Below are 115,343 nucleotides of genomic sequence, written 5' to 3' on the forward strand. Positions count from 1 at the left end.
ACCTCCAGGTAGCAGTCTATCCCAAGCTCCTTTCGTTGGAAAAGGTCCTGGAGCAATAGCATTAAATCTGATGTTATATTTTGCCCATTCTACGGCTAACGATCGCGTCATTGCCAACACCCCTGCTTTTGCTGTTGCAGAAGGTACAACATAAGCAGAACCTGTCCAAGCATACGTTGTTACTATATTTAATACTGTGGCTTTATCTTGTTTTTCGGCTATCCAATGCTTCCCAAAAGCCAAGGTGCAATTTTTTGTACCCCGCAAAACGATATCGATAATAGTATCAAAAGCATTTGAGGAAAGTCTTTCGGTTGGACTAATAAAATTACCAGCCGCATTATTTAAAAGACCATCAACTTTTCCATATTCATCCAAAGAAGCCTTTAACATGGCCTCTACTTCTTCATAATTTCTTACATCACATTGAACCGGTAAAACCTTTCCTCCCGTTTTTTCTTCCAATTCAACTTTTACAGCTTTCAGCTTATCAATATTTCTAGAGGTAATTACCACGTTGGCTCCTAATTCTAAAAAATAAGTTGTCATCGCTTTTCCTAGTCCACTACCTCCCCCTGTAATTACAATTGTATTCCCTTTTAAGCTTCCCTCTTTAAGCATGGGTTTTTGATATGTATTCATCTTTTTTTTATTTTTTAGTAAAAATATTGAAAATTGCCAAAAATGGCTAGAATTAATCTCTTTATTTTTTTATTAAAAAAACTGTTGCAGAAAACAAAAGGATTTGTATATTTGCGTCCGATTTTAGCAAGGGCTTACAAAAAGCTAACATAACTGATAAGAAGATTTTTAAAGATATAGAAAATGAGTAAAAGAACGTTCCAACCGTCAAAGAGAAAAAGAAAAAATAAGCACGGCTTTAGAGAAAGAATGGCTAGTGTTAACGGAAGAAAAGTTTTAGCACGTAGAAGAGCTAAAGGTAGAAAGAAACTTTCAGTTTCATCAGAAGCTAGTCCGAAAAAATAATGATATTTAATTATAATCATATACAAGGTGTTACTTTTTAAGTAACACCTTTTTTTATATCTTCTTAATAAGTTTTTAAAATTATTCGAGGAATAAAAATAGAATTTTCAAATATTTGTATTCTTAAAAATAAAATAAAATTATAAAATGCCAAAGAATCCAGCCATCAAGTCCGTTTTAATTATAGGTTCAGGTCCCATTATCATTGGTCAAGCCTGTGAGTTTGACTATTCAGGTAGTCAATCTATTCGGTCACTAAAAGAAGAAGGTATAGAAGTTACCTTGATAAATTCAAATCCTGCCACCATAATGACAGATCCTTCTTTGGCGGATAATGTTTATCTAAAACCACTGACTACAAAATCTATTGTAGAAATATTACAAAACCATCCAAACATCGATGCTGTTTTACCAACCATGGGTGGACAAACAGCCTTAAATTTATGTATTGAAGCTCAAGATAAAGGGATCTGGGATGATTTTAATGTAGCCTTAATTGGTGTTGATATTGACGCTATTAATATTACAGAAGACAGAGAGCAGTTTAGAAAATTAATGATTAAGATTGGTATTGGCCAAGCTCCGTCTACCACTGCAACTTCATTTTTAAAAGGAAAGGAAATAGCTCAAGAGTATGGTTTTCCACTTGTAATTCGCCCTTCTTTTACCTTAGGCGGTTTTGGAGCATCAATAGTTTATGATAAAAAAGATTTCGATGAATTATTGAGTCGCGGATTGGAAGCTTCACCTATTCATGAGGTAATCATTGACAAGGCTCTTTTGGGTTGGAAAGAATATGAATTAGAGTTATTAAGAGACAGAAACGATAATGTTGTTATTATCTGTACTATAGAAAATATGGATCCAATGGGAATTCACACTGGTGATTCCATTACAGTTGCTCCTGCCATGACATTATCTGATAAAACGTATCAAAGAATGCGTGATATGGCTATCCATATGATGCGTTCCATTGGTGATTTTGCCGGTGGTTGTAATGTACAATTTGCGGTGAGTCCTGACGAGAAAGAGGATATTATTGCTATTGAAATTAATCCACGTGTATCACGTTCTTCTGCATTGGCATCAAAAGCTACGGGATATCCTATTGCAAAAATTGCTACTAAATTGGCAATTGGTTATCACTTAGATGAATTAGAAAATCAAATTACAAAAACTACATCAGCCTTATTTGAGCCTACTTTAGATTATGTAATTGTAAAAATTCCACGATGGAACTTCGATAAATTTGAAGGTTCTGATAGAACTTTAGGACTCCAAATGAAGTCTGTTGGTGAAGTAATGGGTATTGGAAGGTCTTTCCAAGAAGCTTTACATAAAGCTACACAATCTCTTGAAATTAAGCGTAATGGAATTGGTGCAGATGGTAAGGGAGAAAAAGATTACGATAAAATTGTTGACAAATTAAAAAATCCAAGTTGGGATCGGGTTTTTATTATTTATGATGCTATTCAAATGGGTATGCCATTGAGTAGAATTCACGAAATTACTAAAATAGATATGTGGTTCTTACGTCAATATGAAGAACTACACTTTTTAGAAAAGGAAATATCAACGTATAGCCTAGAATCTTTACCGAAAGACTTATTGTTAGAAGCCAAACAAAAAGGCTATGGTGACCGCCAAATAGCTCACATGATCGATTGTTATGAGAGTGAAGTTTATAATAGACGTAAGGAACTTAACATTAATCGTGTTTATAAATTAGTTGATACCTGTGCTGCCGAATTTAAAGCACAAACCCCTTACTACTACTCTACTTTTGAAAATAATAGTATTGTCAATGGCGTAGCTTCTGCTGAAAATGAATCTGTTGTCACAGATAAAAAGAAAGTGATTGTATTAGGTTCTGGACCTAACCGAATTGGACAAGGTATAGAATTTGATTATTGTTGCGTACATGGTGTTATAGCTGCAAAAGAAGCAGGTTATGAAACCATAATGATTAACTGTAATCCAGAAACGGTTTCAACGGATTTTGATACGGCTGATAAATTGTATTTTGAACCTGTGTTTTGGGAGCATATTTATGATATTATTCAACTTGAAAAACCAGAAGGTGTTATCGTTCAATTGGGTGGACAAACCGCGTTAAAACTTGCTGAAAAATTAGAAAAATACGGAGTAAAAATTATTGGAACCTCTTTTGAAGCCCTAGATTTAGCGGAAGATAGAGGTCGTTTTTCACGATTGTTAGAAGAATTAGAAATTCCTTTCCCTCAATTTGGTACTGCCACAACGGCTGATGAAGCATTGGCTGTAGCCGACGAATTGGATTTCCCAATTTTGGTAAGACCTTCTTATGTATTGGGTGGTCAAGGGATGAAAATTGTTATCAACAAGGAAGAATTAGAAAACCATGTGGTAGATTTATTACATAAAATTCCAAATAATGTATTACTATTAGACCATTATTTAGATGGTGCTATTGAAGCGGAATCTGATTCTATTTGTGATGGTGACGACGTGTATACCATTGGTATTATGGAACATATTGAGCCTTGTGGTGTACACTCAGGTGATTCAAATGCTACATTACCAGCATTTAATATTGGTGAATTTGTAATGCAACAAATAAAAGACCATACTGTAAAAATTGCAAAAGCATTAAAAACGGTAGGGCTTATAAACATTCAATTTGCCATAAAAGACGACATTGTTTATATCATTGAAGCCAATCCAAGAGCTTCTAGAACGGTTCCTTTTATCGCTAAAGCATATGGTGAACCATATGTGAATTATGCAACTAAAGTAATGTTAGGTGATAAAAAAGTGAAGGATTTCACCTTTAATCCGCAGTTGAAAGGTTTTGCCATTAAACAACCAGTGTTCTCGTTTAACAAATTCCCTAATGTGGATAAAAAACTAGGTCCTGAGATGAAATCGACAGGTGAGAGTATCTTATTTATTGATAGCCTTAAAGATGATCAGTTTTATGAGTTGTATTCTAGAAGGAAGATGTATTTGAGTAAGTAATATAATAAACATTGACGGACTTCTAGGAAAATCAAACATTTAACATTGACATCATAACCATGTTCAAAAATCCATTTAAAAAAAATTCAGAAAAGTCGTTAGAAATTAAGCAAGACTGGGCTTCTTACTTTACAAGAGTTGATGATAAGCCTGCAAGTATTCGTTTAAATTTAGGACTTAATGACCTCGCTCCTATTGAAAAATATGAGCACAGAGTTTGGTTTTCTGTTCAACTTTTAGATCCTGATAACAATGGTTTTACTACAAGAGAAGAATTTCCTACAATTTGTAAAATAGAAGATGATATTTCAGAAGCTTTAGAAAAAAAAGGTGCCATTGCCGCAGGTGCATTAAAAACCAATGGTACTTTTGATGTATACTTTTACACTTCAGCAACTATAGACATTGCTGAAATGGCTGCTACAGTTATGCAAAATCATCCCAATTACAGATACGCCACAGATACCAAAGTCGATACCAATTGGAGTGATTATTTTGATTTTCTATACCCTGCAGAATTCGAATATCAAACTATTCTAAATCAAAGAGTACTTACAAATCTTGATAAAGAAGGAGATAATCCTGCTATTGAAAGACCTGTAGATCATTGGTTATACTTCCAAACAGAAGCAGACAGAAATGCATTTATAACCACTATTGAAAAGCTAGGTTATAAAATTTTATCACAAGAAAAAATTGATAGAAACATTAATTCATTTCAATTAAATATTTCTAAAGTAAGCGATGTTAATTGGAATACGATTAATGATAATGTTTGGGAACTTATAACACTCACCAAAGAAAACAATGGTGTTTATGACGGCTGGGGCTGTCCAATTGCAAAATAAATCTATTTTTGAAAGTTTATAATTTCTCCTATTAAAGTCTTTTTGTATTCGCAATTTTTCGAATTAGATTGCGTTTTAGTATAAAAACTAATAGGTTATGACAAAACAAATACTATCCTTACTTTCCTTCTTTTTTATTTTTGTAAACACCGTATCGGCAACAGATTATTTTGTCTCGAACTCAGGTAACAATTCCAACACTGGATTGTCCGAAAGTCAACCGTTTTTAACTATACAACATGCTGCAGATTTGGTCGTAGCAGGCGATGTTGTTTATGTTTTAAATGGCACTTATACAGGTTTCGATGTAAGAGAAAAAAATGGGCAGGCCAATAAATACATTACCTTCAAAGCAAATGGCGACAATGTAATTATCAACAAAAAAGGACCTAAACGAGATGATGGCATTAATGTAGAAAATTGCAATTACATTATTATTGACGGATTCATTGTTAATAATATGACTGGAAATGGAAATGGTATCCGTGTGGTAGTTTCCGACTATTGCATTGTACGGAACAATCGTTGTGATAATAATGCAGAACGTGCTATTTTTACAGGGTTTACTGATGATATACTTATTGAAAACAATATATGTTCAAACTCAATAGATGAGCATGGAATATATGTTTCTAACAGCTCCGATCGACCGATTATCAGATATAATGAATGTTTTGGCAATAACAGTATTGGAATTCATATGAATGGAGATCTTTCAGTGGGTGGTGATGGAATTATAAGTGATCCTCAAATTTATGGTAATATTATACATGATAACAATAAAGCCGCTGGTATCAACATGGATGGCGTTGAAAACCCTATCGTATTCAATAACCTTATTTACAATAATCATAACGCTCAAGGCATTGCTCTTTTTAAGGGAGATGGTGCTATTGTAACCAATGGTGCTAAAATTTATAATAATACTATAATAGTTCCTTCAGACGGCAGATGGGGTATTCTTGTTCAAGCAGGTGCAAATATCAATACAGAAATTTATAACAATATTATTATTAACGAACATGCATGGAGAGGTTGTATTGCTGTTTCATCGACTTTACAGTTTAAAAGTGATTATAATATTCTTAATGATAAAATGAGTAGCAATGGTGATGGCTCATCTATTAGCTTGAGCGGATGGCAAGCTTTAGGTTTTGATACCAATTCATTAATAGCAAATAATTCATCATCAATTTTTGATGCTAAAACCACAAACAATTATGAATTAGCTGCAGGGTCACAAGCCATAGATAATGGTACTACTATGGTGAATTCAGTCGTTACTTATGATATCAATAAAAACGACAGACCAGCAGGTTCAACCTATGATATTGGAGCTTATGAATTTAATGCAACAGCATCAATTGTTGAAAATAATCTTAGTGAGGTTATTGTTTTTCCAAATCCGACTTCGGATTATCTTTCTTTAAAATATGGAAATAACTTAAATGATATTAAATATATTAATATTTACGATGGCGTAGGCAAACGTATAACGTCTTATAATTCGCCCGAAATGATGGATGTAAGAAGTTTGTCACCTGGATTGTATTTTTTAGAATTACAAACCAATACAAATCAAATTCTCAATAAAAAAGTAATCATCTACTAGACTTTTTCTATCTTCGCGACATGCAACAAGAAAAAGCCTTAGCGATATTAAAATCTGGTAAAAATGTGTTTTTAACAGGTTCCGCAGGTACAGGTAAAACGTATGTCCTTAATGAATATATTAAGTATTTACGAGCTCGAAAAGTGCCAGTTGCCGTAACGGCTTCAACAGGAATTGCTGCAACACATATGAATGGTATGACCATTCATTCGTGGTCAGGCATCGGTGTTAAAGAACATCTTACTCAAGGAAATTTGGCAAGTATGAAAGCCAAGAAATACCTTAAAAAGAACTTAGGAAAAGCAGAAATACTCATCATTGATGAAATTTCAATGTTGCATAAGAACCAATTAAATTTAGTAGATCGAGTATTACGGTATTTTAAAGATAATCAAGATCCATTTGGAGGCATTCAAGTGGTGCTCAGTGGTGACTTTTTTCAACTCCCTCCTATTGGTAAATACAATGAAAAAAGTAGAGATAAATTTTCATTTATGTCTGAGGCTTGGGTAAATGCTAATTTTAATGTTTGCTATTTAACGGAACAATACCGTCAAAGTGATTCTAGCCTTAATGATATTTTAAATGAAATTCGCACAGGTAACGTATCACAACAGAACTTACAAATTTTAAAAGAGGCCACCGAGCACACACTAGAAAAGAAAGAAGTACCTACTAAATTATTTACCCACAATACAGATGTAGATAAGATAAATACCGAACATTTAGTTGAGTTAGAAGGTAGAACAAAAACTTTTAAAGCAACAGCTAAAGGAAATATTAAATTAATTGATACCTTAAAGAATTCGGTATTGGCTAGTGAAAATTTACAATTGAAAATTGGTGCTAAAGTGATGTTCGTAAAAAACAATGCTGAAAAAGGATTTGTAAACGGCACCTTAGGTAAAGTAACTGGATTTAATGCAGAAGGACATCCAAAAGTAAAACTATCTGATAAAAGAATTATTACGGTTGAGAAAGAAGATTGGTCAATTCAGGATGATCATAATAAAGTACTGGCTAGCTTCAGTCAATTTCCATTGCGTTTGGCTTGGGCAATCACGGTTCATAAATGTCAAGGAATGACTTTAGATGAAGCTGAAATTGATCTATCTAAAACCTTTGAACGTGGGCAAGGCTATGTGGCTTTATCACGATTAAAAAGAATTGAAAATCTTCAATTAAAAGGTTTCAATGAAATGGCCTTAATGGTTGACCAACTGGCACATAAGGCAGATCTTCGTTTTCAAGAACTTTCAAATGATGCCGATCAAAAATATACTATTGATGAATTAACTAAAATGGCTCCTGCCTTTATTAGAAGTTGTGGCGGAACTACAAATGTTAAGGATATTGACAAGAATAAGAAAAAAATAAAAGAGAAAAAGTCAACAAAACAATCTACTTACGACCTGACTTTATCTTACCTGCAGCAAAAGAAATCTATTGAAGAAATTGCTGAAGAAAGAGGAATGACAGCCGGTACAATTTCTGGTCATGTTATTAGACTTCGAAGTGATTATCCGAAAGAAGATTTAAGTTTTTACAAACCTAAAAAGGCTCTTTTTAATAAAGTAAAAAAAGTGTACGAGCTGCAATCTAATGGCAATGAAATTAGTTCAAAAGTAATTTTTGACGCTTTAAATGGCGAAGTAAGTTATCAGGAAATAAAATTGTGCATCGCATTTTTATAAAGTCATGAGTATTTTAAACTTCTTATTTGGTAAAAAAAAGATTATTATTCATCCTATTATTGGTGAAATAATAAGCGATAGAATTAAAGGAAACAACCAAACTAAAAGCTATACTTGGCTTGGAAGCATAACTTTAAATAATCAACCAGAAAAAACAACCATAATTATGGAAGGCCATGCATCTGGTCCTTTATCAGCTCATTTAAGTTTTATTAGTCAACTAATTGAAAATTGGGAGAATAAATTTCTTCCAATTATAGAGCAGATTATCATAGAAAAAGGAATTGATAAAACTGAAAAGTACTCAAATTGGAAAAATGAATTTTATGTTGGGGCTGTTGTCCCTACAAATTCTAAGAAATCTGAGTTTGAATTAACATTTGAGCCTTTTAATTCTGAAAATAGTAATTTCATTTGCATTGAATTTAAAAATAGTACTATTATTAATGTTCAGACTTTTGAATAATTACATTGCAACCGAACACAATAGCTTACACATTACTCTTTAACAAGATTTTAAACCTTTTTATTCTCTTTTTGTTTAGTTTTGTAGCAAATCAATGAATTTGAAAAAAGTTTTATTTTTACTAGTATTTATCACATCCTTTGCAATGCAAGCTCAGCAAAAACGGATTGAGATATTACATGCTGACACTTCTATTGAAGATGATGAAAGGTACCCAAATGGTACGGTTTTACTGGGTGATGTTTTTATACAGCACGAAGGCTTTACGCTACGAAGTAAAACAGCAGTACACTATAAACTAGAAAATATAATAAGAGCATATGGTAATGTAGTATTAAACCAAGGAGACACCATTACACAAACAAGTGATTATGTGCAGTATAATGGTAAGACTAAAAAAGCAAAATCATGGGGTAAAGTTGTACTGAACAATACCGAAATGACTTTGACTACAGACACGTTAGACTTTGACCGTACAAAGCAGCTATTGTTTTACAAAAGTGGTGCAATCATCAAAGATAGCGTCAACGTTTTGGAAAGTAAAATAGGGAATTACTATCTTAAAACTTCAAAGTTTGAGGCACTTTCTAATGTTGTTCTCACCAATCCTGATTATGTACTTGAATCTGACCATTTAGATTATTATACAAGTAATGGACAAGCTTTTCTATATGGACCTTCAACCATTACTGGAGAAGACAACCATATTTATACTGAAAGTGGATTTTATGACACTCAAAAAAACACCTCTCATTTTACAAAAAACTCAGTATTAACCTACCAAAACAGGTCTATTACTGCTGATAGTTTATATTATGATAGGAATCTAGCATTTGCCTCAGCCACCAACAACATAAAGATGTTAGATACCTTAAACAATGCTGTAATTCGAGGTGATTATGGTGAGTTTTACCAAAAATTAGATTCCGCTTTTGTGATAAACAAAGCCGTTGCTATAACAGAAATTGAGAAAGATTCAATGTATGTCCATGGAGATACCTTACTGGTAACTGGCAAACCAGAAAATAGAATAATAAGGGCGTATAATCGCGTAAAATTCTTCAAAAGTAATTTAAGTGGTAAGTGTGATTCAATTCATTCAAATCAAAAAACGGGACTCACACAAATGTTTAGAAACCCTGTATTGTGGTCACAAGAAAGTCAAATTACTGGAGACACCATTCACTTACTTTCTAATTCCGTAACAGAGCAATTAGATAGTTTAAAAATTTTACGTAATGCCTTTGTGATTCAAAAAGATTCTGCAGGGTATAATCAGATAAAAGGTAGGAATATATTAGGAAAGTTTATTGACAATGATTTAGAAGATGTTAATGTCGTGGGTAATGCGGAAAGCATATTTTATGTTAGAGATGATGAAGACAATCTTAATGGTATAGATAAAAGTACGTGCAGCTATATCAATTTTCAATTAAAAGATAAGAAAATCAGAAACATTACGTATTACGTTAACCCTGAAGGAACTATTTACCCGCCCTCTAAAATACCAAAAAGTGATCGTATTTTTCGTGGTTTTGTTTGGCGTGATACTGAAAGACCACAAAAAATGGAAGATATTTTTATAAAGGATGATGATGATGCTATTGAAGTCAATAAAGAACAACAACCTACGGTAAGTTCGCTAGAATCTATCAAAAAAGGTATTGAGTAATAAGAGTAATCGTATGCAATCAGACTTTACAAAATATCAAGCACAAACGTCTCCACATCCTTTAGCTTTGGAAATATCACACGCCGAAGGATCTTTTGTTTATGATACAAAGGGAAAAGAGTATCTCGATTTTATTGCGGGTGTTTCAGCCAATAGTTTAGGACACAACCATCCTAAAGTAAAAAAAGCTATCATTGATCAGGTTAATGCCTATACACATGTTATGGTTTATGGAGAGTTTGTTCAAAAACCAGCAGTTGAGCTCTGTAAACAATTAGCAGATTTACTTCCTCAATCAGAAGAATGGTCAATCTATTTAACCAATTCTGGTACTGAGGCAACAGAAGGAGCTATAAAATTAGCAAAAAAATTTACAGGTAGAACAGAAATAATAGCCGCCAAAAATGCGTACCATGGTAATACACAAGGTGCTATGAGTGTTTGCGGAAATGAGAATCAAAATAGAGCTTTTAGACCACTAGTTCCTGGTATTAAATTCATCACTTTTAATAATGAAGAGGAACTGAAAAAAATCACTTCTAAAACAGCCGCCGTACTTTTAGAAACCATTCAAGGTGGAGCCGGTTTCATTGTTCCAAAAAATGATTATTTATTAAAAGTCAAAAAACGTTGTGAAGAAGTTGGTGCACTATTAATACTTGATGAAATACAAACAGGTATTGGCAGAACGGGTTCGTTTTTTGGTTTCGAAAATTACAACACCACTCCTGATATTATTATAACAGGCAAAGGTTTAGGTGGAGGCATGCCTATTGGAGCCTTTATTGCTCCTAATAATATGATGTCAATTCTAAAAGAAAATCCCAAATTAGGCCATATTACTACTTTTGGAGGGCATCCAGTTATTGCCGCTTCAGCCTTAGCGACAGTAAAGGAAATAAGTTCATCCAACTTAATGGCCGAGACCTTAGTAAAAGAAAAGTTATTTAGAAAAAGATTACAACATACAGCGGTAAAAGAAATTAGAGGTAAGGGATTGCTTTTAGCTTTAATTGTTGACACTCCAGAAATTGCCTCACAAATAATTTTAAAATCGTTAGAGAAAGGTTTATTACTATTTTGGTTACTTTTTGAAGGGCGTGCTGTTAGAATAACACCTCCTTTAAATATTTCAAATGAGGAAATAGAAAAAGGATGTGAAATATTACTTAATGTAATTAATGAAGTTACAAATGACTAATGCTCGGTAGAAGGAAATCCATTGTCCTTCTCTTCTGAAATTTCATTTTGCTTTACTTCTTCATTACGTTCTTCTAAGGCTTCTTGTTCATTTAATACATCTTCTGCTTCATTTCTTTGTTGTACTTCATCATCAATGTCATCCAAAATAGTTCCAATTTTCTTCTTATCTTTTATCATTGCCCATGTCATTAATAGGCTTGTTGCAATAATTACAAAGAGCAAAATACCCGATTCAAAATTTTCTATCTGACCTTCTTTGGGTATGCTATAAAATAATAATATAGTTATCAATCCACGTGGTGCTATAAACAACTGCGGAAAAATATCTTTACCTATAAATATTCTTAAAACAACGTAACGAATTGCATAAATAGACGCAATAATTAAAAGGCTAATACCAACTACACTTATACTTACTAAAGAAGATAAAACGATAGTAAGCCCAAAAATTACAAAGAAAAATGTGCGGATTACAAATGCCGTTTCTAAGGTAATAATATGTAATTCATGATAAATTTGGTCAATCTTATCCTTTTCTAAAAAGATGGCTGTTTTACCAGGAAAAAATAACTTAACGTTTGCAATAACCAATCCAAAAATCAATATAATTATTAATGAAGACAAATGGAACTTCTTACCAATGGCATAGAGTAAAAGCAATACCGCTATTAATAAAAATAGCTTTGCTTGACTCTTAATTTTTTGAAAAATCAAGATGATACCATAACTGGCCACGAGAGCAATAATAATGGTTAAAACCGTTGTTAATGCAAACTCTCCTGCCCCAACAGCATGTTCCGGATCAAGACCTCCTATCATAAAATAAAACATCATAATTCCCATTATATCTGAGAAGGTACTTTCATATATATGAAATTCTTTCTTCTTATCTCCTAACCCACTTACACTTGGTATAATAATAGCACTAGATAATATGGACAATGGAATTGCGTATAACCAAGCAGAGGTCATTGACATTCCATCAACAGCATAATGCAGTATAAGTGCAGCTACCCATGCTGATGCCACTAAACCAATCAAAGCTATTGCCATTGATTTTAAAATAGGTATTAGTTTCTCTCGTTTCAATTCTAATTCTAAAGCAGCTTCAAGAACAATCATAATTAACCCAATGGTACCTAAAATTTCTAAGGAAGGTCTAAAATCTATTTCTTCTCCAACAAAATAATCCATTGCAAATTTTAATATAACACCCAATACTATGAGCATTAAAACGGAAGGAATATTTGTTTTTTTTGAGAGTCCAGTAAACCAAAAAGATAAAATTATAATTACAGAAGCTCCAATGATTAAATTATAAGAAGATAATATTTCCATGTAGGATTAGTTTCGTTTGATTTAATTCGTTAAAAATACCATTTAAAAATGTATAGTAATATTTTTCATTAATAATAACGGATATAAGTTACAATTTGTTTGAATCCTAATAAAAAAAAATAAATGATTAATTCTTCTAACGCATTAATAGCGTTTCTTAAATGCTAATTTTTATGAATATTTTTAAAAAAAACAGCTTAGATACTGATGATTTCAACTATTTACAAAAATTTTTAAACCAAATGTTAAAACTGTTAAAATGTACTAAAATTTAGTTAAAATGAAAATTAACAGTAACAATTTGTACTTCAAAAAGTCTATTAGGCATAACATAAAAATTAATCCAAAACATATTTATCATGAAAAAATTAAAATTAGTTTCATTATCATTAGCACTACTTATTGGATCTTTATCGTATGCCTCAAATGCTGAACCAGACACCAAATCTGAAATTAGAAATCAAATCATAAGCCTATTAAACAAAACGGAAGTAAACATTGATTCTGATCAATTAGTAGCTAATGTATCTTTTATGCTAAACGAAAAATCAGAACTTGTCATCATTTCTGTGAGATCAAAAAATGATAAAAAAAATAATTATATAATTGATACTTATATTAAAAAACACTTGAACTATAAAAAAGTAAAAGTGAATAACTTAAAAGTTGGTAAAGTTTATGAAATGCCTTTTAAAATGGTAAAATAACAAATAATACATAAAAAAGAGAGACTGCCTTTAAGTTAAAGACAGTCTCTCTTTTTTTTTCAAAACACATTAATTATTCTTCAATTAATTTATCTAATAATTCTCTAATTGAATTACTGTTCCAATTGACAGCTCCATATTCTGACAACGCCACCTTTCCATTTTTATCTAAAATAAAAGTTGTAGGAATGGTTGAAACTTCTAATTGCTTTGGTGCCTGTGACAGTTGATTGTATGTAGGAAAGTTATAATCATTCTTACCATAAAATTTCTCTACTTTCTCTTTAGTATCTGTAGTTACAAATAAAAACACCAATTTTTCATTATAATCTAAATACAGCTTATGTATCATGGGCATTTCTGCAATACAAGGTGGACACCACGTTGCCCAGTAATTTATAAAAACTACTTTGCCTTTTAATGATTCCAAGTTCATATCGTTCGCCGAAACAATTCCTTTGAATTTTAAATCATAAGTATCTACTGTCAATCGCTTATCAATTTGCTCCACAGAAGGTGAAAAAATTAAGGTCTTTACATAGGTAATACCTTGGGTTAGCTTTGCTCTTGTACCCAAACCAAATGGTGTAAAAAGGAAAATAATAAATCCGAAAAATAGAATATTTGAAATTGTTTTTTTGTTTAGTTTCATATTGTATTAGTAGTATAATTATTACAATCTTACAAAAATAAATAAAAAAAAGGTGCAACAAATGTTACACCTTAAATAACTCAAAACACTAAAATCGTTTTATCTATTTACTGTCCCTGATGGGAAAGAAGCACCATTAAAAGTTAAGTCATATGTTGCCGGTGCCGTTTCATTACCTGCAGTACCCAATAAAGGTTTTAATAAAAAGGGTGCCGGTGAGTTATCTGGTGATGGTTCTACAGAAAGCACTACCGTTCTTCCTCTAATATCTAATGGAAATGTAAATCCTGTTGGTGTATTACTAAAAAAATCTTCACCCGGAATTGGAGGGCCTGCATTTTCAATTCCACTGAAAGAAGTTGCACTTCCAGCATTGTCATCTGCTACATCAAACGCCGTAAAGGTACCTGTAGATAAAGGACCTTGACCATCTACGACAACCCAACCTTCGTATTTCCAACCGGCTTCCAATGTAGGTAATGTAAAAGCTGCTGTTGGTGGAGCACCAGGTGTACCAAACCAAATTCCACTTTCATCGTTACCATTATTATCTGCAGATTCATCGGTTGGAGATCTTAAAAAGAATTTCCCAGCTGGTGTATCTGTAGTAAAATCACCAACTGTACCCACTGAAACTGTAGCACTACTTCCTGAAAAATCTCCTACAATTAATTTAGTATCAGAAGGTGTTGCTGCCGCAGTACCTGTTTCTCCTGCAGGTTCTATGCTTAATACAAATCTAGTAGCTGCATCTAATTCAACAGCATCTACAGCAAAATTTTGACCTAATGAAATGTCTGAAAATGTTCCTGTACTTACTGGAGCTCCATCAACTATAATCCATCCTTCATAAACATAATCTGAACCCAATTCTTCCAGACCGGTAACATTGATGGTTAAATTTTTTGTTGAAGGCGAAAAGTTGTTATCTTCATCACATGATGTAAATAGCAGTCCAAAAGCTGTAATAGCTAAAAATAAATTGTTTCTTGTCATAATAAAGTTTTTTTTATGTGTTAGTAATCGTGTTTTTATTAGCATCAAATGAGAGACTAATAATTTGAGTAAAATTTATATGACAAATATAAAAGAGGTATGTTTTATAAAATGTTAGCTAGCTAACACTATGCAACTTTTTTCAGGATACGAATTTCTTTTTTATAAAAATCTAAGATTTTTTCATGTTTTAATTCGTTAAGTATAATATTAAGTGTAGGTCTAGATGTACCAATTAATGAAGCAATATCTTTTTGGGTGTAAGGGTGTTTAATAATCTTATCACCAGTCTTTTCACAATCATATCCATAATCTTCACACAACTCATCTAAAAACTCTAACAGTCTGGTTTTTGTATCTTTAAATAGTAACAATTGAATTCTTCGTTCCAACCTTTTAATACGTAATCCAATGAATTTATAAATTTTAAAGCTTACGGAAACATTATCCCTCATCAATTCATAAAGTGTTTCTTTTGATATCGGGCAAATAGAGGTTGTATTATCTATAGATTGTGCAAATTCATTTCTTTTATCAATTCCTAAAATGGCTTTTTCTCCAAACATTTCCCCCTTCGTCAATATTGCTCTAACAACTTCTTCACCGTCATCATTATATTGACCTATTTTAACTTTACCTTTATTAATCAAATAAATTTTATTGGCAGCATCTTGCTCAAAATAGATATAATCCCTTTTTTTATAAAAACTAAATTTATGGTTTGAAGAATACTCCGAATATTTATGAGGGCATAAAATTTTAAAAAGATTTACATCATCAAAAAACCACATATTAGTGTTCATAGCTATATTGTTTTGGTTGATGATTAAGTCGGGGTGTACTGCTATTTCTTACAAAAGAAAAAAAAGTAGGCTATAAGCCGGATTCTGTAATTCAGTTGAACTGAAATCCTTATCATTTATCTACGTTATACATTACTGCATAACTTTAGCTGTTTACCCCTTGGAATTGGACGCGTACCCTTACCCTTTCGGGACTCCAATATACGTAACATTGCATCTCATAGAGTTTACCTGGTTTCACTACAGCCTAACTGTACTTGCTTTCTGTTGCACTTGTCCTTGGCTTACGCCAGACGGATGTTATCCGCTATGATTCGCTGTGATGTCCGGACTTTCCTATTCCACTATTGGTGAAATCGATAAGGTAGCCTACTTTCTGCAAAAATAGAACTAATAAAAATGTGAATCTATAATTTATGGATAAAAAAAATCCCACTCCTTATTTAAAAGGAGTGAGAAAATTGCTATGAAAAAGAAATATTACTGAACTATTGCTCAGCAATACAAATATATAAACGCCGTCTCTATCGTTTTATTGCAACGTATAAGTAATTAATGATGAAATAAACAAAAACCAACTTAACATACTGAAAAACAATGTGTTGAGAAATGTTAAAAATTTGTTACAAAAAAAAACCCACTCTAAATTAGAGTGGGAAAATTGCTATGAAAAAGAAAAAGTGTTGAATTTTACAATTCAACAGGACAAATATATAAATTTTATTAATAAAAACAGTAAATAATTATCAATAAATGATTAATTCACACTTGTTTTATGAAAACATATCTTTGACCTTTTCAAAAAATGATTTATCTGAATGTGTTGGTATCGGTGCAAAATGCTCATCATCTTTCATTGATTCGAAAAAAGCTTTTTGATCTTTTGACAAATCCTTTGGTGTCCAAACATTTACATGAATTAGTAAGTCACCTTTACCATAACCTTCTAGACTCGGTAAACCTTTACCTCTCAATCTTAATATCTTACCGGACTGTGTACCTGCTTCAATTTTAATTCTGACCTTACCTGTTAAGGTATCAATTTCCATACTTTCACCAAGTACAGCATCAGGAATACTCACATACATATCATAGTGTAAGTTATTACCCTCACGTTTTAACTTATCATGTGGAATTTCTTGAATAACAACCAATAAATCTCCAGATATACTGTTTCCTGGAGCCTCATTACCTTTACCTGATACTTTCAATTGAACGCCATCTACAACTCCAGGTGGAATTTTAATAGAAACACTTTCTTCTTTTTCTATTAAACCTTGAGCATTTGAGCCACTTGGTCTGTGATCTATCATTTGACCAGCACCTTGACATGTTGGACAAGTAGTTGCTGTCTGCATTCTACCTAGTATAGTATTGGTAACTCTAGTAACTTGACCTTGACCATTACATGTACTACAGGTCTTATAAGTAACTCCCTCGGCTTTAACCAAACGCTTTACTTTTACCTTTTTTTCGACACCATTAACAATTTCTTCTAATGTTAATTTGACACGAATTCTAAGATTACTCCCTTTAACTCTAACGCCTCCTCTACTTTGACCACCTCCGCCAAAACCAGAAAATCCGCCGCCGCCGCCGAAAGCACCTCCAAAAATATCTCCAAATTGACTAAAGATATCATCCATGTTCATACCACCACCGCCAAAGCCTCCACCTTGACCACCTTCAAATGCAGAATGTCCAAATTGATCGTAACGTGCTTTTTTATCAGTATTACCTAATATTTCATAAGCTTCTGCTGCTTTTTTAAATTTTTCTTCCGCTGTTTTATCATCAGGATTTTTATCCGGATGATATTTTATAGCCTTCTTTCGATACGCTTTCTTTATCTCTGCAGGAGATGCACTTTTTTCAATTCCTAATATTATATAATAATCTTCCTTCAAAATTTAAAATTTAATTACACTGAAAATAATTTATTGACCGATAACTACTTTTGGATAGCGAATAATTTTATCACCCAACTTATATCCTTTTTCAGTTACGTCAATAACCTTTCCTTTTAATTTTTTTGATGGAGCAGGAATTTGAGTAATAGCTTCATGTATTTCCGCATCAAATTTATCACCTTGCTTCACCTCTACCTTTGTTAATCCCTTTTGCTCTAAAGTTTTTAAAAGTTTTTGATAAATTAATAATACTCCTTTTCGTAACTCTTCAGCCTCCTTATCGTCTTCTGCATGCGTTAATGCACGTTCAAAATCATCTAAAACTGGCAATAAAACAGTCATTAAGTCTTGATTTGCAGTTTTAAATAACTCTACTCTTTCCCTTGAAGTTCTTTTCTTATAATTTTCAAACTCAGCAAATAAGCGTAAATACTTATCTTTTTCCTTTTGAATTAAATCTTCAGTAGTCGGTTCTGCAGTATCATTCACTTCTTCTCCATTAACTTCTGCCTGACCATCTTGAACATTTTCTGTATCTTGAATCTCTTCTTGATTTGTATTTTCTTCTGTACTCATCTCTATGAATATTTAACATTAAAAATTTAGTTTGCAAAAGTACTGCCAATTCCTCTAAAATGCCATAATGTCAGAAGAAAAATTTTAATAGAGAAATATTATCCACATATTTGCTAAAACCATAGTAGAAAACATACTATAATTCAATGGAAAGGATAAAAGCACTTCACTTTTAAACAAAAAAATCCAATTTTACCGAAATAAAATTGGATTTATAATTTTTTGGGATTTTTAAAATTAATCTACTCTTATAATTTTAGCTCCGATAGCTTGCAAACGTTCATCTATACGTTCGTAACCTCTATCGATCTGTTCTATATTATGAATTGTTGAAGTTCCTTTAGCAGAGAGTGCTGCAATAAGTAAGGACACTCCTGCTCTAATATCAGGTGAAGTCATCGTTGTAGCCTGTAAGTCAGATTTAAAATCATGACCAATTACAGTGGCTCTATGTGGGTCACATAAAATAATTTTAGCTCCCATATCTATCAATTTATCAACGAAAAACAAACGACTTTCGAACATTTTTTGATGAATTAATAAACTTCCATTTGCTTGTGTTGCTACAACCAAAATAATACTCAATAAATCTGGCGTAAATCCAGGCCAAGGAGCATCAGATATGGTAAGTATAGAACCATCTATAAAACTCTGTACATTATACCCATTCTTATGTTCTGGTATATGAATATCATCACCTTGACGTTCTACTGTTATTCCTAATTTTCTAAAAACGCTTGGTATAACTCCTAAATCATCCCAACTGACACCTTTAATAGTTAATTCACTTTTTGTCATTGCTGCCAGGCCAATCCAACTTCCAATTTCAATCATATCAGGTAACATTCTGTGTGATGTACCACCTAATTCTTTAACCCCTTCTATATGTAACATATTAGAACCTACACCCGTAATTTTGGCTCCCATTCTATTCAACATTTTACATAATTGCTGTAAATACGGTTCACAAGCGGCATTATAGATCGTCGTTTTTCCTTCGGCCAATACAGCTGCCATGACAATATTTGCTGTACCTGTAACAGAAGCTTCATCTAGTAACATATATGCTCCTTTCAGAGTTTTAGCCTCTACACCATAAAAATGATCTTCTTTATTAAAGCGGAACTTAGCACCTAACTTCATAAAGCCCTCAAAATGCGTATCTAAACGTCTTCTTCCTATTTTATCTCCTCCCGGTTTAGGAATATACCCTTTTCCAAAACGTGCTAACAAAGGCCCCACAATCATAATTGATCCACGTAAACCACTACCATCTACCTTAAACCTTTCTGACTCTAAATATTCTAAATTAACGTCATCTGCCTGAAAAGTATAGGATCCTTGACCATTTTTTTGAATTTTTACACCAAAATTCTCTAATAGATTTATCAGCTTGTTTACATCTACAATATCTGGAATATTTGAAATTACAACTTTTTCTGGTGTTAATAATACTGCACACAAAATTTGTAAGGCTTCATTTTTTGCTCCTTGAGGTGTAATTGAACCTTTTAGTTTATGACCGCCTTCTATTTTAAAAGTCCCCATTATTGATTGTTAGGTTTTTTAGTTGTGGTTATTCTATTTGATTTACTAAGATGATAAATTAATAGGTTGGTATAAACCTTTACCTATCCTTATCTTTTTCTACGATTCTTATTTGAATTATTTTTATGCTTATTCGTAGGTTTATTTGTAGATTTATTTGTAGGCTTTTTCCTTAATAAATTTTTAATTTCAGATAACGTTTCATCTGAAGTACTCAAATTTATCTTTCCATGAGAAAGTTCTGCTAAATGTTTAAATATAACATCATCATCAACAGTATCTTTATTCCAATTAAGAAAGCATTTTTTCATGTGGTTAGCAATCGTAAAAATAAGTGCTTCTTTAAGTTCTCCTTCTTCCCATGTCAATGCAGTATCTATCATAGTCTGAATATTATGACCATAAAACTTATACTTTGATGCTGCTTTCGGATAATCTAACTTATCTGGTTTTGCTGTTAATTCAGCTTGTGACGGAGTTGTATAAGGAGAATCTGCATCCAAATTAAAATCAGACATGATAAAAAGCTGATCCCATAATTTATGTTTAAAATCTGGTACATCTCTTAAATGCGGTTGCAAATTACCCATTACATCAATAATGGCATTCGCCATTTCGTTACGTTTTTCTTTTGTTTCTAGCTTAATACAGTGGTTTACAAGCTTCTGTACATGTCTACCATATTCAGGTATTATCAAATGTTCTCTCGCTGAATTGTATTCTAAATCGTAGTCAATCATAGTAATGTATATGTAGTACCCTAACGGATATTTTTTAAAAGTATTTTTATAGTATGCACAAAGAAACAATTATTTGTTTAAAGCATAGTGTTTTAACCTAAAATTTTAAGTTTGGCAAATTGTAACAGTAATTTTTTACTTCCAACTGAATCAAAGTTTATTTCAGCTTTCTTATTAGAACCAACACCTTCTAAGTTAACAACTTCACCCTTACCGAACTTGGTGTGTTCAACTACATTACCAACGGTAATATTGCTATCAAATAGATTTTGATTAATATTACTTACCTTTTTTAGGTTTTTTGGTGTACTTATATGTATCGTTTCTGGAATTGATTTTTGTTTACCTTTAGGTTTAACTACCTCTCTTTTTACAGGTTTTTTAAAGCGAACTTTATCTTGAGGAACATCACCAAAAATATCTTCATTAATAAATTTATTAATATTTGGAGAAACCTTTGGCGTCATAAAATCGATATACTTATCGTCTATTTCTTCTAAGAATCGGCTTGGTTCACAATCTACTAGTTTACCCCAACGGTATCTTGAATGTGCATATGATAAATAGGCTTGTTTTTCAGCTCTCGTAAGAGCTACATAAAACAAACGACGTTCTTCTTCTAGCTCACTTCGCGTGTTCATACTCATCGCTGAAGGAAACAAGTTTTCTTCCAAACCAACAATATATACATATTGAAACTCTAATCCCTTTGCCATGTGCACGGTCATTAAAGAAACACTATCAACATCCTTGTTTTTTTCATTATCTAAATCAGTAGCTAAGGCCACATCTTCAAGAAAGTAAGCAAGTGAAGTATCCGTTTTTCTTTCTTCTCCGTCTTCTTTTTCCTCGTTTTGCTCGTCAATAAAATCTTTAATTCCGTTTAATAATTCTTGAACGTTTTCAACTTTACTTACAGCTTCTGGAGCTTCATCTTTTTCTAACTCCTTAATTATTTTGGTTTGTTTAACAACAAAATCAGCTACTTCAAACGCATTCTTTGTTTCTGCTTCTATCTGAAAAGTCTTCACCATCGTTACAAAATTATGTAGTTTTAATTTTGTACTTGCATTAATTTTCACATCTACTTTATCTATATTTTCAAGAATTTCAAAAATAGATTTTTTATAATGATTAGCAGCAACACTTAATCTTTCAATAGTAGTTTGCCCTACTCCCCTTGCCGGATAATTAATTACACGTTTTAAGGCTTCTTCATCATTAGGATTTACAATTAAGCGTAAATAAGACAATATGTCTTTTATTTCTTTACGTTGATAAAAGGATAATCCACCAAAAATTCTATAGGTTATATCTTTTTTACGCAAGGCATCTTCAATAGCTCTTGATTGAGAATTGGTTCTATACAAAATAGCAAAGTCTTCATTTTTGAGTTGATGATTCATCTTATTATCAAAAATTGAATTCGCCACAAAACGACCTTCTTCCCCTTCTGAGAGCGTACGCATTATTTTTACTTTTTCCCCCTTATCATTATCTGTCCAAATTTCTTTATCTAATTTGGTTTTATTTTTATCAATAACACTATTAGCAGCTTCTACTATATTACTCGTAGATCTATAATTTTGCTCTAATTTAAAAATCTTAACCTCTTCGTAATCCCTTTGAAAATTTAAAATATTTTGAATATTTGCTCCCCTAAAAGCATAAATACTCTGAGAATCATCTCCAACTACACAAATATTTTGAAACCGATCTGCTAAGGCTCTCACAATTAAATATTGAGAGTGATTGGTATCTTGATACTCATCAACCATTATATACCTAAACCGATCTTGATACTTCGCCAAGACATCAGGAAAACGTGTTAAAAGCTCATTGGTTCTCAACAATAAATCGTCAAAATCCATCGCACCTGCTTTAAAACAACGATCTACATACTGCTGATAAATCTCACCTATTTTAGGTCGATTTGCCATTTTATCTGTCTCTTGTAATTCAGAATTTGCGTAATACGCCTTTACTGTAATAAGACTGTTTTTAAAAGAAGAAATACGGCTCAACACTTGTTTTGACTTATATCTATCCTTGTCTAACTGCATTTCTTTTATAATCGCAGAAATCAACCTAACAGAATCTTGTGTATCGTAAATAGTAAAATTTCTAGGAAAGCCTAATTTATCTGCTTCTGATCGTAAAATTCGAGCAAAAACAGAGTGAAAAGTACCCATCCATAAATTTTTAGCCTCACTATCACCTACCATTTTGGCAATTCTGTTCTTCATTTCACGGGCCGCCTTATTTGTAAAGGTTAATGCCAAAATGCTGAAAGAGTCCACTCCTTGCTTCATAAGATGAGCAATTCTGTATGTCAAAACACGGGTTTTTCCAGAGCCGGCACCCGCTATAATAATCATAGCACCATCTTTTTGCACAACAGCAGCTCGCTGAGCTTCATTTAATTCTTCTAGGTAGTTCGTCACAAAGTGTATTTTTGAGTGCCTCAAAAATACAATTGTAATTGCTTTATAACAATTATATGGAGTTAAAATTATGAATAATGATTTATGTAAAACAATTATTTAAAAATTTAACAAAAAAAAGCGTAACCACAAGATATACTAAATATCTACATACCAAATGGTTACACTTTTTAAAACATAATAAACATATTAAAAAAAAATGCTATCTAATTATCTTGTCTATCTTAAATGCCCATGCATAATTACTTTTGGGGTTATTTCTCAGTTCCTCTGGAATAATTACTTTAAACCCTTTATCTAATTTTTCTAACACTAATCGATGCCTTTCAAATAATCCGCTTTAAACTTTAAATATCGCTTCTGAAAAACATACGCCACATATATTCAATAATTATGTTAAAAAGTTTAATTTCATGATTTACTTAATGTTTAATCTTTCTACTTTTTTGGGCCGTACTCAGCGAGTAAGGCGTGTTTTCTGGGTTACTTGCCCACTCCTTATTGGGTGTATTACCCATACTAAATTTGAGTTCACCTCCTTTTTGCAAATCATCAAATTTTAAAAAACTGTTTTGGTAATCAGCTCCGTTAAGACTCGCTTTTTGAATGTAAAAATTATCCTTACCATTATTTTCTGCTTCAACAATGAACGTATTTCCATTTTCCAGATGCAATGTAGCTTTATCAAATAAAGGGCTACCAACCACATATTCATCGGCTCCAGGAGTTACTGGGTAAAATCCTAAAGCACTAAAAACATACCAAGCAGAAGTCTGACCATTATCTTCGTCTCCACAATACCCATCAGGTGTTGCTGAATACAATGTTGTTAATACTTTCCTTATTTTCTCTTGTGCTTTATAAGATTTGTTAGCGTAATTATAGAGATAAATCATATGTTGTATTGGTTGATTTCCATGTGCATAATTCCCCATATTTACAATTTGCATTTCTCTAATTTCATGGATTGTAAATCCATAATAAGAGGCATCAAAAACTGGAGGCATATTAAAGACCTCGTCTAATTTTTCATCGAACTTATCTTTACCTCCCATCAATTCGATCAATCCATCCACATCATGAAAAACAGACCATGTATAGTGTACACTATTCCCTTCTGTAAATGCATCTCCCCATTTTAGTGGATTAAAGGGGGTTTGAAATTTACCATCTTTATTTTTACCTCGCATCCAAGAAGTTTCTGGATCAAAAAGGTTTTTATAATTCATTGATTTTTTATAATATGTATCTGCAATTTCAGTTTTACCTAACTTTTCAGCCATTTTTGCAATGGTAAAATCTGCATAAGCATATTCTAACGTTCTGGCAGCATTTTCATTAATTCCCACGTCATATGGAACATACCCTAAATCATTATAATAATCTACGCCTGCCCTACCCACAGAATTTACAGGTCGCCCTTCACTAACCGTTGCATTTTTTATCAAAGCCTCCATAAGTAGATCCGTATCTAAATCTTTAGCACCTTTTAAAAAGGCATCCGCAATAATCGGTGCAGAATTTGAACCAATCATACAATCACGATGACCAGGACTAGCCCACTCTGGCAACCATCCTGATTCTTTATACGTATTTTCTAGACCTTGAACTATTTTACTATTTAAATCAGGATACATCATATTAAAGAAAGGAAATACCGCTCTAAAGGTATCCCAAAAACCATTATCAGTAAACATATAACCGGGCAGTACTTCTCCATTGTATGGACTGTAATGTACTACTTCATTAGCTGCATTAAATTCATAAAATTTTCTAGGGAAAAGCAATACGCGATATAGACTTGAGTAAAAAGTCCTAATGTTATCAATATTTTGATCTTCAATTTGAATTCTATTTAGTTCTGTATTCCAAGCCTGTTTTGCTTTTTCTTTAGTCTGCTCAAAACTATCCTTTCCTATTTCCCTATCTAACGTTATTTGAGCTTGCTCTGGACTTATAAAAGAAGATGCCACTTTTACATTGACAGTCTCCCCTTTTTTCGTTTTAAATCCAATAATTGCACCCACGTGCTTCCCTTCACTTTCTGTAACATTCTCCAACAATTTCCAATCATCAGTCCATGTATGATTGATTTCGAAATCTTTATCAAATTCTGCTACAAAATAATTGTGAAAATTTTCAGGAACACCACCACTATTATTTCGACAATACCCAATAATTTTGCGTTCTTTAGGTAATATTTTAACCATAGATCCTTTAAAAAAAGCATCTAACATTATGTATGACTTTTCAGATTCTGGAAATGTAAATTTAAAATGAGCTGCTCTTTCGGTTGGAGAAACTTCAGCGGTTACATCATAATCTGCCAAATACACTTTGTAATGATATGGTTTAACAGTTTCTGCCTTATGCGAAAACCAAGACGCACGTTCATCTTCTTGAAATTTTAAATCGCCTGTAGTTGCCATAAAAGAAAATGCCGCATAATCATTAATCCACGGACTAGGTTGATGCGTCTGCTTTATCCCTCTAATTTTATTTTCATCGTATTTGTAGGTCCACCCATCACCCATTTTAGAGGTCATTGGTGTCCAAAAATTCATTGCCCAAGGTGTCGCTATAGCTGGGTACGTATTACCATTAGATAAACTAAAATCAGAATCAGTACCCATTAGAGGATTTACATAATCAACTAAATCTACAATTTGTTTTGTTTTCGTTTCTATGCTACCATTATCCGTTTCCTTTTTACAAGAAATAATGGTCATAAATAAGGATACTGCTATAATTTTAATTTTCATATTTGATATATAATTTTATCTTATTACTTGCACTTACTACTTAAACCAAAGTCATATTTTAAAAAAGTATAGACTTCTTTGGCTCTTAATCAAATTAATTAAGCTCAAATTTACCACACAAAAATTTCATCGACAAAAATCCAGGAGTCATTTCCTGCACCCTCATGCCATTTTGGTAATACTTTCGGATTTTCAACTATTACTTTAAAAAATCGAGCTTCTGTTTTTGGAATCTTTACGGTGAATTTTTTTCTTTTAGTGATTCTTTCTTTATCTGTTCTAATAATCTTTAACTCACCAGCAGGTTTAAAAACCCCGTTTTTAGTATTAGAAACTAATACTTTTAACTGTGTAGGAAACAATATCCAACTTCCAATATCTTCTAAGCAATTCACAGAAATATTATCCACTTTTTTTACTGCTCCTAAATCAAGAGTAGTATTGACATCATAACCTAAATACCCAGTCCAATTTCCATCTTTAAAAGATAAACCTCCTTCTTTTAAATCGAACAATTTACCCGCATCAGGATACCGCTTTTCAGGCTTATCTTTTATGGTATAATGTGTGATACGATCATTAACTTTAAAATAATCTTTTTGCAACACGTTGCTTGTTAGCCATCCTTTTTTAAATGCTCTCGTCTTTAGCGTTTTCGACTTATTAATAATAATTTGTTCATTAAAAATTGCTGATGTTGAATCTGGATCTTCACCGTTGAGCGTATATCTAACCGTAACATCCTTAAATTTACTCTCAATGGAAAGGGTTATTGTATCAATAAATAAGGTTTTTTCTGGAATAATTGTTGGCTCTTCTAACTGACTCATTTCGACAAAACCTTCTATTAATCCACTATGAATACTCACTTCATGTTCTTTTTCAAGTGTCATTGCCATTTCTTTAGTAACCCCTGTTTGCCAAACATAAATATGATTAGGCTGAATTTCTTTCAATAATTCTTTCAATCCATTATTTGTAACCGCTGTATTAAAAAGGTTTAGGACTTCTAAACTTTTAATACTTTTTATATTTCTTACAACCTCATTCGTCACTTTTGTATTGTCTAATCTGAGCATTTTTAAATGCTGCATTTTTTTAAAAACGCCAGTCATATTATCTGTAATATTTGAATTGCTAAAATCAAGTTCTACGATTTGCTCACTCAATGCAGACAAACTACTCACTTGAGATTTTGTAATGTCTTTACGTAGTGCTTTTACGCTTAGCTCTGGCTCTCCTGGGACCAATTCTAAGACCATGAAGCCTGCCTCGGTTACCTCAGAAATAGCTGACCTGGTTGCTTTGGGAATTACTATTTTATTAAAAACCAAATACTTTTTAAGCAACTTATTTAGTGTGTCATTTTGAGCAATGTTTTCATAATTACCCTCAAATTTCAATCCACTATCTATCCAATGTTTTAGTAACCAAATCTCATCTTTTGTCAATTGCGACTTACCTTCTGGTGGCATATGCTCATCATCAGAAATTGGTAACAATAATTGCTTATATAACAAACTGCCATGTGCATTATTTGCTTCGATAGCAATACCATTTTCTCCCCCTTTTAAAATAACATCTTTAGAAATTAAGGATAGCTCTCCCTTTGTTTTTGTAGGATTATGACATTGAATACATTTATCATCTAAGATCTTAAAAACAACATCATTAAATACTTGTAAACTATCCACCACCTCAATGGTTCGTTCTTTTTTAGCTGGGCCAGCGTATTCAGTTAAAAAATTGTCACCATGAGTTAATACACTACCATAATGACCTGCTATGGTTAAACTAATTAGTGTTATTATAAATACTGGTAACACCATTTTTTTAGCTCCATTACCGTGCTTTAAACTTAAATAAAAAAGTACCGTTGCTAAAATAGCAGTTAAGATTCCTGTATAAAAATGAATGTCTAAAACCTTTTTACCATAACCACCTTCAAGTGATAAAAAATAGCCCAAAATACACGCCAAAATTGCAGAAACTGCTGAAAAACCTAAAGCATACGATATAATTTGATTTGGATAGTTCTTTTTTACACGACCCACAATATCAATTAAAAACGTAAGTAATAAAGCTCCTATAGGTAAATGCAATGCAACGGGATGAAATCTACCAAAAAATAGTAAAATCCTTGGAGCATCTTCATTATTCTGAGCATTAACTACCAATCCACTTAGCAATAAGCAAATTAATATGAGATACTGTTTATGTGTATTTTTTATATTCATCAGTTAAAAATCCATTCGTCCATAAATAACCACGCTTTATTTCCATTACCATCGTGCCAAACGGGAATTTGTTGTACATTTTTTACAGTAATGCTTATGGTGTTTACCATTTGATTTATAGGTATGGTAAAATCCATCATGGCTCTGTCTGTAACCTCAGCCAATGGTTCAAGTTGAAAACTAAATTTTTCTTTATTATTTACAATTACCTCAATTTCAGAGGGTGGAAAAATCCACGAAGCTGGATCACTTAAATATCCAATATCAATACTCTTCAACTCGATATTTTTATCAAAATCAACAGTTGCTTTTGCGATGGTGTCAAAACCAACCCATTGTGAATTACTATATTCTAGCGTTGCTTTTTGTCCATTAATTAAAGTTATATCACCTATTCCTTTATATTTTTCATTAGAATCTGTATGCCATTTAATAGCACTAGCGGAATACCCTTTCTTATATAATTTAACGACAGCGACTTCACTAGCTTTATACGTATTATGAAAAGCTCTAAATTTAAGTTCACATGGTGCACTAATTCTTAGTTCTTTGCTGAATTTATATGATTTCTTTGTAGGGTCAGAACCATCACTAGAGTAAAAAACCTCGGCTCCATCAATATTTCTATCGGTTTTTATGGTAACAAAAGAATCAATTACTGTATTTGAAGCGATAATTCTAGGCTGTACTAGCTGTATATCTTCTCTCTGTAAAAACGATCCTTTAGCTTCTTTATCTTTACAACTAAAGATTAGCATACTTAAAAACAACACAACAATTATTCTCTGCATCATACACGTGTTAATTTTATAGGATAGGTTTGTCCCGAATTCCATTGTGCAACATAAACATTTTCATCTTCGTCTATACAAACATCGTGTGGGTACTGAAACAACCTGATCGTCTGATACAACTCGTTTAATTCATTATTTTTATAGGAAGGTGCAGTTGCTCCGGGACAGGAAACCACTTCGTTTTTTTCGTTCATGATCAACAAAAATCCCGAATCTGCATTTGGAGATTCTTTTGATTTTAATACTGCAAAATAAATTTCCTTTTTATGAATTACAGGTCTACAAATTAATGCTCCGGGAACATTTATAGATTCGATGAATTTACCTTCTAAACTAAAGCGTTTTAAAATGTTCATTTCTCGAGCCGAAATTAACAAACTGGGATTTTTAGCATCTCTATTATCCAAACAAATTCCATGAGCGTTCAAAAATTGTCCATCTTCAGTTCCTTTTCCTCCAAAAGCATTTACAATATCTCCTTTATGGTTGTAATGTGTGATGTATTGATTTCCATAGCCATCTGCCACATAAAAATCTCCATTTTCTAATACTGTCGTTTCTGTAGGCTTATATTCTTCTTTATTTTTATAGTTACCGGTATCAGCAGGATAATCCAATTCAAAAATCACCTTTCCATCTATCGTTGTTTTTATTATTTGATGACGCTCATAATCTGTAATTAATAAGAAATCTTCTCCATTTTCTTTTACCAATGTTAAGCCATGAGCTCCAGGATAATCCGTACCCCAAGTTTCTAATAACTTTCCTGATTTGTCATAAATAATTACATTGTTTTTAGTGTGATTGGTCAATAAAACAATTCTTTCTTTAGAATCTTGCACCATTTCATGACAATCTTGTACTGGCGTTTTCAATGGGTCTAAATTTCCCCATTTCATATTCACTTTATATTGATGTGAATTGTGTCCAATAATTAAATCATCATACTTATCAGCATTAAAAGCACTCGCAAACGTTGGATATGCCATAATACCTAAGGATAGACAAGAGGATTGCTTTAAAAATTTTCTTCGACTTGAGTTGTGGAGCATAAAGTTTAGTTGTTATATTTATATTAAGCCAAAACATCATGCACTACATGCCCCGAAACATCAGTCAATCTATATCTTCTACCTTGATGTTTATGAGTAAATTTTGTATGGTCAACGCCCATTAAATGCATCATTGTTGCTTGTAAGTCATGTACATGCATTGGATCTTTTACAATATTATAGCCAAAATCGTCCGTTTCTCCATAGGTAAATCCTGGTTTTACACCGCCACCTGCCATAAACATGGTAAAACATTTGGGATGATGATCTCTACCGTAATTTGTATCTGTTAATGTTCCTTGACTATAATTTGTACGACCAAATTCGCCTCCCCAAACTACCAACGTATCTTCTAATAAACCACGTTGTTTTAAATCCATTATCAAAGCCGCCGTTGCTTGATCTACATCTTTAGATTGCCCTGCAATTTGCGTTGGTAAATTTTCATGTTGATCCCATCCCATATGATACAATTGCACAAAACGAACATCACGTTCTATCAATCGTCTTGCCAATAAGCAGTTTGCGGCATATGTACCCGGTACAGTTGCATTAGCACCATACATTTGAATAATATGTTCTGGTTCATCGTCAATATTCATGGTTCCAGGAACAGAAGTCTGCATTCTGTATGCCATTTCATATTGTGCAATTCTACTATTTATTTCAGGATCACCAAATTCTTCTTCTTGTTTGTGATTGAGTTCACTAATATGGTCTAACATCTTTCTACGCTCTTGACGCGACATCCCTTCTGGATCTTTTAAATACAATACAGGGTCCTTTCCTGATCTAAACTGAACACCTTGATGTAATGAACTTAAAAAGCCATTACCCCAAAGTCTAGAATATAATGGTTGTGAAAAAGGTCTCCCTGTTCCTCTCGATAATAAGACTGTAAATGTGGGTAAATTATTATTTAAACTACCTAAACCGTAACTAAACCATGAGCCCATACTTGGTCTTCCTGGTTGTTGAGAACCCGTTTGAAAAAATGTAATTGCAGGATCGTGATTTATCGCCTCCGTATGCATTGACTTTACAAAACACAATTCATCAACAATTTTTGAGGTATAAGGCATCAATTCACTTACCCAAGCTCTTGATTCTCCATATTGTTTGAATTTAAAATTACCACCTACTAAAGGGAAATTGGCTTGACCTGATGTCATTCCTGTAAGTCGTTGTCCTTTTCTGACGGAATCTGGTAATTCTTGCCCTCTCATTTTATTTAATAAAGGTTTTGGATCAAACAAATCTAACTGCGATGGACCTCCACTCTGAAACAAATAAATTACACGTTTTGCTTTGGGAGCAAAATGAGGTAAATTCATTCCTGCTAAAGGAGAACCTTCTGCCTCAACAATTGAGGAAAAAGGATCTAATAAAGAAGCTGCAGCTAATCCGCCAATTCCTAATCCTAATTTTTTAAGAAAATGTCTCCTGTTATTATTTAAAAAATGTTTCGAAAGTTCTTCCATATCGTTATGCTTTTACAATAGCTTCATCAAGGTTAAAAACCAAACTTGTTAATACAGATAATCCATATAATTTTTCCGCTTTAATTGATTGATTTACTTCGATTAGCTCATTTATTTTTTGTGCCTCTTTTTCGTTATACTCTTGCTCTGCATTTTTCAAAAATGTCAATAATTTTTCTTTTTCTTCTGTGTCTGGAGTTCTTGAAGTTAATTTTCTAAAAATATGTACTATTCGTTCCTCATCTGTCTTTGCCCCTCCCTCTTTTAACGTATTTAAGGCCATAACTTGAGCTGCTTCTATTAAAACAGGATCGTTTAACATTACTAAAGCCTGTAAAGGTGTACTTGTTTTCTGACGTTCTACAGTACATAAATCACGTCCAGCAGCATCAAAAGTCATCATAGCTGGTGGTGGCACTGTCCGTTTCCAAAATGTGTATAAACTTCTTCTATATTGATTACCACCGCTATCCATAAAGTATTTTGTTAATCCTTGACCTGAAGTTGTTTCTTCCCAAATACCAGGTGGTTGATAGGGTTTCACACTCGGACCTCCTACTTTTTCAACTAACAAACCACTCACGGATAATGCGTTATCTCTAATCATTTCTGCCGTTAGTTTATCTCTAGAATTTCGTGCTAAATATTTGTTATTAGGATCTAATTCTAGTAACTTTTCGTTGGTTTTAGACGTTTGTTGATAGGTATTAGATAGCACCATTCGCTTCATCATTTTTTTCATATCCCACCCCTCTTCTCGAAAAGTAATGGCTAGCCAATCTAGCAATTCAGGATGCGATGGTAATGCTCCCTGATTTCCAAAATCAGCACTACTCGAAACTATTCCTACACCAAATATTTGCTGCCACATTCTATTAACGGCAACTCGAGCTGTAAGACTATTTTCTTCATTAAAGAGCCATTTTGCTAATCCTAATCTATTTCTTTCATATTTCCCTTCAAAAGGAGCCACCATTTCAGGAGCTGCCAATTGCACTTCATCCGTTGGAGCGTCATATGCACCACGATTTAAAATATAAGTTTTTCGTTGTGCTTTATTATCTCGCATAACCATAGGCTTAGCTTCCTTAATACTGTCGGGCATATTAACAAAACTAAGGGCTTCTTCTATTTCTTTTTGAGTAATGGTAATATTAGGTTCAGGAATTTCATCATAACCTATCAATCCCTTTTCATCAACATGATTAAAAAAACCATAAAAGCTATAATACTCTCGTTGTGATATTGGATCATATTTGTGATCATGGCATTGAGCACATTCCATTGTTAATCCCAATAAGGCTTTTGACGTTGTATTCGCTCTATCCAAGACATATTCAACACGATATTCCTCATCAATTACACCACCTTCTTGGGTTATTTTATGATTTCTATTAAAACCTGTTGCTAAAATCTGTTCCAAACTAGCATCAGGTAATAAATCACCAGCCAACTGCCATTCAATAAAATCATTATAAGGTAAATTTCTATTAAAAGCACTAATTACCCAATCTCTCCAAGGCCACATCACACGCTCTAAATCATCTTGATACCCATGAGTATCTGCATATCTAGCAATATCTAACCAATTGGCAGACATACGTTCTCCATAAGCCGTTGAAGCCAACAATTTGTCAACTACTTTTTCATAAGCATCAGCACTATCATCATTTAAAAAACTATCCAACGCATCAATACTTGGTGGTAAACCAGTCAAATCAAATGACACTCGTCTTATTAGTTTTTCTTTACTCGCCTTTTCAGAAGGTTTCAATCCTTTCTGCTCTAGTGTTTTTAAAATGAAATTATCTATTTCATTAGCTACCAATTCTGAATGACTAACCGCAGGTAGATCGCTTTTCACAGGAGGAACAAAGGCCCAATGATCTTTCCAAACCGCACCTTGTTGAATCCATTTGGTCAATACTTTACGTTCGTAATCTGTTAGAGATAGATTTGAGGTTAATGGAGGCATTCTTTTTTCAACATCTGGATTATTGATACGATACACCATTTGACTATTAATGGTGTCACCGGGAATAATGGCATGTCTATCTAATTCCTTACCAATTGCTGCATATGCGTTTTCTTTTATGTCCAACCTAAGTCCCGCTTCTCGTGTGCCTTCGTCTGGACCATGACACAAATAACAACGATCAGATAAAATAGGTTTTACATCAAAAATATAATCTACGTTATCTGGTACCTTCATCTCAGCTGTATCGTAGTTGTTTTCTGAAGTACTACTCAACTTGTTATATCCTTCATTCTTATCTTTTGAAATGTATTTAAAAAGTAATACAAGTAAAAATGGTACCATAAAATAAAGTAACCATTTGGCAGATTTACTCTTGTTCTTTTTAGACATAGCTTTAGAATTTGACAGCAGTTTAGTTATAATTTTGAATATATCACATTTTTTTCGACGAATGTATTGATTTTCACATTTAAAGATATGAAAATTTGATTAAAATGCAGTTCGAAAAATCTTGTCTACCTTACCTTTCTCTCAATAACAATAAAAAGCGTTATTGAATATGTTATTTAGATTATCATTAACTGTGCATATATAAAATACAGGACAGGTTTAACAAATCTTAACCATAATTTAGTCAATATCAAGTTTTATTAATTCATTTAAATTTCAAAATTGAACTACAATTAAAAAAACACAATTCCCTTTTATTCTTAATTTTAAATTACAACATATCAATTGATTATATTATTTTTTAAGGATTTATTAGGATATTTGCTTACTTTTAGCATAAAAATTGCACATTTTAATGTTTAAGAAGTCAAACTACTATTTCCTTTTTTTATTCTTAATCTCTTTTTTGGGGTCAGCACAAAATGCTCAAATAAACAATGCGGAATTGAATAGGCAAGCATACTGTCCATTATCAGAAATTAAAATTGTACCTGTATATACCATAGATAATAAAAAAAGTGTAATAAATACAGTAAATGTAAAAATTACAAGCGGCTATCAAAAAGCACATGACATGTTAAAATTGACTAATGCTTTATTGCATTTGTCAATTTCTACAAATTGGAATGTGGCCGAAGGCAAGTTAATACTAACCAGTAGTAAAGATAAAATATTGACAATAACCGAATGGATATCAGCAGTTAAGGATGTCGCTTACATTAACAACAGTGCTTCGGTTTCAGGTGACCGAACCTTTTCAGTTTTTATAAATAACAACAGTAAGAACACGGTAAATACATATATATTTGTTCCGACGATATCTGAAGTGATTGCAAATGAAAGATGTGGTTCAGGTAGTTTAAAATTATCAGCAAAAGCCACTGGAGATGTTTATTGGTATGATTCCCCTTCATTAGGAATACCAATTTTTAAAGGTGAAAATTTTATAACACCTATGCTAACTACTACTACCACTTATTATGTAGTTGCCGGTTCTGAAGGGTGCTTAGATGGAAAACGAATCCCAATTACCGCAACGGTTTTTAACCTACCTACAGCTCAGAAAAAAACAGCATTAATAAATTGCGATGAAGATGGGAAACCTGACGGTTTAACATTCTTTAATTTAAAAGAAGCTACAGAATATATGACCTTAGGATATGTCGATGATGTTGATATTAGCTACTATATATCAGAAGCCGATGCCATAACTCAAAGGAATGCAATTATTAATCCTGATAATTTCAGTAATGATAAAGCAATTACCGTTTATGCAAGAATAGAAAATAAAGCTCATTGTTATTTTATTGCGGATTTAGTTTTAAATGTTTCTACAACTGCTTTTCCAGAGGGTTATCAACGAGAATTAGTTGGTTGCGATGGAGACATGGTAAATGACGGAATAACTGCTTTTGATTTAACTATGGCAGGAACCGATTTTATGGCACAATTCCCAAAAGAACAAAATTTAGAAGTTTCTTTTTTCAGGAGTTATAATGACGCTTTATTAGAAAACAATAAAATTTTAAATGAAACCAATTATTTTAATAAAACTCCATTTAAAGAAACATTGTATGTTAGGGTTGAAAATAAGGATAATGGAGCATGTTATGGAATAGGGGCTCATTTAGTTTTAACGGTTATGGCAACACCTGAATTTAAAGTAAAACCAACTGCTATTTTATGTTGGGAAGAAGGATCAACTAAATTAGAAACATTTGAAGCCGATGATAATTATCGTTATGAATGGACTAAAGATGGCGTTTTTATCGGAAATACAAGGACTTTAGAAGTTAAAGATGGGGGTGAATATAAAGTAGTAGGTATTTCTACTTACGGTTGTAGATCTATACCACGAACAATCATTGTTAGGGAAGTAAATACTGCCGTACCTTATATGGATGACATTTCAATTAAAGATGGTTATTCAGATAATAATACAATAATCTTAAATGACAAAAACTTAGGATTAGGTGATTACGAATACGCACTAGATTCTTTAAAAGGATCTTATCAACCTAAACCCTTGTTTAAAAACGTCACATCTGGCGTACATACTATTTTTATTAGAGAAAAGCATAATTGCGGCACATCTAGTATTAAAATTTTCGTATTTGAATATCCACAAAGCTTCACACCTAATAATGATGGAATTAATGATTTTTGGAATATTACTGAAGGTCTAGATGATATAGCCCCATATAGTGTTACGATTCTTTCTATTTTTAATTCATCAGGACAATTAGTAACAACTATTAATCCATTTGATATCGGATGGGATGGTACTGATAATAAAGATAAAGCAATGCCAGAAGGGGTATATAGTTTTGCACTTAACCTTATTGATAAAGAAGGTAAAAAACTAGAAAGAAAAGGAAATTTTTATTTAAAGAGAGAATAAATTTTAACAAATAAAGGTCTAATTATTTAGTTTCATTTTTTTAATTTATTCTCTCGTTCAAATTCTATAGTATTTTGTTTAATGATATCAACTGGTTATTCCCAGTCAGGCATTACACTTTTTTCAAATAATAATGACCTTTCACCATCTAAGATGGTTTGAGTATAGATATCTTTTTGAGAAATACCGTCGTTCGAAGTATTTACAAAAATTACCGAAGCTTCATTCGGAGAAAACCGCACATCTAAATCATTAGTTCCAGCTTCTTTATTGTCTAAAGATAAATCGGAAACGGTATCTGTAGTCAGATTATATATAAAAATATGTGAATCTAATTGTCTACCCGATACATTCTCATAACCTGAAATATCACGTGTATATAATAAATTTTGACCATCTACAGATATATTTAACCCTCCAGCTGCACCAGTAACTCCACTAACAATCGTTTTCAAAACGAAACCGCTCATATCAATAGTAATTATTTTTACGCCGTAACCAATTACATTATTTGTTTTTAAGGCTATAAAACTCTCATCAGAACTCCAATCGACTTCTGTTATAAAACTTTCATCAGTGGTTTGATAAACTTGTTGTAAACCGCTACCATCCTTATTGATTACGTATAATTTATCAAAATGAGGGTATAAAAAACGATCTCCATTAGCAGACCAAGCAAAATCTATTTCATTTTGATTATAACCTGCAATTGAAACCGCAGAAGTTACTTTTTTAATGTTTGAACCATCTGGTTGCATTGTAAATAAATGAGATTCAGAATTCACTGTTCTTAAAAAACTAATTAATCCCGCAGCTTGGCTGGTTCTTGGTCTCCAACTATTTTGATCGTTTGTGGTTAGTGCTATTGCTGAAGTACCGTCTTGATTATTTGAATAAATAATATTGTTTTGATTTATAGAGTCTTGTCTAACATAAAACAATCTATTTTCAGGAAATTGATTAATTTGGAATTTACTTACGGGTGTTAAAACATCATCATTAACACCATCTGAAACAGTAATTTGCCAAAAATACTTTGCACCATATTTTAAATCCGTTAACGTATATGTGGTGTCTATAATACTTTCTATAAAAATTACACTATCATCAAAATCATTTTTTACCGTAATATCATAAACCAATTCGTCATCTTCATCAGGGTCTTCAGATGAAAACCATATTAACGGTACTTCAATAGGTAAACCGACAGCATTATCTAAAGGACTATCAATAATTGGAGCTGTTGGAGGCTTGTTTAAGGCATCAGCATCCTCCATTTCAAAAACCAAATTAATGGTATTGTCAGTTGTAACCGTTGCTGCTTCTATTTTCGCTAAAAAACCATCCTTTTCGGCTTGTGCAGAATAATCTCCTGAGGGCACATCAATTAACAGGAAATTTCCTGTAGAATCTGTAAATACCGTATTATTAGTAGGGCTTAACGAAACTTTTACATTCGCTATTGGTTCAAAACTTTTTGCTTTAACTACCTTACCTGTAATGGTACCTTCTCCAATAGGATTCACCTGATCTTCAGAACAGGCGGTAACCAGTAACCCAGTCACTATAAAAATAATTGTTATTTTGTATAAACTTTTCATTTAGTCCGTTTTTTAATCCTTTATTTCTAATATTTGGTTTTTGCTTTATTATAAGTTTGCCCTAAATAAACAGTGACTCCAAGTCCAAATCTCCAAAAAAAATCATCTCTTTTACCTGCCACTAATCCATCAAGATCATCGTCAAAAAGCACGCTATTTTCCCCATACACTTTAAGCCCAATTTTTTTTGTGAGCAAATATTCGAACCCCACACCATATTGCACTTTTGGAGCTTCAAAATCTTTATTTAGTATTATTCCACCACCAGCATAAACGAAAGGACTTAAACGATCATAAGGCAAAACAACATACTCTAAATTAGCATCCAAAGCCGTAAATGTTTTATTAAAAATATTTTTATTTCTCAATTTAAAGATACCTCCATTAACTCCAAAACTAAAATTAGGTCCAAAAAGAAAACTCTTAAACCCAAATGTGGTTTGCAATCCCATTTGTGGGTCGGCATAATCGCCATCCATTAAAGAGGTTCCTGCCATGAAATCAAAACCTGTTTTCCCTCTACTATCTCTAAAATTTCTGTCCAATAACTTTGTAGATTCAGCTATTGCAGATTCACTTTCATATTCTGCCTTTACTTTGTCGATTACTTTTTGCCCACCTTTAGGTTGCCACAAGCCATCTATAATTCCCTCAACAATAAGATTTTCCACTGCTTTTTCAATAGCTTCTTTAACAGCCATTTGAGCAGGTTCATTCTGTGTTACTCCAGTTTCAATTTCTAAAAGTCTTTTCACATTTACATATCTAAATAAACTAACATCAATTGCTTGAGAAAGAATAGTTTTTGAAATATAAACTGTTTTTAATATTTTACCATTTGATGTTGAAACTGCTCTTAAATATATAGAAATGATGTCTTGTCTGTATTGTGTAGAAGCACCAGCACCAAAATATCGAGCTCCAGCACCACCAGTAATCATATTAGAATCGTAAGAAATAATACCACCTTCTAATAATATCCCCGCAAAAAGTAATGGAGGTAAGCTGCCTGTTTCATCAACTGGTAGATTATTTTTTCGATTATATTCTTGTCTTGTTGATCGTATAATCTGTCTTTCATTTAACAGATTACTCACATTTTCTCTTTCAATTGGAGCAAACCATTTAGAATCATCTAAGGCTTTTATTAGAATTGAGGTCGCCCCTTGAGTAACCGCTGTACTATAACTAACACCACCTTCAACTAACTTATACTGCCCTGTTTGATCTCTGAATTTATAAACCCCAACTTCTATTGGTTTTATGGGGCTTATATCATTTAGTTCACTTTTAAAACTAGTTTCTCCTATACGGGCAGGCTGTGTAGTTAGGGGTTGATTCATATAAGCTCCGCAACCAACCAATAGCATTATCATCGCCCAAAGCGTTCCTATTTTAAGTTTTTTCAGCATTAAATATTAATTTGGAATGAATATATCGGACTGCTCTCCTGTCGTTGTATCTAAAATACCAATAGACAAACCTGTAGACGTTGGAACAAGATCAACAACTAAACTACCAAAAGTAAAGGTACCCTCTTTAAATGACTCATCACCAAAAGTATTATTAAACAAATCATTGGTTAATGAACTCAACAATTGACGATTTAAACTCGCAGTAAACTGTTCCAATTCTGTAGCTTGCTCTCCACTACCATCATCTTCTTTAAATTTATTTTGAGATTCAGCTGAACTCAATAGCCAAGAAGCATTAAAAGGATTACCTCCTAAAAAGGAAGGGTTTGTTGGACTATAGACTAATTGTTGTGCCGCCATTATACCAGGTATAAAAAACAGTAAAAAAGGGGTTAATTTTTTCATTTTGGTTGGGTTTAAAATCTAATTTTTCTCTTGGCTAATAATAAGCGTTTCCGAGCATACGTATTTATGGCAAAAATTGCCTGTTGTGCCATAATTTCTAAATATTCTTGATTAGGGTTTGTTGTTGTTTTATAAACATCTGTATCATCAATAGTTATTGTAATTTCACTATTAATACCAATCATAGGTTTTTCATTTACATTAATGATAAACGGGTATTTTAGACTACTTGAACTGTATTTTTGATAAAAATAATCGTAAAAATCTTTGCCTAATTTCGTTATAACGTCATCTACCACTAATCCCATTATTTCAAAATTTTCAGCTTCTGCTTGATTGAATTCAGTTTTTCTTTTATTTGATATAACGAGTGTGTCTTTAGAAATTAAAAGTTTTTCTTTTCGTATGTACAAAAACAATTTAATTTCTTCATTTGGTTGAATATTAATTTTTAGAGTTGATAATTTTTGACTTTCATTTGGTGAAAGTGAAAATATTCCCGCTTGAGAGTTTTTAGAAAGATTACCATTTTCACCATATTTAAGAGATAATAATAAATATTCAAGATCAGATTGATAGATATTATCTGCATTTTCCGCATACCCATCAATATTAATCAACCCTTCTGAATTTTCTACTTTTAAGACTGCTTTTACCGCAATATCGTTTTCTTGTGCCATAAATATGGTACAAAAAAACAAACAAAATCCTGTAAAAAACAAGCGTCTAAAATTCATTTATTATATTTTATTTTTTCAAATTAAAAAGTAAATAATTGATTCGATTAATTATAATTAGTTATAAAAATATGTTGATTATCGGTTTTTTGGTTGATAATAATATTTTTGGATAAACTATTTTCGCCATAAATATAAATACCATTATTATTACCCGTTTGAAATATTTGCATATTACTGTCTTTTGAACCATAAAAACTCATAAATTCATAAAAATTTTGATCACCATTTTGAGTTACTTCAAGATTATCTTTAACTGAAGTTTTAATATTAATATAATTATAATCTCCATTCTGAAACAAGGTTGTTTTTGAAAACATGGTGCTTTTTTTCTCATTTTGTTTTATAGGTTTAGTTTCGCTTTGATTCTGATTAAAATAAGCATTTATCAAGGTAGAATTTTCGTCTTGTAATTGTTGTGCATTACAGAAACTAAAAGAACCTAAGCAAATTAGCAAGGTTATGTATTTTACATTCATAATATTGATTTTTAAGGTAATTAGTTGTATCTCAAATATAACAATAATAATTAATACCAATTTAACTAAATAATTACGGGTCAAACAGTTACTGTTTTAATTAAATGATCATAACTCTAAAATTAAATTGGCATTAAAAGAAAGGAGCAAAAACCAACCTTCCGCTCCCTCTGTTTCCTTTTATTAACTATTAATTAGATTGAATTACACCTGCAACATTACCAGTTCCTATTTGATTAACAGTATGCATATGGTTACCTCCAAATTGACCTACTAATGATAAGTTACCATAACCAATTTGAGTAGAGGTTACTTTACTGTTCATCCCTTCTTGCCAAATACCAGAAACATTTAAAATTCCATCTTGAGACACACAAGCTCCATTTCCATTTCCAAATTGAGCAATACCTGAAACGTTTAATAGACCATCTTGGTCAACAGTTGCATTATTTCTATTACCCTCTTGATAAATACCGCTTAAGTTTAACTCACCATCTTGACGTACATCAGTAATATTTCTATTACCAATTTGCTCTGAATAACTTAAGTTAGTTGTACTAAATGGATCATTTTGACCTTGATAAACATCTGACTCATTTCCATTTCCATCTTGTATTTGAAAAGATGCATTTGTCACTCCAGTCTGAGTGGAAGTTGCATCATTGTTATTACCCGTTTGATTTTGTTCGGCTAAATTTTGATTTGAATAAAAATTTTGATTGATCCTAGCATTATTTCCATTACCCTCTTGCATTTGAATAGCCATATTGTCATCAGAACTCCACCATTCACGACCTTCATTCTGATATACCGCAGCTGTGTTTCTATTACCATATTGCGTTTGATCAGACACGTTATTCTCATTTGTTTGATAGGCATAAGCATTATTATTATTACCCAAAGCTTGAACCTGTACAGCAGAATTATTATAAGAATAACCTTTACCTTGATCTACTAATGCATAATTTCTGTTACCATAAGCCTGCGTTTGAGATGCATAATTATTACCACCGCGTCCATTTATATTTTGATATACATCCGCATGGTTTTTATTGCCATACATCTGTGTCTGTTCAGAAACATTAAATTGGTCTCCTTGATAAGCATGAGCCCAATTGCCATTACCTCCCTCTTGAATTTGTACAGCACTGTTATACGCCGTCCATCTGAAACCTTGTTCTATAATAGCTTCATTATTGTTTCCATTTTGGTATTGTTCTGCATAATTTGCTCCTCCCAGAGACCTACGACCAATGTTTTGCGAAATTCGGGCATCATTTCCGTTTCCATATTGTGTTTGAAATGCTTCGTTCCAAATTGCAGCTTGATTGATACGAGCGGAATTCATCTTACCATTTTGATAAACATCTGCAGAGTTTTCCGCATCAACTTGATCTACATCAGAATTGTTTTGTTGACCAACTTGTATAATCATTGCTCCATGATCAGTACCTGATTGATCAAGGGTACTCTGGTTACCTTGAGCATAAGAAAAGCCTGTTGCACCAATTACTAGTGCTGTAATAAATAATTTTTTCATCGTAAAAAATTTTAAGTTAAAAATAAATTGGTTATTAAATAAAAAATTAGTTCATACATTCTTATAATGGTAATAACCATTATAAAAAATATGTAATTAGAAAAATTTTATTTTTTTGAAAATTTTCCTAACAGGTCTAAGTTAGAGTTACTTAAAATTCCTGCTATTTAACAAGCATAATGATGTAAAAAATGTAAATACATTTTTTGGGGGTTTAATCTTTTTCATAGCAGCGAAAATTAATAACTGGGTTACTAAAATTGGTACATATTTAATAATTGCTTAAAAGCATAAAAAATATGTTTAACTTTTTCAAGTTAGGATCTAAAAAAGCTATTTAAAATTTTTGCTACTTTGTAAGTGTGAAGAAAGCAATGTTGGTTGGTTAATTGAAATCTCGTATTTCTTTTCATAGCAAATAAAAATAAATAACACAACAAATTTAACATATTTTCCCTAATTATAACAATAAAATAATAAATAGGGGGTTTTTCCCCTTTATCAACAGGAAAAACCCCCTATAATTATAGAGTTAATGATTACGCTCTGTTTAAATGAAAATATCATACAATAAATTTGTAAATAAAGTCTACGATATTTAACAAAATGAAACTCTTTTAACTAAAACTCCCGATAAGGAGCCTCCAACAAGGCATTTACTTCCGCTTCTGAGAATTTTGCATTTTCGCTATCCCAATGCAAGGTTTTATTTGGAAAACGACCTGCAATAACCCCTAATAAAATAGTTTCTGTTAAACGTGAAGCATAAGAAAAGGGTGCAGTACATTTGTCTTTACCTAGGCAAGCATCAACAAATTGATGGTAATGTTTATTACTTTCTTTGTCATAATCAGTTGTAGGTTTACCTAAATCAGTATATTTTGATAAGTTTAAATCGACATATTTCCCATCTACAATATGTTTTGGTAATTGCATAAAATGTGGCAATAAAAGACGTCCTTTCTCACCAATAAACATTGCACCTTGACCCGGTAATTTTTCTTTATTTGGTAACTTTAAGTCTTTATGCCTTTCAGGTGCACCTTTACCATCATACCAATTCCAAATCATTTCATCAGTCGTATATTTTGTACCTGGAAAGGTATATTGCACGACGTTTTGTTCAGGAAAACCAAATCCGTTTGGTTTTCTACATGTGTTCTTTATCGTTTTTGGAACGTCCAATTCTAAAGCATTGTAAGGAGTATCAAAAATATGAACCCCCATATCTCCTAAGGTACCACAACCATAATCTAACAATTTACGCCAGTTCATTGGATGATAATAGCCTTCTTTATACTCTCTTTCTGCTGAAGTTCCTAACCACAAGTTCCAATCTAATGTTTTAGGAACTGGATCTGAACCTTTTGGTTCGGGACCATCATACCCCCAATTTTTAGGGGACCAAGCATGAACGGTTTTTACTTTACCTATAATTCCATCTTGAATCAATAAGGTTGCCAGTTTATAGTCATAAAAAGAGTGCACCTGAATACCCATTTGTGTAACCAAATTCTTATTTTCTGCTATTTTCCTCATGGCTCTTGCCTCCGATACATGATGTGTTAATGGTTTTTGACAATATACAGCCTTACCATGTTCCATAGCCATCATGGAAGCTGGAGCATGGGTGTGATCTGGTGTAGAAACTATAACCGCATCAATATCATCAGACATTTCTTCAAACATAACTCGATAATCAGTGTATGTTTTAGCATTGGGATGTAACTTTTTTGCTGCTGCTAAATAACTAGTATCAACATCGCATAGGGCAACCATATCCACCATATCATGACTAGAAATAGCAGCAAGATCTGCTGCTCCCATATTGCCTACACCAATATGAGCGACCCTTAAGCGATCATTTTTAACTAGTGCCCATAATGAACTGGGTAAAGCCGCTGTAGCTGCCAATAGTGCTGTATTCTTTAAGAATGTTCTTTTATCCATGATAGGTGTTTTTTTTATAGTTTTTTAATTTTTATATTTCTAAACCAAATTGGACTTGAATGATCTTGAAAACCAATATAACCGGTCTTAAAAGTTCCATACAATTTTTCTTCTTTCCACTTACCACCATTCTTTTTAGCATACCAGTCTTCTGACCATGGAACAAATTCAACCACTTTCTTACCATTTAACCAATACTCAGCTTTTTCGGGTGTAAACAGGATACGCGTGCTATTCCATTCGCCTGTTGGATTTAGTCGTTTATTCTCTGGGTTAGCAGCATACATAGCATAATCTGCCGCAGTAGATTGTAAAGGGTGTAACTCCGATGGATTTTCATAACCAAGACTTGTATTATATGCTGTAAGGCTGTGAATTTTAGCATAATTTTCATCATCTATCAGTTGATATTCTGGAGCAATATTCGGTGGCCCTGCATTTGGAATATTCTCTTTAAGGTGATAAAATATTCCACTATTTCCGCCTTCAGGTATTTTCCATTCTACATACAATTCAAAATTGTCAAATTCTTCATCACCATAAATAATATCTTTTCCTCCTTTATAATCTTGCTCTAAACCAAGTTCAGTATCAAAGGTTAAGACACTATCTTTAACAATCCACCCTGGAGGTAAGGCATCACCATTATAAGCTCGCCAACCTTTAGTGCTAACGCCATCAAAAAGGGTAATCCAATCATTAGAAGTTTTATTTTCAATTTGTGCTGTATCTTTACTTTCCACATCTTTTTTTGAATCCTCTTTACAAGAAATAGCACCACAAGACACTATTAAAAACATCATTAATTTTTTCATAATTCTTTAATATTTTATTACAACACGTATTATTCTACTAAAATTTCATCTATGAACAAAAATACACCTCCACCAGATGGTGCTTTTTTGAGATTTGTAGCAATTACTTTAATAAATTTAGTCTCTTGTTTACCAAATTTAATTATAAAATCTTTAAGTTCAGAACCTGCGTTATTGGCATAAGGTCTAACTAAATTTCCAACACTATTAAAATTTTCTCCATCATCAGAAACAAATACTTCAATTTTTGTGGGGAAATAAATACTAGGCCCTTGACTCTCTAATGCACCTACAGTAACTTTACTAACAGAAGTTGGTTCATCTAAATTTATAACCACTTCCATATTTTCATTTAACCACGCTTGCCATTGACCATCATGGAAATTTTTTGTACCTCGTAAAGTATTTACTAAGGTACTCGATCCAGAGCCTTTATATCTATCGTTATAAGGTATTTCATAATCAACTACTTTGGCTACACCGTTGTGGAATTTTATAGTATCTATAAAAGCTTTTCCAATAGGCTTATCATTTTCGAATAAAGACGCCTTTACAACGGTAGATTCTGAAATTTCTATTGGATTAACGTACGGAATAGCCTTCTCGCCTAATTTTACATCACCCAAGACATATCTAATGTCAGATTTTGGAAATTCATTTTGCAACGTTAAATTTATTGATTTTTTGTCCAAATCAATTTCCATGTTAGAAGTTACAATATAGGCACTTTTTGCATAATTAATAGCTAAGACTTCGTATCTCAAAAATTGTGTTTTTATTCTTTTTGAAAAATCATTCCAGTCTCGTAATTTTATTGGTGACCAAAGAGTTTCAGATAATGCTGCTAACCTTGGAAAAATCATATATTCAGAATGAGAAGTAGTGGGTATGTGTTCTGCCCATAAATTTGCTTGGCCACCCAATATATGCTTTGCTTCTTTTTCTGACATCCCTTCAACTATCGGATTAAATTGATATACTTTACTCAATGGAAGAAATCCTCCTTGAGCAATAGGTTCTTCATTTTGCGGCCCTTGATAATGGTCAAAATAACAGTAACCGCCTGGAGACATAATTACATCATGCCCTTGCTTTGCTGCTTCCTCGCCACCTTTAAAACCTCTCCAACTCATAACAGTTGCCTCAGGTGCTAAACCACCTTCTAAAATCTCATCCCATCCAATTAATTTTTTACCTTTACTATTGATAAACTTTTCCATTCGTTTTACAAAATAACTCTGTAATTCATGAACATCTTTTAAACCTTCCGTCTTCATTCTTCTTTGACAATCAGGACATTTCTCCCAATTGGTTTTGGTAGCCTCATCACCCCCAATATGAATATACTTAGAAGGAAACACTTCCATAACTTCTAACAATACATTTTCTAAAAACTCAAAAGAAGCCTCTTTTCCTGCACAGTAAATATCAGTAATTGGCCAAACACTTCCAGAAGGAACTGCCACTGGGTTACCATGACATGTCAATTCAGGATAAGCAGCCATAACGCTGGTAACGTGAGCTGGCATTTCAATTTCAGGAATTACGTCAATATTATTTTGAGCAGCATAAGCCACAATTTCTTTTAGTTCTTTTTGAGTTAAAAACCCTCCATAGGTTCCCTTTTCTTTAGGGTCATTTTTATCTCGAGCACTCCACGGTTTTTCTTCTTGATCTACTCGCCACGCAGAAACCTCTGTTAATTTTGAATATTTTTTAATTTCCATTCTCCAACCTTGATCGTCAACCAAATGTAAATGCAAAACATTCATTTTATGCATTGCTAGTCTATCAATGGTTTTTAAGATATATTCTTTAGGAAAAAAATGACGCGATAAATCAAGCATTAATCCTCTATGACGAAAACGTGGCTTGTCTTTTATTTCAATTGTGGGTAAAATTAAATCTCCATTAGTATCAGTTCCATAAATTTCAGCCGGAAGTAACTGTAATATACTCTGTACGCCATATAGAAATCCACCTAAGCTATTAGCTGTAACTATAACTTTCTTATCCGTTACAGATAATTCATAAGCTTCATTTTCTAGATCTTCTTTAACTACAAATTCAATAAAATTACTTTCCGATCTCTCACTAAAATCTAATTCAATATTTGAAGACGATTTCAACTTATCTGTTAATATATTTGCTATGTTTTTTAAACTATCATGAGCTATAATTTTAGTATTTTCATCAATAATAAATGAACCTTTATTTAAAGTCAATTCAGCGGGTTTTGGTATAATATTTATATCATTTACCGTAAAATCTTTGCTTTTACTATTATCAGAACATGAGTATAAACTGATTATAAAAATGAGTGTTAGAAATTTAAAGTGTTGTCGCATTTTTTTAAATTATTTTGATGAAGGTGTTATTTTAAATTGAAATGAATAGTTCTTATTAGTCAATCTGTATTTTTCTAAAGGAATACTTCCCCAGCTATCTATACTACCTAGTCCCATTTGTTTAAGGTCAATTTTTAACTCAGTTATATTACTTTCATTAATTTCAGAAGCATGTCTCTGGTCCTTTTTATCACCATCATCCAATTGTTCTTGTGTATAATGCAATGCCGTTACGTTAAATAAATTATCAGATGTAATGCTTAAAGTCACTTTATTATTAGACAGTTTATACCATCTTACATCCGTTTTATTTCCAGTTTCTTGAGGTCTTATATAAGGATAATATTGATCTGTTACCGTTTGATCATATACACCAACATCAGTGCTATAGTTTCTATCACTATAATTTTCCATCGGTCCTCTACCGTAATACGTAATGTTTTCAAAAGCTTTAGGTAATTGCATTATTAAACCATATCGGAAAGTCATGGGGGTTTCTGACTTCTCATCAATACTCAAATTCTGTTGAACCATAAGCTCACCTAAACTATTCAACGTATAATTAATTTCTAAATCTGAAAATGCTTCCTCTAATCTATAAATAACTTTTACTGACACCGTATTGTCTTTTTTATTTTCAACTTTAAAAATATTAGGTTCTATATCCATTAAAGGCTCTTTCCAAACTTTTAATTTATTTTGCAAACCGGCACCATAATCATTGTCAATAGGTGCTCTCCAAAAGTTTGGTTTAAGTAATGCTCCTTCTACTAAAATATTACTATTTTTATATTGATAGTCGCTTAATAAACCTGATGACTTATCAAAAGTAAAAACCACATTTTCACTACTAAATGTAATGTATTCATTTGTTTTCAGAACTTTAAATTTATCGCTTCCTTCAATTGCTAATGGTCCCAGATTACTTTTATTTAAAGCCAATTGCTCTTTCGCAATGATATGTCCTTTTGAAAGAAAGAGTTCTGCATTCTTTAAACGATAAGAAACATTTACGAAAGCTTCTTTATATTTTGTTTGTTGCAATTGTAATGGAAGTTTAATGTTTTTTGTCTCTTGAGGGAGCACTTCTAAGTTTGAAACAATACCTTCTTTTGTAACTTTACCATCCTCCACTAATTGCCAATATAACTCAACATTGACTAAATCTTTAAAAAAGAATTCATTAAAAATAGAAATTTCACTTTTAGTTTCATCTGTCCAAGAAGTTAATATATCTTGATGTACAAATTTAGCTTCGAAAGCATGAGGATTAGGTTTTCTATCTGGAGAAAACACACCATTATTCAAAAAATTATTATCGCTTGGTACGTCTTTTGGTCCAAAATCACCACCATAAGCAAAAATAGTAGTACCATCTTCTTTTTCCTTATAAATAGATTGGTCTATCATATCCCAAATAAAACCACCTTGAAAGTTTTCATATTTTCTAAAAACATCCCAATAGTCTTTATAATTACCTAAAGAGTTACCCATAGCATGAGCATACTCACACATTATGTACGGACGTGTGGAATCATGCTCTTTATTAATGTACATATCCATACCTCCGGGTGAGGAATACATCGGATTAATAATATCAGAATCCCAGTCAAATTTAACATTAGCATCCCAACCCAAATTAGCCCTTTCATATTGGGTTGGTCTTGACGTATCTCTATTTTTCATCCATAAAAAACCACGATAAAAATTATATCCATTACCTGCTTCATTACCCATACTCCAAATAATTATGGAGGGATGATTTTTATCTCGTTCTACCATTCTTTCCAATCGTTGCAAATGAGCAATTTCCCAATCCGGATTATTACCTAAGGTTCTCGTCGGATCATATCCCATTCCATGCGATTCTATATTGGCTTCATCTACCACATAAATTCCATAAGTATCACATAACTGATAGAAATAAGGATCGTTTGGGTAATGAGAAGTTCTTACCGCATTAAAATTAAACTCTTTTAATAATTTAATATCCTCTTCCATTCGTTCACGTGAAACTGTTTGTCCATCTATAGGGTCAGTTTCATGTCGATTAACACCTTTTAAATAAATGGGCTTACCATTAACTTGCAATTGGCCGCTTTTAATTTCAATTTTTCGGAAACCTATATTTTGATCAACGACTTCAACTATTGTTCCTTTTTTATCTTTTAATTTAAAACGAAGTGTATATAAATTAGGAATTTCTGCAGACCATTTTTTTGGATTGGTCACCTTCAAGGTTATTACCTTTTCTACATTAAGTGCTAACGAACTAATTGTTGCTTCAGCTACAGTTTCTGCTTCATTCTTCAATTGAATTTCGAGCGTATGTTTATCTTTTTTAGGAATAAAAGAGAATGTTGGTGTAATTTTCAAAGTACCATTTACATAATTTCCATCTAAGTCCGGTATAATTTCAACATCTTTCAAGTGCACTTTACTACGTGAATACAAGAAAGAATCTCGAGTAATACCACTCATTCTCCAAAAATCTTGACATTCTAGGTAAGCCCCATCACTCCATCGCATTACTTTTAAAACGATTAAATTTTTACCAGGTTTTATAACAGTATTTAATTTGAATTCCTGTGCTAATTTTCCATCTTCACCATAACCAACATATTTGCCATTTATCCAAACTTCTAAATTCGATTTGGCAGCACCAACGTGCAAAAAAATATCTTTATCTGTCCAACTATCTGATACGTTCACCCATTTTCTAAACACACCCGTAGGGTTTTGTGTTTCGGGTACCATAGGAGGATCTATTTTAATTAAATTACCAAACTCGTAGCTTGTATTTGTATAAATGGGATAGCTATATCCTTTCATTTCCCAATTGGCAGGAATTGTAAAATCATCCCAATCTGAATCATTAAGGTCTGTAGCGAAAAAGTTTTCAGAAATATCAGCAGGATTTTCTTTAAACTGAAATTTCCATACGCCATTTATGTCCACATAATTAGTAGATGCTCTCCATTCATTTTTATTAGCCAATTGTTCATTTTCATAAACAAAATAAGAAGCGTGCATTGGTTCTCTATGCTCTTCGTTTATTTTCTCGTTCAACCAATATGGCTTTTCATTTTGAGAAGAACTCGTAGCAAACCCAAAGTTTACCAACACAATACACAATATAATTTTCGTAAAGTTCATTTAATTTATATTTGCTGGTTTTTTACCCATAGTAAAAATCAATGTACCACCATTCATTATTTCTGAGTGCAAAATTTCATTTCTAAGTAACTCCTCTCCGTTTAATTGGATTGATTGTATGTAAATATTATCTTTTGAATTATTTTTTACTTTTATTTCAAATGTTTTACCATCCTTTAAACTCAATTTAGCCTCTTTAATAATTGGCGATCCAAAACTATAAACACCTTCTGCAGGGTTGACTGGATAAAAACCCAAGGCACTAAAAATATACCAAGAAGACATTTGCCCACAATCTTCATTTCCACAATGCCCATCAGGAGTGTTTTTATATTGCGATTCTAAAATTTGTCTGATAATTTTCTGTGTTTTATATGGTTTATCAATGTAATTATAGAGATACCCTACATGATGACTCGGTTCATTTCCATGAGCATACTGACCAATCATACCGGTACTAAAAATGGGTAATTCATCGGTTGGTAAGGGGTTTAAGGAGAACATTGAATCTAATTTCTCTTCAAAGCGATCTTTACCACCAGTAACTTCAATTAAACCTTCAATATTTTGCGGAACGGACCAGAAATATTGCCATGCATTACTCTCGCAAAAATATTTCGAATAATCTTTCGGTACAAAATCTTTTATAAATTCACCATTAGCCAACTTAGGCCTCATAAATGAACTTTCAGCATCATAAACATTTCGCCAATATTCTGAACGATTTAAAAAATAATTATAATCCTCATTTTTACCTAGATCTTTTGCAAATTGTGCAATACACCAATCATCATAAGCATATTCTAAGGTCTTTGAAACCGACCAATTCTCATTTTCCTCATCAACAGGGATGTAGCCCAACTCTTTATACAAATCAATCTTTCTTGTATTATCCATTGCACTGACTTTACAGGCTTCATAGGCTAGGTCAACATCAAAATCATTTATTCCTTTAAAATAAGCATCCACAATTACAGGTACTGCATGGTAACCGATCATCATATTGGTTTCATTTCCTTGCATAGACCATACAGGCAACAAACCTGTTTCCTTATAATGTGCTAACATCGATTTTACAAAATCAGTTACCTTGTCAGGATGTAAAATAGTAAATAAAGGATGAGCCGCTCTATAGGTATCCCATAATGAAAATGTATCATAACGATCAAAACCAGAAGCTTTCATAATAGTATCATTTGCTCCTTTATAATTACCATTGAGATCACTTAGTAAAGTTGGTGCCAACATCGATTGGTAGAGCATTGTGTAAAAAATACGTGTTTGCTCATCTGTGAGCATCGTAACCTTTATTTTTTGAAGTTGTTCTTCCCAAATTTCGTCTGCTTGCTCTCGATAAGAATCAAAGTTAAAATCTGGAGCTTCAACGTCTAATGACTTTCTAGAACCTTCAATATTTGCAGTTGAAAGTCCCGTTTTTAAAACTATCTGTTCCTCTTTTTTAGTTGTATAATTTAAAACAATCTTCGTATTTGTGCCTTTTGTGGACACTTCCACTAAAGTATCATTGTTATATAAATCATAAGAATCAAAATCTTTAGAAAGCTGAATCGTAAAATAAAGACGTTGGTCTTTTGCCCATCCTGAAGATTTACGATAACCTTCAATAGTGTGATTATTAACAACCTTTATATAGGTATCCGTTGGTCTATCCCAATTTAAAGCATATCCTAAATCGATATGTATTTGAGATAAACTATCTTTTGGAAAAGTATATCTATGAATTCCTGTCCTTAAAGTTGTTGTCAGTTCTGCTTTAATTCCATAATCTAATAAATCAACCGAATAATATCCTGGTGATGCCGATTCTTTATCATGAGAGAACTTAGAAAAAGGTTTAAAGTTATTATCTTTAATTCTTTCTTTAAAACGACTATTGGTCGGCATTACCAATAAATCATACAAATCACCAGCTCCTGTTCCCGTTAAATGGGTGTGAGAAAATCCAGTAATGATGGAGTCTTGGTAAAAATAGCCCGAAATTCGATCCCATCCAGGGATACCGATATCAGGACTCAATTGTACCATTCCATAAGGTACTGTTGCTCCAGGATATGTATTACCGGGACCATCTGTACCAATAAAGGTGTTTACATAAGATGTTAATTTATTTTCTGGTGGCTGTTCGTTTTTAGAACAAGATAGTCCTATAAAAAAAATTAATGACGCTGCATATATCTTATAGCTAAACATATCTTTTATTTTATTATGATTTTACCATCTTCCTTAATAATAATTGTTTTACCAGTAAAAGGGCTTTTTGTACTTATATTGTAACCTGTTGAATGATTCTCCAAAATCAATTTTATCATTTTACTCTTACTAGTGAAACTTGAAAAACCTACTTCGCTTAATGATGTCGAAAACTTATTATTTTTATGATAATATGCTTTTTGGTTTCGATACAGTTCAAAGAGTTTCCATTTAATTTTTTCGTCATCTGGAATACTAAATGTATCTTTTTCTCCTGCTTTTTTTGTTGAGAAATAAACATAGCCCCATTTTTCAGGTTCATGCATATTGATAACTCCCATAGAGGACCAAACCCAATTATATTCAGGAAAATACTTTTCGTTTTCTCCTTTTTTTCTATCATATTTACCATTTACCAAATCATAATCCCAATTGACACGAGAAAAATTCACTCTCCAAAACTTATCTCGTGGAACATTATTTTCAAAATAAGTCTTTCTAAATGTTTTCCATGGAATGGCAATCTCAACAGTCCAACCTTTGTCTGTATCATTGGGGTTATTTAAAGTTCCATCAACATGAACTGCTGTTTTTAACCCCGTAATATTCCAATCATTAAGTACTTGCTCTCCTGATTCTCTATAAGGTTTGGCCACAAATAATTCCCAAACGGTATTTAAAGCATTAACTTCTATTTCAAAATAATTATGTGAATCTCCATCCGGATCAATAAAAATCTCAAAATCATTGTTGTAAAAAATAATAGTATCTCTTTGTTTAAGGTTTGCCCAAACATGTGGCTCCTCTATTTTTGCTAAAATGTAATAGTAATTTTCATCCCATAACATTTTAACGTTGGTCTTAAATGTTGGTTTTTCAACTCCTTCTATATCAATAAAATTCTCTGACCAAGGTACATTTTGCCAAGTAACTTCATTTGCCAAACCATCAATTGAAATTTCTTCTTTAACCTGATAAGCAATATGAGTACGAGGCACATCTACCTTTAATTGAGCACAAGCAATTAATGAAGTAAAAACACTAAATACAAATGTTAATTTTATTATATTTTTCATGTTTGAGTTATTATTATTTTTAATTGACAATAAGATGTATCATATAAAAAGTTGATTAATTTAAGGACACTTAATCGCTTCTTTAACTATAAACTATTCTGTTTAGTAAACTCTAAAACATTACTCAATTTTCCAAATGCTAATGCAACTGCAGTGTCTGCCGCACCATAATAGATAGCCAATTTATCTTGTTCAACATCATGTAAAGCTGCACAAGGAAAAACCACATTTGGAACATCGCCAACCATTTCATAATCAACAGCAGGTCCTAACAAATAATCTCTAGTTCTATATTTTACCCTATCAGGATTGTCCTTATCTAAAATAGCTGACCCCATAGCGTACCTAAAACCATTACAAGTATTGATAACTCCGTGGTAAATCATTAACCAGCCATCATCTGTTAAAATTGGTATTGGCCCAGCTCCAATTTTAGTACATTGCCAAGCACTTTCCTCAAAAGGTGTAGCTTTCATTACTACTCTATGCTCTCCCCAATATTTCATGTCTGGGCTATAGCTTATATAAATATCACCAAAAGGCGTATGTCCATTGTCACTAGGGCGACTTAACATAGCATACTTACCATTTATTTTTTCCGGAAATAAAACCCCATTTCTATTGAAAGGTAAAAATGCATTTTCACATTGAAAAAACTCCATAAAATCAAATGTATAACCAATACCAATGGTTGGTCCATGATAGCCATTACACCAAGTTATCCAGTACCTATCTTCAATAAATACGACCCTAGGATCATATTTATAGGCAGATTCAATCATCTGGGTATTACCAGCCTGCATAATTATAGGTTCATGATTAATATCCCAATGAATTCCATCTTTACTGAACCCCGCGAAAATATTCATTTGAACGGCCTTGTTATCACATCTAAACACACCTGCATAACCACCTTCAAAAGGTACTACAGCACTGTTAAAAATACTGTTTGAACTTGGAATATCATACCTATTAATAATTGGATTTTCTGTATATCTCCAAATGATATCATTATTACCCTCTGGCTGTTCTTGCCATGGAATGGCCTGTCTTTTTTCTTGTGATTTTGTATTCAATGTTGTTTATAATTTATTAATTTAATTTCTGTAAAAAGATAGAAGGCAATGTGACTTTAAGCCAATTTAATCCTTTATTTTCCTTACTTTATCTAACCATGTATATTTTAATATCACAGAAGTAATCACAAAAATTACTAAGGCTATTAAGGTATTTTGATAATCTCTTATCATAAAATAAATTGGCAAAACAATCATACTCGATTGCCAGACAATACCAATTAGTACATTAAGCATGTCTAAACTGAAGTGATTATTCTTTTCTATAGTCACATCATCCTTTTTCAATTCAGTCAATACAGGTCTCCACCATCCCCAAGGTCGCACATTTTTATAAAATGCTTTCAACACATTCATATCTGTTGGCTTACTCAAAAAAGTACCCAAAAATGAACCTAACAAAGAAACACCAAATATTATTGGAAATAAATAAATAGCATGAATATGCGATAATTCATATAAAATTGAACCCTCTGAGAAATTATCTTTGTTTTGGTCCATAAAAAACTGAAAACTAGCTACAATTAAACCAGACAACATGCCCCAAAAATAGCCCCATCCATTAAATCGCCACCATATCCATTTTAAAAAATTTGCTGCTACATAACCACCAAATAAAGCACTTGTAATCCACAAGGTTAAGGAATTGATAGAATCAGCGAAAAAGCCCATAAAAACCCCTAAACCAACTACTGCGAAAGAGGCTATATGACTCGCTTTTATATAATGTTTGGGTGTTGCTTCAGGTTTAAAATATTTTTTATAAATATCATTTACGATATAGGCTGGACCTGCATTAACAAATGCTGAAAAGGTAGACATAAATGCCGCTAACAATCCTGCTAATAACAATCCTTTTATTCCGACAGGCACATGAAAATTGATAACTTTAGGAAGTATCACCTCTAAATCTACACCAGTTAAGTTTGGATTGGCAGCCATCTCTGGGGCTAACACAACTAAGGCGATAACAACAATTCCTGCAATTAACAAATATCTCGGTATAAATAGAATTAAATTTGTAAAACCGCTCATGTAAGCCGCTTCTTTAACTGATTTCGTAGAAAGTATTCGTTGCATATCAAAACTAGGCACAGGTCCGGCAATACTCGCAAAAAACCCTTTAAAAAGACTCATTCCGATTAAAGCACCAAACATTTTATAACCTTCAGTATCAATTAAATCATTAAATTTCTGAAATTGTGCACCCCATTGGGTATCTAGTTCCCAATTAAAAAACACATTCCTCCACTCATCAGTAATCACATTAGAAATTTCAACATCACTAAAAGCAAAAAATGCATATCCTGCTACTAATATTCCAGCAATTACCATAATTCCATACTGTAACACTTCAGTTGCAACAACTGAAAACATTCCTCCTTTTATCGTGTAAATTGTTGTTAGGATAATTATCATTAAAGCATAGGATTGCTCAGAATTAAATAAAACAGTATCACCAAATTGCAAGGACATATCCCAAGGTAAAATAACCGTCATAAATTTACCAACACCTTCAAAGAAATAGGCTATAAAACCTACGGCAGCAACAACGGCAAAGATGGCCACTATTAGATGAGAAGCTCTACCAGGCTTATCATCTCCAAACCTGGTTAATATCCATTCAGAACCAGTCATAATATTAGACCGTCTAATCCAAACGGCAAGAAACATCATTACAAAAATTTGATTCCATATAGGCCAAAGCCACATAAACATAAAGCTTTTTACTCCATAAAGAAATAAAATTCCCACCATCCACGCTGTACCAGAAACATCAAACATTCCCGAACCATTACTTAATCCAAGAAAATACCATTTGATATTATTTCCTCCTAAAAAATAAGATTCTAGTCCTTTTGATGCCTTTTTAGAAACCCAAATACCAACAAATAATGTTAGTAAGACATAGGCAATTATAATACTTATATCAATTATATCCATTAGTTTTTTGGCCAGTTTTTATTAGGTTCAGCACTCATTTCCAATTCCAATATTCCACCAGCCACCAATTCTTTGTGCGTTATGTAGGTCCTGGTTAATTCCTTATCATTTAATTTGGCAGACTTTATATAAAAATTTTTATCTGAATTATTTACTGCGACAATTTTGAATTCCGTATTATTTGAAGTTTTTATAATAGCTTCATCAAAAACAGGGCTACCAATTTCGTATTGCCCAGAAGCTGGATTCATTGGATAGATACCTAAGGAACTCATTACATACCAAGCTGACATTTGTCCAGCATCTTCGTTTCCACTTAACCCATTAGGCAATGTACTGTATTGTGTATCTAAAATTTTGCGAACCCAATATTGCGTTCGCCATGGCTGTTTTGCCTTATTAAACATATAAGCAATATGATGACTCGGTTCATTACCATGAGCATATTGTCCAATTAAACCTGTAATATCTGCTGAAACATTATGACCAACCAACTCAGAACTTTCTACAAACAATTGGTCTGTCATCTTGACAAAAGCTTCATTACCTCCATGTAATTCAATTAAACCTTCAGCATCGTGCATTACATTCCAACTATGTTGCCATGCATTACCTTCTGTGTAATCCGTATCCTCTATATGGTTAGACATTTTTGGATCAAAAGGTTCGTGAAAATCGACTTCGTTAGAAGACTTTCCTCTTAAAAAACCAGATTTACTATCATAGAAATTCTTATAGGCTTTTGAGCGATTTAAAAAATAATTATAATCATCTTTTTTACCTAAATCCTTTGCTATTTGAGCAATACAGAAATCATTATACGCGTAATTCAAAGAAATTGAAACTGATTGATCTAATTTATCAAATGGTATATATCCATACTTTTTATAATAATTTAAACCATTGGCATCACTCATCATCGTTTTCTTCATCGCTTCATAAGCCTTTTCTATATCATAATCTCTTATCCCTTTTAAATAGGCATCTGAAATTACCGAAATGGAATGATAACCTGGCATAGTACCTGTTTCATTACCAGATAACACCCAAACTGGTAAGGCTCCATTCACATCATAATAGGTTAACATTGATTGGATCATATCATTTAATGTCTTCGTATCAATAATAGATAACAAAGGGGTCTCTGCTCTAAACACATCCCACAAAGACAATGTTGAATATGCTTTGTAATTCGAAGCTTTTGCAATACTATCATTTTGTAATCGAAAATCACCATTAACATCACTGTATAAAACTGGAGCAACCTGAGTGTGATATAAGGCACTATAAAAAATAGTTTTTAAACTATCTCTATCCGTTTTTACTTGAACTTTTGATAAAGCATTGTTCCATATTTCTTCAATTTGCACTTTTGCTTTATCAAAAGCAACATTACTACCTTTTTTCTCAAGATTTTCTAAGGCATTAGTTAAACTAACCGATGATAAGGCTATTTTTATTTCAACTTCATTTATAGCTTTATCGAAAAAGAATTGACCACCTGTTTTAATACCCTTAGAAGAATTTACATCTGATAAAATGACTCCATCCTCTACAAATTTTGAAGCCTTAATTGGCTCAGAAGTTTCTATCACAAAAAACACCTTTTGGTTTTTTGCCCACCCTGTACTGAATCTTGTTCCTGTAATTCTATTATCGCCGACTAATGCAACACTACTTGATGTTGGTTTGTCCCAATTAATAGCAAAACCTAAATCTATAATAAATGATGGTGCTTTATTATTTTCAAAGGTATACTTATGAAATGCAACATAGTCATTGGCCGTTAATTCTACTTTTATTTTCGGATCATTTAACCTTACACTATAATAACCTGGCGATGCCATTTCATTACCATGCGAAAAACTACTTTTATAAGGTAAGCTATCCTTTTTCTTACCAAACATAGTAAGATCAACTTCTTTATTTGTAGGCATTAACAAAACATCTACTAAATCTCCTATACCCGTTCCACTTAAATGTAACTGGCTAAACCCAGAAATTATCGTATCCGTAATATGATAACCAGAACACCAATCCCAACCTTGAGTACCATTATCGGGACTTGGTTGTACCATTCCAAAAGGTGCAGTAGCCCCGGGATATGTATGACCATGACCTCCAGTGCCAATAAATGGATTAACGTAAGAGGTTAACTGTTCTTCTTTTGATTTTTTTAAATCTTTTTCTTTTTTACATGAGAAAAAAGAAAAAAACAACAAGAATAAAATTATAATTTTAAAATGTTTCATTGGTATTTTAACTATATTTATCTTTTAATAAGATAGATTATTTATAAAGTATAAATATGTGTGAATTTTACAGTATAAAAAATAATATTAGACGGATAACACTGTAAACAAGATAAACATCAAAAATCAATAAAATAATACATTTGTTCAACTTAAACAGCAACTCAAAACTTTACTATTACACAAAAATTACTTGGAAATATCACCTTATTTTTTGGCTTATATATTTTACAATAAACACATTACGTTGGGGTAGTTATTATGGCGATTATCTTTATTCTTTGCGTTCAAACTTATTAGGCTTTCCAATTCATTTAACATTGAGTTATTTAAATGTTTACGTTTTAATGCCATTTTTGGTATTTCGAAAAAAATATTTAATTTATATAATTGTCCTTTTGTCTGCCATATTTGTTATGGTTTCAATAAAATTCAACCTCACCTATTATTTATTAAACACGAATGTTTGGCCTGAAGGACCCGAAGTAACTAGCACGTTAACTGTCGATTATGTTGTTGACATGATGATTGGTGAATTGTATGTAATTACATTTGTTACCGCTATTAAAATCACTGCAGATTGGTTAAAAGAACACAAAAGGCTTACCGATTTAGAAAAGCTACAAATGGAAACAGAATTATTGTTCTTAAAAACGCAAGTATCTCCACACTTCTTTTTTAACACCTTAAATAATATTTATTCTTTATCAATAGAAAAATCTGATAAAACTCCAAAAATCATTTTAAAGCTATCTGAATTAATGCGTTACCTGCTTTATGAAACAAAACGCAAGAGACAAAGCTTGTCTAAAGAAATAATTTGTCTCCAGAATTATTTAGAATTAGAAAAAATTAGACATGGGGAAGATTTAGTAGTGAATATGGATATTAGTGGAGATATTTCAGGTAAAAGGATTGCTCCCATTCTATTGCTTTCATTTGTAGAAAATGCTTTTAAACATGGTGCTAATAAAAACATCGGTAAAGTTAATATCAATATTGATTTTAATATTAAAGAAGATTTCCTTTACTTTACCATTACAAATCCAACCCCAGCAGATTCTGAATACGAACAACGATTAAACACCACTGGAGGCATCGGATTAAAAAATGTTAAAAAAAGATTGGCTTTAGGTTATAAAAAAGATCAATACGATTTAAATATTGAAAATGGTCAAAATTTATTTACAGTAAAATTAAAAATAAAAGTATAATGAATGTTAAATGTTTAATTATTGACGATGAACCTTTAGCGGTAAATGTCATTAAGAATTATTTATTACAAGTTAATGATGTAACATTAGTTAATACTTTTAACAATGCCGTTGATGCATTAAACTTTTTGAAAAACAATAAAGTAGATCTAATTTTTTTAGATATCAACATGCCATTATTAGATGGTTTAAGTTTTATAAAAAGTTTAGATAAAAAACCTGAAATAATCATAACGAGTGCTTATGAAGAATATGCTGTTGAGTCGTTCGAGTTAGATGTTTTAGATTATTTAGTTAAACCTATTTCATTTCCAAGATTCTTAAAGGCAATGAACAAAGTTTATAAAATATTTAGTGATAAAAATTCAAATAATTTAATTCAAGAAAGACCCTATATTTTTATAAAAATAGATAAAAAGAAATTGAAAAAAATATATTTAGATGAACTTTTAATAATTGAAAGTCTTAAAGATTATTTAAAAATCACAACTGAAACGAATCGATATATTATACATCAAACTTTGAGTAGCTTTACCGATCAACTACCCTCCGACAATTTTATTAGAATACACAGATCCTACACCATAGCAATAGACAAGGTTGATACTGTTGAAGGTAACAGCATTGAAATTGCCGGCATAAGATACACGATTGGTCGTACTTATATAGACGACGTTAAAAATAAAATTTTAAATATCTAATTAAAATATATAACGTTTAAAAGCTTCAATTGCGGCATAATCCGCTAATCCGAGATTATTATATTTTTGAGCTGTCAATTTATTTCTATCTTCTACTCGCACCCAAAATTCTCTTGAATCATCTCCTTGAAACATCGCACCATCTTTTTGAGATTGATGATAAAAAATTGCAGTCCTTTTTTTCAATACTTGATCAGGACTCATAGGCACTGCCATTTCAATTTCATGCGTTTCCCATTCATGCCATGCTCCTCTATACAACCAAACCCAACAATCATCCATAAATTTCTGAGACTTCAGCTCATCTATTGACATAAAAAGTGCATCTAAACATACTTTATGTGTTCCGTGAGGATCGGCTAAATCCCCCGCCGCATATATTTGATGTGGCTTTATCTCCTCAATTAAAGAACTTATTATTTGAACATCTACAGTGGAGAGCTTACTTTTTTTAACGGTACCTGTTTCATAAAAAGGCAAATCTAAAAAATGAACATTCTCATCAGCAACACCAAGGTATCTTGTCGCTGCAATTGATTCACTTCTTCGTATCATTCCTTTTAACTTTCTAACCTGTAAAGTGTCAATACTATTTTTTTCTTTTGAATTTATACTTGTAATAATAGTTTCGACATCCTTAGTAGATTTAGACATATATTTACAAACTTCGGCGAACTTTAAAGCTTCCGTATCTGCTACGGCAAAATTACCTGAAGTTTGATAAGCTACATGTACTTCATGTCCCTGCTCCACAAGTCGATCAAACGTACCTCCCATTGAAATAACATCATCATCAGGGTGAGGACTAAAAATAATAATCCTTTTTTTAGGTGGATTTGCTCTTTCAGGTCTATTGGTGTCATCAGCATTCGGCTTACCCCCAGGCCATCCTGTAATTCCATGTTGCAAAACATTAAACATTTTTATATTTAAATCATAAGCAGTGCCTTCTTCAACTAATAAATTTGACATACCATTATCATTATAATCCTTATCCGTCAGTTTTAAAATGGATTTACCTAACAACTCACTAAGCCAAACCACAGCTTTTCTTTTAAGATGTTTGTTCCAAATTAAAGCCGTTACTAACCATGGAGTTTTAACTCTAGTTAATTCTGAAGAAGCCTCATCATCCAATATGAAAGTCACATTATTGTGTGACTGCAAATACGTTGCCGGAATTTGAGATGAAATTTCTCCTTCAATTGCTGTTTTAACAACACCAGCCTTATTAATACCCCAAGCCAATAAAACTATTCTTTTAGCTTTTCTAATAGTCGCGATACCCATTGTAATTGCTTTTCTAGGTACTTTATCAATACCTAAGAACGATGGTGCAGCATCAGCTCGTGTCACATAATCTAGTGTAATAGTTCGTGTCCCTGAATTATAATGCGAACCAGGTTCATTAAAACCAACATGTCCCGTTCTACCTATACCCAATAATTGAAAATCTAAACCACCTGCCTCATCAATCTTTTTATCATAGGACATACAGTATTTGTAAATATCCTTTTCTATTGTTCCATCAGGTATATATATATTTTCTGGAAGAATATCAATATGATCAAAGAGGTGATCATGCATAAAGTAATAATAACTTTGTATATTTTCTTTTTCCATTGGATAATACTCATCCAGATTAAAAGTAATTACATTTTTAAAACTTAAACCCTCTTCTTTATGCATTCGAACTAATTCGTCATAAACTTTTACAGGAGAAGAACCCGTTGCTAAACCTAAGACACATTTCTTATTTTGCGACTGTTTGCTTCTTATTAAAACGGCTATTTCATTTGCCACTAAAATTGATGCATCGTTAGAACTTTCGAAAATTACATTATGAATTTTTTCAAATCGTGTTTCTTCAAATTTTCCTGCTGCTTGGTGAAGGATTGATTGTTTTGACATTTGGTGGTTTATTATAATTAATCGATAAATTTAAAAATATTATATTAATTCAACATTAAAATTCGACCAACTACATACTACGATAGATTAATTCAATAAATAGTGATACAATAATAAATTTATAAAACTTAAAACAATTTCAATTACTATTTAAACTTTGAAACGATTGGAAAAGCGTTTTAAACTATTAAGAAAAAAATATAAAAATTATTACATCTATAATCGATTTTTTTCAGCCACCTAAATATGGTAACATGATTTACAAAAAATATTTAAAAAAGGCTTATGTTTGCCATGTGGTTCTAACTTAAAATATTATGATCTAGAACATATAAAAACTGTAATTAATAATTGTTTAGTCATTTAAGGTGCTCATAATTAATATATTTAACACATAATAATATGTTAATAACTAACGTTAATAAATTGTAAAAAAAAATAAAAATAACTCTTACTTTTGCAAAAATTCTCAATAATGAAGAAAAAGATAAAATTACCATTTCTAAAAAAAAGTTTTTTAATTATTGGCTTAGCCATATTAACTTATTCTTGCGGAAGCAGACAAGACATCGTTTACTTTCAAGATGTTGATTTAGCTGCAATTAGCAAACCTATCGAAAATTACAGTCCTATTATAAAACCTGATGATGCCTTAACAATTACGGTTTCATCATTAGATGTTCAAGGGGTTAGACCTTTTAATTTATCTTCTGTTACATATAATGATAATGAGGGTGGTATGGGTAGATCTGTTTTACAAAGTTACTTAGTAGATTCTAATGGGAATATAGATTTTCCAGTATTAGGAACCTTAAAACTGGCTGGATTAAATAGAATTCAAGCTACAGCGATGATCAAAGATATGCTAAAAGAGTATTTAACAGATGCCATTGTGATTATTAGAAATGTGAATTTTAAAGTTTCCGTTTTAGGTGAAGTGAGAAATCCCGGCGTCTATACCATTCAAAATGATAGAATAACCATATTGGAAGCATTGGCAATGGCTGGAGACTTAAATATACAAGCTGAAAGACATAATGTCTTAGTGGTAAGAGAAGAAGGTAATAAAAAAACATACAATCGCATCAACTTGACTTCAGAAGAAATCTTTAATTCCCCTATGTATTATTTAACTCAAAATGACGTTATTTATGTTACACCTAACAACTCTGTAGTAAGAGGGTCAACAATTGGACGAAGTACAGGAACGACATTAACTGCTATTTCTATTTTATTAACTGCGGCTGCAATTGTTGTTAGTATAACTAAATAATTATTTAATTTTTTTATAAATGGAATTTGAAAAAGGAAGAGGTATCGAAAAAGATGACGGAAATGAAAACAGCCTAGATCTCAGAGAACAAGTTGAAAAGTATTTAAGAAATTGGAAATGGTTTGCGATAGCAATTTTAATCTCATTCCTTTATACTTTATACACTCTAAATTTTAAAAGATCGAGTTACGAGGCGGTATCTACTATTAAGATAAAAAATGAAAAGAATGGTGATAAATCTGCATTATCAGCTTTTCAAGATATGGGGATAATGAGTAACTCTAATGATAATATCGATGATGAAATTGAAGTTCTAAAATCCAAAACATTAATTTCCGAAGTAATAACAACACTTAAATTAAATATTCAATTTTTTACGAAGAAAAATGGGTTAAGTGAATTTTTAGATAGTAACATTGGTTTTAACACAGAATTTTACGAAGTAGAAAACTATGAAAACCCTCCGATTGATTTAAATTTTTTTATTAGTGATACCGCTTTGTATAAAACGAGTGCTCAGTTTATAATAAAAATAAATTCTGAGAATCAATACACTTTTACTACAACAGATGAATCTATAGTAAAAACACAATCGTTTGGTGAAAAAATAACGACTAATTTTGGTGATTTAATTATACTTCCAAATGTAGACTTTAAAGAAAATAATCTTATTGGGGAAAATATATTTGTAAGTATAACTCCTGTTGCTAACATGACTAACGCTTATCTAGATGGATTAGCTATTGAGCCAAAAGCGGAGTTCTCAAATGTTTTAAGTTTATCAGTGACGGATAGTCATAAAAAGAAAGCGGAAAATTTTTTAGATGAATTAGTGCATAGATATAATTTAAGAGCAATACGTTTAAAAGAAGAATTATCACAAAACACTTCTGAATTTGTAAGTGAAAGGTTAAAGAAAATATCAGAAGAGCTAGCTGATGTAGATGAAAATGTTGAAAATGTCAAGTCTAAGTATGGTGCTTCATCAGTAGCTTCTAGTGCTGGTTTAAACATGCAAGCTGCCAAACAAATAGAGCAAGAAAAAAATCAAACAGCGACACAATTAAATCAAATCAAACAAGTAAAAGAAATTGTTGCGACTAAAGGTAAAAATGAAATGATACCTAGTGTAGGTATTGCAGATGCCAATGTAGCAAATAGTGTGGCCAAGTATAATGAACTTTTAATTGCCAAACAAACGAGATTAAAAGGAGGCTCGACGGAAAAGAACCCTATTGTTGTTGCTTTGGATGATCAACTTAAGTCTCTAGAAACGACAATTAATAAAGGTTTACAAAATGCAGAAGCTTCTACAAAAATTGCGTATGATGCTTATAGTCAGCAATATAATATCGCACAAGGTAGAATTTACGGTGCTCCTCAGCAAGAAACCCAAATTAGGGATGTTACTCGTAAACAACAAACGAAAGAAGCTCTTTATTTATATTTACTGCAAAAAAGAGAAGAAACTGCTATTACATTAGGAGTTGCAGATCCCAATGCTAAAATAATTGACAAAGCAGAAAGTAATCCAAATCGAGTAGCTCCAAAAAAGAAAATGGCATTTATATTTGCCATTCTTATAGGGTTGTTAATTCCTTTTTCTATTATTTACCTAAGAGACATTTTAGACTCAAAAATACATACTAGAGAAGATATTGAAAGAGTATTAAATATTCCAATTATTGCCGATATACCGAAGCTAGATGGAAAAAAATCAAGATACTTGATTAAAAAAGAAGACCATTCTGGTGTTGCCGAGGCATTTAGAATTTTACGAACAAATATTAGTTTTATACTTCCAAAAACAGCAGAAAGTAATGCTGGTAAAGTTATTTTTGTCACTTCATCCATTGCTCATGAAGGAAAATCTTTAGTGTCTACTAACTTGGCTACAGCTCTTTCACACGCAAATAAGAAAACGATAATTCTTGGGTTAGATATTAGAGCACCTAAGATTGAACCTTATTTAGGTGTTAGAAGTAAACAAGGAGTTACTAATTATATTATTAATTCAGATATTAAACCAGCTGACCTTGTTGTATCGGCTCCTGAAAATGACTACCTTGATATTATCACATCAGGGGATTTAGCTCCTAATCCTGCTGAATTATTAATGAATGCAAGAATAAAAGAATTATTTGATTTTGCTAAGGAAAATTATGAATATGTTATTGTAGATACTGCCGCATTTAGCATGGTAACAGACACCTTATTATTATCCAAATTTGCTGATGCCTTTATATATGTAATCAGGGCAAACTTTGTTGATAAGAGAATGTTGAAATATGTTAACTTTTTATATAAAGAGCAAAGATTACCTAATATGGCTCTATTACTTAATGGAGTTGACCAAAAGAAAACTTATGGCTATGGCTATGGTTATGGTTATGGTACGGCTTTTGAAAATTCTCAAAAAAAGTGGTGGCAATTTGGAAAATCATAACACAAAAAAAAAGGCTAGAAATTATTTCTAGCCTTTTTTTTTGTGTTGAAGTAATTATATTTTTAAATTTTTATCATAAGGTATTGCCGATAATATATACTCAATAGCATTAACCCTAGCGATAGTTTTTCTATTTGCTTTTATTACTTTAAAAGGAATACCACCTTTCTGAGTATTTTCGAACATTAATTTTTTATATCTGGTATAGACATCCCAAAGATCTTGAGCCTTTTCATCAACTGCTGTCATTTTCCAATGTTTCAGTGGGTCCGTTTTAATATCCTCAAAACGTTCAGCCTGTTCAGATTTAGAGATAGACATGTATATTTTCACTAAGATAATACCTGATTCTGTTATCATACGTTCGAAATCATTAACTTGATTCATGAATATATCATATTGTTTTTCCGTGCAAAAACCATTTACGGGCTCAACCACTGCCCTATTATACCAGCTTCTATCAAAAAAGACCATTTGCCCTGCTCGAGGAAATTGATTTACATATCGCTGAAAATACCACTCCGTTTTCTCCTCTTCAGTAGGTTTAGGTAATGCTACAATTTTAATATGTCTAGGGTTAATCCGTTCCGTAATTCTACGAATAGCTCCACCTTTACCTGCAGCATCTCTTCCTTCAAAGACAACAATAATACGTTCGTTATTTTGAATTGCCCAAGTTTGCAGTTTTACCAACTCTACCTGTAGCTTTTTTAATTTTTTTTCATAATTAATAAACCGTAGTGCCTTTGATAAATTGTAAGGTTCTTTAGCCAAAATCGCCAATAACCCCTTATTTGTATTTAATTTTTTAACGTCTAAATCTTTTAAATTATATTTCTCCATAAATCAATAATCAATTTGTTCAGCAGATCTAAAATATCTCATAATAATATTAGGATCTGGTAATAATGTAGTTAATGCCTTGTCTTTATCTGGATATTCAAACTGTGATAACACATACCTCATACTTTCTAGTCTGGCTGTCTTTTTATCATTTGCTTTAACAATAATCCATGGACAATACGTAGTATGAGTCTTACTAAACATTTGTTCTTTATAAGAGGTATACGTATCCCACAATTCTTGTCCCTTTTGATCTACAGGACTAAATTTCCACCTTTTTAACGGAGTTTCTAATCGTGCATCAAATCTTGCTTTTTGTTCTTCCTTTGATATTGAGAACCAAAACTTAATGATTTTTACGCCATCTTCATATAACATATGCTCAAATTCAGGTACTTGCAGCATAAATTTGCGATATTGCTCTTGCGTACAAAACCCCATTACGGGTTCTACCACTGCTCTATTATACCAGCTTCTGTCAAAAAACACAATTTCACCAGGATTGGATAATTCTTTTATGTAGCGTCTAAAGTACCATTGTCCTCGCTCCACTTCTGTTGGCTTAGTCAAGGCTACCAAATTCATAGAACGTGGATTTAAATGCTCTGTAAAACGTCTTATATTACCACCTTTACCAGCGGCATCTCTTCCTTCAAAAATAACCACAACACGCTTTTTACTCGTGGAAATCCACTGTTGTAATTTTACTAATTCTATTTGGAGCTTTTTTAACTCATCTTCGTACTTAAGCCTCTTTAAAATAGAATCAATATTTCTACCTTTACTGTTGATTAAAGTTATCAATTCTTTGTTTGAAGAGACTCTTTCAAAATCTTCTTTTGTAAGTTTTATTTCGTTTTTATCCATCTACATTATTAATTACAATTATCTTTTCTTCTAGTATCAATGATATAAATAATTTTCCAGTTTCCTTCAATTTTGATTAATTGAAAAGAATTTATACCGCAATGACTGAGTTCTGAATTTATATAAAATTCATAAGGAGCCCAAGCATTCGCCATGACTCCATCTAATTTTATATTTAAAGATATTATTTTTTCTTTAATTTTGGTTGTTTCAGGATTAATACTAGCAATATTTTTTAAAAAATCACTAAAAATTACGGACTTCAGCCCTGAATCATTCACAGATTGCATAATAACCTTACCGCCTACTGTTTCTTTTATTTTTAAAGTATCTCCGGCATGCAATCCCTCAAAAAATACATCAATCACTTCTTTTATTTCAAGTTCATCATTAGATTGAGCAAATGTCAATTGAAACATTAAAAAGAATCCGAAAAAACACAAAAGAGACCTTTTGGCAAACATCTTTTATTTTTTAAAATTAATTATTGTTTCGCTTATGATAGATATACAATCTTCTAACTGAACCTCCGTCATAACCAATGGGGGGGCAAATCTAATTATGTTGCCATGAGTTGGCTTTGCCAACAGTCCCTTTTCCTTTAATGCCACACAAATATTCCAAGCTGTAGAACTATCTTCACTATCATTGATAACAATAGCATTTAATAAGCCCTTTCCCCTAACTAATTTGACTAAATCTGACTTATTTATCAAATCTTGCATACCTTTTCTAAATTGTACGCCTAATTTAAAAGCATTTTCAGCAAGATTTTCTTCTTTTACAACATCTAAAGCTGCCATTGCTACTGCACAAGCCAATGGATTTCCGCCAAAGGTAGAGCCGTGATTACCTGGTTGAATGACTTCCATGATGTGATTATCAGCTAAAACAGCTGAAACTGGAAATACTCCACCCGAAATAGCCTTACCTAAAATTAACACATCAGGTTTTACATCAGGTGTACTAGAACAATTTTTATCTTTACATGAACAATTGCCACAAGAGGCTAACAAACGACCAGTCCTCGCAATCCCTGTCTGCACTTCATCTGCTATAAAAAGTACATTTTTTTCTTTACAAATAGCAAAAGCATTTTTTATATAATCTTCATCAGGCACAAAAACTCCAGCTTCACCTTGAATAGGTTCCACTAAAAATGCGGCAACATTATCATCTTTTACAGCTTCCCTTAATGCATCAAGATTATTATATTTTATAGAAACAATACCCGGGGTAAAAGGTCCAAAATTTTCAGTAGCGACGGGATCATTAGATGCAGAAATGATTGTTACTGTTCGTCCATGAAAATTATTTTCACATACTATAATTTTAGCTTTATTAGAAGGAATTCCTTTTTTTTCATACCCCCATTTTCTTGCTATTTTTATTGCAGTTTCTACAGCTTCCGCACCAGTATTCATGGGTAAAACTTTTTCAAAACCGAAATAATCAGTTACATACTTTTCATATTGACCTAATTTATCGTTATAAAAGGCCCTTGAGGTAAGTGTTAACGTATCTGCTTGCTCTTTTAAGGCATTTATTATTTTGGGATGACAATGCCCTTGATTTACCGCGGAATACGCAGACAAAAAATCGTAATACTTTTTACCTTCCAAATCCCAAACAAAAACACCTTTACCTTTATTTAATACTACAGGTAATGGGTGATAATTATGAGCTCCATATTTGTTCTCTAATTCAATTGCTTGTTTTGATGTAATTTGCTCTTCTAAGACCATCATTTAAAATTTTAAAATTTAACACTTAAAATTCCTTCTTACGGGAGAGAAATCATCCATTCATATTATACCGTTTTTACAGGTCTAAACATAAAAAATAAACCAACCAATACCAAAGGTATACTCAATAATTGACCTGTATTTAGATTTACATTAAATAGCGTTTCTATACCTCCTTGCCATTCTTTATAAAATTCTATGATAAATCTAATGGACCATAACATTACCATGAAAACTCCAAATAAGTAACCATGTTTTTGTTTTTTATCTGTTTTCCAATAAATATACCAAAGCACAAAAAAAGTTATTACGTATCCTGTAGCTTCGTAAATTTGTGTAGGATAGCGATTTGGCACTTCAGCTAGAACCTCCTTAAAACGAGAACTATTAGCTATAAGATCATAGGCTTTATTTACAGTCTTGGCTTGAGTAATTGCCATCGCTTTATACTCACTTATATCATTTCTAATAAATTTAAATCCAAAATCTGTACCCGTTGCCTTACCAACAATCTCTGAATTAAAGAGATTTCCAAGTCGTACAAACATTGCCCCTAATGCCGTTGGTATTACCAATCTGTCTAAGGTCCATAGCAATGGTTTTTTCACTACCTTTTTGCTATAAAAGTACATGGCAATAATTATTCCAATAGCTGCTCCGTGACTTGCTAACCCTTGAAAACCTGTATATTCAAATGGATCTAATTTAAAAGGTAAAAAAACTTCCGCTAAAGTGTAATCCTCTTCATAAAAAACATAATGCCCAATCCGTGCTCCTAAAAGCATGGCAATAACCGTATAAATAAAAATTGAATCTAATTTTTCTAAAGAAATATTATCCTTAGTATAAATACGTTTCATCAATTGTAAACCAACAATGAAGGCTAATACATACATTAAACTATAATATTTAATAGGAAAAGAGCCTATTTTTATAATATCAGGATTAAAATTCCAGTCTATCGCAAGTGAAAAAATCATATATCTAAATTTGACCGTAAATATAGTTATTGTTAAATTATTTTATGATTAATGAAAGGAAGATTTTTTTAATCCTATATAAGAGCAATTTCAACTATAAAATCAAGATTTCAAATAAATAAAGCTTTTTTTTAACAAAATCTTTGCAAAATTTCTTTTATAATGTTAAAATTTAGTTAATACATTGCACTTAATGCAACTTAATTGAACTTAGGACGTCTTACCCATTCAATTTAAAAACAAAAAATATGACAACTTTAAAATTAAGTTTACAAAATAGCACGAGTAATGTTTGGAATAAAAAAAGACGTTACCGTTAAAGCTTAAAATTATTTAAAAATAAAAGGGATCCGTTCAAGTTGAACAGATCCCTTTTTCATTGATCATTTAAGATAAACTAGATAGACCTTATACTCCCAGATCCACTTACTTTTGAACTATTTTTTTGAGGGTTCCCTTTATAACGTATATCACCAGATCCTGAAACTTTAGCATCTAATTCATCTTTTACATGAATAGAAACATCACCAGAACCTGCAATACGAACTGTGGCAATATCTGAAACTAACATCTCGGCATCTACATCTCCTGAACCAGAAATAGCACAATCAAAAGTTGCAGCAACTCCGCTTAGATTCATATCTCCTGATCCCGATATAGAAGATTTAAGCATATTTACCTTAAGCTTTAAATTAAAATCACCGGAACCTGAAAGAGCTGCTTTAAAATTATCTGCATGAATAACATCATTAGAAATTACATCTCCCGAACCAGCCAAAGCAACTTCTTCAATATCTTTAAAAGGAATAGTAATCACTATTTTTTTCTTTGTTTTAATATTAATTCCTTTTTTCCATTTAATTTTTAAATGGTCTCCTTCTACTTTGGTAATTAAATATTCTAAAATATTATCTTCCGCCACAATGGTAAGTTTACCTTCGTTACCAGCTACGAGTTTAATATCAAATGAACCTGAAATACCAATTTTATCATATTCAGAAACAGTTCTAGTAGTTGTTGTTACATTGCCATTACCTTTTATTTTTTTCCATTGAGCATTGGAAGGAATACTAAATGCTGTAATTACTAATAAGACGATTAATTTCTTCATTTTTTAAGTTTTTAGAATTTTAGTTATAGTTTTAATAAAAAGTTACACTTCCGTATCTTGAATCTATAAATATTTTTGATTGTAAATTTGATTTCCCATAAGATCCTTGATATGATTTAGAGCTTGATTTCACAATCTGACTACTAAAATCCACCATGTCTTTGTCATATTTAAAACCTCCATAGCTGAGTTTAATATCAAAACTGAAGCCTTTAGTTTTTGGCACTCCAATTTTAATTCCTGTATAGCTACCATCAATATCTACGCGACTAAAACCAACTAGTAGATTTTCAATTTTTACAGAACCATAATCAGCTTCAATTTCTACTTTATTTGAAATAGACCCCATTTTTAATGATAAGTAATCACCTACTCCTTCCACATTTTCTGCATTGTCAACTTTAAGACTCCCGTAATCACAATTGTAATCTAGGCTTTTTACATTTTCAAAAACTGAGGTGGTGTAATCTGCATTTAGATCAATGTTTCCTGCTTTTTCTACTGTGAACTTTGAATAATCAGCATTTATAGAACCTCCATTCATCAAACCAATAGTGGAATTTGTAGAATAATCTAAATTTATATCATTATTGTTACTATGTAAGTCTCCAATAATAATAGATCCATAATCACAGTTGATCGTACAGTCTCCTTTCAATTCATTCAAGGTTATATTACCATAATCATTTTCTAAATCGACTTTATTGGTAATTGGTATTTTTATTTTATAATCAATTTGGTAATTAACATTACTATTTTTACCTGATCCCCAAGACCAAGAAGATGATTTTTTTTCAATAATCGTTTTGGCATAAACCACACTTTTATTGGCATCAAAATCAATACGTATCGTATTCAAGCGATTTACAACCTTATCTTCATCATTCCCTTTAACGGTAATTTTAACTTCTATTTCAACTGAATTACCATCCCAAGAAACAACATCTATGTTACCATATCTATTATCAATTCTAACTAAGGCGTTACTATTTACCGTATAAATCTTTTGTATTGTTTTTGATTTTTCGTGTTTAAAATCTCCTTTTTCATTTGCATGCATCAAAAGGGGAAAGCACAATAAAAATAATACTATTTTATATAATTGTTTCTTCATTATTCGTGTTTTTAAATTGTTCTATTTCATCTAATTGTTCTAGCACAAACTGTAATACTTCTATACGCTGTTGATAATTAGAGATCATTGCATAAATAATTCGCTTGTCCTTATTACTCGTTTTAAGTTCAACAGTGAGCTCTTCATAATTTTTCTCAAGCTTGTCTAATTGTTTTAGAGCATCATCTATAACCTGTTTGTTATCATCATTCCTTTTTAAATTAATTTGCTCTAATTCACTCTGTATCGTCAATACAAAAAAGCTTTGTGTCTCTTCCATTTTAGGTGAAACATCTGCCAATTCAAATCCTTCTGGTTCCACCGTAAAAGAATTAAAGCTAAGGCTAAAAACCAAAGCAATTGATGCCGCAACGGCGAGCCACTTCCAAGTATTTGGGTTCCATTTCGATTTTGTGACGTCTTGACTAGCAAGTTTAGCCTCAAATCTATTAAAATGCCCTATATCAGGTTCTTCTATATCAAATTGACCATTTAACTCAACTAGCCTTTCTTCTAAATTGTCTTTTTTATCTTGCATAATCTGTCGCTAAAATCCTTCTTAATTTATTCTTTGCCCTTGAAATTGTTGTTCTAGAATTCTGATTTGTAATTTTCATTATTTCAGAAATTTCCTCATAATCATACCCCTCTATTAAATTTAAAGTCAACGCCACTCTATAATTATCTTTCAATTGATTGATTCCATTAATAATCACTTTTGGATTAATAGCTTCATAATTTACATTCTCACTATTTTCTTCCGCTTGTTCTTTAACAACTTCTAAAGGCACTTCTTGAATCCTATTGTTTTTTCTAATTTGCGTAATACTCTTATTAATTACAATTCTTTTTAACCAAGCTCCAAAAGTTACTTCTCCTTTAAAAGTGCTCAATTTTGTAAATGCAATTAGAAACGACTCCTGCATTACATCTTCAGCTTCAAAACTGTCTTTTAAAATCCGTAACGCTGCATTATACATTGCTTTATAGTACAACTTATAGATCTCGAATTGAGCACTTTGTTTTCCATTTTTGCATTGCTGCAAAAGCTGTGTAATATGTTGTTGGTTATCTCGCAATGTATCGTTTCTGAATAAAAGACAAAGTAAGTTTTTATTTGTTACAGTTTTATGAAAAATAAATTAATTTAGTGAATAGTTAATTGATTTTTAGACTAATAAATATATGGAAACAGATAACTATATTAAAAACTTAGTTCATTTCTTTCATAATGAGAAAGAGAAAATGACTTTAACTTATCTTTCAAATTAATTATCAGCTCAATTTTAAAAATTGTACTTTTTAAAAATAACTTCTCACAACCCAATAACTACAATTTTAAACGCCCTTCTTCCCCATTGGCACAACTATTGAAACATATATTTTGAAAATACATTTACGAATAGCTATTAAATTAATTATCAGTTATTTAATTATTCAATTGTAATGTATTATTTTATTATTATAAACGTTTAATGTCATATTGACCTATATATACATATGAGTGATCCAAAATTTTTAAATATTGACAATCTGTCACTTCAAAACATGCTTGATGAAGATTCTGAATTAATTCCGTTAATGACGCCTGAAGATGAAGAAGAAATCAAAAATGAAGCTATACCTGAGGTATTACCCATTTTAACTTTAAAAAACACAGTGCTATTTCCGGGGGTTGTAATTCCTATTACTGCGGGTAGAGACCAATCTATAAAATTAATTAAAGAGGCCAATGCTGGTGATAAAACCATTGGTGTTGTGGCTCAAAACAATGAGTCTGTAGAAAACCCTACGCGTAAAGATTTACACAGTATTGGTACTGTAGCTAGAATTTTACGAGTATTAAAAATGCCTGACGGTAATACTATGGTTGTTATTCAAGGTAAAAAACGCTTTGAATTGGGCGAATTTGTGCAAACAGAGCCTTATATAAAAGCTACAGCCAAAGAATTGGTAGAAGAAATTCCAGAAATAACAGATACCGAGTTTACAGCAATCATAGATTCTATTAAAGATATCGCACTTAAGATAATTAAAGAGAATCCGAACTTACCTTCAGAGGCTTCTTTTGCTATAAAAAATATTCAAAGTAACTCTTTCTTAGTGAATTTTGTTTCTTCTAACATGAACTTAGGAGTTAAAGAAAAACAAACTCTTTTAAACACTAATAGTTTAAAAAAGAGAGCATTAGAAACGTTAAAAAAGATGGATGCTGAATTGCAACATCTTGAATTGAAAAATGTTATCCATTCTAAAGTCCGTGAGGATATGGATCAGCAACAGCGTGAATATTATTTACACCAACAAATGAAAACCATTCAAGAGGAATTAGGTGGTGCATCTTATGATGAGGAGTTGGAAGAAATGCGTCAAACTGCGAAAAAGAAAAAGTGGAGCAAAGAAGTGTCTGAAACGTTTGATAAAGAATTAAGTCGTTTGCAACGCATGAACCCACAGGCTGCTGAATATTCGGTACAACGCAATTATTTAGACTTATTACTAGAATTACCTTGGGAAGAATATTCTAAAGATAAATTCGATTTAAAACGTGCTGAGAAAATACTAAATAGAGATCATTTTGGACTCGAAAAAGTAAAAGAACGTATCATAGAACATTTGGCAGTCCTTAAATTAAAAGGAGATATGAAATCGCCAATTATTTGTTTATACGGTCCTCCTGGTGTAGGTAAAACTTCATTAGGTAAATCGGTTGCTGAATCTCTAGGAAGAAAATATGTAAGAATGTCCTTAGGTGGTTTGCGTGACGAAGCAGAAATACGTGGACATAGAAAAACCTATATTGGTGCTATGCCAGGTAGAATTATTCAAAATATTAAAAAAGCAGGAACTTCCAATCCCGTTTTTGTTTTAGACGAAATTGACAAATTAGTAAGTAACAATAATGGTGACCCTTCTTCGGCCATGTTAGAAGTACTAGACCCAGAGCAAAACAATGCTTTTTATGATAATTTTTTAGAAGTAGGTTATGACCTATCTAAAATTCTATTTATTGCTACGGCAAATAATTTGGGTAATATTCCTTGGGCTTTACGCGATAGAATGGAAATGATAAATGTTTCTGGATATATTATTGAGGAAAAAATTGAAATTGCTAAAAAACACCTCTTACCAAAACAATTAAAAGCACATGGTTTAACTTCTAAAGACATTAAAATTGGGAAACCTCAATTTGAACGTATTATTGAAGGGTACACTCGAGAATCAGGAGTTAGAACGCTTGACAAAATGATAGCAAAAGTGGTCAGATATGCTGCTAAGTCTATTGCAATGGAGCAAGAATATCAAGTTAAAATTAGCAATGATGATCTCATAAAAATACTAGGAGCTGCAAACTTAGAACGTAATAAATACGAAACCAATGAAGTTCCTGGCGTTGTAACCGGATTAGCTTGGACAAGCGTTGGAGGTGATATTTTATTTATTGAATCTATTCTATCAAAAGGTAAAGGTAATTTAACCATTACCGGTAATTTAGGAAAAGTAATGAAAGAGTCAGCAACCATAGCCATGGAATTCATCAAAGCAAATGCAGATGAATTTGGAATTGATATGGAAGATTTACAGACTAAAAATGTACACATACACGTACCTGAAGGAGCTACTCCAAAAGATGGTCCCAGTGCAGGTATAACCATGTTAACTTCGTTAGTTTCTTCATTTACTGGTAGAAAAGTAAAATCACACTTAGCCATGACTGGAGAAATGACCTTACGTGGAAAAGTTTTACCTGTTGGTGGTATAAAGGAAAAGATTTTAGCAGCTAAAAGAGCTAACATCAAAGAAATTATCTTATGTAAAGATAATCAAAAAGACATTGATGAAATTAAAGAGGAATATTTAAAAGGCTTGAAATTTCATTTTGTTGAAAATATGAAAGAGGTAATTGATATTGCTTTATTGAAACAGAAAGCAAAGAAGTAATTCGTTTTAATTTCAATATTAAAGGCGTTGTAAAGATAATTTACAACGCCTTTTTTTATATTTGTAAAAACCCACTACAGAAATGGAATCCTTTTTACAATTCTTTGAGCAAATGCCATCATGGCAAAAACTAGTTTGGATATTGGCTTGTCTCTTATTCAGTTGGTTTTTAGAAGGAATTTATCCATTAGTAAAACTAAATTATAAAAAATGGAAACATGCGGGGGTTAACTTGGTATTCTTGGGTACAAGTTTAACTATTAATATAGTATTTGGATTACTAACTATTGGTGTCTTTAGTTATATAGGCACACATCAAATAGGTATTTTACATTGGGTTCATTTACCTATATGGGCAGAATTATTCATAACAATTCTCTTTTTAGATTTTGTAGCACAATATGCTGTTCATTATTATTTACATAAAGTAAGTTGGATGTGGAGATTCCACATGATACATCATAGCGATACTAAGGTTGACGCTACCACAGGCACAAGACATCATCCTGGTGATTATGTTTTACGAGAAATTGCAGCCCTAATAGCCATTGTAATTATTGGTGCTCCGTTTGCTTTTTATGTTGTCTATAAAATAGTAACCATTCTATTTACGTATCTCACACATGCCAATATAAATGTACCAGTGTGGATAGACAAACCTATGAGTTTCATTTTTATTACACCGAACATGCATAAATTCCATCATCATTTTGAAAGACCTTGGACAGATACTAATTTTGGTAATATTTTTTCATTTTGGGATCGTATTTTCGGCACCTTTGTCTACGGTAATCCGAATAAGGTAATTTACGGACTTGATGTTTTAGATGGGAAATTAGACGAAAATGTAGGTTATCAATTTAAAATTCCTTTTGATGAGAGGATAAAGACAGATTATTGAATTTAGAAAAATATGTTAAACTGGGTAAATTCATGCTAGTTAACATTAAAGATTACGCAACCTTTCTTGCTAAAAGATATCTTCTTAATAAAGAGTTATGACAAAACAAATTTTTCTGATTCTACTAACGGCCTTATTTATAAGTTGTTCACCAAACGATGTTGAAATCACTGGGAATTATAAATTTGAAGGAATGGGCGGGATAAAATGTGAAGTTGACGGGATCCTCTTGAAACCTAATTTTAAATTATATGGTAATGCCCGTGCTCGAGGTGATTCTTACCTTGATGGAACTCATTTTTTAAGTATCAGCTTCAATAACGATACGAATACTGACATGGGTATTCAGTATATTCGTTTGCTATCAATGGATGCCGATACTCGAATCGACTTAACGGGAAGAATATTTATTTTGGGAGAAAAAGAAAACGGACAAAGTTATGCAGAGTATAGGTCAATTGAATTTGATGGAGCAACTAGTGCCAGTTATAATGGAAAACTTGAAATTCTTTATCACGACACACAAGAAAGGATAATAGGAGGGAAATTTTGGTTTGATGCAGCCAACGAAAACAATGAAATACGCGAGATTCGAAAAGGAGAATTTGATATGTTTATTAACTAAAGAAATCTTTAAAACGATGACAGAAGAATTAGAATTATCCATTTCAATTGGATAAAATATTAAAAATGCTAGAGAAAGTCATGTGTTCGCAAAACTCCGTTTTAAAATAAACAGAAAATCAATCATTTATTTCTTCCATAACGAAATGGTCTTTAAAATGACACATAAAGATCATTTTAAGGCATTGAATTATTTGACTCATCGAGTAAAAAACACCTGTAAAAAAAATGATTTCAAGTTTCTTATGATATAAACTACTGGTTAAAGAGTGTAGTGTGTGTTTATGGAAAATTCATAGATAAGGTGAAAAGTACCAATATTTTAGCTCAGCTAACTTACCTGCCTTCTTTGGTCAAACTATCTCAAGTCAAACTCATATCTTCCCTTTCTGTTCCTTCTCTGTTTCCTCCTTTTTTTTATTAGGAAAAGTTAGCTCACTGCTATTATAAGTAGTTCCATAAGTTAAGGCGGCTGTATATACTTGGTTAATGGCACTTAAAATTTCATCTTTTTGTAATTCTTTCAACGGATGTACAAACAATGACCATAATAAATCATCGGCTATAGCATATCTGGCGTCTAGAGCTGTATAGGAGTTGGCCTCCATAAGCTTCAGTAAATCTATATGAGCTAATTTTTTCTGCTCAATAATGGGCGACATAATTCGAAGTCGGTTATTGGTTGTATCTGTAATACAGGCTAGCATTCTACCTTTGATCATAAATTGCCAATTACCCGATTCTCCTCTAATACTATCAGAAACTACATAAATAATTTTTTCTAAGTCACTGTTGGTCATGTTTTGCGACTGTACAGAAAACGAACCCGCAAATAAGAAAATTGCAAAGAATGATGCTAAATTTATACTCATATTTTTTGTAATGGTTGTTGTACGATAATGATTTTCAGGCATAATACAAATTAGTTAATTTTTGTTTCGTCTCTTACTAAAACGCTTACTTACAAGATTTACTATTTCATTCAAAAAAATATTTTTAAAAATTGCAAAAGAATATGTAATAAGAATAGTCAATATCTAATATTTTACTATTTTTGACAAATCATTTTGAACAATGCAATTTAAGCATCCCGAGTTACTTTACGCCTTATTTTTGCTTATTATCCCTATATTAATTCACTTATTCCAGTTACGCCGTTTTCAAAAAGTAGCCTTTACCAATGTCAAATTCTTAAAAGAAGTTGAATTACAAACGCGGAAAAGCTCTCAGCTTAAAAAATTTCTAATCCTTTTTACTAGGTTATTATTATTTACAGCCATTATTCTCGCTTTTGCTCAACCTTTTATTGCTGCTTCTAAAACCAATAACCCAACACATACTTCTATATATTTAGACAATTCCTTCTCCATGCAAGCAAAAGGAAGTGAAGGTCAATTATTAAAAAGAGCTGTACAAGATATTATTGAGAATACGCAACAATTAGAACCTGTTAATCTTTATACCAATAACAATGTATATGAAAATTTATCTGCTAAAGAACTAAAAAATACGTTATTAGAAATTGAATACTACCCTATCAAAACAGATTTGTCTGCCATTTTATTTAAAATTAAAAACAATATTAAAAAATCTAAAGCTTTACATAATGTATTTTTAATTTCTGATTTTCAGCACTATACGACTGAGAATAAATTAGAAACAGATAGTTTAAACTCGTATTATATTACTCAAATTTCGCCCCAAGAAGTCTCAAACCTAAGTGTTGATAGCGTCTATATCTCAAATCAAAATAATGAATCTATACAACTAACAACTCTTGTAAAGAATTACGGAAGCTCAAAAGAAAATATTTCGGTTAGCCTGTATAATAACGATTTGTTAGCAGGTAAATCAACCGTTAACCTTACTGAAGATGAGACTGGTAAAATCAACTTTAATATACCTAATTCAGGAAAATTTAAGGGTAAACTACAACTTGAAGATGAAAACCTAACTTTCGATAATGATTTATATTTTAACATTGATAGGCCTGAAAAAATTAACGTAACTGCTATTGGTAGTGCTACTAATTTTTTATCTAAAATTTACACTAATGACGAGTTTAATTTCACTTCCACAACACTAAATAATCTTGATTATAATACTTTAAATCAACAAAATTTAATACTACTTAACGAGTTAGAAAACATCCCTACTGCGTTAAACCCAACCCTAAAAACCTTCGTTAACAATGGAGGTAGCTTGGTTATTATTCCTTCTTTAAATATAAATTTAAATTCTTATAACACAGCTTTAGCAAACTTAAAGATAGGCAAGGTATTAGGTCAGGTTAATTCTGAAATATCTGTGACTACAATAAATTTTGCCCATCCGTTATTAAAGGGTGTATTTGAAAAACAAATTAAAAATTTCCAATATCCCAATATTAAAAGTCACTATAGAAGTAATTTCACAAGAGCGTCTTCTATTGTAGATTTTGAAGATGGCAACTCTTTTATATCCCAAACAGTCACGAATAAAGGTAAAATTTATTGGCTTGCTGCTCCAATTTCAAGTCAGAATTCCAATTTCAAAAACTCTCCATTAATTGTTCCCATTTTTTATAATTTTGGATTGTACAGTCATAATTCTTCACAGTTATATTACACCATTGGAAATTTAAATACGTTTGAAATCCCAATACAACTGTCTAAAGATGAAGTTTTACATGTTGCCAATGAGAAAGAAGACTATATTCCATTACAACAATTTAATTCTGATAAAGTTACCATTACAACAGAAACAAACCCTACACAAAGTGGTTTTGCAAACATTACACATAACAATACAACCATTAAGCAAATTGCATATAATTATAATAGACAAGAGGGTAATTTAAACTATATAAACGTTGAAGATACTTTTGGTGATGCAGCAAATATAAATTACACTTCAAATGTAAAAGAAGCATTTGTAAATTTATCTGAAGCAACCAAAGTAACAAGCTATTGGCAATGGTTTTTAATAGCGGCAATTTTATTTTTAATCATTGAAATAGTATTACTTAAATTTCTATAACCATAAAATCTCATTGAATGGATTGGCTTATAAGCTCAATCTCTCAATAAATAAAAGTTTAAACAGAAAACGCATAAACTTATTTAGAACGCATGAATCTACTCATAAAATCTGCAAAAATCATTGACCGTCAAAGTCCTTTTCATCTCAAAACACAAGATGTTTTAATTGAAAACGGTAAGATTACTGAAATTTCTTCTACCATTAAAAACACCAATAATATAAAAGAAATTGAACTAGAAAATCTTCATATTTCAGCGGGTTGGTTTGATACCAGTGTTTCTTTTGGTGAACCTGGTTTTGAAGAACGTGAAAATCTAGCAAACGGGTTAAGCGTAGCCGCAAAAAGTGGATTTACCGCAGTTGCTGTGAACCCTAACACGTATCCTGTAATTGATAACAAATCTGCGGTTGAGTTTTTAATTAACAAAGCGAAGGGAAATATTGTAAATCTATATCCTATTGCTAACTTAACACAACAGGCAAACGGTCAAGAAATTGCTGAATTATTCGATATGTCTAATTCTGGTGCCATTGCATTTAGCGATTACAACAAATCAATTAGTAATGCCAATTTGATGAAAATAGCCCTACTCTATGCTCAAAACTTTGACGGATTGGTAATGAGTTTTCCACAAAATAATTCATTAAGTAATAATGGTGTTGCCAATGAAGGTGCTATGTCTACTAAATTAGGATTAAAAGGAATACCTACACTTGCGGAAGAATTGCAAATTGCTAGAGACTTGTTTTTACTTGAATACACAGGTGGTAAATTACATATACCCACTATTTCTACGGAGAAGTCGGTAAAATTAATTGCGGAAGCCAAGAAAAAGGGATTAAACATAACCTGTAGCGTAAGTGCTCATCACTTATTTCTAACGGATAGTGAATTACATGAATTTGATACCATTTATAAAGTTAAACCACCGTTAAGAGAAAATAAGGACGTGAATGCCTTAAAAAAGGGAATTGCAAATGGTACAATTGATATGATAACTTCTGATCATAACCCGATTGACATAGAAAATAAGAAAGTAGAATTTGAAAACGCAAAGAATGGTACTATTGGTATGGAAAGCTTTTTTGGGGCTATAAATAAAGTACTTCCTTTAGAAAAAGCGATCGATTGTATAACAAATTCACCAAGAATGCGTTTTAACATTGAAAATCCAACAATTGCAAAAGGAGAAATGGCAAATATCACGTTATTCAATCCGGATGCGGAGTATAAATTTAGTAAAGAAAACATATTTTCTACCTCTAAAAACTCAGCGTTTATAGGTAAGCAATTGAAAGGAAAAGTATATGGTATTTTTGCCAATAACAAATTTGTAATCAATTAATATTAATATATTTGCAACCAATTAATTAAAACTAAATTTAAAAAAAAATTATGGATCAAAACACAATCGACGAAGGAAAAACAATGGGTATAATTGCCTATATTTTTGGCTTAGGCACTTTAATTGCCTGGTTTATGAATAAAGACAAAAACAATGCTTTTGCAGCTTATCATATAAGACAAGGTGTTAAATTATTTATATTAACTTTTGTAATCTATATTGTGGTGAATATATTAATACGAACTACTCATATTTGGTCACTGTCTTATCTTCAATATATTCCGCTAATATTTATTGTATTAGGTGTTATGAATGCTAATAATGGTAAAACAGAACCATTACCAGTTATTGGAACAATAGGAGATAAATAAATAATATAAATTTTATATTTGAACCACGCCAATGGCGTGGTTTTTTTGTTTTAAACTATATTAAAATCATGATATTTTAATCAGTTAATCTTACCTTAGCAAATTACTTTTAATCCCATTAAAGCCATTAATCTTTACAAATCAAAACAATGAATTTATCTTTAGAATACTTAGTAAGAAAACCCAAAAGTGATATTAAAAATCCACCACTGTTAATACTACTTCATGGCTACGGCAGTAATGAACAAGATTTATTTTCATTCGCTGACGAATTACCAGATGATTTATTAATTATAAGTGCAAGAGCTCCTTTAAGTATGGGCCAAGGTGGTTACGCTTGGTATACAATACACTTTGACAATACTGATGGTAAATTTTCAGATACCGATGAGGCCTTAAAATCTAAAGAGATAATCAGTAGTTTTATTGATGAAGTAATAGCCCATTTTGATGTTAATGCTAAAAAAGTATTTTTATTAGGCTTCAGTCAAGGTACTATTTTAAGTTATGCCGTAGCATTGAGTCATCCTGAAAAAGTACAATATGTAGTTGGGCTGAGTGGTTATATTAATAATGAATTACTTCCTGAAAATTTAGATTCAGAGAACTTCAAAAATTTAGAAATCTATAGTTCTCATGGTACTGTAGACCAAGTTATTCCTGTTGACTGGGCTAGAAAAACAAAACCCTTTTTAGATAATTTAGGTATAAAAAATAGCTATGAAGAATATCAGGTTGGACATGGTGTAGCCCCTCAAAATTTTTATAGTTTAAAGCAATGGATCGAAGCCAGAATTTAGCAATTAACCTTCCCTAGCCAATCTAAATAAAAGGAACCTTAATACTTCATTTATTTTTCCATATTTCACTTATTAATAGGAACATTAGCAGTAATAATAGCGGTAAGGATAAAATGATTAACTTCGTAAACAGCTTAAAAGAAATAAAATGAAAAATTTAATCTTTTTAATAATCATTTATTTATTTCTATCATCCTGCGAAAAATCTGAGGATAAAATTGAAAATAAGGATGTAAAACCAATAGCTTTTACGGTAATTGGAGATGTGCCTTATGGTGATACTCAATTAGAAGGTCTAGTCAATTTAATTGAAAAACACAATGCACAAGAAGCCTCTGAATTTGTTGTTCATGTTGGTGATATAAAAAAAGGAAGCGTTCCTTGTGAGGAAGATGTATATAAAGACGTTAGTACTATTCTTAAAAAAATTAAAGCACCTACATTTATCGTTTTAGGTGATAATGAGTATAACGATTGTGATAATCCCGATGAAGCTTTAGATTTTTGGAACACTTATTTTTTGCAGTTCAATAAATACTGGAATTTTAAACACACTGTAACGAACCAGCCCAACAGGCAAGAAAACTTTAGCTGGATTCAGAACGACGTTTTATTTATAGGTTTAAATATAGTTGGAAGCTCTGTGCATGACGCTGACGAGTGGCAAACACGCTTAACCGAAAATGGTAGTTGGGTACAACAATTAATGGAGGCTAATAAAAATAATATTGAAGCGGTTGTAATTTTTTCTCATGCAAATATGATCGAAGCTGGAGCTGAAAAATTTAAACCCTTTACTGATTTATTTAGAACTGCAGCCAAAGACTTTTCCAAACCTATATTGCTCGTTAATGGAGATGGCCATTTTTGGATTAAAGACAATCCTTATGAGGAAAAAAATATTACTCGCGTACAAATTATGGGAGGTGCAGACGCTTTAAAGGTTTCTATTGATACGTCGAACGAAAATCCTTTTTCATTTGACAATAATTTTTTAGATTAGTAAACTACATATTCATCAATTAAAATAACAAACTGGAAAATCTTAAAAATTCAAAATTCGATACCATCATTATTGGCTCTGGTGTAGGCGGACTTTCTGCTGCTATTTGTTTATCCAAAACAGGACAAAAAGTTTTAGTACTAGAAAAACATGATGTGCCAGGCGGTTGGTGTCACAGTTTTTACCTTAACGGATACCGTTTTACACCGGGTGTTCATTATGTAGGTTTATTGGGAGAAGGAGAATCTACTAATGAGCTTTACAAAGGTTTAGGAATTGCAAATGATTTGGTTTTTTATAGAATGAACCCTAATGGTTTTGAACATTGTTGGATTGGTGATGAACGTTTTGATTATCCTGCAAATATTAATGATTTTGCTACTTCTCTTTCTCATCGTTTTCCAAAGGAGGAAAAACAGATAAAGAAATATTTAACCCTTGTTAAAAATGTAACTACTGAGTTGCAACTCATTCCTAAATTAAAAGGCTTTTGGCAACATTTAACAGTGCCTTATAGAACGAGACATATGGGTAAATATGCTCTTTTCAGCTTAAAAAGAGTTATGAATTGGCATATTAAAAACCCCTTATTACAAAAAATACTATATATTCAATATGGCGATCATGGTTTACCACCATCAAAAGCTCCGTTCCCCTTACATTGTGCCGTTATGGGGCATTATTTTAGCGGGAGTTATTACCCAATGGGCGGCGGTGGAGCGATTGTAAAAGCTATGACGAATAGCATTAAAAAACACGGTAGCGAGGTACAAACGCAACAAGGTGTTAAGTCCATTTTACTCGAAAACAACCATAAGAAAAAAGCAATAGGTGTTGAACTTGAAAATGGAGAACAGCTATTTGCGGATAGAATAATTTCAAATGCTGATCCTGGAATTACTTTTTTAAATTTAGTTGGTAAAGAAAATATAAGTGCCAAACTATTAAAACGCTTAACCAAGACTAAATATTCGTGCACGTCTTTAATGTTATTTTTAACAGTGGATATGGATGTAAAAAAAGCGGGTTTAGATTCAGGAAATATATGGCTATTGCCAAATAAAGATATGGATGATTTGCATGACGATATGCAAAAAATTAATATTTTAGAAGGAGATGAATTTTCCGGTCTTTTTATAAGTTGTACAACCCTAAAAGACCCTGCCAGCTTTGATGGTCGTTACCATACTATAGAAGCAATAACATATATTAATCATAAAGCTTTTGATAAATTTAAGAATGAAAAAGAAAATGAAAGGTCCTCTGAATACTTAGCTTTTAAGGACAAAATAATAGATAAAATAATAAACAGTCTAGAAAAAGTTGTTCCTGGTATTTCAGAAAATGTTTTACATAAAGAGTTGGGTACACCATTAACAAACCAATTTTATGTAAATACTACTAACGGTAGTGTTTATGGTACCGAAAAGAGTTTTAAACAAATTGGCCCTTTTGCTTATAAACCGGAAACCGAAATTGAAAATCTTTATTTATGCGGTTCAAGTGTTTTGTCTCATGGCGTTGCAGGGGCTAGTTATTCAGGCGTTGAAACCGCTGCAAAAATATTAGGATGCAAACAGGAAGATTTATTAAAACCAGATGAAAGTCAAAAGATTAGAATCTATGAAGCAGAAGATGATAGTAACTACCCAGATTGGATGCTAAAGAAAATTGAAGTAAAAAAAGCAAGACTTAAATCAAAATAAGATACAATCTAGAATGATTTTTTTACACGCTAATTTTTAAACCATCGTAAGCTAAAAATACATTTTCTGGTAACTCTTCCTGAACTTCTTTATGAAAACCTAAATTGTGACTGATATGTGTCAAATAGGCTCTTCTAGGTTGTAATTCATCAATAAATCGAAGTGCATCTTCTAAATTTAAATGGGTTGGATGTGGCTCTTTTCTTAAGGTGTTCACTACGAGTGTGTCTAAATTTTTAAGTTTATCTTTTTCTTTATCCTCAATTGTTTTTAAATCAGTTAAATAAGCAAAATCATCAAATCTATAACCAAAAATGGGTAATTTTCCGTGGATTACTTCAACAGGTAGCACTTCCTTACCTCCTAGTGTAAATGCCTCATTTTCTACAACTTGAATCCCTGCACTTGGAGCTCCAGGATATCTATTTACTTTTGTGAAGATATAATAAAAACGTTGTTCTAAATTACCAATAATTCTTTCTGGAACATATAAAGGCACGTTACCCATTTTATGTGAAAATGGTCTGATATCATCTAAACCAGCAGTATGATCAGCATGTTCATGGGTAAATAATATACCATTTATAGCATCAACATTTTCTCTCAACATTTGTTGTCTAAAATCAGGACCGCAATCAATGATGTATCTAAAGTTACCCCATTCAATCATTATAGAGCTACGCAACCTTTTATCCTTGGCATCATCTGATAAACAAACAGGATGATTACTCCCTATAATTGGTATGCCTTGTGATGTTCCTGTACCCAAAAAAGTAATGTTCATATCAAATCTTTTTACAAAAATAACGTTTAATTTTTAACAAATTTAAGGTATAGTTCTTACATTTGTAAAACAAAAATAGCCAGAAATGTCAGTTACTTTAAAAGGTGATAAGGAAATTGCGAATATCCCTTCCATAAAAAGAAAGTCGTTAAAAATTAATCTTAACGACAATATTTATGGAACCTTCGCCGAAATAGGTGCGGGTCAAGAAACTGTGCGTAATTTTTTTAGAGCCGGTGGTGCTTCTGGAACTATTGCCAAAGCAATGTCAGCTTATGACAAAGATTTTTCTGATGCTATTTATGGCATTGAACAAGACAATAGATATGTTACTCAGCCTCGTTTAAAAAAAATGTTGACTCATGAAATTGAGTTAATGGAAGATCGCTTAAGTAGATCTAAACATCCTGAAAAACTATTCTTTTCTTATGCCAATACTGTTGCCACAATAGATTTTGCTAAAAAGTTTAAAGGACATGGATGGGTTGGTATTAAATTTCAGTTAGATCCGCTTGAGGATTATAACGAAATTGTTTTACATATTCGGTTTAAGCAAAATGATGCCCGTTTACAGCAAGAAACATTAGGTGTATTAGGTGTAAATCTTATTTTTGGTGCTTTTTACATGAATGATAGACCGAAAGAATTATTAAAATCTTTCTACGACAATTTGGACAAAGACCAAATTGAAATAGACATGATTAATTTTTCTGGACCTCGTTTTATGTATGTAGATAATCGACTGATGAGCTTACAGTTAGTGAAAAACGGAATGACAGATGCCGTTATGTTTGGACCAGATGGAAACAATTTATTACCTGCTCAAGTTTTATATAAAAAGAATATTTTAGCATTACGTGGTAGTTTTAGACCAGTTACCAAAGTGAATATGGACATGTTTGAAAACGCTCAAAAAATGTTTTTAAACGAGAAAACGGTTTCTGAAGATAATGCTAAAATTATATTTGAAATTACGCTAGCTAATTTAAGAGCTGAAGGTGAAATTAATGAACGTGACTTTTTAGACAGGGCTGAATTACTGTGTTCTTTAGGACAAAATGTAATGATCACTAATTTTCAAGAATATTATAAACTTGTTGAATATTTTGCTCAATTTACGAAAGCAAGAATGGCCTTAGCAATGGGGGTTTACAACTTAGTTCAGATTTTTGATGAGAAGTATTACCGTCACTTGAGTGGTGGTATTTTGGAAGCTTTTGGAAAATTATTTTTTAAAGATTTAAAAGTATATTTATATCCATTGAAAGACCAAGAAACTGGCGAATTTATAACTAGCGATACTTTAAAGGTACACCCGCGTATGAAAGAATTGTATAAATTCTTTAAGTACAATGGTAAAATGTTAGATATAGAAAACTTTAACCCTGAAATACTGGATATTTTCTCTAGAAATGTATTGCAAATGATTGCCGATGGTGAAGAAGGCTGGGAAGAAATGATTCCACATCGTGTGGCTGAACTTATAAAAGATCATCGTCTTTTTGGGTATTCTACTAGAAAATTTGCAAAAAAAATAAATAAGTAAAAAATAAAGCCTCGAAATTCGAGGCTTTATTTTTTTAGTATTTCCCTAAATTTTGATTCATCCAATTCGTATATGCGGTTTCTAATGCAACTACTTTTTTAGGATATTTATCAGCAAGATTAACTCTCTCACCAGGATCTTTATTTAAATCAAATAATTTTAATGTAAGATCATTGACTATGGGTTTTATATATAAATTTGATGGTCTACCTTTCCAACTATTCTCATTTGTATTTGTCAGTTTCCAATCTCCTTTTCTTACTGCCCATGTCTTTTGCCATTTCCAAACTAACAAACGTTCTTTTTCTGGCTTTAAAAGACTAATACCATCAATAGTTTTATCATCCAATTGTACTCCACTTGCTTCTAATAATGTCGGCATTATATCTAAGGCAGACACATAATTATTTTCTACCCTACCTCCTGCTATTTTACCTGGCCATCGAATTGCCATTGGCACTCTAATACCACCTTCCCAAATAGAATACTTACCCGCTGTAAGTGGTGCATTATTTGCCCCATTTAATGGAGTACCTCCATTATCTGAAACATAAATTATTATGGTATTATCATCTAAATTTTCAGACGTTAACACATCTAATACGCGACCAATATTATCATCTAAACAATTTAGATTGGCTAAATAATATTTTCTCAGATCTTCATCTTGAATAGCTCCTAAACGCGAATATTTATCATAGTATGCAGCATAAGAACCTGTTTCTCGTTTATCAAAGGCAACCAAACTATCAGGATCATAATTTGCAATTGGTTTTACATCAAATTTATCTAAATATTTTTGTGGCACTTGATGTATTAAATGGTGTACAGAATTATATGCTAATGTTAAGAAAAAAGGACTGTCTTTTTTACGTTTTATAAAATCAATAGCTTCATCCGTAAAAATGTCGGTTAAATACCCATCATCATAACTTTTCTCTCCCATATTATGCATTAGTGGTCCTAGAAGAGCACTAGTACCATATGGATCAGGAGTTCTATCTTTAATTTTTTGTGAATTCAGCCAATAATCATGGGCATGAGCTGAAAAACCTAAAAATTCATCATAACCATGATGTAAAGGATATTCACGCACATCATTTCTATGAAATTTTTGACCTAAATCATTTTTACCAACTCTAGCAGTGGCATAACCTGCCTCTTTCAAATATTCTGCAATAGTTTTAACACTATCTGGTAAGCCAGGCCCCCAACTTGCATGTTTATCCCATCTAAATTGGTTTTTTCCTGTGATTAATCCTGCTCTTGAAGGACTACAAACTGGAGCTGTAGTATAGGCCTGCGTAAAAATCATACCCGTATTTGCAATTCTGGACATATTGGGTGTAGAAATGTCTGCACTTTTATTTTCAAAGGGATCAAAATCTGCATACCCTTGATCATCCACTACAATTAATACAATATTCGGTTTACTATTAATAGTTACATCCTCCTTTAAAGTCTTATTATTACAACCAAAAACTAATAGTAGCAGACTTAAAAATAAATATTTTTTCATTTTTTTTTAGTTTTACCGGTTACAATGTTTGCCTTATAAATGTTTTAAACTATTCTTTAACTTTCAAAAAAACTATTATAAATAAAATTTAAAAATAGAAGAATTACTATTATAGAGAATATTAAAATAATAAGTTTTACAATTTGCTTTTTATTTCTGTTAATTCTGATTTTTCTACTCATTTTTATACTCTTTTATGCTAAAACCTGAGCCGCGTGATCTTTAGTCTTAACTTTCGTTATAATATTTTCTATAATTCCTTTTTCATCAATCACAAAAGTAGTTCGGTAAATACCATCAAATTCTCTACCCATAAACTTTTTAGGTCCCCACACTTTATAGGCATTTATAACTTCCTTTTCAACATCTGCTAACAAAGGAAAAGGTAAGGTATTTTTTTTAATAAAATTTTCCTGCTTTTTTGCTGTATCTGCACTTACACCTAATAAATCAAAACCCTTTTCAATAAGTGTTGCATAATTATCACGTAAATTACAAACTTCAGCAGTACATCCAGGTGTACTTGCTCTTGGATAAAAAAACAAGATTAATTTCTTTCCTTTATAATCTTCTAATTTACGAGTTTTGCCTTCTTGATCTAATGCTTCGAAATGAGGTGCCTTCTCTCCTATTTTTAATGTCGTCATTATTGTTATTTTTGTTGAATATAAGTTTTATCAAAGCTAATTAAAAATGACTAAAAAAGAAAGTGTAGATTTTGTAATAACAGAATTAGAAAAATTATATCCAAAACCACCCATTCCCTTAACACATAAAGATCCATATACATTATTAATTTCAGTGTTATTATCTGCACAAAGTACTGATGCTAGGGTAAATACAATAACTCCTCTCCTATTTAAAAAAGCAGATAATCCTTATGATATGGTTAAGTTAAGTGTTGAGGAAATTAGAGAAATAATAAAACCTGTTGGCCTTTCACCTATGAAATCGAAAGGAATTTTCGGTTTATCTAAAATATTAATCGAAAAGCATGATGGTAATGTTCCGCAGAATTTTGAAGATTTAGAAGAATTACCTGCTGTTGGTCACAAAACGGCGTCTGTTGTTATGAGTCAAGCATTTGATATTCCGTCATTTCCCGTTGATACGCATATTCATAGATTAATGTATCGATGGAATTTAAGTAATGGTAAAAATGTAGTTCAAACAGAAAAAGATGCTAAACGCTTATTTCCAAAAGAAATATGGAATAAATTACATCTTCAAATTATATATTACGCTAGAGAATATTCTCCTGCCCGAGCATGGGATTTAGAAAAAGATATAATCACAAAAAAAATAGGCAGAAAAAGTGTTCTCAATGCCTATTATAATAAATAAAAAAAGGCTTGTAATTTCTTACAAGCCTTTCCTTTTTAATTCAAATTAAACAAAATTTGTTTGTCATCCTCATTTTTGACTACTTCAATTGATTTTGAGTAATTCAAAATAAATGAGATTGTACTTTGTTTGGGGGCGAATTGCGTATTTAACAATTCTTCAGTGTAAATTTTCTTCATATATACTAAAATTAATTATTAGGGTTAAGTATATAACGAAGAAATATTTACATTATTGTTAATTAGTTAAAACTATTTTATTCTTTTCAATAATTTTTCTCAAATTAATCAAGGCATAACGCATTCTACCCAATGCTGTATTGATACTAACACCCGTGTTTTCAGAGATTTCTTTAAAACTCATGTCTCTATAAATACGCATAATTAATACTTCTTTTTGATCTTCAGGTAATTCTTCAATTATCCTTCTTACGTCAAAATGTATTTGATTTTTTATAATTTCTTTCTCTGCATTTAAAGAAGAATCACTTAATACTGAAAAAATATCAAATTCTTCAGTATTTTTAAATGAAGGCATTCTATTACTTTTTCTAAAATGATCAATAACTAAGTTATGAGAAATTCTCATTACCCAAGGTAAGAATTTACCTTCTTCGTTGTAGTTACCTAATTTTAAAGTTTTGATTACTTTAATAAAAGCATCTTGAAAAATATCTTCTGCGATATCTCTATCTAATACTTTTGAATAAATAAAACTGTAGATTTTTTGTTTGTGACGACCAACTAATATTTCTAATGATCTTTCACTACCATTAATGTAGTTCTTAACTAAGACGCTATCGTCCAACTTTTGTTTTTGCATAATTCCCTTTTTTGTCAATGAAGCTATGAGACTTCGTTAATTAATTATAAAAGTAGAACTATACTATAAGCGTTTATTTTTTAGTTAAGGGGGAAACTAGTTCCTAATTGTTTTGCTATATTGGTTAGATACAACATGGCAAATATAATGACATTCTTTTTAATAAAACAAACTTTTTTTAATATTATTTTATGACGTACTATATTTTTTTTACAAAAATAAGTCACTATCTTTGTCGCTATTTCATATTTTAAAGGGCTTCCGTGAAGATAGACAACTTAGATCCAAGAGAACAAATAATTATAAAAAAAGCTGCATTACACAACTTAAAAGACATAGATGTGGCCATTCCTAGAAATAAATTAGTAGTTATAACTGGTTTATCTGGGTCAGGAAAATCAAGTTTAGCATTTGATACTTTATATGCGGAAGGACAACGCAGGTATGTAGAAAGTTTATCTTCATATGCCAGACAATTTTTAGGCAAATTAAATAAACCCAAAGTTGAATATATTAAGGGTATTGCTCCTGCAATTGCGATTGAACAAAAGGTAAATAGCACAAATCCACGATCTACGGTAGGTACTTCTACTGAAATTTACGATTATTTTAAACTTTTATTTGCCCGAATAGGAAGAACATACTCACCAATTTCTGGTAATGAGGTGAAAAAAAATACCGTTGCTGATGTAATCGATCATATTAAAAAATATGATAATGGTAGCAAATTATTATTATTAGCACCTATTTATATAGATGAAGATAGGACCTTAGAAAAGGTGCTGCAAATTTTAGAGCAACAAGGTTATTCTAGAATTAAAGTAGATAATGAGGTTGTTAGAATCAATGACTTTAAACCTAAAAAACAAAAAGAATTTCAATTAGTAGTTGATAGAGTTGTTGTACAGGACGATGAAGACTTTTACAACCGATTGGCAGATGCTATTGAAACCACGTTTTTTGAAGGTAAAGGAGAATGTGTAATTGAAGATTTATCAAATAACAAGCAAAATATCTTTAACAACAAGTTTGAACTTGACGGAATTTCTTTTTTAGAACCAAATACTCATTTATTTAGTTTTAACAATCCATATGGAGCGTGTCCAGATTGCGAGGGATACGGTAATATAATTGGTATAGATAAAGATTTAGTAATCCCAAATACATCATTATCTATATATGATGATGCTATTGTACCGTGGCGGACAGAATCTTTTTTAGAATATAAAGAAGCTTTAGTTGATAATGCCTATAAATTTGATTTTCCGATTCACAAACCTTATTTTGAATTATCAGAAGAGCAAGTTCAATTACTATGGGATGGAAACAAGTATTTTCACGGGTTAAGCACATTTTTCAAACATATTGAAGAAAAAATCTATAAGATTCAATACCGAGTAATGCTTTCGAGATATCGTGGCAAAACAAAATGTACCACATGTGATGGTAAACGATTAAGACAAGAAACTGCCAATATTAAAATAAGTGGAACTACAATAACTGATCTCGTAAACCTTCCTATTAATGAGGTTCTTGATTTTTTTCAAGGTCTAAAACTTGAGGAACACGATCAACAAATTGCCAAAAGACTCTTAAAAGAAATCAATAATAGATTACTTTTCTTGTCAGATGTAGGTTTAAATTACTTAAGTTTAAATAGAGCATCTAATTCCCTTTCTGGAGGTGAAAGCCAACGTATTAATTTGGCGACTTCTTTAGGAAGTAGTTTGGTAGGCTCTATGTATATTTTAGATGAACCGAGTATTGGTCTACATTCTAAAGATACAGAACGCTTAGTAAATGTATTAAAAGGATTACGTGATTTAGGCAATACTGTAATTGTAGTTGAGCATGATGAAGATATTATGAAAGCAGCAGACTATATTATTGATATTGGACCTGAAGCAGGAACTTTTGGTGGTGAATTGGTAGCATATGGTACTTATAAAGAAATTTTAAAAGCCGACACATTAACGGCAAATTACTTAAAGGGAAAATTAAAAATTGAAGTTCCTAAAGAAAGAAGAAAAGGTCTTGGTAATATAAAAATCATTGGAGCAAGAGAACATAATTTAAAAAATATTGATGTTCAGTTCCCGTTGAATACGTTAACCATAATTACGGGAGTTTCTGGAAGTGGAAAAAGTACCTTGGTTAAAAACATTCTATATCCTGCATTGCAGAAAAAATTATTTAATCATGGTGAAAAACCAGGACAATTTACAGATATTGAAGGTGATTTTTCTACTATTAAAAGTGTAGAATTTATAGATCAAAATCCAATAGGGCGTTCAAGTAGATCAAACCCTGTTACCTACATAAAGGTATATGATGATATCCGGGCTTTATTTACACAACAAAAATTATCTAACATAAGAGGTTATAAAGCAAAACATTTTTCTTTTAACGTAGATGGTGGTAGATGTGAAACCTGTAAAGGAGAAGGCGAAGTTACCATTGGTATGCAATTTATGGCTGATGTGCATTTACCTTGTGAAACCTGTAAAGGTAAACGCTTTAAAAAAGAAGTTCTAGAAGTTAAATTTGAAAATAAATCCATTTCTGATGTCTTAGAAATGACAATTGATGAAGCAACTGCTTTTTTTAAACAGCATGGACAAAAAAAGATTGTAACCAAATTAAAACCGTTGCAAGATGTAGGGTTAGGTTATGTGCAATTAGGTCAGGCCTCTTCTACCCTTTCAGGTGGTGAAGCTCAACGTATAAAGCTGGCTTCTTTCTTAGTAAAAGGAGTTACAAAAGATAAGGTATTATTCATTTTTGATGAACCCACCACTGGATTGCATTTCCATGATATAAAAAAACTACTCGCGTCGTTTAATGCCCTCATTGAAAAAGGACATTCTATCGTGGTGATAGAACATAATATTGACTTAATAAAATGTGCTGATTATATTATTGACTTAGGTAAAGATGGAGGAAAAACGGGTGGTCAATTACTATTTCAAGGGTTACCTGAAGATTTAGTTAATGTAAAGGAATCGTATACATCATCATATTTAAAAGAAAAGTTGAATTAAAATCTAAGATTCTAATTCAACTTTTTATAATTTAATTCAATAAGTACTAAGTTGTTACTCTTTCTTTACCTGCTTACCAGCAATTACAGCTTCAAGATTTTCTTTTGCTAAGACAAAATCTTCTTGAATTTCAACTGCTTTTTGGAAACTAATTTTCGCTAAATCTAACTTCTCTTGCTCAAACTCAATCAATCCTCTTAAGTTTGATATGGCAGCCAATAATGCTACCTGTTGTTGGTAATTTTTATTTACGGCATAACTTACCTTTATCTCACCTGTATCTTTTAATTCCTGTGCTTTTTTAATAGCTGACATTGCTTCATCATATTTTTTCAGGGCAAAATACAAATTCGCTAATTTATAAGCATGGTAGTTATTGCCTGACTTTACAGTCAACTTAGCATAGGTTTGAGCCGCTTTATCATAAGCTCCCATATTTTCTAAAGAGACAGCCTGCATCTCCAAAATTTGTTGCTTACTTCCATCTTTACTCAATACATCTGCACATACCATAAAGCAAGAAGCATACTTTCTGTCGTTAAAATATAAATAAGCTAAACTGTCTTTATAAGTACTATTGTCGCCTTCTTTCGCTATAATATCATACATGCTCTTTTTAGCAACATCTGAGTCTGCGTAACGTAACGCTTGTTTTAATACCGCCTTATCTAATGAAGTATCTGTATTGCTTTGAGCATAAAAAGAGGTTATGGCTAAAAAAGCACTAAGTGTAATGTAAAATTTTCTCATATTTATTTTTTTGGGTGTCTACAAATTTATTGAAATTAATCTTAATAAAATGCTAAAGTTTTGTCTGATTATTTTCTCTTATTTATTATAGTTCAAATCAAAAATAATTTAAACCATAAACAAAAAAAGCTCCTTATTTCTAAGGAGCCTTATTTTTGGGTGGAAGATGGGGCTCGAACCCACGACCCTCGGTACCACAAACCGATGCTCTAACCAACTGAGCTACAACCACCATTTAAAAAATTCAGCTAGCCGTTTCCGGCTTAGCGGATGCAAATATAATCTATTTGTAGTATTGTTCAAATAAAAAATGAAAAATTTGTAACTTTATACCTAATTCGCACTACTAACTAATAAAATCACTCAAACAAAGTTAGATGAAACCTAAATTTTTATATTTATTTTTATTCATAATTAGTATCAATTGTACAAAAACTACAAATAATGATGCTTTTATTAAACAAGTAGCTGGACGCTATTTATTCGATTCTGATCAAGTGATTGAAGTTTACTTTAAGGATAAGGTTTTACTATTAACCTGGAAAGGAATAAAAGACATAAAACCAATGAAATTTGATGATGATACCTTTTTTGTAAAAGAAATGAACGAAAAGATAACTTTCAAAACAAATCCTGAAGATCAAAAAGAGTATTTGGTGTTACTTCCCAAAGAAGACGATGCTGAAATTACATTTAATTTTAAAAAATTAGAGAAAAATGAATTCACACCTAGCGAATATCTAGCCAACGATAATTATGAAAAAGCATTAGCGGGTTATATCGCTATTCAGCAAAAAGATTCGTTAAACATTGCCGTAAACGAGAATGAGATGAACGCTATAGGTTATTACCATCTTGAAAAAAATGAAACCCAAAAAGCTATTCATGTGTTAAAAATAAATGCTGTTTTGCACCCGAACAGTGATAATGTATTTGATAGTTTAGGAGAAGCTTATTTTAAAAGTGGAGATACGTTGCAAGCTATTGCTAATTACAAAAAAGCACTAGCTATCGATTCGGGCAACAGACGTGCCAAAAACGTAGTTGACAGATTTGATAAAAAATAAATGACATCAGATAAAAAATGTTCGTTAAAGGGTGTTAATCGACTCCTTTACGAAGTAACAACTTATTATTTTATTTATCAGTAAGAAGCTGCTACCTATATCAAATCATCCAAATTATCAACAGCTACATAACGCTCTACCGTAAATCCTTCAGCATAATCTGCACTTATTAAACGCCCTAAATCTTTGGCTCTATATTCAATACTTTCTAAAAATGTTTTCGTAGCAATAGGCGAAGTTGGTTCCTTACTTTTCGGATCATAGAACTGTGAGGCATACGCCTTAATCGCTTCTGTTTTTTTATTAATAAACCCAGATACATCAACTACAAAGTCTGGCTCAATGTTTTTCCATTGTATATAATGATATACATGTTTTGGACGCCATGCTTCTTGATTTTTTCCATCTACTTCAGTTTCTATCTTTCGTAAACCTGATAAAAAACAAGCATCGCTAACTAGTTTACTCCCTTTACCATGATCAATATGTCTATCGTCAATAGCATTACACAAAACAATGTTTGGCTTGTACTTTCTGATTATTTTTATAACTTCCCGTTGATGTGCTTTATCATTCACAAAAAATGCATCGCTAAAAGCAAGATTTTCTCTCACTTCAACTTTTAATATTTTCGCTGCATCAGAGGACTCTTTATCACGAATTTCGGCAGAACCTCTTGTTCCTAATTCACCTCTAGTAAGATCTAAAATACCAACCTTTTTTCCTAATGAAATTTCTTTCGCGATTGTTGCTCCACAACCTAATTCTACATCATCTGGATGTGCTCCTACTGCTAAAATGTCTAATTTCATATACCTATTTTATAAAGTTCAAAGATAAGAAAGAATTTCATTAGGAAAACTTTAACAATCTAATCATTCTACTTTTTTATTATTAACTATTTTTGCACAAATGGTTAACTAACCTATAAACTGTTCTGAATGAGAAAAATATTATCAATTATTTTAAGTGTTATCCTTTTAGGAGGTGCTATACTCCTCGCCAACTATTTCATAAAAAATAAAAACAAACCTAAACCTAAGTTTGATAAAATTATAAAAACGGTTTCTATTGACACGGTTAAAAACGGTGAAGTTCCTATCATTATTTCTGCTAGTGGAAATTTAGTTGCTAAAAATAAAATTGAACTTTACGCTGAGGTACAAGGAGTTTTAAGCACTGCTGGAAAAGATTTTAAAGCCGGAACTAATTATCAACAAGGTCAAACTATCTTAAGAATAAATAGTGACGAATTTTATGCTAGTTTACAGTCACAAAAAAGTAATTTATACAATTTAGTTACTTCGATTATGCCAGATATACGTTTAGATTTTCCAAAAGAATTTGAAAAATGGCAATCTTACCTTCAGAGTTTTGACCTGAATAAAGCGACACCAAAACTACCAGAATACGGATCTGATAAAGAAAAATATTTCATTTCAGGGAGAAATATTACGACAACGTATTATAGTGTTAAAAACCTAGAAGTAAAATTAGGAAAATATCAAATTAGAGCTCCATACACTGGAATATTAACAGAAGCTTTAGTTACACCTGGTACTTTAATTAGGTCTGGTCAGAAATTAGGAGAATTTATTGACCCTAGTATTTATGAAATGGAAGTTAACATAAGCTCTGAGTTTAGTAATTTGTTAAAAGTAGGAAACGCGGTTTCTTTGCATGATTTAGAAAAGACGCAATCATTTATGGGTAAAGTTATTCGTGTAAATGGAAAAATAGACCAAACTTCTCAAACGCTAAAAGCGTATATAGAAGTTAAAGATAAACTACTAAAAGAAGGCATGTATCTCGAAGCTGATCTAACAGCAAAATCAGAACATAATGCCTATAAAATTGATAGAAAACTTTTAATTGACGATACCAGTGTTTATGTTGTAAATGACACTCTTTTAGAATTAAAAAAAGTAAATCCAGTCTATTTTGAAGCGGAAAGTGTAATTATTAAAGGGTTACCCGATAATACTCAATTATTAGCCAATCCAGTATCTGGTGCTTATAACGGAATGCCAGTAAAGATAAATACCAAAAAAAAATAGGATGAAACGAGGATGCTAAAAGCTTTATCATCCTTGAGGATGATTAATAGCAAACAGCCCCGTCCAACTCCCGAAACGTCGGGACGGAATCGGAATGACCGTTAAAAAAACAATAAAATAAACACATGAAAAAAATTATTACTTATTTTATTAAGTATCCCGTTGCAGTTAATGTAGTTATGTGGGCCTTCGTGATTTTTGGTGCCATTGGTATTTTTTCAATGAAATCATCTTTTTTCCCATTGGTTGATTCTGAAATTATCAATATTAATTTGGTTTATCCTGGTGCTTCACCTCAAGAGATGGAAGAAGGGGTTGTATTAAAAATTGAAGATAATTTAAAAGGTTTGGTGGGTATTGACAGAGTGACTTCTGTATCTCGCGAAAATTCAGCTACCGTCACTGTCGAAATAGAACGAGGAAGAAATATTGACATTATTCTGACGGAAGTTAAAAATGCAGTAGATCGTGTTCCCTCTTTCCCTAGTGGAATGGAACCCGCAGTTGTAGCTAAAATTGAAAGTATAAGGCCCACGATTAGTTTTACGGTAAGTGGAGAAAACCTTCCCTTAAAAACATTAAAAAAATATGCCAGAACTGTTGAAAATGATCTTAGAGCAATTGAAGGTATTTCACAGGTAAGTTTATCAGGATTTCCAGATGAAGAGATTGAAATTGCGGTGCGTGAAAATGATTTAAGAGCATATAATTTATCATTTGTTGAAGTGGCGAATGCTGTACAAAATTCGAATTTAATTATTACGGGTGGAAACATCAAAACGTCTGAAGAAGATTATTTAATCCGTGCTAGAAATAGATTTTATTACGGTGAAGAATTGTTTAATTTAATTGTAAGAACAGATCCTTCTGGAAGTATTATAAGACTACATGACATTGCTGAAATTAAAGACATTTGGAATGAAACTCCTGACCGACTGTATTATAATGGTAATGTTGCTATTAACATTTCAGTTAGCAATACGAACAATGAAGATTTAATTTCGTCAGCTGATGCGGTAAAAGAATATATAGATAAATTTAATCAGCAACACGATAATGTTACTTTAAACATATCAAGTGATGCTTCTATTACTCTAAATCAACGTACAGATCTATTGCTCGAAAACGGGGTCATTGGTGTACTTTTAGTTCTACTATTTTTAGCATTATTTTTAAACATTCGTTTGGCACTATGGGTGGCCGTTGGTTTACCTATATCCTTTTTAGGAATGTTTATATTTGCCGCTCAATTAGGGGTTACTATTAATGTATTATCACTTTTTGGTATGATTATCGTTATTGGTATTTTAGTAGATGACGGTATTGTTATTGGAGAAAATATCTATCATCATTATAAAGATAAGGGAAAATCGCCAATTAGAGCTGCTATAGATGGTACCATGGAAGTAATTCCTCCGATTGTATCAGCAATTATAACCACGCTATTAGCTTTTTCCACCTTCTTTTTCTTAGATGGAAGAATGGGTAAGTTTTTTAGTGAAGTATCTACCGTGGTAATATTAACACTAACCGTTTCGTTAGTTGAGGCCTTAATTATCTTACCAGCTCATATTGCACATTCAAAAGCTCTGATGGATTCTGGTGCTAAATCAGGTAAAATATTTGGCTTTTTTAGAATGATTAATGAGAAAGCGGATGCTGGTCTCGTTTATGTAAGAGAGCGGATATACATTCCCTATTTAACATTCTTTTTAAAGCATAAACTATTAGGTTTTGCTATTCCAATTGCTCTATTAATATTTAGCATTGGAGCCTTGAGTGGAGGAATTGTTAGAACTTCATTTTTTCCATCTGTTGCTAGTGACAGGGTTTCTATAGACCTTACAATGCCGCAAGGAACGAATGAAAAAATAACAGACTCGATAATATCAAGTATAGAAGTTGCTGCGTGGGATGTAAATGAAGAATATACAAAAAAACAGACAGGTAATGTTGCGGTCATAGAAAATATAATAAAGCGTATTGGACCAGGAACTTCAAATGGTACACTTACAATAAATTTATTACCTGGAGAATCAAGAGATGTAAGTTCACCCGAAATAACAAATGCTATTCGTGAAAAAGTAGGTAAGGTTTCAGGTGTTGAAAGCTTGACTTTTGGTTCTGGTGGAAATTTTGGTGGTAGTCCTGTTTCTGTTTCATTATTAGGTAATAATATTACAGAGTTAAAAGCAGCGAAACTAGAATTGAAAGGTGAGTTAGAAAAAAATACCTTACTTAAAGACATTTCAGATAATGATCCTTTGGGTATAAAAGAAATAAGAATAAAGCTTAAGGATAATGCCTATATATTAGGGCTAAACCTCCAAACCGTAACAGCTCAAATACGGGCTGGTTTTTTCGGGTATCAAGCACAACGTTTTCAGCGTGGGCAAGATGAGATCAAAGTTTGGGTACGGTATAAAAAAGAAGATAGATCTTCTTTAACGGATTTAGAAGATATGAGATTAATTACGCCATCGGGTACGAGAGTCCCTTTTGGCGAAATTGCCACGTATGAAATTGAAAGAGGAGACATTGCCATTAACCATTTAAGTGGACAACGAGAAATTCAAATAAATGCGGATACAAAAAATCCGGAAGAAAGTGCTTCTGACATTTTAGAAGATATTAAGGTAAATGTAATGCCTCATATTTTTTCGAAATACCCGTCGGTTTCAGCATCCTATGAAGGACAGAATAGAGAAGCTGCAAAAACGGTAGGTTCTGTAAGAATAGTTGGTCCTATTATTTTAATGTTGATATATATAACTATTGCCTTTACATTTAGGTCTTATAGCCAACCGCTTTTACTAATACTTATGGTTCCTTTTAGTTTAATTGGTGTGGTTTGGGGCCATTATTTCCATGGGTTTTCAATTAATATTTTATCATGGCTAGGTATTATTGCTTTGATTGGTATTATGGTGAATGATGGATTGGTACTTATAGGTAAATTTAACACCTATCTTAAAGAAGGTGAGAAATATGATGACGCTTTAATTCACGCAGGTAGGTCTCGATTTAGGGCAATTTTACTAACATCGTTAACTACGATTGCTGGTTTAGCTCCATTGTTATTAGAGAAAAGTCGTCAAGCTCAATTTCTAAAGCCAATGGCACTATCCATTTCATATGGAATTGCTATAGCAACTGTACTTACGCTTGTAATGCTACCTTTAATGCTATCTAGTTTTAATTATTTAAAAGTATTTGTAAAATGGATGCGTACTGGTGAAGAGGTAACAAGAGAAGAAGTTGAAAGAGCTATTATTGAACTAGAAAGTGAACATGAAGAATTGATTGATGATACAATAGTGAACGATGAAATAGAAGAGATTATGGATAAGTTTGATGACAATAATGACGAATAAAATACAAAAAATAATGAAATACATTAAGTTTATATATATCACTTTATTGTTTGTTGGTGCAGTAGAAGCACAAGAAGAAACCATTTCAAAAGCTGAAGCTGTACAAATGGCTTTAGAAAATAATTATGGAATTAAAATTGCGGATAACAATTTAAAAATTTCGGAAAATAATAAGAGTATTTATAATTCAGGTTTTTTACCAACCTTAACAGGAAATGCTGGAGCTACTTATAATTTAGACAATTCTGAAGTAACATTTCTACCACGTCTTATGTTAGATCCAATTACAGCGAATGGAGCAGAAAGTAGCCGTTATAACGCATCGATGAATTTAAATTACACATTATTTGATGGGTTAGGGAGGCGTTATAATTATAAACAGCTTAAGGAACAATATAATCTTACTGAACTTCAAGCTAGAGAAACGATAGAAAACACTTTATTACAATTATTTGGAGTCTATTATAATGTTGCTAAATTATCCGAAGATGTTTCACTGATGAATCAAAGCTTAAAAATTTCTAAGGATCGACTAGAACGTGTTCAATATCAATTTGAGTACGGTCAAATCAACAAATTAGCTGTTTTAAATGCTGAAGTTGATGTAAATAATGATAGTATAAATCTTTTAAATACACAGCAATTATTAGCGAATTCGAAACGTGATTTATATGTTGTATTGGGAAAAACTGAAGTTCCTAATTTTAGCGTAGACACCTTAGTTACATTTTCATTACAATCAGATAAAACAACGCTATTCGAAAAAGTTAAAGCTAATAATGTAACATTACAACAATTAGAAAAGAATATTTTGATAAGTGATTTTCAATTAAAATCAAATAAATCTGGTTACTTGCCTTCTATCGGTTTAACTGGAACTTACGGTTGGAATAAAAATAATAATAACTCAACTTCTCAAGTAACAACATCTGTAAATACCGGGCTTTCTGGAGGTATTAATCTAACCTGGAATATCTTCGATGGAGGGAGCACAAGAACCCGAGTTCAAAATGCTAAAATAAACGTAGACACACAGCGACTACAAAAACAACAGGTTGAATTAGAAGTGAATAGAGATTTTAACAATGCCTATGACGATTATTTGAATAAATTATTCATTTTACAGACACAAGAAAAAAACGTACAAACCAATACTGATAATTTCAACAGAACGGAAGAACGTTTTAAATTAGGTCAAATAACATCGATAGAATTCAGACAAGCTCAATTAAACCTCATTAATGCTAAAAATGCAAAAAACAGTGCAAAATACGACGCTAAATTGGCTGAATTAGAAGTATTACAAGTAAGTGGAGATTTATTAAATACTGACTTTTAAACCCGAATTATGTATTAGAACTTTGTAATGAGGGTTGAAAGTACAATAAAATATGACATTTTATTCATTTAAGCGTAGCTCCGCTACGGTTATATGAAAAAATGTAGCGGAGCGGTATATTTTGAAGTGATTTCATACCGTAATAAATTTTCTAGTACATAATTAAGGTTAATATGTTTGAACACTTTTTTCAATGTCCCTATTGCTGGGAAGAAATATCAATGTTACTAGATACTTCTCTACGTAATACAAAATATATTGAAGATTGCGAAGTCTGTTGCAGACCTATTGAGGTCAATGTAAGTTTTGATAATGAGCAAAATTTAGAAAGTTTTTCTGCCGTTGATATTGAACAGTAAGAAAAAGTATACGGTAATCAATTGGCAGTATTCAGTCCACAACTATTTTATCAAAAACAATTTGTTTATCGGTTAGTGCCAATTTTTGGAATTTAGTGCTTGAAAATTGTTTTTTGATTCCTATTTATTCATCCAACAATTCTAAGGTAACCAAATACGCACAATGATCAGATGCAACGGTATCTTGAATAACTTTAGTTTCTAATACTCGCCACCTATTTTTAGGATAATACATTACATAATCTATTTTCATCGTTGGATTATCTGATGGATATGTATATTCAATATTATTTTTATCATAAGCAGCTGTCCATACTTTTTCTAAAATATTTATAGGCGTACTGTTAGGTTCTGCATTTAAATCTCCAGCTAAAATAGTTGGATACTTATTCTTTGAGAATATTTCATTAATCTTTTCAACTTGCAAAACCCTATCCCTTTCATCATTTAAATGGTCTAAATGAGTAGCAATAAAAGAAATAGTATCTTTAGTACTTAATGTCGTTGTAATGGCTAAGGCGGCTCTAGGTTCATGATCGTCAAAATATGGCAATGCTACATTTTTAGAACTTAAAAAGGTAGTCTTAGACAAAATGCCTTCACCATATTCACCATTGTCATAGTCCATTGCTTTTCCAAATAACGGGCTCAGTTGTGTTCGCCATCCCAATTCTGTTACTAAATCGTATTTTTTTGCTCTATTTGTCCTATTATCTACTTCTTGCATAGCGACAAAATCTGGGTTGGCATCTTTTATTACCTTGGCAATAAGGTCTAAGTTAAAATCACCTTTTGTTGTTGCTCCATGTAATATATTAAACGACAATACGCGTACTATCTTTGTACTATCAACTTTCTGTTGAGACCAAGAAATAGTGTATGACACTATTAGTAATAGTATTGAGAATTTTAGTTTCATGTTTTTTATAAAAAATTTATTTAGAATATTCCGTTTTGACTCCACCTCAATAAAATCCAATACATCTTGTATTAAATTTTTTTACATAATTATTTATCACTTCCTTTTAACCCCAACTCAATATCTGCAATAATATCTTTTACATCTTCAATTCCGACTGAGAAACGCAACAAATTATCTGAAATACCAATTTCCTTTCGTTGTTCTGCAGTTAATAATCCGTGCGAAGTTAATGAAGGCAATAATATAGTGGACTCTACCCCTGCTAAACTCATACTGGGCTTAATTAATTTCAGATTGTTCTGAAAAGTTACGGCATTATAATCCGATTTCAATTCAAAAGATAACATACCACCATAGCCATGCATTTGTTTTTTTGCAATGTCATGATTATGATGCGATTCTAGCCCTGGGTAATATACTTTTTCAACTGCTTTATGAATATCTAGATATTCGGCAATATATTGTGCGTTTGAATTATGTCTATCTACACGAACGCCTAATGTTTTAATACTTCTTTCTAATAAATAAGCAATAAAATCATTCAAATGTCCCCCTAAATTTTTGGCTTTATTCCAAATGATGTCCATATTTTTCTCCGTAGAAGCTACGGCACCCGCACTTATATCACTATGACCTCCTAAATACTTTGTAGCCGAATGGATAGAAACATCAATACCTAAGTCTAGTGGTGTTTGATTAATAGGTGAAGCGAAGGTATTATCAATCATTGTCATTATACCTTGCCTTTTTGCAAGCTTAGCAACGCCTTCTACATCCGTGATACTCAATAACGGATTTGATGGTGTTTCTATATAAATTATCTTGGTGTTCGATTGTATTTTTTCTTCAAAATGGTTGACTTCAATTCCCTCTGTAAAAGAATATTCAATTCCCATTTTATCAAACTCTTCTACGATTAAGTTAAACGTACCTCCATAAATCTCATTTGCTAAAACGATATGATCTCCATGATTTAAAAAAGCAAATAGTGTTGTACTGATAGCAGCCATACCTGAGCCAAAAACCATACCTGCTTCTGCATGCTCTAAAGCAGCAATTTTATCGGCAACGGCCTTTTGATTAGGTGTATTAAAATATCTGGGATATCGCTTTACATCCACATCCATAAATGGATAGGAAGTTGTCATATATATCGGTGAAATTGCTCCACCAAATTGCGTGTCTTTTACTTCTCCTGTGTGTGTGCAAATAGTATTTACACCTGGTTTTTTCGCTGTCATTTTTGTAAATTAAAAGAAGTGTAATTTACAAAAACTTATCCTAATAAAAATAGCTATGGAAAGACATCCGATAAGAATTGTTTATTTCTAATTATAGATAATTTATATCAAGAAATTTTAGGAGACTTAAGTTAAACCACTTCTCGATACATTTTTAAAGATGCTATCGCAACATGAAAAATACTCGAAGAGACATACATGTATTGTTTTTACTGGCAATTACAATTAGTTGTCAGTTTGTGGAGATTACAACTAACTGAGTTTGATGTGAATTTCAGTTAGGAATATAAACCGCTTCTCGATACATATTTCATGTCGCTATCGCAAGATAAAAAATGCTCGAAGAGACATGCATGTATTGTTTTTACTGGCAATTACAATTAGTTGTCAGTTTGTGGAGATTACAACTAATTGAGTTTGATGAGAATTTCAGTTAGGAATATAAACCACTTCTCGATACATATTTCATGTCGCTATCGCAACATGAAAAATACTTGATGAGACATTTTATTGATGTTTTTATTGATGTTTTTATGTAAAACTAGTGAATGAGCTTCTTTCTATCCTTTAATCCAATTCACGATAACATCATCTGTTGGTAATGTTTTAGGATCAATAACTTTAGCTACATGTCCACTTTCATCAATTAGGTATTTTTGAAAATTCCAAGAAACTTCAGAATCTTCCAAACCATTTTTAGCTTTTTCTGTTAAAAACTGATATAATGGGTGCTTATCATCTCCTTTTACAGATATTTTAGACATCATTGGGAAAGATACACCATAGTTTTGCTGACAAAATTCAGCTATTTCAGTATTTGTACCTGGCTCTTGTTTTCCAAAGTTATTTGCAGGAAAACCAACAATTACAAAGTTCTTATCTTTATAAGTATCGTACAATTGTTGTAATTGTTCATATTGAGGTGTCAGTCCACACTTAGAAGCTGTGTTTACTACTAATATTTTCTTTCCTTTTAAGGTTGAAAAATCAAAATCATCTTCCGTTAAGGTTTTTACTTTAAATTGATAAATATCTTCCATATTTTCCTGATTTACAACCATTGCTGATTGATTGGCAATGGTATCTATTTCTGAACTATTCGCTTTGGTATCTTTATTCGTTTCTTTACAACTTACCTGCGTTAAAACCAATACTATTATTGCTAATTTTTTCACTTTTTTCAGGGTTTTATTATTTTTTTAAATCCCTCGATGAGGGTTTCTTGTAATATTTTTTATACTTAATATACGCTAAAATACTAATTATTGCAGAAACGATCAACCAGCCCCAAATTTCATTAGGGATAGGTGCAGCATCTCCTGTAGCATACGAATGCAAACCAGATAATAAATGATTTACCCCCAAATAGGTCATTAAAATAGTAGTGTACGCAAATACTGCTACCATATTAAAAGTAAAACGACTTCTTAACCCTGGCACAATACGCATATGCAACACAAATGCATAGACCATGATACTTACCAATGCCCAAGTTTCTTTTGGATCCCAGCCCCAATAACGTCCCCAACTTTCATTGGCCCACATACCACCCAAAAAGTTACCGATGGTTAACATTATCAAACCTATAGTTATTGACATTTCATTAATTACAGTAATTTCCTTAATCGCTAAGTCTATCTTCTTTTTATTATTCTTTGTAGTAATAGCAAATAAAACTAGAGAAATTAGTCCTAAAATCATACCAATGGTAAAAGGTCCATAACTGGCTACTATAATGGCCACGTGAATCATTAACCAATAAGAATCTAATACAGGTACTAATGTACCAATGGAAGGATCCATCCAATTCCAGTGGGCTATCATTAAAATCATTGAAGTCACAAAAGTAGTAGCTGCAACAGTTAGTGCCGATTTTTTACCAAATAATAATCCGAAAAGCATGGTTGCCCAAGCGATATAAATCATAGATTCATAACCGTTACTCCAAGGTGCATGCCCAGAAATATACCAGCGAATACCCAACCCAACAGTATGATAAATAAACAACCCTGCAATTATAATGATACCTGCCTTTACTAATTTATTGACAAGTGTAGAGCCATTGAAAATTTGAACCATTACTACAATAAACAAGAACAAAGCCCCGTACATGTAATACATAAACAGACTCTTAAAAATGTCATATTTATTGTAAAAAATCTCTAATTCTACTTTTCGGTCAGAAGGCATTACTGCTCCACCAAACTTATGCTGGTATTTATGAATACTTTCTAAAAACTCATTGGCTTTTGAATATTCATTTTTTGACGTAGCCAATTTTAAACTTCCAGAATATAACGGAATAATATTAGCTACATACAAAGAATCCGTTCCTGTAAACCCAGCTAATTTATGTTCTACATATGAAAACCATTTGTTATTTTCTTCATTTTGTAATGGGAAAAACTTAAAAATACTACCATTTATTATAGCTTGGTATAATAGCGTAACTCTACCATCTACATTCAATACACTTTCTTCAAACTTATTTTTAATCTTCTTTTTATAAGCTTTTTCAACTTCTTCACTTAATTTATATTCACCTCTATCGGTAAACATATCTGATAATCGTAAATATTCTTGATCTTCTGGAACACCTAAGATATCACGTAACTTCGTATTTGCAGACTTTACATAAATAAAAGGAACAGACATCCAAATTCTAGGATTAGTAACCATAGAGACTGCCACTTGGTTAGCATTCATACCATTGTACGTATCCTTTTTACTTACTTTCCTTAACAATTCAGAAGTAAAAGTATTAACGGGTTTCATTCTACCGTTTTCATCTTGAATAATTAGACTTCCAAATCTTTGTGCGTGTTCAACAGAAACTTTTTGTGCGGTTAAGGTCGAATCTACCTGTACCTTAGACATTCCATGTTGAATATGACTTCCTTGTGCAAAAGTCAATCCGCTAAACATCAATATCAGTATCGTTAAAGCCTCTTTTTTCTTTTTAATTTTATTCAGCATTCTACGTAAATCTGCAAAACGTGAAGTCTTTGAAAACAAGATCATAATCAGTCCCGTGTAAAGCAGTGAATACCCTAAATAAGTCACCCAAGTACCAACGGCATCATGATTAACAGACAAATGTGTTTCTTCATATTCATCAGTAATGGTATAACTAGATTGAAAAAACTTGAACCCTTTATGAATTAAAATATTATTCATAAAAACTCTAAAGTCAAAATTTTCACCATTATCCATTACGGTTATTTCACTAGCATATGATTTGGGACTATTGGACCCCGGATATCTATCCAATTGAAAATCGTTAAGCTTAATAGAAAAGGGCAATTGTAATTGTTTAGCTCCATAAGAAATTCTGAAGTTTAAACCATCCATAGAAAACATTTCAGGTGGTGTTGCTGCATACTTATAACCGTATAAATCGACTATTTTTTTATCGTTTTTGGTAACTACTTCTATGGTTAACTTATCAGCAGGGTGTTCCTCTTTATTTTCAGATGAAACTTCCACTAATTTACCTTTTGTACCTTTTTCAGGAACTACAAATTGTAAACTACCTATGTTGTGCAACGCTCTTAAATTAAATACCTGTACAGAGTCTTTTACAATAGTACCTGTGGCTTGTGTAGCCATAACCATATAATTACCTTCAAAGGGAGATTTAATTCTCAATGTATCATTTTCTGTAAATATATTTACAGCACCTTCTGTTTGATTTTCAAAAGCAACTAAAGCATTGTGAATATTAGCAACTTCACCTTTTTTGATATAATGATCATGTCTTCCACCTCCACCGGACTCTACAAAGTGTAAGAACTCTTCACCTCCCGAAGCGTTGGTAGTATCTGCTTCAAATTTCTCAAAAGCATTAGGTAAAAAGCTAACATAATTTACAGTTACCGGCTTATCTCTAAAATCAGCCTTCAAAGAAAAGTTATTACCACCTCTTAAAAAATTAAAAAATCTTGAAACTAAAGGTATAAATCGTGTTTCTGAACCAATTTCTGGAGTAAAATAATAAAGTTTGTTTATCTCTCTTGCTTCACTACCATCATCGACATGAACATTTAGAGTGGTTTTCTCTGACAGCATTAAATTAGTAGTTTCACCTTCTTGAATAGGCATAATAGCCTCATAACTTATATATCTTGTAATGGCAGCACCCACTATGATAACAATGAAAGCTAAGTGAAACATTAAAACGGAAATCTTCTCTTTACGAAGTAATCTATATCTAAAGATATTACCTATAAAATTACCAACAAAAATAAGCATGGTTAATTGAAACCACCACGAATTATAAACTAAGGCCTTAGAAGCCTGGGTTCCATAATCATTTTCTATAAATGTTGCAATACCCATAGAGGCACCAAAGACAACAAATAAAATAGCAGTAAGACGGGTTGAGAAGAGAATATTGTATATTTTTTTCATACGGATATAAGATGCAAATAAACTCGGGCGAAGATACTTAATTTTGTGTGTAAATTACTACTTTTAACGTTTTATTGTGAACCGCGAAAATTCAAAATCAGGAGATGATTTCAGTAATTCTATTAGGAACGGGTAATGTTGCCAATCATCTAATCGATGCATTCTTACAAACAAATACCGTCAATTTGGTGCAGGTTTATGGTAGAAATGCTGCTGCCTTAAAAAAAATTGAAAAGAAAGTTGATACCACTTCTAATTTAGCTCAACTTAAAGAAGCTGGTATTTATATCATCGCTATATCTGACGATGCTATTGCTGAATTATCAGAGCAATTATTAATAAAAGATAAATTGGTGGTCCATACTTCTGGAAGTGTTTCGATAGATGCCTTAAAAGCTCCTAATAGAGGTGTTTTTTATCCATTACAAACCTTTACTCAAGACAAACCTATTGACTTTGCAACCATTCCTATTTGTATTGAAACTAAACAAAAGGAAGATTTTAATCAGTTACAACAACTGGCTTCGTTACTTTCTAATAATGTTTACACTATAGATTCAAAACAAAGAAAATATATTCATCTCGCTGCCGTTTTTACTAATAATTTTGTGAATTACATGTACAAAATTGGTAATGATATTTGCGATGACAACACTATTCCTTTTGAAATTTTACATCCATTAATTTTAGAAACAGCAACTAAAATCAAAAATTATAAACCGGTGTCTATTCAAACAGGACCAGCAGTTAGAAATGATAAAAAAACAATATCAAATCATTTAAAATTGTTAAAAGACGATGAAAAGGAAATTTACAAGCTATTAACACAATCAATACAAAACACTTATGGAAAAAAGTTATAAAGAAATAATGCCTCAAATTACTACTTTTATTTTCGATGTAGATGGCGTTTTAACAGATGGAAAAGTAATGATATTCCCTGACGGCCAACTCATTAGATCTATGAATATAAAAGATGGTTATGCACTAAAAACAGCGGTTGACCAGGGGTTTAATGTCTGTATAATTTCAGGTGGCACCAACGAAGCCGTAAAATTACGATTGAAAGCGTTAGGTATTACCGACATCTTTTTGGGAGCACATCATAAAGTAAAACAATTGAATGAATATCTAAATACATACAATATTAAGTCCGAAAATGTATTATATATGGGGGATGATATTCCTGACCATCCTGTCATGGAAATTGTAGGTTTGCCTACATGCCCTAAAGATGCTGTTCCTGAAATTCAGAATATTTCACTGTATGTTTCGCAGAAAAAAGGTGGTAACGGCTGTGTACGAGATGTAATTGAACAGGTTTTAAAAGTTCAGGATAAATGGCATACAAATTTTGATGCTAAGTTAGATTAGTCAAATATGACAACTGAGGAAAAACTCTTAAAAATACCTATTTTAAGTTGGTTCGTTAAGCTTTTTAAAAAGATTAAGGTTCCGGGCTTAGAAGGCATGTCATTATATAACGTTCTTGAAATGTACGTTTTAGGTATTGTTAGAGGTGCCTTAACAGCAAGAGCTGGTGGTATTGCTTTTAGTTTTTTCATGGCCTTATTCCCTTTTGCATTATTTATTTTAACTTTAATTCCTTACATCACGATAGAAGGTTTTCAGGCTGGTTTTATGAATTTTATCCATCAAGCCTTACCTCCACAAACCTACGAAGCTGTTGATTCCGTACTTAACGACATTATCAATAATAAATACAGTGGTTTACTTTCTTTTGGGTTTATTATGTCCATTGTTTTAATGACCAATGGTATTAATGCTCTATTTGGTGGTTTTGAAGACAGTTACCATAAATTACAAACACGATCAATGATCAGGCAATTTTTGATATCTATGGCGATATCAATAGTATTGGCACTATTATTGCTGATTACAGTTGCAGTGATTATTTACTTTGAAATTGCAATCAGTAGTTTTAAAGAAAAGGGATATGTTTCTGATGATTTATTTTGGATAGATATGGGTAGGTATATTATCGTTTTAGCCATGATATTAATAACAGTCGCATTATTTTACTTTTTTGGTACTAAAGAAGGAAGACAAATTTCTTTTTTTTCGCCAGGAGCTGTACTTACCACCTTATTAATTTTACTAAACTTTAATATTTTTGGGATTTACGTTAGGAAATTCGCACAATATAACGAGCTTTACGGAACTGTAGGTACCTTACTCGTGCTCATGCTATTTATATGGCTTAATTCCATTATACTTTTATTAGGGTTTGAATTGAATGCCGCAATGATTGGATTAAAAAGAAATATAAGAGCCAATAATGAACAATAAGAATAAAATGAATAAGATAGTTTACATATTGTTAGTGCTATTTATTTACAACACTAATAGTGTTGCACAAAATATAAAGTCAATTGATTTAAATTGGCAAACCGATTTTGCTAAAGCAAAAAAAATGGCTACTTCTGAAAATAAAAGTATACTCGTTTATTTTACGGGACATGACCGAACGGATTCTTGTCAGATGTTAAATGAAGATTTTTTCTATACTGAAAAATTTGAAAATATTGCTAAAAAACACCTCATTTTAGTTAGAGTAAATTCTGATTTGAGAGACAGTGCTGTTTCGAATGATCAAAAAAAGAAAAATACAGCTCTTAGCAAACAGTTTAATCAAAGTGTACATCCAACAGTTATATTAACAGATGCAAATGGTAAACTTATAGGTAAAATTGAGAGTTATAATTATCTACGAGATACGAGTATGCATTATGCTTTGTTAGACAAGGTTATTGAATAATAATCAATACATTCTAGCATATTTTCAATAGACGGGCTTGCCCCTTCTCTACTTCCATTATTTGTAGTACTTGTTAAAAAATTTGAGTTTCACTCATAAGCGAATTTTATATAATGGTTTTGTTTTCAACTTTCAACGCTACAAATTAATAAATGCCGTTGAGCTTCAAATATGGTAATGTTTTAGTTTTAATTATTATTGAATCAATATTACAATTTCCAACCTGATTTTTTTTATTTACCAATATAGAAAGTAATCTTAGTTAGTTAGTTATGCTCAAATCAATTTGTTAGCTTAACATCAAAATATTTATTCTTTTTTTCATAAATTACGTTCATTATCTTTATCTTTTCATCAACTAAAAATAACACCAAAAAGAATTATTAAAGTAAGAAAATGCTTATTAAAGGTCTAATTTCTGCATACATTTGCAATTGCTAATGGTTTATTTATTGAACGGATAACTTTGAAAAATCACATTAATGTATAAAGTAAAATTTACTCCATACCGCAAAAGTTTAGGCAAAATAATGCTACGACAGACGAAAGATGGTAAAGGAATTTCTACTGATGGACGTTATCAGTTTTATATTGATGAAGAAATTGAAGAACCCGATTTTTGGGTTGTACAAGGAAAAGGTGTAAGAGCCGGTGAAACCTATAAAGTAGCTCCAGAAAACACCATATTATTGACGACAGAACCCAAATCAGTTTTAG

88 protein-coding genes, 1 tRNA gene and 1 other RNA gene (2 of these 90 running past the window's edge) are annotated in these 115,343 nt (G+C 31.8%); 36 read left to right on the top strand and 54 right to left on the bottom strand.

Annotated features, from left to right (window positions below; translation table 11 throughout):
- Window positions 1–642, bottom strand: partial view of an SDR family oxidoreductase gene (locus tag JBL43_RS00985; protein WP_198839628.1) — the 5' portion only. Its footprint begins 246 nt before the window's first position; 642 of the gene's 888 nt are visible here — the first part of the coding sequence; the start codon lies at window positions 640–642; its stop codon lies beyond the left edge, outside the window.
- Between the two features lie 183 nt (window positions 643–825).
- Here JBL43_RS00985 and rpmH point away from each other — a divergent pair, with 183 nt between their 5' ends.
- From rpmH to JBL43_RS01025, 8 genes are all read left to right on the top strand, one after another.
- A complete protein-coding gene (gene rpmH, locus JBL43_RS00990) occupies window positions 826–987 on the top strand; it encodes a 50S ribosomal protein L34 (protein ID WP_117882914.1) in 162 nt (53 codons plus the stop codon).
- Between the two features lie 147 nt (window positions 988–1,134).
- Window positions 1,135–3,984 (top strand): carbamoyl-phosphate synthase large subunit, encoded by a 2,850-nt coding sequence (carB, locus tag JBL43_RS00995; RefSeq protein ID WP_198839629.1) that lies wholly within the window; start codon window positions 1,135–1,137, stop codon window positions 3,982–3,984.
- 59 nt (window positions 3,985–4,043) lie between these two features.
- On the top strand, window positions 4,044–4,832 hold the full coding sequence (locus tag JBL43_RS01000; protein ID WP_198839630.1) for a DUF695 domain-containing protein: 789 nt from the start codon (window positions 4,044–4,046) through the stop codon (window positions 4,830–4,832).
- A gap of 97 nt (window positions 4,833–4,929) precedes the next feature.
- A complete protein-coding gene (locus tag JBL43_RS01005; protein WP_198839631.1) occupies window positions 4,930–6,444 on the top strand; it encodes a T9SS type A sorting domain-containing protein in 1,515 nt (504 codons plus the stop codon).
- A gap of 20 nt (window positions 6,445–6,464) precedes the next feature.
- The gene (locus JBL43_RS01010; protein WP_198839632.1) at window positions 6,465–8,138 is read left to right on the top strand and encodes an AAA family ATPase; all 1,674 of its coding nucleotides are present in this window, start codon (window positions 6,465–6,467) and stop codon (window positions 8,136–8,138) included.
- Between the two features lie 4 nt (window positions 8,139–8,142).
- Window positions 8,143–8,604, top strand: a complete 462-nt coding sequence (locus JBL43_RS01015; RefSeq protein WP_198839633.1) for a hypothetical protein — start codon at window positions 8,143–8,145, stop codon at window positions 8,602–8,604.
- 94 nt (window positions 8,605–8,698) lie between these two features.
- Window positions 8,699–10,276, top strand: a complete 1,578-nt coding sequence (locus tag JBL43_RS01020; protein WP_233098648.1) for an OstA-like protein — start codon at window positions 8,699–8,701, stop codon at window positions 10,274–10,276.
- Between the two features lie 13 nt (window positions 10,277–10,289).
- Window positions 10,290–11,477, top strand: coding sequence for an aspartate aminotransferase family protein (locus JBL43_RS01025; protein WP_198839634.1), 1,188 nt, complete (start codon window positions 10,290–10,292; stop codon window positions 11,475–11,477).
- On the opposite strand, the gene JBL43_RS01030 is transcribed toward JBL43_RS01025, so the two are convergent.
- Complete coding sequence (locus JBL43_RS01030; protein WP_198839635.1) at window positions 11,474–12,817, bottom strand: cation:proton antiporter domain-containing protein; 1,344 nt, start codon at window positions 12,815–12,817, stop codon at window positions 11,474–11,476. The genes JBL43_RS01025 and JBL43_RS01030 overlap by 4 nt on opposite strands.
- Before the next feature lie 359 nt (window positions 12,818–13,176).
- Here JBL43_RS01030 and JBL43_RS01035 point away from each other — a divergent pair, with 359 nt between their 5' ends.
- The gene (locus tag JBL43_RS01035) at window positions 13,177–13,524 is read left to right on the top strand and encodes a hypothetical protein (RefSeq protein ID WP_198839636.1); all 348 of its coding nucleotides are present in this window, start codon (window positions 13,177–13,179) and stop codon (window positions 13,522–13,524) included.
- 73 nt (window positions 13,525–13,597) lie between these two features.
- Here the strand turns inward: JBL43_RS01035 and JBL43_RS01040 are convergent, their stop codons facing one another.
- The 15 genes from JBL43_RS01040 to JBL43_RS01110 form a co-directional block, all read right to left on the bottom strand.
- Window positions 13,598–14,176 carry a TlpA family protein disulfide reductase gene (locus JBL43_RS01040; RefSeq protein ID WP_198839637.1) on the bottom strand — a complete coding sequence of 193 codons (579 nt, stop codon included), beginning with the start codon at window positions 14,174–14,176 and terminating at the stop codon, window positions 13,598–13,600.
- Between the two features lie 99 nt (window positions 14,177–14,275).
- Window positions 14,276–15,172 (bottom strand): anti-sigma factor, encoded by an 897-nt coding sequence (locus tag JBL43_RS01045; RefSeq protein WP_198839638.1) that lies wholly within the window; start codon window positions 15,170–15,172, stop codon window positions 14,276–14,278.
- A gap of 128 nt (window positions 15,173–15,300) precedes the next feature.
- On the bottom strand, window positions 15,301–15,975 hold the full coding sequence (locus JBL43_RS01050; RefSeq protein WP_198839639.1) for a Crp/Fnr family transcriptional regulator: 675 nt from the start codon (window positions 15,973–15,975) through the stop codon (window positions 15,301–15,303).
- 58 nt (window positions 15,976–16,033) lie between these two features.
- Window positions 16,034–16,351: RNase P RNA component class A (rnpB, locus tag JBL43_RS01055), an RNA gene on the bottom strand.
- 397 nt (window positions 16,352–16,748) lie between these two features.
- Window positions 16,749–17,885, bottom strand: a complete 1,137-nt coding sequence (gene dnaJ, locus JBL43_RS01060; protein WP_198840069.1) for a molecular chaperone DnaJ — start codon at window positions 17,883–17,885, stop codon at window positions 16,749–16,751.
- Window positions 17,886–17,912: 27 nt separating this feature from the next.
- Window positions 17,913–18,461 (bottom strand): nucleotide exchange factor GrpE, encoded by a 549-nt coding sequence (locus tag JBL43_RS01065; RefSeq protein WP_198839640.1) that lies wholly within the window; start codon window positions 18,459–18,461, stop codon window positions 17,913–17,915.
- A 237-nt stretch (window positions 18,462–18,698) separates the two neighbouring features.
- Window positions 18,699–20,009, bottom strand: coding sequence for a UDP-N-acetylglucosamine 1-carboxyvinyltransferase (murA, locus tag JBL43_RS01070; RefSeq protein ID WP_198839641.1), 1,311 nt, complete (start codon window positions 20,007–20,009; stop codon window positions 18,699–18,701).
- An 89-nt stretch (window positions 20,010–20,098) separates the two neighbouring features.
- Window positions 20,099–20,749 carry a DUF4290 domain-containing protein gene (locus tag JBL43_RS01075; RefSeq protein WP_198839642.1) on the bottom strand — a complete coding sequence of 217 codons (651 nt, stop codon included), beginning with the start codon at window positions 20,747–20,749 and terminating at the stop codon, window positions 20,099–20,101.
- A gap of 92 nt (window positions 20,750–20,841) precedes the next feature.
- Window positions 20,842–23,193 carry an ATP-dependent helicase gene (locus JBL43_RS01080; RefSeq protein ID WP_198839643.1) on the bottom strand — a complete coding sequence of 784 codons (2,352 nt, stop codon included), beginning with the start codon at window positions 23,191–23,193 and terminating at the stop codon, window positions 20,842–20,844.
- A 422-nt stretch (window positions 23,194–23,615) separates the two neighbouring features.
- Entirely contained in the window at window positions 23,616–25,955 is a 2,340-nt protein-coding gene (locus JBL43_RS01085; RefSeq protein WP_198839644.1) for a GH92 family glycosyl hydrolase, read from the bottom strand.
- Between the two features lie 110 nt (window positions 25,956–26,065).
- Window positions 26,066–28,192, bottom strand: coding sequence for a c-type cytochrome domain-containing protein (locus JBL43_RS01090; protein ID WP_198839645.1), 2,127 nt, complete (start codon window positions 28,190–28,192; stop codon window positions 26,066–26,068).
- Complete coding sequence (locus tag JBL43_RS01095) at window positions 28,192–28,986, bottom strand: chitobiase/beta-hexosaminidase C-terminal domain-containing protein (protein ID WP_198839646.1); 795 nt, start codon at window positions 28,984–28,986, stop codon at window positions 28,192–28,194. Before JBL43_RS01095 ends, JBL43_RS01090 begins: the two co-directional genes overlap by 1 nt.
- Window positions 28,983–29,975 carry an NHL repeat-containing protein gene (locus tag JBL43_RS01100; protein WP_233098650.1) on the bottom strand — a complete coding sequence of 331 codons (993 nt, stop codon included), beginning with the start codon at window positions 29,973–29,975 and terminating at the stop codon, window positions 28,983–28,985. Before JBL43_RS01100 ends, JBL43_RS01095 begins: the two co-directional genes overlap by 4 nt.
- Before the next feature lie 86 nt (window positions 29,976–30,061).
- The gene (locus JBL43_RS01105; RefSeq protein ID WP_198839648.1) at window positions 30,062–31,519 is read right to left on the bottom strand and encodes a DUF1501 domain-containing protein; all 1,458 of its coding nucleotides are present in this window, start codon (window positions 31,517–31,519) and stop codon (window positions 30,062–30,064) included.
- A gap of 4 nt (window positions 31,520–31,523) precedes the next feature.
- The gene (locus JBL43_RS01110; protein ID WP_233098651.1) at window positions 31,524–33,887 is read right to left on the bottom strand and encodes a PSD1 and planctomycete cytochrome C domain-containing protein; all 2,364 of its coding nucleotides are present in this window, start codon (window positions 33,885–33,887) and stop codon (window positions 31,524–31,526) included.
- A gap of 415 nt (window positions 33,888–34,302) precedes the next feature.
- On the opposite strand from JBL43_RS01110, the gene JBL43_RS01115 reads away from it, so the two are divergent.
- Window positions 34,303–36,348, top strand: a complete 2,046-nt coding sequence (locus JBL43_RS01115) for an FIDD domain-containing protein (RefSeq protein WP_198839649.1) — start codon at window positions 34,303–34,305, stop codon at window positions 36,346–36,348.
- 95 nt (window positions 36,349–36,443) lie between these two features.
- Here the strand turns inward: JBL43_RS01115 and JBL43_RS01120 are convergent, their stop codons facing one another.
- From JBL43_RS01120 to JBL43_RS01190, 15 genes are all read right to left on the bottom strand, one after another.
- Window positions 36,444–37,949 (bottom strand): carboxypeptidase regulatory-like domain-containing protein, encoded by a 1,506-nt coding sequence (locus tag JBL43_RS01120; RefSeq protein WP_198839650.1) that lies wholly within the window; start codon window positions 37,947–37,949, stop codon window positions 36,444–36,446.
- 26 nt (window positions 37,950–37,975) lie between these two features.
- The gene (locus JBL43_RS01125) at window positions 37,976–39,361 is read right to left on the bottom strand and encodes a CsgG/HfaB family protein (RefSeq protein ID WP_198839651.1); all 1,386 of its coding nucleotides are present in this window, start codon (window positions 39,359–39,361) and stop codon (window positions 37,976–37,978) included.
- Window positions 39,362–39,367: 6 nt separating this feature from the next.
- Window positions 39,368–39,769, bottom strand: coding sequence for a curli production assembly/transport component CsgF (locus tag JBL43_RS01130; protein ID WP_198839652.1), 402 nt, complete (start codon window positions 39,767–39,769; stop codon window positions 39,368–39,370).
- 11 nt (window positions 39,770–39,780) lie between these two features.
- On the bottom strand, window positions 39,781–40,506 hold the full coding sequence (locus JBL43_RS01135) for a CsgE family curli-type amyloid fiber assembly protein (RefSeq protein ID WP_198839653.1): 726 nt from the start codon (window positions 40,504–40,506) through the stop codon (window positions 39,781–39,783).
- 47 nt (window positions 40,507–40,553) lie between these two features.
- Window positions 40,554–40,985 carry a hypothetical protein gene (locus JBL43_RS01140; RefSeq protein ID WP_198839654.1) on the bottom strand — a complete coding sequence of 144 codons (432 nt, stop codon included), beginning with the start codon at window positions 40,983–40,985 and terminating at the stop codon, window positions 40,554–40,556.
- Between the two features lie 190 nt (window positions 40,986–41,175).
- Window positions 41,176–42,525, bottom strand: a complete 1,350-nt coding sequence (locus JBL43_RS01145; RefSeq protein ID WP_198839655.1) for a hypothetical protein — start codon at window positions 42,523–42,525, stop codon at window positions 41,176–41,178.
- A gap of 621 nt (window positions 42,526–43,146) precedes the next feature.
- Window positions 43,147–44,475 (bottom strand): Gfo/Idh/MocA family protein, encoded by a 1,329-nt coding sequence (locus tag JBL43_RS01150; protein ID WP_198839656.1) that lies wholly within the window; start codon window positions 44,473–44,475, stop codon window positions 43,147–43,149.
- A gap of 14 nt (window positions 44,476–44,489) precedes the next feature.
- A complete protein-coding gene (locus JBL43_RS01155) occupies window positions 44,490–45,290 on the bottom strand; it encodes a 3-keto-disaccharide hydrolase (protein ID WP_198839657.1) in 801 nt (266 codons plus the stop codon).
- Window positions 45,291–45,319: 29 nt separating this feature from the next.
- Window positions 45,320–47,638, bottom strand: coding sequence for a glycoside hydrolase family 20 protein (locus JBL43_RS01160; protein WP_198839658.1), 2,319 nt, complete (start codon window positions 47,636–47,638; stop codon window positions 45,320–45,322).
- A 9-nt stretch (window positions 47,639–47,647) separates the two neighbouring features.
- Window positions 47,648–50,794, bottom strand: coding sequence for a glycoside hydrolase family 2 TIM barrel-domain containing protein (locus tag JBL43_RS01165; RefSeq protein ID WP_198839659.1), 3,147 nt, complete (start codon window positions 50,792–50,794; stop codon window positions 47,648–47,650).
- Window positions 50,795–53,005 (bottom strand): GH92 family glycosyl hydrolase, encoded by a 2,211-nt coding sequence (locus JBL43_RS01170; protein ID WP_198839660.1) that lies wholly within the window; start codon window positions 53,003–53,005, stop codon window positions 50,795–50,797. It lies immediately after the preceding gene.
- A gap of 5 nt (window positions 53,006–53,010) precedes the next feature.
- Window positions 53,011–54,081 (bottom strand): carbohydrate-binding family 9-like protein, encoded by a 1,071-nt coding sequence (locus JBL43_RS01175; protein WP_198839661.1) that lies wholly within the window; start codon window positions 54,079–54,081, stop codon window positions 53,011–53,013.
- An 86-nt stretch (window positions 54,082–54,167) separates the two neighbouring features.
- Window positions 54,168–55,157, bottom strand: a complete 990-nt coding sequence (locus JBL43_RS01180; RefSeq protein ID WP_198839662.1) for a glycoside hydrolase family 130 protein — start codon at window positions 55,155–55,157, stop codon at window positions 54,168–54,170.
- Between the two features lie 66 nt (window positions 55,158–55,223).
- Entirely contained in the window at window positions 55,224–57,101 is a 1,878-nt protein-coding gene (locus JBL43_RS01185; protein ID WP_198839663.1) for a sodium:solute symporter family protein, read from the bottom strand.
- On the bottom strand, window positions 57,101–59,353 hold the full coding sequence (locus JBL43_RS01190) for a GH92 family glycosyl hydrolase (protein ID WP_198839664.1): 2,253 nt from the start codon (window positions 59,351–59,353) through the stop codon (window positions 57,101–57,103). Before JBL43_RS01190 ends, JBL43_RS01185 begins: the two co-directional genes overlap by 1 nt.
- A gap of 416 nt (window positions 59,354–59,769) precedes the next feature.
- Between JBL43_RS01190 and JBL43_RS01195 the strand changes: the two genes are divergently transcribed.
- On the top strand, window positions 59,770–60,567 hold the full coding sequence (locus tag JBL43_RS01195) for a sensor histidine kinase (RefSeq protein ID WP_317193429.1): 798 nt from the start codon (window positions 59,770–59,772) through the stop codon (window positions 60,565–60,567).
- Complete coding sequence (locus tag JBL43_RS01200; protein WP_198839666.1) at window positions 60,567–61,268, top strand: LytR/AlgR family response regulator transcription factor; 702 nt, start codon at window positions 60,567–60,569, stop codon at window positions 61,266–61,268. Before JBL43_RS01195 ends, JBL43_RS01200 begins: the two co-directional genes overlap by 1 nt.
- Here the strand turns inward: JBL43_RS01200 and nagB are convergent, their stop codons facing one another.
- On the bottom strand, window positions 61,269–63,179 hold the full coding sequence (gene nagB, locus JBL43_RS01205; RefSeq protein WP_233098653.1) for a glucosamine-6-phosphate deaminase: 1,911 nt from the start codon (window positions 63,177–63,179) through the stop codon (window positions 61,269–61,271).
- Window positions 63,180–63,654: 475 nt separating this feature from the next.
- Here nagB and JBL43_RS01210 point away from each other — a divergent pair, with 475 nt between their 5' ends.
- Both JBL43_RS01210 and JBL43_RS01215 read left to right on the top strand, forming a co-directional pair.
- Entirely contained in the window at window positions 63,655–64,452 is a 798-nt protein-coding gene (locus JBL43_RS01210) for a polysaccharide biosynthesis/export family protein (RefSeq protein ID WP_198839667.1), read from the top strand.
- Between the two features lie 19 nt (window positions 64,453–64,471).
- A complete protein-coding gene (locus tag JBL43_RS01215; protein WP_198839668.1) occupies window positions 64,472–66,898 on the top strand; it encodes a GumC family protein in 2,427 nt (808 codons plus the stop codon).
- Window positions 66,899–66,952: 54 nt separating this feature from the next.
- Here the strand turns inward: JBL43_RS01215 and ppk2 (JBL43_RS01220) are convergent, their stop codons facing one another.
- From ppk2 (JBL43_RS01220) to JBL43_RS01260, 9 genes are all read right to left on the bottom strand, one after another.
- Window positions 66,953–67,741 carry a polyphosphate kinase 2 gene (gene ppk2 / locus JBL43_RS01220; protein WP_198839669.1) on the bottom strand — a complete coding sequence of 263 codons (789 nt, stop codon included), beginning with the start codon at window positions 67,739–67,741 and terminating at the stop codon, window positions 66,953–66,955.
- 3 nt (window positions 67,742–67,744) lie between these two features.
- Window positions 67,745–68,608 (bottom strand): polyphosphate kinase 2, encoded by an 864-nt coding sequence (gene ppk2 / locus JBL43_RS01225; RefSeq protein ID WP_198839670.1) that lies wholly within the window; start codon window positions 68,606–68,608, stop codon window positions 67,745–67,747.
- A gap of 8 nt (window positions 68,609–68,616) precedes the next feature.
- Window positions 68,617–69,027 carry a nuclear transport factor 2 family protein gene (locus tag JBL43_RS01230; protein WP_198840072.1) on the bottom strand — a complete coding sequence of 137 codons (411 nt, stop codon included), beginning with the start codon at window positions 69,025–69,027 and terminating at the stop codon, window positions 68,617–68,619.
- A 48-nt stretch (window positions 69,028–69,075) separates the two neighbouring features.
- Window positions 69,076–70,353 (bottom strand): ornithine--oxo-acid transaminase, encoded by a 1,278-nt coding sequence (rocD, locus tag JBL43_RS01235; RefSeq protein WP_198840073.1) that lies wholly within the window; start codon window positions 70,351–70,353, stop codon window positions 69,076–69,078.
- 65 nt (window positions 70,354–70,418) lie between these two features.
- A complete protein-coding gene (lgt, locus tag JBL43_RS01240) occupies window positions 70,419–71,333 on the bottom strand; it encodes a prolipoprotein diacylglyceryl transferase (protein WP_198839671.1) in 915 nt (304 codons plus the stop codon).
- A 397-nt stretch (window positions 71,334–71,730) separates the two neighbouring features.
- Complete coding sequence (locus JBL43_RS01245) at window positions 71,731–72,444, bottom strand: head GIN domain-containing protein (RefSeq protein ID WP_198839672.1); 714 nt, start codon at window positions 72,442–72,444, stop codon at window positions 71,731–71,733.
- A gap of 31 nt (window positions 72,445–72,475) precedes the next feature.
- Entirely contained in the window at window positions 72,476–73,558 is a 1,083-nt protein-coding gene (locus JBL43_RS01250) for a DUF4097 family beta strand repeat-containing protein (RefSeq protein ID WP_198839673.1), read from the bottom strand.
- Window positions 73,539–74,096: a hypothetical protein gene (locus JBL43_RS01255; protein ID WP_198839674.1), complete on the bottom strand. Its 558-nt coding sequence runs from the start codon at window positions 74,094–74,096 to the stop codon at window positions 73,539–73,541. Before JBL43_RS01255 ends, JBL43_RS01250 begins: the two co-directional genes overlap by 20 nt.
- Entirely contained in the window at window positions 74,086–74,637 is a 552-nt protein-coding gene (locus tag JBL43_RS01260) for an RNA polymerase sigma factor (protein WP_198839675.1), read from the bottom strand. The genes JBL43_RS01255 and JBL43_RS01260 overlap by 11 nt, the downstream gene beginning before the upstream one ends.
- Before the next feature lie 421 nt (window positions 74,638–75,058).
- Between JBL43_RS01260 and lon the strand changes: the two genes are divergently transcribed.
- From lon to JBL43_RS01275, 3 genes are all read left to right on the top strand, one after another.
- Window positions 75,059–77,500: an endopeptidase La gene (lon, locus tag JBL43_RS01265; protein ID WP_198839676.1), complete on the top strand. Its 2,442-nt coding sequence runs from the start codon at window positions 75,059–75,061 to the stop codon at window positions 77,498–77,500.
- Between the two features lie 82 nt (window positions 77,501–77,582).
- Window positions 77,583–78,401 carry a sterol desaturase family protein gene (locus JBL43_RS01270; protein ID WP_198839677.1) on the top strand — a complete coding sequence of 273 codons (819 nt, stop codon included), beginning with the start codon at window positions 77,583–77,585 and terminating at the stop codon, window positions 78,399–78,401.
- A gap of 97 nt (window positions 78,402–78,498) precedes the next feature.
- A complete protein-coding gene (locus tag JBL43_RS01275; RefSeq protein ID WP_498371147.1) occupies window positions 78,499–79,026 on the top strand; it encodes a Riean_0653 family protein in 528 nt (175 codons plus the stop codon).
- Between the two features lie 373 nt (window positions 79,027–79,399).
- Here JBL43_RS01275 and JBL43_RS01280 read toward each other — a convergent pair whose 3' ends face one another.
- Window positions 79,400–79,897, bottom strand: coding sequence for a hypothetical protein (locus JBL43_RS01280; protein WP_198839679.1), 498 nt, complete (start codon window positions 79,895–79,897; stop codon window positions 79,400–79,402).
- Between the two features lie 202 nt (window positions 79,898–80,099).
- Here JBL43_RS01280 and JBL43_RS01285 point away from each other — a divergent pair, with 202 nt between their 5' ends.
- From JBL43_RS01285 to JBL43_RS01310, 6 genes are all read left to right on the top strand, one after another.
- Window positions 80,100–82,043, top strand: a complete 1,944-nt coding sequence (locus JBL43_RS01285) for a BatA domain-containing protein (protein ID WP_198839680.1) — start codon at window positions 80,100–80,102, stop codon at window positions 82,041–82,043.
- Window positions 82,044–82,135: 92 nt separating this feature from the next.
- The gene (locus tag JBL43_RS01290) at window positions 82,136–83,392 is read left to right on the top strand and encodes a dihydroorotase (RefSeq protein WP_198839681.1); all 1,257 of its coding nucleotides are present in this window, start codon (window positions 82,136–82,138) and stop codon (window positions 83,390–83,392) included.
- Window positions 83,393–83,442: 50 nt separating this feature from the next.
- On the top strand, window positions 83,443–83,763 hold the full coding sequence (locus tag JBL43_RS01295; RefSeq protein ID WP_198839682.1) for a magnetosome magnetite crystal formation protein family: 321 nt from the start codon (window positions 83,443–83,445) through the stop codon (window positions 83,761–83,763).
- A 149-nt stretch (window positions 83,764–83,912) separates the two neighbouring features.
- The gene (locus JBL43_RS01300; RefSeq protein WP_198839683.1) at window positions 83,913–84,563 is read left to right on the top strand and encodes an alpha/beta hydrolase; all 651 of its coding nucleotides are present in this window, start codon (window positions 83,913–83,915) and stop codon (window positions 84,561–84,563) included.
- Between the two features lie 148 nt (window positions 84,564–84,711).
- The gene (locus tag JBL43_RS01305; RefSeq protein WP_198839684.1) at window positions 84,712–85,566 is read left to right on the top strand and encodes a metallophosphoesterase family protein; all 855 of its coding nucleotides are present in this window, start codon (window positions 84,712–84,714) and stop codon (window positions 85,564–85,566) included.
- Between the two features lie 71 nt (window positions 85,567–85,637).
- A complete protein-coding gene (locus tag JBL43_RS01310) occupies window positions 85,638–87,272 on the top strand; it encodes a phytoene desaturase family protein (RefSeq protein WP_317193435.1) in 1,635 nt (544 codons plus the stop codon).
- 22 nt (window positions 87,273–87,294) lie between these two features.
- On the opposite strand, the gene JBL43_RS01315 is transcribed toward JBL43_RS01310, so the two are convergent.
- The gene (locus JBL43_RS01315; protein ID WP_198839685.1) at window positions 87,295–88,056 is read right to left on the bottom strand and encodes an MBL fold metallo-hydrolase; all 762 of its coding nucleotides are present in this window, start codon (window positions 88,054–88,056) and stop codon (window positions 87,295–87,297) included.
- Between the two features lie 85 nt (window positions 88,057–88,141).
- Between JBL43_RS01315 and JBL43_RS01320 the strand changes: the two genes are divergently transcribed.
- On the top strand, window positions 88,142–89,602 hold the full coding sequence (locus JBL43_RS01320) for a TonB-dependent receptor (RefSeq protein ID WP_198839686.1): 1,461 nt from the start codon (window positions 88,142–88,144) through the stop codon (window positions 89,600–89,602).
- A gap of 34 nt (window positions 89,603–89,636) precedes the next feature.
- Here the strand turns inward: JBL43_RS01320 and JBL43_RS01325 are convergent, their stop codons facing one another.
- On the bottom strand, window positions 89,637–91,121 hold the full coding sequence (locus tag JBL43_RS01325) for a sulfatase family protein (RefSeq protein ID WP_198839687.1): 1,485 nt from the start codon (window positions 91,119–91,121) through the stop codon (window positions 89,637–89,639).
- A 194-nt stretch (window positions 91,122–91,315) separates the two neighbouring features.
- On the bottom strand, window positions 91,316–91,768 hold the full coding sequence (gene bcp, locus JBL43_RS01330) for a thioredoxin-dependent thiol peroxidase (protein ID WP_198839688.1): 453 nt from the start codon (window positions 91,766–91,768) through the stop codon (window positions 91,316–91,318).
- A gap of 46 nt (window positions 91,769–91,814) precedes the next feature.
- Between bcp and JBL43_RS01335 the strand changes: the two genes are divergently transcribed.
- The gene (locus JBL43_RS01335) at window positions 91,815–92,465 is read left to right on the top strand and encodes an endonuclease III domain-containing protein (protein WP_198839689.1); all 651 of its coding nucleotides are present in this window, start codon (window positions 91,815–91,817) and stop codon (window positions 92,463–92,465) included.
- A gap of 237 nt (window positions 92,466–92,702) precedes the next feature.
- Here JBL43_RS01335 and JBL43_RS01340 read toward each other — a convergent pair whose 3' ends face one another.
- Window positions 92,703–93,287 (bottom strand): RNA polymerase sigma factor, encoded by a 585-nt coding sequence (locus tag JBL43_RS01340; protein WP_117883040.1) that lies wholly within the window; start codon window positions 93,285–93,287, stop codon window positions 92,703–92,705.
- Window positions 93,288–93,550: 263 nt separating this feature from the next.
- Here JBL43_RS01340 and uvrA point away from each other — a divergent pair, with 263 nt between their 5' ends.
- Window positions 93,551–96,328: an excinuclease ABC subunit UvrA gene (uvrA, locus tag JBL43_RS01345; RefSeq protein WP_198839690.1), complete on the top strand. Its 2,778-nt coding sequence runs from the start codon at window positions 93,551–93,553 to the stop codon at window positions 96,326–96,328.
- 54 nt (window positions 96,329–96,382) lie between these two features.
- On the opposite strand, the gene JBL43_RS01350 is transcribed toward uvrA, so the two are convergent.
- Together JBL43_RS01350 and JBL43_RS01355 are read right to left on the bottom strand one after the other, a co-directional pair.
- Window positions 96,383–97,078 (bottom strand): hypothetical protein, encoded by a 696-nt coding sequence (locus JBL43_RS01350; RefSeq protein ID WP_198839691.1) that lies wholly within the window; start codon window positions 97,076–97,078, stop codon window positions 96,383–96,385.
- Between the two features lie 157 nt (window positions 97,079–97,235).
- Window positions 97,236–97,311 (bottom strand) — tRNA-His (locus JBL43_RS01355).
- Window positions 97,312–97,455: 144 nt separating this feature from the next.
- On the opposite strand from JBL43_RS01355, the gene JBL43_RS01360 reads away from it, so the two are divergent.
- Complete coding sequence (locus JBL43_RS01360; protein WP_198839692.1) at window positions 97,456–98,145, top strand: tetratricopeptide repeat protein; 690 nt, start codon at window positions 97,456–97,458, stop codon at window positions 98,143–98,145.
- Window positions 98,146–98,240: 95 nt separating this feature from the next.
- On the opposite strand, the gene bshB1 is transcribed toward JBL43_RS01360, so the two are convergent.
- On the bottom strand, window positions 98,241–98,957 hold the full coding sequence (bshB1, locus tag JBL43_RS01365; RefSeq protein ID WP_198839693.1) for a bacillithiol biosynthesis deacetylase BshB1: 717 nt from the start codon (window positions 98,955–98,957) through the stop codon (window positions 98,241–98,243).
- Between the two features lie 129 nt (window positions 98,958–99,086).
- Here bshB1 and JBL43_RS01370 point away from each other — a divergent pair, with 129 nt between their 5' ends.
- The 4 genes from JBL43_RS01370 (at window position 99,087) to JBL43_RS01385 (ending at window position 105,274) form a co-directional block, all read left to right on the top strand.
- Entirely contained in the window at window positions 99,087–100,202 is a 1,116-nt protein-coding gene (locus JBL43_RS01370; RefSeq protein WP_198839694.1) for an efflux RND transporter periplasmic adaptor subunit, read from the top strand.
- Between the two features lie 125 nt (window positions 100,203–100,327).
- Complete coding sequence (locus tag JBL43_RS01375; protein ID WP_198839695.1) at window positions 100,328–103,576, top strand: efflux RND transporter permease subunit; 3,249 nt, start codon at window positions 100,328–100,330, stop codon at window positions 103,574–103,576.
- A gap of 13 nt (window positions 103,577–103,589) precedes the next feature.
- Entirely contained in the window at window positions 103,590–104,915 is a 1,326-nt protein-coding gene (locus JBL43_RS01380) for a TolC family protein (protein WP_233098655.1), read from the top strand.
- Window positions 104,916–105,088: 173 nt separating this feature from the next.
- Window positions 105,089–105,274, top strand: coding sequence for a CPXCG motif-containing cysteine-rich protein (locus JBL43_RS01385; RefSeq protein ID WP_198839697.1), 186 nt, complete (start codon window positions 105,089–105,091; stop codon window positions 105,272–105,274).
- 124 nt (window positions 105,275–105,398) lie between these two features.
- On the opposite strand, the gene JBL43_RS01390 is transcribed toward JBL43_RS01385, so the two are convergent.
- The 4 genes from JBL43_RS01390 to JBL43_RS01405 form a co-directional block, all read right to left on the bottom strand.
- Window positions 105,399–106,193, bottom strand: a complete 795-nt coding sequence (locus JBL43_RS01390) for an endonuclease/exonuclease/phosphatase family protein (RefSeq protein ID WP_198839698.1) — start codon at window positions 106,191–106,193, stop codon at window positions 105,399–105,401.
- An 89-nt stretch (window positions 106,194–106,282) separates the two neighbouring features.
- Window positions 106,283–107,437, bottom strand: a complete 1,155-nt coding sequence (locus JBL43_RS01395) for a trans-sulfuration enzyme family protein (protein WP_198839699.1) — start codon at window positions 107,435–107,437, stop codon at window positions 106,283–106,285.
- 560 nt (window positions 107,438–107,997) lie between these two features.
- Window positions 107,998–108,612 (bottom strand): glutathione peroxidase, encoded by a 615-nt coding sequence (locus tag JBL43_RS01400; RefSeq protein WP_317193430.1) that lies wholly within the window; start codon window positions 108,610–108,612, stop codon window positions 107,998–108,000.
- A gap of 16 nt (window positions 108,613–108,628) precedes the next feature.
- Complete coding sequence (locus JBL43_RS01405) at window positions 108,629–111,847, bottom strand: cytochrome c biogenesis protein (RefSeq protein ID WP_198839700.1); 3,219 nt, start codon at window positions 111,845–111,847, stop codon at window positions 108,629–108,631.
- A gap of 104 nt (window positions 111,848–111,951) precedes the next feature.
- Here JBL43_RS01405 and JBL43_RS01410 point away from each other — a divergent pair, with 104 nt between their 5' ends.
- The 5 genes from JBL43_RS01410 to JBL43_RS01430 all read left to right on the top strand — a co-directional run.
- Entirely contained in the window at window positions 111,952–112,710 is a 759-nt protein-coding gene (locus JBL43_RS01410) for a Rossmann-like and DUF2520 domain-containing protein (protein ID WP_198839701.1), read from the top strand.
- A complete protein-coding gene (locus JBL43_RS01415) occupies window positions 112,694–113,221 on the top strand; it encodes a KdsC family phosphatase (RefSeq protein ID WP_198839702.1) in 528 nt (175 codons plus the stop codon). The genes JBL43_RS01410 and JBL43_RS01415 overlap by 17 nt, the downstream gene beginning before the upstream one ends.
- A gap of 6 nt (window positions 113,222–113,227) precedes the next feature.
- Window positions 113,228–114,157 carry a YihY/virulence factor BrkB family protein gene (locus tag JBL43_RS01420; RefSeq protein ID WP_198839703.1) on the top strand — a complete coding sequence of 310 codons (930 nt, stop codon included), beginning with the start codon at window positions 113,228–113,230 and terminating at the stop codon, window positions 114,155–114,157.
- A gap of 7 nt (window positions 114,158–114,164) precedes the next feature.
- Window positions 114,165–114,626, top strand: coding sequence for a thioredoxin family protein (locus tag JBL43_RS01425; protein ID WP_198839704.1), 462 nt, complete (start codon window positions 114,165–114,167; stop codon window positions 114,624–114,626).
- Between the two features lie 530 nt (window positions 114,627–115,156).
- A protein-coding gene (locus JBL43_RS01430) for a glycosyltransferase family 10 domain-containing protein (protein ID WP_198839705.1) crosses the window boundary here: on the top strand, window positions 115,157–115,343 show its 5' portion. It continues 815 nt past the right edge of the window; 187 of the gene's 1,002 nt are visible here — the first part of the coding sequence; its start codon is at window positions 115,157–115,159; its stop codon lies beyond the right edge, outside the window.

The organism is Aureibaculum flavum, from assembly GCF_016406085.1.
Lineage (GTDB): Bacteria > Bacteroidota > Bacteroidia > Flavobacteriales > Flavobacteriaceae > Aureibaculum > Aureibaculum flavum.

What these genes read in the sequence shown, in the direction of transcription:
- rpmH (WP_117882914.1), top strand. Translation starts at nt 826, where the DNA reads ATGAGTAAAAGAACGTTCCAACCGTCAAAGAGAAAAAGAAAAAATAAG.
- carB (WP_198839629.1), top strand. Translation starts at nt 1,135, where the DNA reads ATGCCAAAGAATCCAGCCATCAAGTCCGTTTTAATTATAGGTTCAGGT.
- JBL43_RS01000 (WP_198839630.1), top strand. Translation starts at nt 4,044, where the DNA reads ATGTTCAAAAATCCATTTAAAAAAAATTCAGAAAAGTCGTTAGAAATT.
- JBL43_RS01005 (WP_198839631.1), top strand. Translation starts at nt 4,930, where the DNA reads ATGACAAAACAAATACTATCCTTACTTTCCTTCTTTTTTATTTTTGTA.
- JBL43_RS01010 (WP_198839632.1), top strand. Translation starts at nt 6,465, where the DNA reads ATGCAACAAGAAAAAGCCTTAGCGATATTAAAATCTGGTAAAAATGTG.
- JBL43_RS01015 (WP_198839633.1), top strand. Translation starts at nt 8,143, where the DNA reads ATGAGTATTTTAAACTTCTTATTTGGTAAAAAAAAGATTATTATTCAT.
- JBL43_RS01020 (WP_233098648.1), top strand. Translation starts at nt 8,699, where the DNA reads ATGAATTTGAAAAAAGTTTTATTTTTACTAGTATTTATCACATCCTTT.
- JBL43_RS01025 (WP_198839634.1), top strand. Translation starts at nt 10,290, where the DNA reads ATGCAATCAGACTTTACAAAATATCAAGCACAAACGTCTCCACATCCT.
- JBL43_RS01030 (WP_198839635.1), bottom strand. Translation starts at nt 12,817, where the DNA reads ATGGAAATATTATCTTCTTATAATTTAATCATTGGAGCTTCTGTAATT.
- JBL43_RS01035 (WP_198839636.1), top strand. Translation starts at nt 13,177, where the DNA reads ATGAAAAAATTAAAATTAGTTTCATTATCATTAGCACTACTTATTGGA.
- JBL43_RS01040 (WP_198839637.1), bottom strand. Translation starts at nt 14,176, where the DNA reads ATGAAACTAAACAAAAAAACAATTTCAAATATTCTATTTTTCGGATTT.
- JBL43_RS01045 (WP_198839638.1), bottom strand. Translation starts at nt 15,172, where the DNA reads ATGACAAGAAACAATTTATTTTTAGCTATTACAGCTTTTGGACTGCTA.
- JBL43_RS01050 (WP_198839639.1), bottom strand. Translation starts at nt 15,975, where the DNA reads ATGAACACTAATATGTGGTTTTTTGATGATGTAAATCTTTTTAAAATT.
- JBL43_RS01065 (WP_198839640.1), bottom strand. Translation starts at nt 18,461, where the DNA reads ATGAGTACAGAAGAAAATACAAATCAAGAAGAGATTCAAGATACAGAA.
- murA (WP_198839641.1), bottom strand. Translation starts at nt 20,009, where the DNA reads ATGGGGACTTTTAAAATAGAAGGCGGTCATAAACTAAAAGGTTCAATT.
- JBL43_RS01075 (WP_198839642.1), bottom strand. Translation starts at nt 20,749, where the DNA reads ATGATTGACTACGATTTAGAATACAATTCAGCGAGAGAACATTTGATA.
- JBL43_RS01085 (WP_198839644.1), bottom strand. Translation starts at nt 25,955, where the DNA reads ATGAAAATTAAAATTATAGCAGTATCCTTATTTATGACCATTATTTCT.
- JBL43_RS01090 (WP_198839645.1), bottom strand. Translation starts at nt 28,192, where the DNA reads ATGAATATAAAAAATACACATAAACAGTATCTCATATTAATTTGCTTA.
- JBL43_RS01095 (WP_198839646.1), bottom strand. Translation starts at nt 28,986, where the DNA reads ATGATGCAGAGAATAATTGTTGTGTTGTTTTTAAGTATGCTAATCTTT.
- JBL43_RS01100 (WP_233098650.1), bottom strand. Translation starts at nt 29,975, where the DNA reads ATGGCATATCCAACGTTTGCGAGTGCTTTTAATGCTGATAAGTATGAT.
- JBL43_RS01105 (WP_198839648.1), bottom strand. Translation starts at nt 31,519, where the DNA reads ATGGAAGAACTTTCGAAACATTTTTTAAATAATAACAGGAGACATTTT.
- JBL43_RS01110 (WP_233098651.1), bottom strand. Translation starts at nt 33,887, where the DNA reads ATGTCTAAAAAGAACAAGAGTAAATCTGCCAAATGGTTACTTTATTTT.
- JBL43_RS01115 (WP_198839649.1), top strand. Translation starts at nt 34,303, where the DNA reads ATGTTTAAGAAGTCAAACTACTATTTCCTTTTTTTATTCTTAATCTCT.
- JBL43_RS01120 (WP_198839650.1), bottom strand. Translation starts at nt 37,949, where the DNA reads ATGAAAAGTTTATACAAAATAACAATTATTTTTATAGTGACTGGGTTA.
- JBL43_RS01125 (WP_198839651.1), bottom strand. Translation starts at nt 39,361, where the DNA reads ATGCTGAAAAAACTTAAAATAGGAACGCTTTGGGCGATGATAATGCTA.
- JBL43_RS01130 (WP_198839652.1), bottom strand. Translation starts at nt 39,769, where the DNA reads ATGAAAAAATTAACCCCTTTTTTACTGTTTTTTATACCTGGTATAATG.
- JBL43_RS01135 (WP_198839653.1), bottom strand. Translation starts at nt 40,506, where the DNA reads ATGAATTTTAGACGCTTGTTTTTTACAGGATTTTGTTTGTTTTTTTGT.
- JBL43_RS01140 (WP_198839654.1), bottom strand. Translation starts at nt 40,985, where the DNA reads ATGAATGTAAAATACATAACCTTGCTAATTTGCTTAGGTTCTTTTAGT.
- JBL43_RS01145 (WP_198839655.1), bottom strand. Translation starts at nt 42,525, where the DNA reads ATGAAAAAATTATTTATTACAGCACTAGTAATTGGTGCAACAGGCTTT.
- JBL43_RS01150 (WP_198839656.1), bottom strand. Translation starts at nt 44,475, where the DNA reads ATGGATAAAAGAACATTCTTAAAGAATACAGCACTATTGGCAGCTACA.
- JBL43_RS01155 (WP_198839657.1), bottom strand. Translation starts at nt 45,290, where the DNA reads ATGAAAAAATTAATGATGTTTTTAATAGTGTCTTGTGGTGCTATTTCT.
- JBL43_RS01160 (WP_198839658.1), bottom strand. Translation starts at nt 47,638, where the DNA reads ATGCGACAACACTTTAAATTTCTAACACTCATTTTTATAATCAGTTTA.
- JBL43_RS01165 (WP_198839659.1), bottom strand. Translation starts at nt 50,794, where the DNA reads ATGAACTTTACGAAAATTATATTGTGTATTGTGTTGGTAAACTTTGGG.
- JBL43_RS01170 (WP_198839660.1), bottom strand. Translation starts at nt 53,005, where the DNA reads ATGTTTAGCTATAAGATATATGCAGCGTCATTAATTTTTTTTATAGGA.
- JBL43_RS01175 (WP_198839661.1), bottom strand. Translation starts at nt 54,081, where the DNA reads ATGAAAAATATAATAAAATTAACATTTGTATTTAGTGTTTTTACTTCA.
- JBL43_RS01185 (WP_198839663.1), bottom strand. Translation starts at nt 57,101, where the DNA reads ATGGATATAATTGATATAAGTATTATAATTGCCTATGTCTTACTAACA.
- JBL43_RS01190 (WP_198839664.1), bottom strand. Translation starts at nt 59,353, where the DNA reads ATGAAACATTTTAAAATTATAATTTTATTCTTGTTGTTTTTTTCTTTT.
- JBL43_RS01195 (WP_317193429.1), top strand. Translation starts at nt 59,770, where the DNA reads ATGGTTTCAATAAAATTCAACCTCACCTATTATTTATTAAACACGAAT.
- JBL43_RS01200 (WP_198839666.1), top strand. Translation starts at nt 60,567, where the DNA reads ATGAATGTTAAATGTTTAATTATTGACGATGAACCTTTAGCGGTAAAT.
- nagB (WP_233098653.1), bottom strand. Translation starts at nt 63,179, where the DNA reads ATGTCAAAACAATCAATCCTTCACCAAGCAGCAGGAAAATTTGAAGAA.
- JBL43_RS01210 (WP_198839667.1), top strand. Translation starts at nt 63,655, where the DNA reads ATGAAGAAAAAGATAAAATTACCATTTCTAAAAAAAAGTTTTTTAATT.
- JBL43_RS01215 (WP_198839668.1), top strand. Translation starts at nt 64,472, where the DNA reads ATGGAATTTGAAAAAGGAAGAGGTATCGAAAAAGATGACGGAAATGAA.
- ppk2 (WP_198839669.1), bottom strand. Translation starts at nt 67,741, where the DNA reads ATGGAGAAATATAATTTAAAAGATTTAGACGTTAAAAAATTAAATACA.
- ppk2 (WP_198839670.1), bottom strand. Translation starts at nt 68,608, where the DNA reads ATGGATAAAAACGAAATAAAACTTACAAAAGAAGATTTTGAAAGAGTC.
- JBL43_RS01230 (WP_198840072.1), bottom strand. Translation starts at nt 69,027, where the DNA reads ATGTTTCAATTGACATTTGCTCAATCTAATGATGAACTTGAAATAAAA.
- rocD (WP_198840073.1), bottom strand. Translation starts at nt 70,353, where the DNA reads ATGGTCTTAGAAGAGCAAATTACATCAAAACAAGCAATTGAATTAGAG.
- lgt (WP_198839671.1), bottom strand. Translation starts at nt 71,333, where the DNA reads ATGATTTTTTCACTTGCGATAGACTGGAATTTTAATCCTGATATTATA.
- JBL43_RS01245 (WP_198839672.1), bottom strand. Translation starts at nt 72,444, where the DNA reads ATGAAGAAATTAATCGTCTTATTAGTAATTACAGCATTTAGTATTCCT.
- JBL43_RS01250 (WP_198839673.1), bottom strand. Translation starts at nt 73,558, where the DNA reads ATGAAGAAACAATTATATAAAATAGTATTATTTTTATTGTGCTTTCCC.
- JBL43_RS01255 (WP_198839674.1), bottom strand. Translation starts at nt 74,096, where the DNA reads ATGCAAGATAAAAAAGACAATTTAGAAGAAAGGCTAGTTGAGTTAAAT.
- lon (WP_198839676.1), top strand. Translation starts at nt 75,059, where the DNA reads ATGAGTGATCCAAAATTTTTAAATATTGACAATCTGTCACTTCAAAAC.
- JBL43_RS01270 (WP_198839677.1), top strand. Translation starts at nt 77,583, where the DNA reads ATGGAATCCTTTTTACAATTCTTTGAGCAAATGCCATCATGGCAAAAA.
- JBL43_RS01275 (WP_498371147.1), top strand. Translation starts at nt 78,499, where the DNA reads ATGACAAAACAAATTTTTCTGATTCTACTAACGGCCTTATTTATAAGT.
- JBL43_RS01280 (WP_198839679.1), bottom strand. Translation starts at nt 79,897, where the DNA reads ATGAGTATAAATTTAGCATCATTCTTTGCAATTTTCTTATTTGCGGGT.
- JBL43_RS01285 (WP_198839680.1), top strand. Translation starts at nt 80,100, where the DNA reads ATGCAATTTAAGCATCCCGAGTTACTTTACGCCTTATTTTTGCTTATT.
- JBL43_RS01290 (WP_198839681.1), top strand. Translation starts at nt 82,136, where the DNA reads ATGAATCTACTCATAAAATCTGCAAAAATCATTGACCGTCAAAGTCCT.
- JBL43_RS01295 (WP_198839682.1), top strand. Translation starts at nt 83,443, where the DNA reads ATGGATCAAAACACAATCGACGAAGGAAAAACAATGGGTATAATTGCC.
- JBL43_RS01300 (WP_198839683.1), top strand. Translation starts at nt 83,913, where the DNA reads ATGAATTTATCTTTAGAATACTTAGTAAGAAAACCCAAAAGTGATATT.
- JBL43_RS01305 (WP_198839684.1), top strand. Translation starts at nt 84,712, where the DNA reads ATGAAAAATTTAATCTTTTTAATAATCATTTATTTATTTCTATCATCC.
- JBL43_RS01315 (WP_198839685.1), bottom strand. Translation starts at nt 88,056, where the DNA reads ATGAACATTACTTTTTTGGGTACAGGAACATCACAAGGCATACCAATT.
- JBL43_RS01320 (WP_198839686.1), top strand. Translation starts at nt 88,142, where the DNA reads ATGTCAGTTACTTTAAAAGGTGATAAGGAAATTGCGAATATCCCTTCC.
- JBL43_RS01325 (WP_198839687.1), bottom strand. Translation starts at nt 91,121, where the DNA reads ATGAAAAAATATTTATTTTTAAGTCTGCTACTATTAGTTTTTGGTTGT.
- bcp (WP_198839688.1), bottom strand. Translation starts at nt 91,768, where the DNA reads ATGACGACATTAAAAATAGGAGAGAAGGCACCTCATTTCGAAGCATTA.
- JBL43_RS01335 (WP_198839689.1), top strand. Translation starts at nt 91,815, where the DNA reads ATGACTAAAAAAGAAAGTGTAGATTTTGTAATAACAGAATTAGAAAAA.
- JBL43_RS01340 (WP_117883040.1), bottom strand. Translation starts at nt 93,287, where the DNA reads ATGCAAAAACAAAAGTTGGACGATAGCGTCTTAGTTAAGAACTACATT.
- JBL43_RS01350 (WP_198839691.1), bottom strand. Translation starts at nt 97,078, where the DNA reads ATGAGAAAATTTTACATTACACTTAGTGCTTTTTTAGCCATAACCTCT.
- JBL43_RS01360 (WP_198839692.1), top strand. Translation starts at nt 97,456, where the DNA reads ATGAAACCTAAATTTTTATATTTATTTTTATTCATAATTAGTATCAAT.
- bshB1 (WP_198839693.1), bottom strand. Translation starts at nt 98,957, where the DNA reads ATGAAATTAGACATTTTAGCAGTAGGAGCACATCCAGATGATGTAGAA.
- JBL43_RS01370 (WP_198839694.1), top strand. Translation starts at nt 99,087, where the DNA reads ATGAGAAAAATATTATCAATTATTTTAAGTGTTATCCTTTTAGGAGGT.
- JBL43_RS01375 (WP_198839695.1), top strand. Translation starts at nt 100,328, where the DNA reads ATGAAAAAAATTATTACTTATTTTATTAAGTATCCCGTTGCAGTTAAT.
- JBL43_RS01380 (WP_233098655.1), top strand. Translation starts at nt 103,590, where the DNA reads ATGAAATACATTAAGTTTATATATATCACTTTATTGTTTGTTGGTGCA.
- JBL43_RS01385 (WP_198839697.1), top strand. Translation starts at nt 105,089, where the DNA reads ATGTTTGAACACTTTTTTCAATGTCCCTATTGCTGGGAAGAAATATCA.
- JBL43_RS01390 (WP_198839698.1), bottom strand. Translation starts at nt 106,193, where the DNA reads ATGAAACTAAAATTCTCAATACTATTACTAATAGTGTCATACACTATT.
- JBL43_RS01395 (WP_198839699.1), bottom strand. Translation starts at nt 107,437, where the DNA reads ATGACAGCGAAAAAACCAGGTGTAAATACTATTTGCACACACACAGGA.
- JBL43_RS01405 (WP_198839700.1), bottom strand. Translation starts at nt 111,847, where the DNA reads ATGAAAAAAATATACAATATTCTCTTCTCAACCCGTCTTACTGCTATT.
- JBL43_RS01410 (WP_198839701.1), top strand. Translation starts at nt 111,952, where the DNA reads ATGATTTCAGTAATTCTATTAGGAACGGGTAATGTTGCCAATCATCTA.
- JBL43_RS01415 (WP_198839702.1), top strand. Translation starts at nt 112,694, where the DNA reads ATGGAAAAAAGTTATAAAGAAATAATGCCTCAAATTACTACTTTTATT.
- JBL43_RS01420 (WP_198839703.1), top strand. Translation starts at nt 113,228, where the DNA reads ATGACAACTGAGGAAAAACTCTTAAAAATACCTATTTTAAGTTGGTTC.
- JBL43_RS01425 (WP_198839704.1), top strand. Translation starts at nt 114,165, where the DNA reads ATGAATAAGATAGTTTACATATTGTTAGTGCTATTTATTTACAACACT.